We start from the raw sequence: 112,958 nt of genomic DNA, 5'->3' as shown, positions 1-112,958 counted from the left end.
GTGCGGTAGCCTTGCGGACCAGTTCGCAGCGTTCTTCAAGATTGAGAAGTGGCTGCTTTTTTGGGTTGTAGGCGACGGCGACGACAATTTCATCGAACATGCGGCCGGCCCGTTCGATGAGGTCGGTGTGGCCGTTGGTGATGGGGTCGAAGGTGCCGGGATAGATGACTTTGGGCATGCACAGCTCCTTTTGTTGGTGAGCCGTAGGATAGCAGCATTGCCTTTGGGGCTGTAGTCCGGAGCGCCGACAATCTGTTTTATGACTCTGGTGCTGGCGCAGGTCGGGGGCGGGTTTCCGGGAGACGCTACAAGCACATCCATGTGCGCTTCTTTCGGGCCGTCCATGGCCCTCAAGACTCCCGGAAACCCGCCCCCGACCTGCTCGATCAACTGGAGTGCTGGCCGCCCCGGCCTCCTACTTCAGACTCCTTATTGCCTCTCTGGAAGGGGGCTCTTAATCGCGGTTCAGGCAGAGTTGGCAAGCCTCTGCGCCAGTCTCGAGCTGTTCCTCGCTGCCAACGCATACACCGACAACTGCGGGTTGGCGCCGATACTGGTGGGGAAGATGGAGGCATCGTGGATGTTCAGGTTGGCGATGTGGTGATGCTCACCGAAACCATTCACCACCGAGGTTTTCGGGTCTGTGCCCATGCTGCAGCCGCCCATCTGGTGCGCGGTGAACAGGCGGGCGCGGTGGGGCTTCATGGGCAGGTTTTTGATGGCTTCTCTGGCCTGGTTCCAGCTGGTGTACCAGTCGGAATCCAGGTGCATGGCCTGGACGGCTTCGGCGCCGGCGGCGAACTGGATTTCGGCCATGGTCAGGTAGGCCTTGCGCAATCCTTGCCAGAGGTAGTCGGTGATCGGGTAGTCCAGTACCGGGCTGCCGTCGTCTCTGAGTGACACTGTGCCGCCCGGGCTGTCCGGGTGGAAGCCGTCGCGCAGCAGGGCGATGACGGATTGCATCCAGGGCAGCTGGCCCAGGTTGTCTCGCTGTGGCTGGCCGTGGCCGGGTACCACGCCGGCTGCCATGGCCGGGTGCAGGGGCGGTACTTCCAGTTTGTAACCTGCCGGGCCGTCGGTGCCTGCCTTGAAGTTGAACTCGTCCGAGTAGATGGACTGGGGAGCGCCGTAGAACGGGTCGATTTTCGCCGGCATGCGGGCGACGGTGGCGTTGACCGGATGGATGAAGGATCGCTTGCCCACGCGCTGGTAAGGGTCGGGCAACTGCGAGCGAAGCAGCAGGCCGGGGGAGCCAATGGCGCTGGCGGCGACCACGAATTGTCGGGCTTTCAGGGTGACCATAATGCCGGATGGGGTGACGCCATCCGGGCCCATGGCGGAGGCGAGCAGGTGGTCGATCCGGTCCTGACTCATCACCAGGCGTTCTGCCCGCAGACCGTGGAAGAGCTGTGCTTTGTGATCCAGTGCGCCGGGGATGGTGGTGAGCAGTGCCCCCTGTTTGGCGTTGGTGGGGCAGCCCACGCCGCAGTAACCGCTGTTCCAGCAGCCTTTGACGTTTCTTGGGATTACCTGCCAGGAGTAGCCGAGTTTTTCGCAGCCCTGGCGCAGGATGTCGTTGTTCAGGTTGGGTGGGGTTTCCCAGGGCGCCATGTTGTGGCGCTGCTCACGGCCCTCGAACCATGGGGCCATGGCGTCCGGTGCCAGTCCTTCGAGGCCGAGCTCCTGGCTCCAGTAGCTGAGCGTTTCGTCCGGGGTGCGGAAGCTGCTGGTCCAGTTCACCGTCGTGGAGCCGCCGACACAGCGGCCCTGTAAAATCGCGATGGCGCCATCGGCGGTTACCCGGCTCATGCCTTCCTGGTACAGATTGGCGTAGGACGTCAGCTCGTCCATCTTGAAGTCTTTCTGATAATACAGTCGACCCTCTTCCACCAGAATCACTGACAAGCCCTGACGGGCCAGGATCTCCGCGGTTGTGCCGCCCCCGGCACCGGTGCCGATAACGACAACGTCCGCCTCTACCGTGCGGTTTTCGCTCAGTTTGCTGGCATCGGTCACATTCCAGCCGGCAGCCAGTCCCCGGGCAATGGGATCGTTCATGGACATACTTCGCTCCTTAATACGATGGGTATCCGGGGTTTTATCAAGCGGCAGGATTGAACTGTGGCAAGGCATCCACCATCCAGGCGGGAGGCCCCGGGTAACCAGACAGGTGCCAGTGGTCTTCATGCCCATAGAAGGCGACATTGCTGATCTTGGTCAGGGCAATGTAGCCGTTATTCAAAAGTCCGATCCGGCTGTCCCGCCAACGCCGCAGAAACGCGTCGGCATCGGCGGTACTGACCGAGGGCCAGTCTGACCATACCCGGGCCAGGGCGATCCGGGTGGGGGCAAAGTTAAGCAGATCAAAGAGCTTGCGCAGCTCCTGCTGATTCGCCGGGCCGAACTTCACAATGCCCTGGTCGATCCGTTCAATCGTGCCGGCAATGGCAAAGCGACGCTGGTTCGGTTCCTCCGGCAGAGCTCCGGCAAACATGGCCGGCAACAGAGCCTCGAACAGGGCGATGTCATCCCGGCTCAGAAACTGGAACTGGTAGCGGGCGTCCATGCGGCTGTCGACCGCGCTGACCCGGCCTGCGGGGGCCGTAGCGCAGCCGCTTAGCCCGGCAGAGAGGCTGACGGTGCTCAGAAACACCGCGCAGCCTAAACCGGTTTTGAGGAAACTGCGGCGGTCCAGAGAGGATGCGTTGGGCGAGCTGTCTGTCGAAACTGGGTCTGTCATCTGATTGTTGGCCGTTTTGTTATCTTTTTTTTGCGCGTTGCGAAACGTTTGATCGCCGGTGGGAGGGAGGTCTTTCCGGGACTGTGCAAAACAGGGATGTTTTGCTCAAGCCTACAGGGAAGTATTTACGGCGTGTCCCGGAAAGACCTCCCTCCCGCCGGCCTGCACCCAGTCCGAAGGCTGGGGCTGGAGAGAAGTGGTGTTCTCTGATTAACGAATAAACAGCTTATATACCAACCGATGCGCCGCCGTACCATGGGGCGCATACACGTATTTGCCGCTGTTGAACTTCTGCTTGGTGAAAATCGCCCGGTGATGGGAGAAGGTCAGGAAGCCTTCCTTACCGTGATAGTGCCCCATACCGGAATCACCAATCCCGCCGAACGGCAGGTCGTCCTGGGCCACGTGCATCAGGGCATCATTGATGCACATGCCGCCGGAATGGGTGTTGTCCACCACATGCTGCTGGTGCGACTTGTCGTAGCCAAAGAAATACAGCGCCAGCGGCCGTGGCCGGTCATTGATGTAATGGATCGCCTCGTCCAGACTGCCGTAACTGATGATCGGCAGGATCGGGCCGAAAATCTCGTCCTGCATCACCTTCATGTCCGGCGTGGTCTTCAGCACCAGTGTCAGCGGAATCTTCCGGGTACCGTCCTTCATGTTCTCGTTGGCGGGATTGATCTCCACCAGTTCCGCGCCTTTGGCCCGGGCATCCTCAAGATAGCCCTGCAAGCGATGGTATTGGCGCTCATTGATGATGGCCGTGTAGTCGTCGTTATCCCGCAGGCTCGGGTACATCTCGGCGAACCGTGCCCGGAATTCATCTACGAACGCCTGCACCCGGTCGGCGGGGCAGAGCACATAGTCCGGTGCCACACAGGTCTGGCCGGCATTGAAGGCTTTGCCGAAGGCGATACGCTGGGCCGCATCTTCCATCGGCACATCCGGCGAAACAATGGCCGGGGATTTGCCACCGAGCTCAAGGGTTACCGGGGTCAGGTTTTCGGCTGCCGCGCGCATCACCAGCTTGCCCACCGAAGTAGAACCGGTAAACAGCAGGTGATCGAAAGGCCGTTGGGAGAAATCGGCCGCCACATCCGCCTCGCCAGTGATCACCGACACCAGATCCTCCGGGAACATCGACTCGATGATCTCCTTGAATAGGGCCGACGTGTGCGGAGTGAATTCCGACATCTTGATCATGGTGCGGTTGCCAGCCGCCAGGGAAGCGACCAGTGGACCGACTGCCAGATACAGAGGGTAATTCCAGGGCACGATGACGCCTACAACCCCTTTGGGCTGGTAGTAAACCTTGTTGCTGGCGGGCTGGAACAGAACCGAAACATGGCGTTTGGAGGGCTTCATCCAGTCGCCGAGATTCTTCAGCGTGTAATTGATGCCCTGAATAGACGGCATGACTTCGGCAATCAGGGATTCGTCTTTGGAGCGACAGCTGAAATCCTGATCGATGGCCTCGACCAGGCGATCCTGATGGGCCAGTAGCGCCCGTTTCAGACGCTTGAGGTTCTCTTTGCGCTCGGTCAGGGACGGCATCGGGTTGTTGCGGAAGGCCTTCTTCTGGTCCTCAAAGACGCGATGCGTGTGCTGGATCTGCTTTTTGCTCTCGGTGAGCTGGACGACGGTGGCACCCATGGTTTTCTCCCCCTGACTGCCTGGAGCGACAGGCGCTGGCAGTCGGTTATTGTCGTTGGCCAAAATCTGTGCGATTTGCGCTTGAAGCTATTATTAGAGTATATACTCTAGGCAGTCAAGAAAGCCGGATGGCTCTTTAGGCCATCCGTGACACTGATAACAACAAACACCGGCATGACGATGAAAACCAGAGACAAGATACTGTTATCCAGCCTGGAGTTGTTTAATGACAAGGGTGAGCGCAATATCACCACCAATCACATTGCCGCGCACCTGGCGATATCGCCGGGTAATCTGTATTACCACTTCCGCAACAAGTCCGACATCATCTACGAGATTTTCCAGGAATATGAAAAGCTGGTGGACTACTACCTGGATATTCCGGAAGACCGACCGATCACCCTGGAGGATATGACCTTCTATCTTGAGTCGGTGTTTGACGGCCTCTGGAGCTATCGCTTCTTCCACCGGGATCTGGAATACCTGCTCGACAGTGACCCGCGGCTGCGCCAGGACTACCGGGAGTTTACCAATCGCTGTCTGGCGGCCATTAACCGGATTTTCGCAAAGCTGGCGGATGCCGGCATTATCCAGCCTCAGCCGGAGGATCTGCGTTCGGCCATGTCACTGAATGTCTGGCTGGTGATTACCAACTGGATGGCGTTTCTGAAGACGGCTCATGCGGCCGAGGAGCCTGCCAGTCTGTCCCTGACCGAGTTAAAACAGGGGATCTATCAGGTGCTGACACTGGAAGTGCCCTATCTCACGCCGGAGTATCGTGAGCGGGTGCTGGCATTGCGAGAAAAATACCGTCCTACCTTGCCTGAAGCCCAGGGTGTTTCTGGCGTTGAGGCATGAGCCTGGCTGGCCTGGTCAAAGTTTGATCTGAAATTGAACTTTTTGAATGCGGCGCAGTCACAGCTAATGACGTTGGGAACCGGACACTCCCTGCGTCTCCTGAGTGAGTTCTCAGGTTTTCGGCCTCTGTTGTTGCAGAGGCACATAGCACGTCGCAAACCCTGACGTTTTCACCGGCCTGTCTTCTTCAGGCCGGCTTTTTATGCCTCAACCGGCGCCTGTTCCGAGGCTTCCAGCCAGTGGGTCAGCGCTTCCCGGCACTCGTCGACTCCGCGCTTGGAGGTGGCGGAGAACATGATGAGGTGCTCCACACATTGATATTCCTTCAGCGTTTTCGCGATACCCAGCATGGCGGTTTTTGCCTGACCAAACTTCAGTTTGTCGGCCTTCGTGGCCAGAATCATGAGCGGAAGGTGGTTATGTTCACACCATTCCACCATCATCTGGTCGAAATCGGTGAGCGGGTGCCGGATATCCATCACCAGAACCAGGCCACGCAGGCAGCGGCGATCATTCAGGTAATGGCCGAGATGCTGTTGCCAGTCGTCTTTCATGTCCCGGGACACTTTCGCATAGCCGTAACCGGGCAGATCGACTAGGCGGGCATGTTCCCGGTTCAGGCTGAAAAAATTGATCAGCCGGGTCCGGCCGGGGGTTTTACTGGTGCGAGCCAGTTTGCCATTGGCGGTGATGGCGTTCAGGGCGCTGGATTTGCCCGCATTGGAGCGGCCGGCAAAGGCAACTTCGGCGCCATGGTCGGGGGGGCATTCGTCCAGTTTGGAGGCGCTGATGAGAAAACGGGCGCTGTTGAACGAGAGGCTTTTTTGAGTCAGATCAGGGTCCACGACGGTTGGTGTTCCTTTGGATTTCAGTTATCGGCGATTAATGTATAATGCTACACCAATTTCCGGCGGGACGCCTCGCGTTGCCGCTGTATGCCCCGGTTTTGCACCTGACGACCCAGTGCCTGCCGGCTGCACAACGAAGAATACTTTCAAGATGCAAAGATGAGAGAAGCGGAGCGAGCATGAAAAGACTGATCGCAGGAGTTGTTCTCGGAGTTGGCCTTACAGCGATGGCTCACGGGGCAGGAGATCCGGCAGCGGGTGAACAGAACGCAGCAGTGTGTGCGGGCTGTCATGGTCAGGGCGGAGCCAAGCCGGTAATGGCTGTGTATCCAAAACTGTCCGGTCTGGGCGAGAAATATCTGTACAACCAGCTGGTTGACATCAAATCCGGGGATCGTGCCATTCCTGAAATGACGGGCCTGCTCAACGCCATGTCCGATCAGGATTTGCAGGATCTGGCTGCCTACTTCAACAGCCAGGAAATGGTTGTTGGTCAGGCCAATCCGGATCTGGTTGAGCAGGGTCAAGCACTGTACCGCGGCGGCAATATGGCCTCCGGTGTACCGGCCTGTTCCGGTTGCCATAACCCCTCCGGCATTGGCAACGAGCCGGCGGGTTACCCTGCCTTGGGCGGACAGACTGCAGAATATGTTATCAAGCAGTTGAAAGCTTACCGGGCGGGTGAGCGCGCCGGAGGCGCGAATGCCGGCATCATGATGGATGTTGCCTCCAAGCTGACAGACGCTGAGATTGAGGCGGTCGCCAGCTACGTATCCGGCCTGAACTGATCGACAGCCGTCAGTTACGACTGAAAACCCCGCCTCGGCGGGGTTTTTGGTATCCGGTATTCATAATACCTAACCGTTCGGTAACGCATTCCTTTGGCCCTCCGGTGGAACTTTTTCGCATCCCTGGGTCATAATCCCCGTTAAAATTCATTGATGGCTCGGAGATTCCCGATGATCAGAACCCTGACGTCTTCCGCCGTTCTGGCGCTTTCACTGTTGTCTGCTGCTTCCCTGGTCAATGCCCAGCCCTGGGTGGCCGGAGAACACTACCGGGTACTGGATAATCCGGTAAGAACGGCATCGGATAACGGTGTCGAAGTGGCGGAAGTCTTCTGGTACGGCTGTCCGCACTGCTACAACTTCAAGCCGCTGGCTGAAGCCTGGGAAGCGGAGGCTCCGGACTACATCAACTATGTGAAGCTGCCGGCGGCACTGGGTCGCAGCTGGGAGCCGCATGCCTACGCATTCTATGCCCTTGAGGCCATGGGCGAGCTGGACAAGGTGCATGACGCGCTGTTCGATGCCCTGGCCGGAGAGCGTCGCCCCCTCAATACCCCGGAAGCTCTGGCTGATTTTGTTGCTGGGTATGGCGTGAACGCCGAGAAGTTTCTGGAAAACTACAACAGTTTCGGGGTGCGTGCCAGAGTGCAGCAGGCCCAGGCCAAGATTCGTGGCGCGCGCATTACCGGTACACCGACTATGCTGGTTGATGGCAAGTACGTGGTAAGTGCCTCCATGGCGGGTAGTCACGAAAACACCCTGAAGGTGGTCGAGTATCTGGCGGAAAAAGAGCGCAGCGGGTCTGAGTAAGGCGCCATGCGGTTCGCCGGGCGCTGGATGGGCTGACCGGAGAAGCGGCTGATAATGTACAAGCGAATCCGTAACCAGCTGAACGGTATACGCAGAAACCAGGAAAGCTCCCGGGGCACTTGTTCCGGGAGCGAGCATGTGCCGGAGTTTGAAGCTCACCGGCACATCCGGCTACTGACTTTCAATATTCAGGTTGGTATCAACACTTCGTCCTATCACCATTACCTGACCCGCAGCTGGCAGCATTTTCTGCCCAATCGCCGGCGCTACGAAAACCTGGATCGGATTGCCACCCTGCTCAGCCAGTATGATGTGGTTGCCCTGCAGGAGTGTGATGGCGGCAGTCTCCGCAGTGGTTACATCAATCAGGTGCAATACCTGGCCGAGGCGGCCGGGATTCCTTACTGGTACCAGCAATTAAATCGCAACCTCGGCCAGATTGCCCAGCACAGTAATGGCCTGTTGAGCCGTTTCCGCCCGCTGGATGTCACTGAACACAAGTTGCCGGGACTGATTCCCGGGCGTGGCGCCATCATTGCGCGCTACGGGGATGAGGAAGACCCGCTGGTACTGGTGCTGATGCATCTCTCTCTCAGCAAGTCGGCCCAGCAGAAGCAGCTTGGATTTATCCGCGAGCAGATTGCGAGCTATCGGCATGTGGTGCTGATGGGGGACATGAATGCCCATGCAGAGCAGTTGCTGACACGAACACCGCTGAAAGAAACCGATCTGATTCCGCTGCCCGACACCGCGCACAGCTTCCCGAGCTGGCGCCCGGAAAAGGCGCTTGACCATATTCTTGTCAGTCCCTCTCTGGAAATCCGGCGCTCTGAAGTGGTGAGCTATCCGGTTTCCGACCACCTTCCCATTGCCATGGATGTGGCGCTGCCCAAAGGCTATCTGGAAACATTCTGAGTCTTGTCTGATGCGTCCAGGCAATAAAAAACCCGGCAGATGCCGGGTTTTTTGTGGAGGCAGGATCAATTACTTGATCTTGGCTTCCTTGTACGCAACGTGCTTACGGACAACCGGATCGTACTTTTTGATCTCGATTTTTTCCGGGGTGTTACGCTTGTTCTTTTTGGTCGTGTAGAAGTGACCAGTGCCTGCTGAAGATACCAGCTTGATTTTCTCGCGCATGATGCGGCTCCTTAAACTTTCTCGCCGCGGGCACGAAGATCGGCCAGCACAGCGTCAATGCCTTTTTTGTCGATGATGCGCATGCCCTTGGTGGAAACGCGCAGCTTCACGAAACGCTTCTCGGACTCAACCCAGAAACGGTGGTTCTGCAGATTCGGCAGAAAACGACGACGAGTGTGGTTCATCGCGTGGGAAACGTTGTTACCGGTAACCGGACGCTTACCGGTAACCTGACAAACTCTGGACATACTTGCCTCCGACCTGAGCAATGGTCTCTATCAATACGAATTCGTTTTTAATGCGTCTCTGGTTGCTCCGGAGCCATACCTGCTGCCGGTTTGCGCTTCTGAAACAGAACGCTGCTCGCCAGACGCCGCCAGAAAGGGACGCTTTTATACCAGAACTGGCCGACCAACGCAAAAAATTGTTGGGAATTTGGCCAGTTTCGGGGCGGTATCCTTCACGGGGCTACATCAATCCTCGTTCAGCAAGGGATATTACCTCACCGTGGCCGATAACCATATGGTCAAGAACCCTGATATCGACCAGTCCCAGGGCCTCTTTCAGCCGGCGGGTCAGGGAAATGTCAGCCTGGCTTGGCTCGGCCACGCCTGACGGATGGTTGTGGGCAAAGATGACTGCGGCGGCATTGTCCTCCAAAGCCTGGCGCACCACCTCCCGGGGGTAAACCGCTGCGCCGTCTATCGTACCCCGGAACAGTTCCCGGTACTGGATGACCCGGTGACGGTTATCCAGGAACAGGCCGGCGAACACTTCATGAGGATAAGTGCCCAGGCGGCTGGTGAGAAAGCGCCGGGTATCTTCCGGTGAGCGCAGCGGATCGCCCTGGCGCAGCGGCTCGTCCATCACTCGCCTCGCCATTTCCATGGCAGCCTGCACCTGGGCATATTTGGCGGTGCCCAGGCCTTTGACCTCGCAGAATTGTCGGCGGGAAGCGGTCATCAGGCCGCGCAGTCCGGAAAATTCGGTGATCAGGTGTCGGGCCAGGGCCATCACCGGCATGCCGGTGGTACCGGTACGCAGGAAAATGGCCAGGAGTTCGGCATCTGACAATGATTCAGGGCCGTGAGTGAGCAATCGCTCACGGGGCCGCTCATCGGCGGGCCAATGGCTGGGTGGCATGTTTGCTTCCTTGCTGGTTTCGGGGAGTGCATCCTGCACCGGGTTCTTGAAATTACAAAGGTTACTCCAAAAGGTAACATTTGGTAAACGAACAGGGGTTCTAGCAGGCTGCCCGTCTGCGCTCGGCATGCTATCTTATAACTCTTTCATTTTACGGGATTACGGAGCCCGCATGACCGCCAAGCGAATATTGTTGGGAATAACCGGTGGTATCGCCGCCTATAAAAGTGCGGAGCTGGTTCGACTGCTGAAAAAAGCGGGGCACGAAGTCCGGGTTGTCATGACCCGGGGGGCGGAGGCATTTGTTGCGCCGCTGACCTATCAGGCTCTGAGTGGCGAACCGGTGCGCACCTCCCTGCTCGACCCGGAAGCCGAGGCTGGCATGGGGCACATCGAGCTGGCCAAGTGGGCTGATCAGGTTGTGGTGGCGCCGGCGTCTGCGGATTTTATGGCCCGGCTGGCCCATGGGCTGGCCGATGACCTGTTGACGACGGTCTGTTGCGCCACCGAAGCGCCGATAGCGCTGGCGCCCGCGATGAACCAGGCCATGTGGAAGAACTTTCGTACCCAGCGGAACCTGGCGCTATTGATGGAAGATCCGCAGATTACCCTGTGGGGGCCGGATCAGGGCGAACAGGCCTGCGGTGATACCGGTCCTGGGCGCATGCTTGAGCCGGAACGTCTGGCTCGTCTGGTAAACGGAGAGGGCGTGGTTGAAACTACCGGGCCGCTGTCTGGCAAACGGTTGGTGATCACGGCCGGGCCAACCCGGGAGCCGATCGATCCGGTGCGCTACATTACCAATCACAGCTCGGGCAAGATGGGCTATGCCCTGGCCGGTGCAGCCGTTGCCGCCGGAGCCGAGGTGGTGCTTGTCAGTGGACCTGTCAGTCTGTCGGCCCCAGCGGGGGTTGATGTCCGGCCTGTCAGCACCGCTCAGGAGATGCTGGAAGCCGCCAGCAAGGCGGTCGATGAAGGCTGCGATATCTTTATCGCCACGGCCGCGGTGGCAGATTACCGGCCCGAGGTGTCCGCCAGCGAGAAAATCAAGAAAACCAACGACAACATGAGCCTGGCGCTGGTCCGTAACCCCGATACCCTGGCGACCATCGCGGCCCGGGCCGATGCGCCGTTTACGGTTGGCTTTGCCGCTGAGACCACGGACGTGGCGCGCTATGCGACCGACAAGATGCAGCGCAAGAAACTCAACATGATTATCGCCAACGATGTGTCCGTTCCCGGGCTCGGCTTCAGCAGCGATCGAAATGCGGTTACGGTGTTCTGGCCTGCGGGTTCGGAATCCATCGGGCCGGACAGCAAACAGGCGATCGCTGCCCGTCTGGTGGCGTTGATTGCAGACCACAGCAACAGGATTGAACAGGCATGAGTAAAAGAAAGTTTGAGGTACGGGTTCTGGATGATCGCATTGGTACCGCGATTCCGTTTCCCGAATACGCTACGGAAGGCTCTGCAGGCCTTGATCTCCGGGCGGCATTAAAGGAAGCCAAGACCGTTATGCCGGGTGAGACCCACCTGATTCCCACCGGCCTGTCTGTGCATATTGCTGACCCGGGGTTGGCTGCCATGATCCTGCCCCGGAGCGGACTCGGACACAAGCATGGGATCGTGCTCGGAAATCTGGTGGGGTTGATCGATTCTGACTACCAGGGCGAGTTGATGGTGTCCTGCTGGAACCGGGGCCAGACGCCATTCACCATCGAGGTGGGCGAACGTATTGCCCAGATGGTGCTGGTGCCTGTGGTACAGGCGGATTTCGAGATTGTGACCGAATTTGATGCCAGTGACCGGGGTGAAGGTGGCTTTGGCTCCACTGGGAGCCACTGAGTCGGGCATCTTTACCTGGCAGCGAGATAACTGGCCGGCGTCTATACTCAGCGGATACAGACCTATCCGGGAAAGAAAATAACAGCGGGATGCATTATGAAATTCGCCAAGAAAAAAACCAACGCGTCTTCCGGTGATGAGCAGCCGGAGAAGAAACCCGGAAAGAAACAGAAACCGTCCAAAACGTCAAAAGAAGCGGCTGGCTCCGGTTTAAAGAAACTCGGATCGGTTGGGTTGAATCAATCGCTGGTGGTACTGGTGGCCGGCGTGGTCGCGGTGGTGCTGGCCCATTTTCTGGTGGTGGTGCCCGCGGGGGAGGCCCGCTATGAGGCGGCCAGCGCCATGGAAGTGGACAGTGCGCAACGGCGCCTGAATCAGTCACTGACGGCGCTGCAGGAACAGGTTCGGGCGGTGGCGAACCAGCGTTACGCTGCCCTTGCTCTGGCCGAGCGGTCTGATCTGGCCAATCTCGCCGGACAATTGCAAACGGCGCTGCCCGGTTCCGCTCAGGTGTTTGTCTTCCCTTACCGGGAAGTGCCCCGGACCGGTAACGGCGATACCCTGCTGGGATTTGCGGGCCTGGAACTGGCCCGGCGGGCAGAAAATGGACAGAACCTGTTGCCGGACGCCTTCCCCCGCGACAATCAGTGGTATCTGCAATTTGCCGCGGCAGTGCGTCATCCCACAAGCAATGCCGTGGTTGGTAGCGTGCTGGCGGTTTTTGAAGCCTCCCACATACGGCCAATGCTGGCCGTGAGCAACTCGCAACTCGGGGGCCAGCTGTCACTGGTCCAATCCGTGTCCGGCGCTTCACGAACGGTGGCCAGCGCCGGTAACGGCAGCGGCCCTGAGCTGTCTCGCACCCTGATCAACCCGGACTGGTCCGTCCGTTACCAACCGGCCTCGGCACCGGTGGCGCCGGTAAGCACCATTCTCCTGGCGATTCTGGTGGGGGTGCCTGCGCTGGTGGCGGCGATTCTGGTCTGGATGCTTCTTGGCAACGCTCAGCGTGGAATACGTCAGGATGTGACCGCGCTCATTCAGTGGGCCCACAAGGTGTTCGGAGGCGAGCGGATGAAACTGCCGGCTCTGCGCTGGGATATGGTGGCGTCCACCGGAGAAGTGCTGTTCCGTCTGTCCCAGATGGTTGAGAAGCGGGTGGCCAAGGCCGCGGAGTCGGCTGCGCCCAAAGCGGCTCCTGCCCGCCGCAAGGCAGCGACGGCGGAGGATGAACCACTCTTTCAGGACAAGGACATGCCGGACATTGACATGCTCGATGGTGACGAGGATGTGCTCGGCTTTGGTGGCTCCGAGGATTCCCTGTTCGACGAGGACATTCCTGAAGTTGCTGAGGCCGAGGTGCCTTCGGTTCAGATCAACCCGGAAATCTTCCGCGCCTATGACATCCGGGGCATCGTTGGTCAGACCCTTTCGGCAGAGGTGGTTGAAGTCATTGGTCGCGCGATCGGCTCGGAAGCGACCGAGCGTGGTGTCACAGATATCTGTATTGGCTACGATGGCCGGCACTCCAGTCCGGAATTGGCTGATGCCCTGGGGCGCGGCATCATGGCGACCGGTTGTAACATCATTCACCTGGGGGCCATACCTACGCCGGTGCTGTACTTTGCAACCCATCACCTGCAGACCGGTTCTGGCGTTATGGTGACCGGTAGCCATAATCCAGCCAACTATAACGGCCTGAAGATCATGCTGGGCGGAGAGACCCTGTCTGGTGAAGCTATCCAGAAGCTGTACCAGCGCATCCAGACCGCCGACCTTGCCAGAGGGCAGGGTGAGCAATCCCGGGACGACGTACGCCGCGCCTATCTGGACCGTATCGTCGGTGATATTGCTGTGGCGGCACCGTTGAAAGTGGTGGTCGATGCCGGTAACGGCATTGCCGGAGAGCTGGGCCCCATGCTGGTTGAGGAACTGGGCTGTGAAGTCACGCCACTGTATTGTGAAGTGGACGGTGATTTCCCGAATCATCACCCGGACCCCGGCAAACCCGCGAACCTGCAGGACCTGATTGCCAAGGTTAAGGAGACCGGCGCCGATATCGGGCTGGCCTTTGATGGCGATGGTGATCGTCTGGGCGTGGTTACCAATACCGGCAAGATCATCTGGCCGGATCGCCTGCTGATGCTCTTTGCCAGGGATGTGGTGTCCCGCAATCCCGGCGCGGATGTGCTCTATGACGTGAAGTGCAGCCGCCGGCTGGCCAGCGTGATCTCGGAAGCTGGAGGGCGCCCGATCATGTGGAAAACCGGCCATTCCCTGATGAAAGCGAAAATGAAGGAAACCGGCGCCCTGCTGGCGGGCGAAATGAGCGGACACGTTTTCTTCGGCGAACGCTGGTACGGCTTTGACGATGGCCTTTACTCGGCTGCCCGGCTGCTGGAAATCCTGGGCATTGAGGATCGTCACTCCGATGAAGTCTTTGAAGACTTCCCCGAGGATATCAGTACCCCTGAGCTGAATGTCGAGGTGACCGAGAGCGACAAGTTCGCCATCATTGAACGGCTAGGTCAGCAGGCGGATTTTGGTGACGGCAATATCAGTACCATCGATGGCATTCGGGTAGATTATGCCGATGGCTGGGGGCTATGCCGTGCGTCCAATACCACGCCGGTTCTGGTTCTGCGCTTTGAAGCCGAAACAGAACAGGCACTGGAGCGGATCAAATCCGTGTTCCGGGAGCAACTGCAGAAAGCGGCACCAGACCTGGTGGCGGAATTCTGAAACCCATTACTGTCGTAAGGATTAACACAACATCATGGCGCTGGATCGTGAAACAGCAATGCAGGTGGCCTCGGTACTGAGCCGGGGCCTGCCCTATATCCAACGGTTTACCGGCAAGACGGTCGTGATCAAATACGGCGGCAACGCCATGGAGAACGAAGACCTGAAAAGCAGTTTCGCCCGGGACGTGGTGCTGATGAAGCTGGTGGGGATCAACCCCATCGTGGTTCACGGCGGCGGCCCCCAGATCGGGGAGCTGCTGGAGCGCCTGAATATCCAGTCCCGCTTCGTTAACGGCATGCGCGTTACCGATGCAGAGACCATGGACGTGGTCGAAATGGTGCTCGGCGGCCAGGTGAACAAAGAAATCGTTTCCCTGATCAATGCCCACGGCGGCACCGCGGTGGGCCTGACCGGCAAAGATGCCAATCTGATCCGGGCCCGGAAGCTGGAAGTGGTGAATCGTTCGCCGGAGCTGGAGCGACCTGAAATCATCGATATTGGCCATGTTGGCGAGGTGGCAAGCGTCAACGTCGATGTTATCGACATGCTGACCCGCAGCAACGTGATCCCGGTCATCGCGCCTATCGGGGTCGGGCCGGATGGCGCCTCCTACAACATCAATGCGGACCTGGTGGCCGGCAAGGTGGCAGAAGCCATGAAGGCGGAGAAGCTGATCCTGCTGACCAATGTCTCCGGCCTCAAGAGCAAGGAAGACAAGGTGCTGACCGGTCTGACCGCCCAACAGGTCAACGACCTGATTGAAGACGGCACCATCCATGGCGGCATGTTGCCAAAAATCCGCTGTGCCCTGAGTGCGGTGGAAAATGGCGTGCGCACCTCCCACATTATCGACGGACGTGTGGCCCACGCCTGCCTGCTGGAAATCTTCACCGACGAGGGTGTCGGTACGCTGATTTCCCGTAACTGATACTTCTGGCCGGGAGTTACCGGATGAAACGCCTGCTGTCATTTCTCGTTATCACAGGAATAGTGGCCTTCGCCGGCTTTAAAGCTGGCGTCTGGTGGCTGACGGACCAGCGCCTGGCAGAGGCGCGCACGGCATTATCGGAATACGGTGTACTTGAGCGGGGTAGCATCAGCTCCTCCGTGGATGGTCGGGTCATACTCCGGCAGGCGCACTGGGAGGATTTCCGGCTCACACAGCCACTGCAGATGGGCCTGATTGAGCTGGAAACCGGCTCTCCGGTCACCCTGGTGACCACACTGATGAGCCCGGAGGGCTTGCCGGCCAGTTGGCGGCTGTCCGTTGAGCGCGCCAGCATCATGCTGGAACCCACCATGTTCCGGAACTGGGTGACGGCGGCGCCGGATGAAACCAGCCAGGCCCCACTCGCCAATCTGTCCTGTGCGCCGGACCCCCGGCAGCAGCTGGGCAGTGGGGATTTGATGCGTATGGGGATTCCCGATATCCGGGGCGACCTGATGCTGGAGCAGACTCCCGATGCGCTGCGTTTTGAACTGAATACCCGTGAAACCGGCAGCCTGGAGCTGGTGTGGCCAGACGCCAGACTGACCATGGGCAATCTGGCCGAGCCGGCTTCCATGGGTGCCGGGCCACTGCAACTGACCGTTCGTGACGCGGGTCTGATGCGCCGCCTCTCTGCCTATTGTGCCCGCGAGACCGGCCTGGATGTCAGCGACTGGGCTGGGCGGGGCGTTGCGGCACTGGAAAAAGGGTTGCAGGCTAGGGGCCTGGAGGCCAGCCCGCAGTTGCTGGCATTGTATCGGCAATGGCTGACCGAAGGTGGCGAGCTGACCGTGACGCTTGCGCCGGATTCCGAAACCTTTGGACTACCCGTGCGCACCGCTTCGGAAAGCGGCGCCAGCCTGAGCGTGTCCTATAACGGTGCCACCGTTCCGGATGTTTATCTGACCGAAATGCAGCGAGTGGAACCGACGCTGCCCGCCCAGGCGCTGGAACCTGTGGTACCGCCGGAAGACCCGGAGTCTGAGCAGTGGTACCCTGGCAGTGTTGAGAACGCCAATATCTGGCTTGGCCGGCGCGTAAGGGTTACGCTCTCGAATGAAAATCAGGTTGAAGGGCGACTGGTCAGCGTTGGTGAGCGGGATATGGAAATTGCCCGCACCGTGGCCGGGGGAGAAGTGGCGTACCCCATTCTGATTCGTGCCATTACACAATTTGAAGTCTGGCGCCGGGGCCGCCCGGAATAGCGCCGGGACGGGAGGCAATAAGTGACCGCAAGCGCAAGCACAGGGGTGCCGGGTATCAGGGAAATGCTGGCCCGGCTGATTTCATTGCCATCCATCAGCAGTGCCTCGCCGGAGTGGGATCACAGTAACGAAGGTGTGGTCCGCCTGCTGGCAGAGTGGCTCGAACCCCTGGGCTTTACCGTCGAGATCATGGAAGTGCCGGGCATGCCCGGCAAGTTCAATCTGATCGCGACGCTGGGTAGCGGTCCGGGTGGGCTGGTACTCTCGGGCCATACCGACACCGTACCGTTTGACGACAAGCGCTGGCAGAGCGATCCGTTCAGCCTCACGGAAAAGGACAACCGCTGGTACGGTCTGGGCACCTGCGATATGAAGGGCTTTTTCCCGCTGGCCATCGAAGCCGCCAAAGCCTTTGCCGGCGAGCCCCTGCAGCAACCGCTGATTATCCTGGCCACGGCCGACGAAGAAAGCTCCATGAATGGCGCCCGGGCACTGGCGGAAGCCGGCAAACCGAAAGCCCGTTACGCGGTGATCGGCGAGCCCACCAATCTCAAACCAGTGCGCATGCACAAAGGCATCATGATGGAACGGTTGCGGTTTGACGGGCAATCGGGCCATTCCTCCAACCCGGCCCTGGGCCGCAACGCGCTGGAAGGCATGCACGAGGCGCTCGGCGAACTGCTGGCCCTGCGCAGCGAATGGCAGGAAAAGTACCGCAACCCGAACTTTGAGGTACAGGTGCCGACCCTGAATCTGGGCTGTATCCACGGTGGTGACAATCCCAACCGCATCTGCGCCCAATGCGAATTGCACTTCGACCTGCGTCCGCTGCCGGGCATGAATATGGAGACCCTGCGCCAGGCGATTCTTGACCGGATGCAGCCCCTGGCCGAGCGGCGGGAACTCAAACTCACGTTCGAGCCTCTGTTCGACGGAGTTCCGCCGTTTGAAACCCCTTCGGACGCCGCTCTGGTCAAAGCCTGTGAGAAGCTCACTGGTCACACGGCCCACGCCGTCGCCTTTGCCACAGAAGCCCCTTGGCTGCAGAAGCTGGGGCTGGAAACCCTGGTGATGGGGCCTGGCTCGATCGATCAGGCGCACCAGCCGGACGAGTACCTGGAGCTGTCCCAGTTGCAGCCGACGGTGGATATCCTGAAGGGATTGATCAAAAGGTTCTGTCTTTAAGTAGACTAGCGGTTAGGCGGGCAAGAAAACCGCCTGGGCATTCTCCATTCTTGGCAAGTATTATCAGGGCATAAGGAATAAAGGTTTGAAATCAAACGACTGGCTGCACGGATTCCGCCACTCCTCTCCGTACATCAACGCCCATCGCGGCCGAACCGTCGTCCTGACCATGCCCGGGGATGCCATCGAGCACCGCAATTTTATCAATATCATCCACGACATCGCTCTGCTCAGCAGCCTTGGCGTCAAGCTGGTGGTGGCGTTCGGTGGCCGCCCCCAGATCCAGTCGCGGCTGGATGACGCCGGCCTGGAATCCTCCTTCGCACGAGGCCTGCGTATTACTCCCGATAACCACCTGCCGATGGTTATGGAAGCCATTGGCGGGCTGAGGGCCTACCTGGAAAGCCAGCTCTCCATGGGGCTGGTGAATTCGCCCATGCACAACGCCCGGATACGGGTCAGCAGCGGCAACTACGTCACCGCCAAACCGGTTGGCGTGCTGGACGGCATAGATTTTGGCTACACCGGCCGTGTCCGCCGCGTTGATACCCGTGGCATAGAGCAATTGCTCGAGCTGGGGCATATTGTCCTGCTGCCGCCGATGGGCTATTCGCCCACCGGCGATGCCTTCAATCTTTCCTATGAGGATGTTGGCAGCCAGGTGGCCGCTGCGCTGCAGGCGGAGAAGCTGATTGTCTTCATCGACGACGAAGGCCTGCTCGAAGAAGACGGCAGCCTGATACGCGAACTGTCCGCCCGTCAGGCGTCCGAGCGCTTGAACGACAATGCCGTGACCGGTCACGACGCGGCCTTGCTCAAGGCCGCCTGCGATGCCTGTGTCAAAGGCGTTCGGCGTGCCCACATCATCAGTTATGTCGAAGACGGCGCCCTGCTGGAGGAGCTGTTTACCCGCGATGGTTCCGGCACCCTGGTCAGCGGTGATAACTACGAACAGATTCGCCAGGCACGGGTAGAAGACATCGGGGGTATTCTGGAGCTGATTCAGCCCCTGGAAGAGCAGGGCGTGCTGGTTCGTCGTTCACGGGAAATGCTGGAAACCGAAATTGACCGGTTTGTGGTGGCGGAGCGGGACGGCACCATTGTCGGCTGCGCCGCGCTGTACCATTATCCGGAGGAGGGCGCCGGAGAGTTGTCCTGTTTTGCGGTCGACCCCTCCTACCGCCGTGCCGGCCGTGGTGACGAGATTCTCGCCATGGTTGAAAAGCTGGCCCGGGGCCAGGGTGTCCACAAACTGTTTGTGCTGACTACCCAAACCGAACACTGGTTCCGGGAACGTGGTTTCGTACCCACCGCCGTGCAGGATCTGCCGGGTCCAAAGCTGGCCTCATACAACACCCAGCGCAATTCAAAGGTTTTCTACAAACCGCTCTGACAGCAATTTCAACCGCGCAGATCGACTGTCCGCCGGTTGCCGGGAAAGCTCCCCGACGGCCCGGTAAAACTCGCTGAAGTGGTAGTCCAGCTCTTTCAGCATCTGTCGGAAGGCGGGAACGTGCTGATTGTACTGGCGGAACAGTGCCAGCTGTGCATTATTCAGCCGCACCGGCGGCGGGCCGAAAGGCCCCGGCTCTTCATACTGCCCGGCCAGGTTGGCGTAGTCCCGGGCCAGTCCGTCGAGCAGTTGGGCCTTGTGCTCCCGCAGCGTGGATTTGTCCATTGTATCCTGGCGGGCATAAAGTTGTTGGAGTTGCTCGCTGGTGGCGGCGACCAGTTCCAGAGTCTTTTGCCGGTGCTGTAATCGCGCCAGAGCGCGCTCAAAACCCTCAGATGCCCCTTGCCGCTTCAGCCAGAGCCGAAGCCCTTCCAGTTCCACGGCAGTGGCAAAGCTCTCGTTAAAGGCGGTATCACCGTTGATATAGAGTACGCGGTGGGCCAGCTCGTGGAACATCAGGGCGACCATGCGGTCATCCGCCAGGGAGGTGAACCCGGTATGCAGTGGATCATCGAACCAGCCCAGGGTGGAGTAGGCGGTAACAGCGCCGATAAAGGTATCGTAATCGCGCTCCTGGAAGGCCGTCTGCTCCTGTCGGGCGTCGGCTAGCTGGAAGTACCCGCGATACGACTGGCAGCCCACAAACGGATAACACCATTGGTGGGGGGTAAGCGAAAACTCCGGCACGGCGACCAGATTCACCACCACCCATGGCTGCCCCAGCGCCACGTATTTACTGAAGGCATCGTCTACCGGCAAGGACAGTTCTTTCGCCGCGAATTCTCGTGCTTGTGCTGCCAGCTCAAGCCGTCGGCGAAGTTCCGGGTCGGTTTCCGGTGCTGTGGTTACCTGGTTGATGGGCCTGGCCTTCATCATCAGGGACACATGGCCGCCAATGGCCTGGCCATAGTAGCCAATGGTCGTACAGCCATTCAGGGGTGTTACCAGTAGCAAAAGGAGATAGATCTGACTAAGCTGTCTCATGAATCATCATATTATGATGTTGTGGGTATGAGGCTGTACAATTCCTTATCCGCCGACGGCTGTCACAGATTTTTAACCGACCGCCGCAGGCCTTATCATAACAGCTCGAACCTACACCCACTCAGGGACGTTGGCCGGATTTCCGCATCCGGCAACATGCCGGCTTTGCAACTGGTCAGGTAGTTCATGGATCCGAGAGAGCGTCGCAGCAGCCCCCGACAGCCGATCAAACTTGCCGCTCAGATAGATGCCGGCAGTGGTGAGGCGTGGCCCTGCCAGATTGCAGATTTCTGTGCCGAAGGCATGTTCATTCGTTATTCGGGCGAAACTTCAGGCAAAATCGAACGGGCTTTTGCTCGCGGCGGTGTTACCGAACTGGTGGTTCGGTTCCGGGGTCTTGAGGGCAATCGTCGATACGAGCTTCATGTCAGCCCGGTGCGGCGTATTGACGGTGCCATGGGCGTGCATTTTACCCGCCCGGATTCCGATGCCTTCAGCGCCATGCTGCAGTTGTGTGGCAGTTCCGGGGATCAGCCCCGGTCATCACTTCGCGCTCCCAGTGAACGCGTTCAGTTTGTGCTTCACCAGTGTGCCAAAACCGTCACGCGGTTTATTGAACCACTCATGGATGCCTGTTTTGTGCAGACGGTGGAGGCACTGCGTATTGCAGCCCAGAAAGCCCCCAATGACCAGCTTGCCAATGAGTTGATGGATGCATCCGGCCAGATTCAGGGGCGCCAGCGGGTGCTCTGGCATTACATGAGCCGCAGTCTGGAGTCGCCCTTAAAACCGGAGCCCAAAGGCGCGCCCGGTTCAGTGTTGTCGGTGGTAGACAAAAACGAGTTTGAGGACTGGCTGGCAATTCGGGTGATGGTTACCCGTGCTGATACCCAATACCGTGGCGACCTGCTGCAGCTCAAGCTGAGGCTGGACAAGTTAGGTATCGCCAATCGCACCGGCCATCATAATCCCCTCGGTCCCGCCCTCGTGTGCGAAGCCTTCCATAACGCGCTTGCCCAGCTGAAAGTCAGCCGGGACGTTGAAAAGGTCTGCCTGAAGACGTTTGAGCAGACGGTGATCAAACAGCTGGAGCCGTTGTATCGGGAGTTGAACAATATCCTGATCCGGCATGGTGTGTTGCCGGATCTGGACCTGTCCCGTTATCTGAGCGAACAGGCGCCGGCCAGGAAGGAGCCGCCGGCCGAGGTGCTGAAGCGGGAGCCTGAAACACCTCTGGAAAAGCCGCAGCCTGAGGCGCCGGAAAGCAAACCCGGACAAACGGCCCGCGGGCTGAAAAACCGGGTAGCTGGAGAGTTCCGGGGGTATGCCAGGGCAGCCCAGACTGCTTTTGCCACGGTGAGGAATCTGCTGACAACACTGCAGGCCAGTCGTGTGGAGAATGGAGAGGCGACGCCAGAGCCGTTTCCGGCCAATGCTCGTCCGCTGTCTCAGGGTGAACTGCACCGGGAATTGCAGGAACTGCAGCTACGCGCTGCGGCTCCGGAAGAGCCGGCCGTGCCCTTGCGGGACCGGGTGGTTGAAAAGATACGTGAAACCGGTGACACCCGGCTCAATACTGAGCAGCAGGACACTCTGGACGTTGTCGATCGGTTTTTCCGGAGCGTGGTCGATAGCCCCAAACTCAGTGACTACGCCCAGAGCCGAATGCGTCAGCTGGAAGTGCCGGTGCTGAAAGTTGTGATGCGTGATCCCGAATTCTTTGAGGACCAGGACAGCCCGGTTCGTGGTGTGATGAATCGCCTGGCACAACTGGGCGTGAAGGGTGGCCGGCTGAACCCGGTGGTGCAGCGCCGGGTGGATGAGCTGATTCACCGCATTGCTACCGAGTTTGAACAGGATACCGGTGTGTTTGAGCAAACCGTAGGTGAGCTGGACACGCTGATTGACCGGCAGAACCTCGTGTATCGCCGCAACGTTGAGCGGGTGACGGCTGCCGCAGAGGGTGCCCAGAAGGTTGCCGAATCCAAAACTGCCGTAGCCAGCGCGCTGGAAAGCAAACTGGCTGGCCGCAAGGTTCCCAGGGCCCTGGTCAGCCTGCTCGACGGTGGCTGGCGGGATTTATTGTCGCTGACCTGGATTCGCCAGGGACCAGACAGTCAGTTATGGCAGGACTACCTGGCAGTGATCGATTCGCTGATGGCCTTTGCCGAGGACCCGGACAGCAGCATTAACCTGCCCGAACTGTTGCGGCTGATTCAGGATGGTCTGGCGTCGATCTCCAGCAACCATATGCCGTCCTCCCAGATCCGGGATGAGTTGAAGCAGTTCCTGGTGCGTCGGCCCGACAAGGCGCCGGAAATGGTTGAAATGCCTGCGGTCAGTGGTGTCCGCCCGGACAAGCAGGTGCTCAGTGAACGGGAACAGCGCAGCCTGCAACGCTGGATCAACCGGGCCCAGCAATTGCGCACCGGTGACTGGCTGCGGGATCAAACCAAGGCGGAAGATCCCCAGTATATCCGCCTGGTGTGGATTGCCCGTGGTTTCAGCCGGTTTGTATTCGTTAATCACCAGGGCATGCGGGTGGTTGAGCTGGAGCTGGAAGCTCTGGCCAGACAAATGCGCAAAGGCATCATCGTACCGGATAATCAGTATGATCGACCGCTGGTAGATGAGAGCATCGACCGCATGGTTCGCAACGTCTATGACCAGCTGTCCTGGGCATCCACCCATGATGAACTGACCCGGCTGCTTAACCGTCGGGAATTCGAGCGTATGCTGGAACAGCAACTTGCCCGCCGGGAAGATAGCCGGACTTTATTGCAACTGGATCTGCGCGGGTTCCGATTGCTGAATGATACGGCGGGCTACCAGGCCGGAGATGAAACCCTGAAACGGGTGGCGGAGGTCATCTGTCGGCATGTGGGCGATGGCATGCCGGTGGCTCGTCCCGGAGGTAATGAATTTGCCATGCTGGTGCCTGAAGAACAGGGGCCGGAAATTGCCAAGGCGCTCCTGGAAGCCATTGCAGATGAGCCCTTCGAGTATGGCGGTCGGTGTTACACGTTAAATGCCAATGTTGGTCTGGCGCCGGAACTGCCCGCGTTGATCAGCGCCGAGAAATGGCTGAAAGCCGCCGAACAGGCGCTCAATTCTGCCCGTGACAAGGGCCCTGGCCGTTTCTCTATATACACTCTCGACGCAGACGACCAGGCCCGGCAAGAGCAGATTGCAGCTCGTGTGGCTGGCCTGAGCAACCCGGATGAAGAACGCATGCTGCTGCGTTGCCAGAAGATCATCCCTCTGCACGCCAGCACCCGCATGGCGGCGCAGTATGAAATTCTGATCAGTATGTACGACGACAGCGGGCAGCTGATTACTGGCCAGGATTTCGTCCGCATGGCCGAGCGCTATGACCGTATGCAGGCGGTGGATCGCTGGGTCGTGGGGCACATGCTGGACTGGCTGAGGGATCAGTCACCGGATCCGCGCCATGTAGGCGGTGTCTGCATAAATCTGTCCGGCTATTCGTTGAACGACCAGTCACTGCTGGAATTCATTTACGAAAAGCTCAGTGAGAAGGATGCGCCTATTGAGCGTCTCTGGTTCGAGCTGACGGAAGCCTCTGCCATTCATGATCTGCAATCGGTGGCGGATTTCATGCTGGAAATGAAAGAGCTCGGCTGCCGGTTCTGCCTGGGTAACTTTGGCAGCGGCCCCAGTTCCTTCCAGTTCATGCGATCGTTGCCGGTAGATCTGATCAAGATCGACAGTGCCTTTACCGGTCAGTTGGCAGCCAACCAGACGGACCAGGCCATGGTCAGGTCCATGGTTGATATGGCTCACTACATGGAGCGGGAAGTGATTGCCTCTCAGGTTGAATCCCGTGAGGTTCTGGATATGCTGAGACAACTGGGCGTGGATTACGCTCAAGGGTTTGTGGTCGAGAAGCCCCGACTGCTGACCAGCCTTGTCTGACGCACATCCGGGAACCTGAGCTTTTTATGTCCAGACGCCATCCGATTATCGCCGTTACCGGGTCTTCCGGGGCGGGCACCACCACAACCGGGCAGATCTTCAGCCGCATGTTTGCCAGTGAGGGCATTGCTGCCGCCATGGTCAGTGGCGACAGCTTTCATCGGTATACCCGGGAACAAATGGCACGGCTCGCCGCTAAAGGGCAGTTTGGTGAACGCAACCATTTTGCCCTGGCAGCCAATCATATCGATAGGCTGGAAGCTCTGTTCTATGACTACAGCCATACCGGCAATGGCCGTTACCGACAGTACGTTCATGACGAAGACCGCGACCTGGTGGCCGAAGGCCACAAACCTGGCACCTTTACCCCCTGGGGCCCGTTACCTGCGGATACCGATGCCCTGTTCTACGAGGGGCTCCATGGTGGGGTGGTGAGCGACAACTATAACATTGCCCAGTACGTTGACTTGCTGATTGGTGTGGTACCCATTGTCAATCTGGAGTGGATTCAGAAAATCCATCGGGACACTCATCAGCGCGGCTATAGCCAGGATGCCGTGGTTCAGACCATCATCAATCGGATGGACGATTACGTGCACGACATCGTGCCGCAGTTCTCTCATACCCACATCAACTTCCAGCGAATTCCGCTAGTGGATACGTCCAACCCGTTCGTTGCCCGGGATGTGCCCAGTGAGGACGAAAGCATGGTGGTCATTCATTTCAGGGAAACGGCGGAAGTGGATTTTGCCTGGTTACTGCAGGCCATTCCCCAAAGCAGTCTGTCCCGCCACGACACCCTGGTGATCCCGGGGCCGAAAATGGCCCTGGCCATGGATCTGATTATCCGGCCCATGGTCCAGAGCCTGATGGCTGGCAGAACCTTTGCCTGATCAGACCGTCAGGGTGCCATCGCGGTAGTCGGCCAGCGCCTGCTCAATCTCGGCCGTTGTGTTCATCACAAAGGGTCCATACTGGACAACTGGCTCGCCGATGGGGCGGCCGGCAATCAGCAGCAGTTTTGCGCCGGCCTCTCCGCCTTCAATCAGAACTTCATCCCCCTGGTCCAGAATGTTTGCCGAGGATGGTGCCAGAGCCTGGTTCCGGTCTTCGCTCACCAGACTTGCGACGCCTTCGTACAGGTAGACCAGAGCATTGAGCGCCTGAGGTACCGGTAAAGATACTCTCGCTCCGGGTTCCAGATGGACGTCGGCGTACACAGGCTCAGTGCTGCCGCCGGTGACTGCACCGGTGACGGCACCGCCACCGATTTCCAGTTCACCGGCAATTACCCGGACTGAAACACCCGGCTGACGCGCTATTGGAATTTCTTCAGGCTGAATGTCCCGGTAACCGGCGGGCTTCATTTTTTCAGCGGCCGGCAGGTTGAGCCAGAGCTGGAATCCCCGCATGACCCCGGATTCCTGCTGCGGCATCTCCGAGTGCACGATGCCCCGGCCTGCCGTCATCCATTGCACCCCACCGTTGCGGAGGTTGCCGCGATTCCCCAAGTGGTCTTCATGCAGCATGTGGCCTTCAATCATATAGGTGACGGTTTCAAAGCCCCGGTGCGGGTGGGCCGGAAAGCCGGCAATATAGTCCTGGGGCTGGTCAGAACCGAATTCATCCAGCATCAGGAACGGATCCATGCGCACGGATTGGCGCTGGCCCAATGAGCGTTTGATACGAACCCCGGCGCCATCGGATGTGGCCAGTGCGGGAATGGTTTGTTTCAGGGAGCGTAGCATGATCCCGTCCTCCTCTCGGTTAGTCATGGGGCTATTTAACCGGGATGGTGGAAGGGATGAAATCGCAGAATTCTGGCGGGGGAAGTCAAAAAAACTGACGAAGGCATCAAAAGGTGACGACGGGAGCCCCGTCGTCACCCCCGGAGCGATTATTCCACGTTGCGGGAGTAGAAGATTTCCAGCATTTCCCGGCGCAGGCGATCCTCGATGGACTGGGCTTCTGCCGGGTCCAGATCGCCGGCGTTCACTCCGAACACATAGTTGTCCAGATTGAACTCCTTGAGCATCATCTTGGTGTGGAACAGGTTTTCCTGATACACGTTGACGTCGATCATCTGATACGCGTTCTGGGTATCCTCGGTCAGGTAGTTCTGGATCGAGTTGATGTCGTGATCGATGTAATGCTTGGTGCCGTCCACGTCGCGGGTGAAACCGCGTACGCGGTAGTCAACGGTAACCACATCCGAGTCGAAGCTGTGAATCAGGTAGTTCAGTACCTTCAGCGGTGAAATCAGACCGCAGGTGGATACGTCGATATCGGCCCGGAAGGTGCTCACGCCGTCATGGGGATGGCTTTCCGGATAGGTGTGCACCGTCACGTGGCTCTTGTCCAGATGCGCCACAATGGTATCCGGCAGCGGACCAGGGGACTCTTCGTTATTGGCTTCGCTGTCGGACAGTTCGTGCTCGGCGATCAGCATGGTGACGGACGCACCATGAGGCTCATAATCCTGGCGGGCAATGTTGAGAACATTGGCACCGATGATCTTGACCACATCGGTCAGAATCTGGGTCAGACGCTCGGCGTTGTACATCTCGTCGATGTAATCAATATAGGCTTCGCGTTGTTCTTCGGTCTGCGCGTAACAGATGTCGTAGATGTTGAAGCTCAGGGATTTGGTCAGGTTGTTGAAACCGTGCAGCTGGAGTTTGGTTTCCATGCTCAGCCCCTCCGGGAAATGGAGATGAATGATCACAGGGAGAGGAGCTCTCCCTGCCGAGGCCGCCACCGACTACTGACCGGGTGAATGGCATTGTTCACCTTTTGCGCAGACCGGCGGAGAAAGTTGCGTATTATGCATACCGCAGGTGTCATTGAATAGTATTTGCAATGACATTTTTTATAACGGAAAGCCGCGGTTGCAGGGCGCTGGCCGGAATCTGCCCTGCCGTTCTAGCTGGCGGCCTGAATCTCGAAGCTGTGCGTGATCTCGACACCGGCTTTGCCCAGCATGATCGAGGCTGAACAGTACTTGTCGGCAGACAGGCTGACAGCGCGCTCCACCTGCTTTTCCTTCAGATTGTTTCCGCTAACCACAAAATGAAGATGAATGCGGGTGAACACGGCCGGCACCTCATCAGCGCGCTCCGCATCCAACTCACAGTGACAGGCGGTCACGTCCTGGCGGCTTTTCTTCAGGATGCTCATCACATCGAAGGAGGAGCAGCCGCCCACGCCCATCAGCAGTAACTCCATCGGGCGCGGCCCCAGATTCTCACCACCGTGATCCGGGGGACCGTCCAGTTGAACGCTGTGGCCACTGCCACTGGTTGCTTTGAAGCTGGCATTGCCGGTCCAGTCGACGGTTGCTTTCATCGGAGTTACCCCTGGTGCCTGAATGAATGGGCAGGATGCTAGCACAGTTCACTCCCTGCGGCATGATGTGGTTGCGACCAAAGCGGTATTGCCTTCAGATACATCCTGTATCCGCTTTTGAGTTGCCCAGAAGTTACCTTCTTGTTATAAGTTGCGTGGCATATCAGTAAAACCCCTAACCCGCATGGACAGGCGGGGATATAAAAACGATCAGGAATCGCCAGACTCTGAGGAGGCATGTCTCGCATTATGGCTACCATAGTCAAGCCGGTTGAACAGAAGACCAAACACCTGGATTACTTCCTTTCCCAATGCCATCGCCGGCGTTACCCGGCCAAAAGCACCATCATCTATGCGGGTGATAAAAGCGATTCCCTGTTCTACATCGTCAAGGGCTCGGTCACTGTCATTATTGAAGATGACGATGGTCGTGAAATGATCATGGCGTACCTTAATGCCGGTGATTTCTTCGGCGAGATGGGGCTGTTCGACAACATGGATTCCCGGAGTGCCTGGGTCAAGGCCAAGACCGAGTGCGAAGTGGCGGAAATCAGCTACACCAAATTCCGGGAAATCGCCCAGCAGGATCCGCGGGTGTTGTACTTTATCGGTGAGCAGATGGCCTCACGCCTGCGCCAGACCACACGCAAGGTAGGGGACCTGGCGTTCCTTGATGTCACTGGCCGGGTTGCCAGAACACTGCTGGATCTGTGCAAAGAGCCGGATGCCATGACTCATCCGGACGGCATGCAGATCAAGATTACCCGTCAGGAAATTGGACGCATTGTTGGTTGCTCCCGGGAGATGGTCGGTCGGGTTCTGAAAACTCTTGAAGATCAAGGTCTGGTGCGGGTCAAGGGTAAGACCATGGTGGTTTACGGTACCCGTTGATTGCTCTCTCCCTCCCTGTAATCGCTGCATAAAACGGTGCTCTGCTTTTGACGGGCACCGGTCTTTCTCGGTATCTCCCTCGGTATATTCGCCATTTCCCGCTCCGTTACCTTCTCAGCTTTGATGGTGTCGAAGCACTTTACAGTTGTGTTCAGGTACATTAACTGAGTGTTTTATAACAAACTGAAAATTAAAGATCTTTTGAACTCTGGCAGGAATCGCGCAGGGAAGGTTGAGTCACACATTGACTCACAAAAAGGAGTTTAACCATGAAAAGAAAATGGATTGCCGGCACTGCTGGCCTGGCCGCAGCCGCCCTGATGAGTTCCGCCTCTGTTGCCGCGCCGATTACGGCAGATGTTGTGTTTCTGGTCGATGAATCCGGCTCCATGGGTGGAGAGCACACCTGGCTCAGCAACATGATTGCAAGCCTTGAGAGTGGTCTGGTCGGTGAGGGCGTTGGCTCTTCGGTAAGCAACCGGTATTCGCTGGTTGGTTTCGGTGGCTCTCCATCCAACAACCATCTGGATCCTCATGCCCATGACATGGATTCGGTAACGGCGGGCACTCAGGAGTGGGGTAGTTCCACCGATTTTGCTGCTGCAACGTCGACGCTGGTTACCAACGGTGGCACGGAAGACGGCTGGAGTGCGCTGGACTGGGCACTGAATAATCTGAGCTATCGCGCGGATGCCGCGGTTAACTTTGTGCTGGTTACCGACGAGGATCGTGACAACACCAATGGTGCCCTTAATAAAGCGGGTTTGCTGGCGGGTCTGGGCAGCAAGAACGCCCTGCTGAACGTGGTAGTAAACAACAGCTTTGGCTGTGATGCGTCCTCTACCAATGCCATTGGTATCGACAGCGATGATAACGGTTTTCTGACCGATGGTTCCGGTGGTTTCACCAAGTGTGAAGGCGCTGGCAACATCGGTAGTGGTTACGGAACCACTGGCAGCGACTACGTCGATCTGGCGCTGGATTCCGGCGGTGCCGCCTGGAACCTGAACATTCTCCGTTCCGGTGGTACTAACGCAGATTCGTTCACCGCATCGTTTGTTGACACCAAGGTACAGGAAATTACCGAACAGCCTCCGGTTTCTGTGCCGGAGCCCGGTACCCTGGCCCTGCTGGGTCTGGGCCTGACTGGCCTGGCATTCCGCCGCAAGAAAGCCTGATCGTTCGATTGAGGCTTGCAGTAACAAGGGCGCCCGCTGGGCGCCCTTGTTGTTTTTGTAACCGTTATCATCAGGGGCTTTGAGGTCCGCTAAGCGTTACTCCCAACAAACGTTGATACAGACTGACAGATGGCGTCGGGCTCGGTCAGTGGCGCCCAGTGCGGGGCATCCAGTTCCTGCAGCGTGAGCTTACCGGTCCATTGCACCAGGCATTCGGTGAGTTGACGGCCAACGTAGGCATCCCGGGTAGGAATGATCACCTGAACGGGGCAGCGGGTGTGCCGTGGTCTGGGGCGCAGCAGCCTGGGCAGGAAGTTTGCCCGGTAGAGTTTTACGCCATATTGCCCGTCTGCCTTCTGCAAGGGGCTGAAGCGGGCGTCAGCGACCTGTTCCTGTTTCTTGAGGTAGTCGGGCCAGACTTTGTCCAGCCCGGCTTTCCAGATTATTTCCGGAAGTAGCGGCAGCTGGAACAGAAATACGTACCAGGAACTCGCCAGCTGCCGCAGTACTTTGGTAGTACCGCCGTTTGCCGGTGAGCCGATCTGATTGCGAATCCAGAAGCCGACATGATCCAGACAGGGGCCGGAAATGGACGTGTAGGACCGAATACGCTGCTGGAGGTCGGGGTCGGTGACCGATTCCCAGCTCTGAATGGAGCCCCAGTCGTGGGCAACCAGATGAAATGGCCGGTCGGGGATAATGGCGTTGACGACTGCTTGCAGATCTTTTGCCAGCAACGACAGGCGATAGTCCCGGGTCCGGGCTGGCTTGTCGGAGCGGCCAGCCCCGCGGACATCGTAACGAATCACCAGATACTCCTGGCTGAGTGTGGCCGTGACCTTGTCCCAGACACTGTGGTTGTCGGGGTAGCCGTGTACCAGAACAATGGGCGTTGCTTCCGGGTTGCCCTCCGCAACGGCGTAGAGAAGAAGGTCTCCACTGGTCACCCAGTGTTCATGTTTGGTCGGCATCAGTCCGCTCCCGGCATAGTGTGTTTAAACGCCAGAGTAGCGATATCACTGGTCACACTCTGTGGCCAAAGGGGCCAGAAGTCGTTCAGTCCACCAGGGCAACCGATTTGATCTGGAGCCACACCGGCTGGCCAGGTGTGAGTGCCAGCTGGGCCGCGGAGCGGCTGGTGAGCCGGGACAAAAACGGAGTATTGCCAGCCAGCAGGCGCACCAGGGTGGTGCCGGGGGTGACGTCAGTCTCGACGTGGTCCACCCGCGCCGGCAGCAAATTCTGGATACTCTGGTCGCGATGCTCCGTCAACGCGATACTCACATCTCTTGCCAGTACCTGTATGCGGGCCTGGTCACCGTGCCGGAAGCGCGGATCCTGTCGTAGCCACAAGCTGCCACCATCAAAGCTGAAGCGGGCGAGATGCCATGGCTCATCCAGCGCATCCAGTGTTGCCTGAACCAGTACGCCTGCGTCTTCCTCCAGCCGAAACGGCTGGTCCACACGGGCCAGAGTCTCTTGCAGCGGTCCCTGTGCGATAACACGCCCGTTGTCCATCATTACAATGTGGTTGGCCAGGCGCGCCACTTCGCTGGTGGAGTGGGAAACGTAGATCATCGGAATGGCCAGATGGTCGCGCAGCCGCTCAAGGTAGGGCAGTATCTCCTGCTTTGAGCTCTGATCCAGTGCCGACAGAGGTTCATCCATCAGCAGCAGTCGCGGGCTGGTGAGAATGGCCCGGGCAATGGCAACCCGTTGTCGTTCGCCCCCGGACAATCCAGTGGGCATACGCTCAAGAAGATGGGCCAGCCCGAGCCAGGAGACGGCATCGTCAAACCGGATCTGGCGTTGCTGGGCTGGAACCCGGCGTTGCCCGAACGTCAGGTTCCGGCGCACCGACAGGTGAGGAAACAGATGCGTCTCCTGGAACACATAGGCCAGGGGCCTTTGATGAACCGGCCTGAACAGGGTGTCTGTCTGCCAGGGCGTGCCGAATACGGAAAGCTGTCCCTGGGCCTGCTGCAGCCCGGCGATGCAGCGGAGCAGCGTGGTTTTGCCGCATCCGGAGTGACCGAATAAAGCGGTAATCCCGTTGCCGGGTAGCTTCAGGTCGACATCCAGTTCAAATCCGGGAAAGCGGCAGATAAAACGTGCCTCGATGGCTGTGGGATTCATCGCAGGGCCCCCGCCCGGGCCCTGCCATTGAGGACGTACAGGGTCACCAGGACGATGAAGGAAAACGCCACCATGCCTGCAGCCAACCAGTGGGCCTGGGTGTACTCCAGGGATTCCACGTGATCGTAGATGGCCACCGACAGCACTTTGGTCTCGCCCGGGATATTGCCGCCAATCATCAGGATGACGCCGAACTCGCCGATTGTATGGGCGAAGGTCAACACGCTGGCGGTGATGAAGCCGTTGCGGGCCAGCGGAATCACCACAAAGAAAAACCGGTCCCAGGGCCCCGCCCGGAGGGTGGCGGCGGTCTCCAGAAAGCCTTCACGGATACTTTCGAAAGCATTCTGCAGGGGTTGCACGGTAAAGGGCAGGGAATAGATAACCGAGGCCACTACCAGGCCCTCAAAGGTGAACGGTAGTAAACCAAGGCCAAGACGTTCTGTCAGTTGGCCGACCCAGCCATTCGGGCCAAGCAGTAGCAGAAGATAGAATCCGAGCACCGTGGGCGGCAGGACCAATGGCAAGGCGACGACCGCAGCAATCGGCTGGCGCAGCCAGTGACGAGACCGGGCCAGCCACCAGGCGATCGGAGTTCCTACCAGCAGCAGTACCAGGGTTGTCAGTGAAGCCAGCTTCAGCGTCAGCCAGACCGGCTGCCAATAGGTTTCCAGCATCAGTCCGCCGTGTCGTATCCGTAGTCCTGAATAATCGCAATAGCCTCCGGGGACTGCAGGAAGGCGAGCCACTCTCTGGCGGCAGCATTGTCGGCACTGCGTTTCAGAAGTATCGCCTGCTGATCGATGGGGGCATAATAAGATTGCGGAATCCGCCAGAGTGTTCCGTCCTGATTTGGCCAGGCTTTGACCTGAGCCAGCGCCACCAGCCCGGCCTGGGCATTGCCGCTGGCAATGAACTGGAAGGTCTGGGCGATGGAGTCGCCACGGACCAGTTTGGGCTGCAGCGGTGACCAGAGTTCCAGGTGTTCCAGGACCTGCTGTGCGGCCAAGCCATAGGGGGCAGTTTTAGGATTCGCGATGGCCAGCCGCGAGAACGACTGTTCGCTCAGGTAGGCGATGGGAGAGATAAAGGCCGCGGTCTCAGGGCTCCAGAGCACCAGCTTGCCCCTGGCATAGGTAAAGCGAGAACCGGGAACGGCCATCCCGTCGGATTCCAGTAACCGGGGGCGTTGGGCATCGGCCGCCATGAACACATCAAATGGAGCGCCGTTGCGAATCTGGGCGTAGAGTTTACCCGTGGAGCCGAAACTGGCGGTCACCCGGTGACCGGTTGAGGCCTTGAATTTCTCCACCAGACTGGCGGTGGTGTCGGTGAAATTGGCAGCGACGGCGAGGGTCAGATTCCCCGCATAGGCGTTGCTCAGGGGCAGAAGCAGCCAGATTGCCAGCAAAGGGAAGAAACGCCAGCAGGTACGGCGGCTCATAGCGATTCCTTATGGTAGTGACTGGGCCAGTGGCAGGTCGCCGACCTCCGACCGAGCGGGCGACTGAATACGGCATAAGGTTAGCACGTATTGCCACACTTCCATGCGATTGGTTTCATTGAGCATCTCATGGCGCCCGCCGTCGAACAACCGCAGCGTTACCTGCTCGATGCCCGACTCCCGGATGGTCTGAAAATGCTGGCGGACGCCTTTCCCCATCTCGCCCACGGCATCGGCGGTGCCGGACAGCAAGTGTACCGGCAGATCCCGATGCCAGGTTGCCGGCCTGATGCTCAGCATACCGCCAATGAAGTCCTGCCAGAGCCCCACGGTGCAATCGAAACCACAGGAAGGATCGGCTTCGTAGCGATCTACCTGCTCGACATCACGGCTCAGCCAGTCGCTGCCGGTGCGGTTGGGGCGGAAAGCACGGTTAAACTGGCCGAAGGTCATCCTGCCAATCAGCTGGCTGCGGTGGCGCCGGCCACGGACGCCGGCAATCAGGTTAACCAGCAGCCGCGAGGCCAGCAGTTGGGGCCGGTGGATGCGGTTGGTGGCACTGAGGATCAGGGCGTTGATACGGTCGCCGTATTGCTGGGCATAACTCTGAGCAATGAACGAGCCCATGCTGTGGCCGAGCAGATTTACTGGCAGGCCTGGATGCTGCTTGCGGGCAGTCTCTACCACTTGCGCCAGGTCGTCCACCACCCGTTGCCATCCGTTCTGATCAGCATAATGCCCCTGGTGTTCGGCCGGGCAGTGGGGGCCATGGCCCCGGTGGTGATAGGTGATGACAAGAATGTTGTGAGCCCCGAGCCAGCGGGCCAGCTCCTGGTAGCGATCACCGTGCTCCGCCATGCCATGGCTGATCACCAGAATGGCAACTGGCTGTGCCGGCAGGTATTGCCGTCCGGCAATGGTGTGGCCATCAGGGGTATTCAGCGTCAGAGGGTGTTCGGTCATGGTTTCGGCCCGCATCCTTGTTGTTCTGAGGTGCCGGGCGCTGCCACTCCGGCGGATTCCATAAATGCTGAAGACGGGACAATAAGCTGCCGGGGCGGGCCATGTCGCGGAACATGTCCACATATTCGTGGGTCCAGAGCACAATCAGGTTATTGGAATGAATCTGCCGGGTAATGCCGTATTCCGGTGGGTTGCTGTCGCTCTCCGGGACAAAGGTTCCGAACAGGCGATCCCAGATAATCAGTGTGCCACCGTAATTGCGGTCGATGTATTCCGGATTGCGGCCATGGTGTACCCGGTGATGGCTCGGGGTGTTGAAAAGGAATTCGACCCAGGCCGGCAGATGCCGCACCAGCGTGGTATGCACGAAAAACTGGTACACCAGGGAGAAAGCATAGGCGATGCCGATCCACACCGGGTTGAAACCGATCAGCGCCATGGGCAAATAGAAAATCCACATGCCGTTGAAAATGTTGGTGGCATTCTGGCGCATGGCGGTGGAGAAATTCATGCGTTCGGACGAATGATGGACTACATGGGCGGCCCAGAACCAGCGCATGCGGTGGCTGGCCCGGTGCATCCAGTAGAAACAGAAATCCACGCCGAGAAAGGTCAGAAATCCGGTCGCCCAGTTCAGTTCCAGTTCCAGCAAGCGGTAGTGATAGCAGAGGGCGTAGACGGGAAAGGCGATCAGGCCGGCAAAAAGTAGCTCGGTAACCTGGTAGCCGGCACCGAGGGCGAAGTTGCGAATAGCCTCCGGCACGTTCATCAACCGTGGGTCATGCCGTATCTTCAGGTATTCCCACAAGGTAACTGCAATGAACACGGGGGTGGCGATGACGAAAATCAGCTGTCGTTCGTCAAGAGCCAGCCAGGGGGCCAGGAACTGCCAGAGGCTGATCAGCCCGCTGTCTTCCAGCACTGTCCGCATCATGTCGATCAACACCATGGCTGCTCCCCCGAATTATTTTTGTTGGGAGTCATCATCGCACAGCGCCGAGTAAAGGCGATGTCCTATTGCGCCAGGGTTGCTGGCCTATTCCGCCACCGCCTGGCCAGCATCACCGGTTCTGGCGATACACCGCGGCGATGGGATCGATTGTAGCCTGCCATTCGGATAGCCAGGCCTGCACAGGCTTCGGAACCCTGCCCGGCTTTGGCCATGGCACCGGGTACTCGGGCGGCTGGAACAACGGCGCCAGCAGTGAGCAGGCAGTGAGATCGGCGCGGGTAAACTGATCGCCTACCAGGAACGGACGTTGCTGATAGATCTCGGCCAGTTCTTTAACCAGAGCCTCGAGGGTTGCCTGTGAGGTATCGGCGGTTTTCTGGTTGATCTTCATCCACTTGCGCATGATCTCATCAACCCGGCTGAAGGCCAGGCTGAGCAGGATGCGATTATAGAACGGTGTGCCCGCTGCCAGCATGGGTACCACTACTTTCGGGCGTTGCAGAAAATAGTGGTACACCCAGGTGCGCAGAGCGGGGCCGGCCTGTTCGTCCAGCTTCTGTTCCCATTCAAGAACCCTGGCCTGAAGGTCTGGATCCGCCGGCAGCAAGGGCTTGTCTGGAAAGACCTTGTCGAGGTAATCCAGGATATGTCCGGAGCCCTGGATGATCTGTCCGTCGTGTTCGAGTACCGGTACAGCCGACTCGGCCCCGGTCAGTTTGCTAATGGTGTTTATATGCTGGCCCGGGAGCAGGTTGACGGTCTGATAGTTGATGCCTTTGTAGTCCAGGGCCCAACGCGCCTTTTCGCAGTAGTGCGAAATGCAGAACTGATAGTTTTTGATCGCCATGGTATTGCTCCGGATGTCTGGTAACTCAAGATTAACCTTTCTGTATGCGAATTCCCAAGACGGCGGGCGTAGAATGCAATGGTTATCTCACTATCTATCAGGGGGTTATATGAGTCTTGCAAAGAATGTCATGGCGATGTTGCTGATTACCGGGTCGCTCTGGGGCTGCTCCCTCAATGCCGAGAAAGAGGGTGGAAAGCCCGGGTCGCTGGCCGGTAGCCAGTGGTTGGTGGAAGAGATTGATGGTGAGCCGGTACTCGAGGGTAGTGAGGTTACCATCGGGTTCACCGATGAAGGGCGGGTGTTTGGCTCATCGTCCTGTAACCGATACAACGGAGGCTGGCATGTTCAGGGCAAAGAGCTGGTGTTTTCCCAGATGGCCGCGACGCGAATGGCCTGCCCTGAAACCCTGATGCAGCAGGAAAACCGGTTTTTGAAACTGTTGGGCGATGTTCACGGGTATCAGTTTGCCGCTGACGGCCGGCTGGTGCTTGAGACCGGCCAGGGCGTTACCATCCTGGCTTCGCCAGCGGCTACGCAGGAGTAGTTAAGAGCGTCTTGGCAATGACGTGCTACAGGCAGGTTTCTGACTCAGTGCTTTGCGTCGATCGTGGTGAATCCAGGATGGAATCTCTACAATGGCGACTTGTAGTCTGGAACAACAGAGGATGTGTTCATGTTTTTGCGACAAGGTGTATCGCTGTCTGTCGTGGTTCTTGCCGGCGCCCTGATCAGTGCCTGTGCCTCCAGCCCGACGAAAACGGGCTTGTCGGAGTTTGGCCGTTACCAGTGTGGCCAGCTGAACGTTACGGTCACCAGCTCCGGTGACGACGAACTGGTAGGGCTGGAATACCTGAATCGCCGGGTTCTGCTCAAGCCGGCCGAGAGCGCCTCCGGCGCCTTGTTTGTCGCGCCCGGCGACCCGGATACCCGGTTCTGGAGCAAGGGGGAGCGGGCAACGCTGAGCGTGCGTGGCGAGACGCTTCCCGAGTGCCTGGAGCCGGGTGCCATTGAATCCTCGTTTCGTGGGATAGGCACGGAACCGTTCTGGTCTGTTGTTATCGAGAATGGCCAGATGCGGCTGACCCGTCCTTACGACCAGCAAGTTACCGAAGATATCCGCCTGAACGAGATTCTTGCCAATCGCCACGGTCGCGCCTATGAAGCCACGCTGGGTGACGAGCGGACGGAGGTGCGGATCGCTCATCAGTTGTGTGAAGACCAGATGGCCGGCGCTCAGTATCCGGCTCAGGTTCGTTTGACACTCGGCGATGAGACATTTGAGGGTTGTGGCGGGGATCGTCAGCGGCTGTTCCGGGGTGCCGAATGGGTGGTGGAAGACCTTGCCGGTGCCGGCATTATTGACCGCTCCAGAATGACCCTGAGGTTTCTGGCGGACAACCGGGTAGCTGGCCGGGCTTCCTGTAATCGCTATACGGGAAGTTACAACCTGACGGGAGAAGGGTTGTCCTTCAGTCTTCAGGCCACCACCATGATGGCCTGTGCGCCGGCATTGATGAATCAGGAAAGGCGTTTCCTGGAGCTGCTGGAAGAGGTAACGGATGGCCGGATCGGCCGGCATGGTGAATTGCTGCTGCAAACACCCGCTGGCAATACCATCAAGGCTTTTCAATCCGAGGTGGAAAGCCCGTAGGACGCCTTGATCATGTCCAGGCGGCCAGTTTCAGCCAGCCTGGCCAGACCCGCATCCAGCAGTCTGGCCAGTTCCCCCGACCTTGGATTCCCGGCCGAGAAGGCAATGTAGACGGGGGCCTGGTGGGCGATCCCGGCCAGTCTTGGAGGTGGATATCCGGAATGCTCCCGCAAAAACCAGCTCATGACCGCCTGGTCTTCGGCGAAGGTATCTGTGCGTTCCTGTGCCAGTAGTCTGAGGGCTCGCCCGAGGGGCGCTGCTCCGGAGATGACCCACACTCGTTCGGGATCATCGGTATAGTCTGCAATATAACGATCCAGCTCCGGAGAGTAGGAGTAACCGTTGATCACCAGCAGGGTTTTTCCGTTAAGCGAGTCCAGTCCCCGGTATTGCCATTGGCTCTCCGGGTGCGTGTACAAGCCGATACGGGCAGTGCCCATGGGGCGCTCCGGAAAGACAAAGTCCGGGGCGTCGCCTTTCAGGGCGCCGATAACGCCATCAATCCGGTTCTCCCGGGCCAGGCTCAGGGAACGGGCCCAGCCATAGTTTCTGTACTCAACGTCAAAGCCCGATGCGGCAAAAATCTCCCGCGCAATATCCACCATATAACCTTCCTCCGGCGCACCAGCCCGGCAGTTATGGGGGCACCAGGGGTCGGCGGCGAGAATGATCCGGTGTTGATCAGGATGGGGGGCAGGTTGCTGGCGCGTGGCGCTTTCCGTGGCTTCATGCCGTCCTGGTTCTGTAGCCTCATCGGGTGAGCAGGCGGCCATCAACAGGGCCAGGATGAGCAACGGGAATCTGGGCATGAGCGGACTGGGTCACGGTAATCTGCGAATGTGCATTTTCATAGTATACCCTTGCATACTATTTGCAATAACAGGTTCGACACTGTCAACGGACTGAAGCATTTCTGGCGCACACTGTCAGCAGCCGTTGCCAGAGAGCCTGAAATGACCGAACTGAAAGCATTGACGCCCCACGCGGTGATACCAGCGGAGCAAGCCCGCCGGGACAAAGGCCAGAAACGAAGGCTTCGCTCTTTCCTGCCGGAGCTGATCCAGCTCGAGCGGCTGCTGGCGGAGGCGCCGGAAGGTGTCTCCAGTTCGGTACTGTCCCGGGTGAATGTTCGCGACCTTGAACTGCCGGTCTATCGGGTCGACCTGGGCACCGACCGCAAGGATGTGCCCGTTGTTATGCTGATTGGCGGAGTTCATGGGCTTGAGCGTATCGGCACGCAGGTGGTGATGGCGTGGCTGTCTTCTTTTCTGGCCCGCCTGGCCTGGGATGACAGCGTACAGGCGCTTCTGGAGCGGGTGCACATCACGCTTCTGCCCATGCTGAACCCGGGCGGCATGTACCTGAACCAGCGCAGCAATCCGAACGGGGTTGATCTGATGCGTAATGCGCCGATCACGGCCCAGGATCGCAGTGCCTTCCTGCTGGGAGGGCAGCGGCTTTCACCACGCTTGCCCTGGTATACCGGTGATCCCGAACAGGGGATGGAAGCCGAGAACCTGGCCCTCGAGTCGGTGATCCGGGAACTGCTCCCGGGCCGTCCATTCAGTCTGGCGCTGGATTGTCACTCCGGGTTTGGCTGGCAGGATCAGATCTGGTTTCCCTACGCCTATCGCCGTCGGCCCATGCGCCGTATTGGCTCGGTCATGGCGCTCAAGCTGATCTGGGAACAGGCCTACCCCAATCACACGTACCGGTTTGAGCCGCAATCTGCCCACTATCTGACCCATGGTGATCTATGGGACTACTTTTACAAACAGGTTAACCGAACCAGCGACGGTGTTTTTCTGCCGCTCACCCTGGAAATGGGATCCTGGCGCTGGATTCGTAAACGCCCGCGTCAGCTGTTTCGGCTGGAAGGCTTCTTCAACCCACTGGTTCCGCACCGACACCAAAGGGTGTTGCGCAGTCACATGCCGTGGATTGATTTCCTGTTGAACGCCGCTGCCAGTCATGAGAACTGGTTGCCGGGGGCGGATGAAGAGTCCATGCTGAGGGAAGCTGCCATTATGCACTGGTACAGGGATAGCCGATGACATGCACTGGATCCTTCTGAGAGGCCTTACCCGGGAGCAGGGCCATTGGGGCGATTTCCCGGCACAGCTTCGCTCGGCCTTTCCGGAACACCGGTTCCACACCATTGATCTGCCGGGTACCGGCACACTGTTCCGCGAGGATTCTCCTGACACTATCCCTGAGATTCGCAGGCGCGTCTGTGAGCAGGTCAATCATATACCCAGGCCGTTCAGCCTGTTGGCGCTGTCCATGGGCGGTATGGTGGCCCTTGACTGGGCCCAGCATGCCGAACCCGGGGAGCTCCAGCACCTGGTTCTGGTCAACACCAGTTCCGGTTTCAGCCCGTTCTGGAAGCGCATGCGCCCGCTGGCCTGGCCGCGCGTGACTCAGCTACTGGCCCGTCGAGAGCTGTTTCACCGGGAGCGGGATATTCTGCGCCTGACGTCCAATCGAGAGATTCCACTGTCTTTGTGCAAAGCCTGGTACAGCATCCAGCGCCAGCGCCCGGTCAACTATCGTACGGCGTACAATCAGTTGCGGGCGGCAGTCGGGTTTCGGCCTTTGCCGCAGCGGCCCATGGCAGACGCTCTGCTGCTGGCGAGCAAGGGTGACCGTATTGTGCACTGGCATTGCAGCGCCGAGCTGGAACGGCGTTGGTGCTGGACGCTTCGGCTGCATCCGGATGCCGGGCACGACTTGCCGCTGGATGAACCCGGATGGATCATCCAGCAGATGGAACATTGGTTGCCTGGTCAATAGCGGTTGCTTGACGCAACTGTTTTTTGCGGTCACGCTCATTGGCGTCAATTCAACGAGTGAACGGAGCCAATAACAAGATGAAACTCTTCGAAACCCGAACCGCCCCCAATCCGCGTCGAGTGCGCATGTTCCTGGCCGAGAAAGGCTTGCTGGACCAGGTTGAACTGGTGCAGGTGGATATTGAAAAAGGGGAGAACCTGAGCCCGGACTTTGTTGCCCGCAACCCGATGAAGAAAGTGCCGGTGCTGGAACTGGATGACGCCACCTGCATTGCCGAAACCATGGCCATCTGCCGCTATTTTGAGGAAAGCTATCCGGACACGCCCAGTCTGTTGGGTGAATCACCGCTGGAGAAAGCCCAGGTGGAGCAGTGGCTACGCTGGATCGAATTCTATTTCATGATGCCCACCGGCATGTGCTTTCAGCACACCACCGGCTATTTCAAGGACCGGATGAACCCCATCAAGGAGTGGGGGGAGGAGTGCGGCCAGGGCGTCGAGAAATTCATGCATTTCCTGAACAAGCAGCTCGAGGGCAAGGAATACCTGTGCTGTGACCGGTTCACCGCCGCCGACATCAACGCTTTCACCACTGTGGCCTTTGCCCGGGTGGTCAATATCCGTATCAAGCCGGAACAGGAACACCTGCAGGCCTGGTTCGACCGGATCAAGGCGCGGCCTTCGGCGCAGGTCTGAAGTTTGCCGGTGACCTGTAGTCCGGCTGGCTGATAGTATCGCTTGATGGAACGGCGCGCCCTGTTCACACGGGGGCGCCAGGAGCGAGCCGTGCGACTTGAAGGATTGAATGATGAGCAACAGTGCCAATCTGGAATGTGCGATCAATGCCATCGACCAGGCAAACCAGCAGGATCCCAACTGTGAGGAAATAGATGGTGAATCCCTTCCCAGGGAATACGCCTACAGCCTGCACATGACCCGCTGGCTGTTTGAACTGGAGCCGGAACCTTCCGAGCGCATGCAGATCGCCTGCCGGGCCCAACATATCGAGCGCTGGACCATGCCCCGGAGTGACTATGGTGAGGGCCGCAAGAATTACTATCAATGGCGTCAGGCCTGCGGCCGCATGCATGGTCGCCGGGCAGCGGAGATCATGGCGGCTTGCGGTTACCCGAAAGCGGAGTGCGAACGGGTCGAAACCATTCTGACCAAGCGTAAATTGCGGGAAGACGAGGACACCCAGTTGCTGGAAGATGTGGCGTGTATGGTGTTTCTGGAGCGCTATTTTGCGCAATTCTTTGAAGACAACCCGGATTACGACAAAGAAAAATGGCTGCGCATTGTGCGCCGGACCTGGGGAAAAATGACACCCCGTGGCCACAGTGCGGCTCTGAAGCTGGCCGAGGGCATGCCCGCTCACCTGTTGGCTTTGCTTCAGGAGGCGCTTGCCGCACCTGCTGAGTGAATCCTGCACTTGAGCTACCGTCATCCGTTGCATATGATATGCATTATCATTTGGCGATGGATGGCAAGCTATGGCGACACTGGCCGACCGAAATCCGAAAATCCTGATTGTCGAAGACGATCAGTCCCTCAGTGATCAGCTGTCCGGATTACTGGCGTCCCGGGGCTATCAGGTGGTACAGCGTTATGAGGGGGATAAGGCACTGATCACCGCCATGGGGCAGCGGCTGGACCTGATTCTTCTGGATGTGCTGCTGCCGAGCATGAACGGCTTCGAATTCCTGGAGAAGCTCCGTAAAACCCGCCAGACCCCGGTCATGATGCTGACAGCCTGTGGTGCCGAGCAAGAGCGCATTATGGGGTATCAGCAGGGGGCCGATGACTATGTGCCAAAACCTTTCAGTTTCACCGAATTGCTGTTGCGAATTGAGGCGCTGCTGCGGCGCACACTGGGCGAAACCGATCAGCGCGCAGACCCTGCCACACTGGCTGCCGGTGAGTTAAAGCTTGATCGTCATGCCATGACCGTCAGCTTTCAGGGGAATCCGGTCTCGCTGACTCCCATCCAGTTTCGCCTGCTCTGGATTCTGGTGTTGCACCAGAGCGAACCATTGAGCAAACCCTATCTCTACCAGGTGGTACTGGAGAAGGAATTCAGTCGCTATGACCGAAGTCTGGACATGCACCTGAGCCGGGTACGTCGCAAGCTGATGGAAGCCGGCGTTGCCGGTGACCGATTGCAGACAGTGCATGGCAAGGGGTATTGCTTCCAGTGAATCGTCGTTTGTGGTGGAAGCTGTCAGGCACCCTGGCGCTGGGAACGCTGGTGTTGTTCTGGGTGATTTCCTTTCTGGGGACAACCACCGAACAGCAGATGAGTTTTATTGCCCGCAAGCATCAGGAGACCCTGAAATACTGGGGGCACACAGCAGAGCGTCTGTATCTGGCCGGTGACGAACAGGCCCTTGCCCGCTGGCTGGAGCAACTGCAACGGGACGAAAACACCTGGGCCGCGGTGGTTCAGTCTGAGATACGGCCGTTAGCCGGAAGTGAACTGTCGCCACAGTTTGAGGAGGGCTTTCGGCTTGGGCGCAACGTGGAATGGAAGATCCATCTGTATTTCACTGAAAACCCGATCATGGATCTTACCTTCGCCGATGGCCATACCCATTTCCTGATTACCCTGCCCCAGGGCATGCGGCCGGGCGCTTACCTGCCGGAGGCCCGGCTGTTCCTGAAAGCTGCCTTGCCACTGACGGTGCTGCTGGCATTGTGTCTGGTGATCTACCGGCACCTGATGAACCCCGTTCGCCAGCTGGAACTGGCAACCCGCCAGTTCAGCGAGGGCAATCTGGGAGCCCGGGCCCGGGCTCTGCTGGGTAACAGGAACGACGAGCTGACCGCGCTGGCAGAGACCTTTGACCAGATGGCTGAGCGGATCGGCGATCTGATCCAGTCCCAGCGCCGGTTGATCTCCGATCTCTCCCATGAGCTGCGAACGCCCCTGACCCGGATTGATATGGCCATCAGTTGCGTAGAGGAAGGGATTGATACCCAGCATTTCCTGCCCCGGATACGACGGGAGTGCGATCTGATGCGCGCCCTGGTGGAGGACACCCTGACTCTGGCCTGGCTGGAAAACGAGAAGCCGCAGCTGAACCAGGAGGATCTGGATCTGACCGATCTGGTGGATACTATTGTGGAGGATGTCCGTTATGAGTACCCGGAACATCAAATCAGGACCGTGCTCCCGGAACAGGCTGAGATTCGGGGCACCAGCCATCGGGCGTTGGCCCAGGCCATAGAAAATGTGGTCCGTAATGCCTGCAAGTATACGCCGGCCGGGGGCACGGTGATGATACGTCTGCAGCAGGAAGGTGGTGGATACCAGCTCTCGGTAGAGGACGACGGGCCGGGTGTTCCGGCCGAGCAACTGGAGGCGATCTTCCGGCCGTTTTTCCGTGCCACACGGATCCGGGAAAGTGTGCCGTCTGGCCATGGCCTGGGGTTAGCGCTGGCAAGCCGGCATCTGGATGCCATAGGGGGGCGAATCCGGGCCTGTAATCTTGCGGGGAACGGTGGTCTGGCGATGCATTTGTGGTTGCCTGCAGTCCGGATGTAACAAATGTAAAACTGGTTCACTTCGCGACACAAGTTATCGAGAATGCACTCCAAATACGAATCATTTGCATAATGGAGTGCGGTCGTGATGGCAAATTCCTCACCGATGAAACAACCCCGGCGCTTTCGTCGCAACACCCTCTGGCTGGCCCTGATGGCAGCACCTCTGGCTCATGCACAGCCGGTTTCCCTGGATCCTATTCAGGTAACCGCAGACCGTGAGGCGGACGCTGATACTGTGGTCGATGCAGAGACCATAGAGCGTTTCCAGGCGGACGATCTGGAAGACGTCTTTGCGGGCCAGCCAGACGTGAGCGTTGGTGGGTCCAACAGCATCGCCCAGAAAGTTTATGTCCGAGGCTTTGAAGACCCGCTTTTGAACGTATCCGTGGATGGTGCCACCCAGGCTGGGGCACTGTTCCATCACTCCGGTCGACTGTCGGTGGAGCCGGAGTTGCTCAAGCAGGTTGAAGTCAATGCCGGGGCTGGCCGGGCCACCGAAGGAGCAGGCGCCCTGGGCGGATCAATCCGCTTTGTTACCAAGGATCCGGACGATTTGTTGCGGCCAGGCGAAAGCGCCGGGGCCCTGGTTAAATTCGGCTCTTTCTCCAACACCGATGGCTACAAGGCCAGTGGCACGGCCTTTGGTCGGCTGAGTGATAACTGGAGCACTCTGGTGTCTGTCAGCCAGAGTGACCACGAGCCGTTCAAGGATGGCAGTGGCGACCGTATTGCCGGCAGTGATGCCCGTCAGCAGCTGGGGTTTGCGAAACTGGTGGGCCAGTTGCCGGCCGATCAGACTATCAAGCTCAGTCATGAAGTACGTACCGATGAGGGGGAACGGCCCCAGCGTCCACAATGGGTTGTCAGTAGTTTCAATCGCCTTTACGAACTGGATGGCCGACGGGACACCACTACCCTCAACTACGGATACGCTCCTGCAGGCAATGCCCTGGTGGATCTTGAGGCAACCGTTTACCACACCGAGTCTGACATCGAACAGAACGTTGAGGATCGCTGGGGCCGTTACTTCGGGTTTAGCCGGAACATCGGCGGCGACCTTCGTAATACCAGTCGTTTTGGCGAGCACAGCCTGACCTACGGTGTTGATTATCGTGAGGACAAGGTGAACGCCGGTTATCAGGAGGACAAGCGGGCCGAACAACAGACTGGTGAAGTGCTGGGTGTGTACCTGCAGGGCGATCTATGGCTCACCAGCCGTCTGCTGTTCAGTGCCGGCGCCCGTTATGACGACTACCGGCTCAAGGACAACGATGATCAGCGCTTCAGTGAAGACGAGGTCAGCCCGAATGCCAACCTGGCCTGGGAGGTGGTGGACGGTCTCACTCTGAAAGCTGGTTATGCCGAAGCCTTCCGGGGGCCAACCACTCAGGACGCCTTCAAGCTGGAAGGTTCTGAAAACGATCCGGATCTGAAAGGCGAAAAAGCCCGGAATACCGAGGTCGGTTTCGATTACCGCTACGACAACTTCCGACTTTCGGCCGAGGTGTACCGTTCTGAAATCAAGGACGCCATTGCTGATCCGTTACTGCCGTTCCGGGAATCCATCTACAAGAACATCGGTGATCTCGAGTCTGACGGCTACCTGATCTCGGCCGGTTACCAATGGCAGGCACTTTCCGCCGGACTGAGCTTCCACAGTAACGATGCCGAAGTGGATGGCCAGCCGTTGACGGTGTACGAGCACAATCTGCTGGGTAACACCATGGGAGATACCTGGATTGCCGACCTGGCGTACCGCTGGGATCGAAACCTGGAGTTTGGCTGGCAGGGCCGGTTTGTTGAGGGTATCGAAAATCTGGACACCTCGGTTGGCACCATCGACAAGCCCGGATACGGCGTGCACGACCTGTTTCTGCACTGGTTGCCCACCGGCAATGAGGATCTGCGCCTGAGCCTGACCATCAAGAACGTCGGCGACAAGCAGTACCTGGATCATGCCAGCAATGCCGATTACCAGCACATTGAGGAGTATGAGGGAATTGTTGGCATGCCGGAGCCGGGGCGGGACATCCGCGTAGGCCTGGCCATGCGGTTCTGAGGCCCGTGATGTTGCGTTACCAAATCACAGCCGCCCTGATGGGCGGCGTTTTCTGTTTACTGGCTGAGCTCTCCCTGGCGGCGGACACGGTTACCGATCTGGCGGGGCGGACGGTAAAGCTGCCGGACCGTGTCGAGCGAGTGATCCTGGGAGAGAGTCGCTACATTCCCGCGCTTGCCATACTGGAGGGAGAGCACCTGCCTGACCGTCTTGCGGGGCTGTTACCGGATTTCGAAATGACGGATCCGGGCGGCTATGCGCAGTATCTGAAAGCTTTCCCGTCACTGGCGGATATTCCCCGGGTAGGGCACACCTCGGCTGACAGTTTCAGTCTGGAAAGTGTGCTTGCCATGGGGGCCGACCTGGCCATCTTCAGTCTCGAGGGCCACGGTCCCGGTGCCCATAACCGGGCACTGATTGATAGCCTTCAGCGAGCGGGCGTGGCAGTGGTGTTTATCGATTTTCGGCAGGATCCTCTGGTCAATACACCCAGGAGCATGGCTGTTCTGGGCGAAGTTCTCGGGCGTCAGGATGAGGCCGAGGTCTTCAACCGGTTCTACCAGCAACAGCTTGCCCGGGTTACCGGCGTGGTGGCCGAGATTCCGCGAAGCGACTGGCCCAGCGTGTTCCTGCACAGTCGTCTGGGTCGGCATGACAACTGCTGTGAGACCATGGTGGAGGGGATGATGGGGCACTTCATCGAGGCTGCTGGCGGTAAGAATGTGGCGCAAGGCCGGGTTCCCGGAGTCAGTGGTGTGCTCAATCTGGAATATCTGATCAGTGAGCCGCCCCGGCGTTACGTAGCCACGGCCATTGGCTCCCGACGGTATCAGGCGTCCGAAACCGACCACGCATACGTGATGCTCGGGGCGGGTATTGATGAGCAGACGGCCAGGGCATCCCTTCTCCGGGCCACTGATCGTCCGGGGCTGCGAGCGGTAAAACCCATTCGAGAGGGGCGGGCCATGGCTATCTGGCACCACTTCTACAACACGCCCATGAACGTGGTGGCGGTCCAGGCTCTGGCCCGGTGGTTCCATCCGGCAGCGTTTGGTGAGCTGGATCCAGGTGCGACCCTGGCGGAATTCTACCGGCGATTCCAGCCAGTGCCGCTTGACGGAGTCTATTGGGTGACAGCCGGGGAGGCGCAGAAATGACGCCCGTGCAGTATAGGCAAGATGCGGGACTGAAATCGTCTGACACCAGGGCGTCCTCGCTGGCCGATGACTATCGGCGTTTTGTCTGGCGCCGGGTGTTATGCCTGGGAGGGTTGACCCTCGCGGCGTTGGCGGCACTGCTGGTGGACATTGCCAGCGGGCCGTCGATGTTGGGGTTGCTGGATGTGTTCAGAGGGCTACTCAACCCCGAGGGTATCGATGCAGGCACCCGCGTGATTATTGAGGATATCCGGCTGCCCTACGCGTTGATGGCGGTGGTGGTCGGCGCTTGCCTGGGCCTTGCCGGGGCGGAGATGCAGACGATACTGAATAATCCGCTGGCCAGCCCGTTTACCTTGGGCGTCGGTGCGGCAGCCACCCTGGGGGCGTCGCTGGTGATTGCTTTCAATATCTCGGTACTGGGGTTGGCGGCCCATGTATTGTTGCCTCTTTCCGCGTTTGTATTTGCCGCAGCTGCCTCGCTGCTGATCCTGGTACTGTCACGCACTCTGGGGGCCTCGGTGCATGCGGTGGTGCTGTTTGGTATTGCCCTGTTATTCGGCATCAACGCCGTGGTGGGCCTGATCCAGTTCATGGCCGACGCCGAGTCGGTTCAGCAGATTGTGTTCTGGACCATGGGTAGCCTGGCTCGGGCCAGTCTGGACAAAGTGGCCATTGTGGCCCTGGTGCTTGCGCTGTGCCTGCCGTTTTCCCTTCGCAATGCCTGGGCTATGACCCTGCTGCGCAGTGGTGAGGAGCAGGCCCGCAGTCTGGGCATCCGGGTGGAGCGCATGCGCCTGGTGGTGTTGATGCGGGTCAGTCTGTTGACGGCGGCGGCCATGTGTTTCGTTGGCGAAATCGGGTTTATCGGCCTGGTGGCGCCCCACATCGCCCGTTTGATGCTGGGTGAAGATCATCGCTTTCTGTTGCCGGGCAGCGCCCTGGCCGGGGCCGTTCTGCTGTCGTTGTCATCCATCGCCAGCAAGCTGCTGGTGCCGGGGGTGGTATTGCCGGTGGGGATTGTGACCGCCCTGGTAGGTATCCCGCTGTTCATTACCCTGATCATCGGCCGCAGCAGGAGGGCCGCATTGTGACCCTGAAGCTGCAATCCGTCACCGCCGGTTACCGGAATCGATCCGTGTTCACAGGGCTTACCCTGCCGGAGATACCCGCGGGCTCACTGGTGGCCGTGGTTGGCCCTAACGCCGTGGGCAAGTCCACGCTGCTGAAATCCATTGCTGGCCTGCTGCCGATTGCCGGCACCATGACCTTTGCCGGGGAGAATCTGGCGGCGATTACTGCCCACCAGCGCATTCGTCGTGTCGGCTACCTGCCCCAACCTCTGCCCCAGGCCATTCCCCTGGTGGCATACGAAACTGTGTTCAGCGCCTGCCGCTCCGCCCGCGGTGACTGGTCCCGGGAAGAAACCGAGCTGGCGATTGAAGAGGTTTTCGACACCCTGGGTATCCGGCAACTGGCGCTTCGGCGGCTATCGGAAATGTCTGGTGGTCAGCGCCAGATGGTGGGGCTGGCTCAGGTACTGGTACGTCAGACGCCATTGATGCTGCTGGATGAGCCCACCAGTGCCCTGGACTTGCACTGGCAGCTGAATGTGCTCAACGCGGTACGTGATGCCACCAGCCGGACCGGCGCCATTGCTCTGGTGGCCAGCCACGATCTCAATCTGGCCCTGCGCTATTGCGACCAGATTCTGGTACTGTCCCCGGGGGGCCAGGCCGTGCTGGGCACACCGGCACAGGTGCTGACGCCGAAACTGTTGGCCAAAACCTATGGTATCGAGGCCCGCATCGAGCGATGCTCCCGGGGACACCCCATTGTGCTGGCGGATCGTCCGCTGTCCGCCAGTGTTAATTGACCCATTGATGTCGAGGAAACTGCCATGCCAACCATGAACGCCCAAGTGGCCACCACCGATCCCGGTCGCCTGATCAATCGCCTGTGTAAACACTTTCGCCACAAGATTGAGGCTGAGTGGACCGCAACCGATGGCAGGCTGGCTTTCTCCATAGGTGAATGCTGGCTCGAAGCCGCAAACCGGGAGCTGCTGATGCGCTGCCAGTCACCCACCGGAACGGAGCTGGAGGAGTTGGGCCAGGTGGTGGCTTCCCACCTCATTCGCTTTGCCGGCGATGAGGTGGATGAGGTTCACTGGCAGACGGCCAGCGCCTGAGATTGCGCGTGGTTCTGGCGAACGTTTTGCCGCAACTGGTGAAGATCGCTGCATAGCACCCGGTAGCTGTCCGGGCCGAACCACTCCAGGGAAATGTCCAGTGGGGCCGGATGGGTTTGCGACTGATGCCAGCCGGCCAGGGTGTCCAGTAGCGGACGGTAGTCACAGGCACCGTCCAGCACGGGCACCATTCCCTGCCGGGAACCGGCCGGTGAGTAGACATTAGCCGGAGCAAATACGCCGAGCTGATCCCGATGACGGATATTCTTGAAGTGAAAATGTCTGACCCAGGGCGCCATTTGTTGCAACGCCAGCTTTGGGTCTGCTCCGGCTTCCCAGACATGCAAGGCGTCGAAGTTGATACCCAGGGCCGGGTGATCAACGTCGGTTAGCAACGTCAGCGTAGAGTCGACCGTATCGGCCAGGGTGCCGGGGTGTGTTTCCACCACCAGGGTCAGGCCTTCATCTGCGACGCAACGGGTCAGCGTCTGCAGACGTCGGGTCTGGGCCTGGCGCTGTCTCTGGTCGAGCTCGTCGCTGCCCTGATGGCCGGCAAACGTTCGCAGTTTGGGTGCCTGCCAGTGTCGGGCCAGCCGGCAGAGTTCGCGGGTGTAGTGGATGGCCTCCTGTTCACTACCGTCCAGCGGCAGATAGTCGCTGACCATGGGAATGGCCAGTCCCTGGCTTTTCAGCCAGCGGCCATCCAGTCCGGGCTGCTGTAACAGGTGCCGGGCATGCACACCCCAGAGTTCAATACCGTCAAAGCCGGTGGCGCCAGCCCAGGTGGCGAGTTCCGGTAACGACACCAACTGGTGGCGGAACGAGATGGTGCACAGGTGGAAGCGAATCATGGCAATACCTCCAGGGCGGACGTCCGGGTGTTGACCGTGAGGTCGGGGTGTTGCTGCTGCCATTCTGCAAACAGGCCCTGCAGGCTGTCCTTGATGGCGAACTCTCGCTGATCCTGCTCGTCCAGCAACTGCTCGACCCCGGACAGCAGGGCAGCGTTACCGGACATCACCAGTTTCAGCGCCCGGTACTGGATCTGGGTGTAAGTTTTCACCAGCCGGTCAATGTCCTCGCACAGCGCTTCGAACCACGGATCGCCCTCGGCGGTGCGGCCCTGATCCTCCAGCAGCCAGGCAAAGGCGTGCTCGTAGGCGTACTTGCGAATCGCCATTACTGGAATCTCCCTGAATGCCCGGGGCAGGTTTGCCAGTGGTTGCCTGGCGTCGGGACCGATATGGGCGTGCAGAATCTGCCGCAAGGCATCGGTAAACGGATTGGTCTCCGCTTTCATGCACTGGGCGAAATAAGCGGCTACCGTCTCCGCGGGCGTATGCCGGATGTCCAGGCCATCGAAACAGAAACCACCGGCAGCGGCCGGGGAACGCACCGAGTCCAGAATCCGGGCTTTGGGCAGCACGCCTTCCCAGCGAAAATCCGGGTCCGACATGAACCACTGCTCCGGGTCGTCCGTGGCTTCCAGCATCACGTAGTGGGGAAAAGGATTCTGGTGAAACTTGTTCTCCCGTTCCGGCAACCGGTAAAGGTCCAGCATGACCATGACCTGACGATTGGCAGGGCGCGTTTCCACCAGCTCAATCAGCCGGTCGATGTTGGCCTCTTTCGATTGCTGGTGGTTGTACCAGGGCTCAATGGTGACGCCGTACAGCAGCCGGTACCATTCGCGGAACTGGTCGTGGCGGGTATGGGGCGAGTGGTAGGACAGAACCTGGTCCTCACTGACCGAAAAGTCCGCATCCCAGACGCCGAAGTAGAAGGGGCGGTGGTCCACACCCGGTGTGCGTTTGATGATTTCGCAGACACAACTGACAAAACAGTGCACTTTGATCACAGGGAAACCTCCGGGTTGCCTGTGGCGACCAATAGCGCTTCCAGGTCTTCAACGGTCTCGAGCTGATGGGTCAGCAACGCTTCCTCCGGAACATGCAGGCCGTGCTCAAGTTCCAGGTGCACAATCAGTTGCAGCAGCATGATGGAATCAATCGCCAGGTCGGCGTTGAGGCGGGCCTTGGCCGAAAACACCGATAGCCGGGCGTCAGGTAGATGGTTTCGAATCACCGTTTTAATGGCGCTTCGGGTCGGGTTGGTTCTGCTCATGCCAGGACCTCCCGCTGACCCTTGTCAGCGAGGGATTCGCTTAACAGCCGGCGGCTGACCTTGCCGTTCGGGAGCCGGCTGATGCTTTCCACCTGTTCGATCAGTGACGGCACCTGGTGCGGTGACAGTTGGCCCCGGCTCCATTGCCGCAGCTGGTCGGTGTCTATTTCTGAGTCTGCTACAAAGCGCAGGCAAACCCGCTCACCGGCAAAGGTATCCGGTTGCTTGAAGGCCACCGCCTCTCGAATCCCGGGATAGCCAAGAAACACGTCTTCCACGGCCCCCGGATAGACGTTGATGCCGGCAACGTTGATGGTGTCATCGGAACGGGCCAGGAAATGCAGCTGACCCTGCTGGTCGAAATAGCCCAGATCCCTGCTGTGAATGCGCTGTCCGGTGGCTTTAACCGTGATCAGGATTTCATCCGGTTGCCCTGGGGAGCCCCCGGCCTGCACTGACACATGCGATAACGGCAGGCCGAGTTGGCCAGGCTCAGTCACGTCCGGGCTCAGCGCCACGCAGCCGGCTTCCGAACAGCCATATTGCTGGCAAACGCGCAGGCAGCGGTTTCGAAGCTGGTCCAGCACGGGGGCGGGCAGGGGCGCCCCGGACAGCATGACGCTGTGCAGTCTTTGGTTTTCGGGCAGCATCCGTATCAGCAAGCTGACCAGGGTCGGAGAGGCATAGAGCAGATGCTCGGGTACTGCGCGCAGCCTTGCAAGAATAGAACGTGGATTGAGATTGGTGATCACCTGGGGGGCAATCCCCCGCTGCAGGGCTGCCAGCACACCACAGATCAGACCGTAGGAGTGCGTCATCGGGCATGCGACCACCGGTATCAAGGTCATGGCCTCAGTGAACTGGGCAACATAGGCGGCCAGTTCCCGTTCTATGTCGTTCCAGGGCCGTGTGATGGTTTTGGGGTTGCCCGTGGTGCCGGAGCTGAGCTGAATCAGCTCACCGCCTTCGGCGCAGGCCGTCTTCGCTTTCTCGCGAATGACTTCGGGCGTGACTTCCTGGAGTTGCTCGCCAAACAGCAGGTAGGTGCAGCCCGTGCTCTCGGCCAGGGTTCGGGCCGCAGCATAGGGGGTGCCGGAATGAATGGGCAGCACACTGGCGCCAAGGGGTTTCAGCCAGAGGCACAGGGCCAGCCAGTGGGCGGTGTCCTGCAGGCAGACCGCAAATCGGCAACCGGCCGGCTCCTGAAATTCAGGGCGCTCCTCCAGGCACTGGACTATCTGGTCGCAGTCCGGTTGCGTGTAAGGCATGTTGTCGACATAGAACAAAGGTGCAGTCACGGTAACCTCTTGTGATGGTGATCAATGAAGGGCATCAGGGTGTCATTGGGGCCCGGGGCCAGGGGATTAGGCACCCGATGGCGGGGCTGCTCGATGTCTGGCTGAAGTTTGCTTCGCAGCAGCGACTCGGTGAGCGGGTTGGGTTGATCCCATCCCAGGCGATCCAGGCGGGACCTCTGCTCCGGGTGTTGTCGTGCATAGTTGGTCAGGATTGTCCGGACTCGATCCCAGAACCGCGCCTCGTTAAATCCGTAGGCCTCTTCCAGAACCAGCGCGAGCTCACTGAGATTGAAGATAAACAGGGTATCCATCACCAGCTCGCGCAGGGCTTCCGGGTTGCTCATGCGGTAATACTGGTTATCCGGTGCCTGATCGTAGAATGCCTGCCGGGGGCCGAAGTCCGGTTCGGGGGTAGTCTGAGGCAGATAGTCCCGGGCGTACTCGACGCTGTCGTGGAAATCCCGAAGCATCAGTGCTCTCGGCCAGCCGCTGCGCGCCACCAGAAGGCTGTTCTGGGCATGAGCCTCAAGACCGACGCCGTGGGCAGCGAGCATATGCCAGACTGGCAGAATGACAGCCTTGAGCGTGGCCTCAAGCCAGGGAACCAGACCATAGTGCTCCACCCAGGGGTGAATAAAGGGCATGCCGTCTGGCTGCCACTGGCACAGGGCATTTAAGGGGATGGCCTGCTCACCCTCATGAAGCCGGGAGCCGATGCTGGCGCGCCAGATGGCGGCCAGTTCCCCTGCAAGCCCCGAATTATCTGCTCCCTGCTCATCGCCCGCGGCAACGCCCAGGCTGGCGTATTCGGGCATCAGCCGTAGCGGGTAGGTGGTATCAAACAGTGGATCGCCGCCAACAATGGACTCGAGCCAACGACTGATGACAGGAGCCGATGGCACGGAATGGGGCTCCAGATGCCGGCGTGACGAGGTATTGTGAATACCCAAAGGCAGTTTTACGCAGGCTTTCGCTGGCCGGCTGGCATTGAATAGAGACCTGAGCGACTGCCCTGGATGGTAACGGTCTCCCAGAGGCCCCAGGCATTTGATGCCCAGTGCCTCAAGCCGGGCGGCCTCGGGACCCTGACTGAGTTTCTGCCAGTGCCATGGGTGGGTTGGCAGCGCGCCATATTGTTGCCAGTCAACGCCCGCCCGGTGGAATGCTGCCCGCAGCAGATAAGCCTGTTCCTGGCCCAGTTCTGATTGCCAGAAAGCCATGCCTGAAGACGGTAACTGGGAATCCAGATTGTGTCGGGGAACTGCCACCCAATGGAGTCTGAATCCGGTGCTGGTTTCCGGGCTATAGTGCACCAGATCATCGCCCTGGAATCCGAGTCGGCTCTTGAAACAGGGATGGTAGGGGTGGCCTTCGTGCAGGGCGCTGTCCAGAGCTTCGCCATGCAGGTTCCGGCGGTCTCCGGAATGCCGGGCCTTGCGCAGGGCGTCCAGCCGTTCACTGTTGCTGATCGTGGCCAGCAGCTCCGTTAACAGAGATTGCTGTTGTGAGTTCGTTGCCGGAAGCTGTGCAACCAGCGTGGTCAGCGAGAGCGACACCGGTTTCTGGTGCCGCTCCAGGGTCAGGGAACTGGTGTCCAGTCTCAGTCGGCCAAAGCCCCGAATGCGGGCTCTGCAACGTCCGTGCAGATTGCCAGCCTGGAAGCTCAGCCATTGCCATCCGGTGCGGTTGCAATCGCCCGGATGGTACGCAATCACCCCTTCAAACATCAGGGCTTCAAGCAGCTGCCGCAGCACCCGTTGGGCCGGTAACTCGCTCAGGGCGGTCACCGGTTGCAGTCCTGCCATGGGGGCTTTGGATAAGGCTCTCGGTTCAGGCAACACCATGGCTTACCTCGACTGCCGGGACGGCGGTGCTGCCTTTCGGTGTTGCCCGGGTATCGCCGCGGAGTGGGTTGGCAATACTGGTGTAGACTGCCATCTCCAGCTCTGCATTCAGCTCGTCAACATCGTTGACCCGGGTCAGCAGATTGCCTTTGTAGGGTAGACGGCTGTCTTCCAGTAACGACTTGACGAGCGCCTGTGCCGGGCCATGAAGCCGGCTGTGCTCGGCATGTAGAAAATGTCGGAATTGCTGGATCAACAGGGTTTCCGGTATCAGGTCGTCAATGCCAAAGCGGGCAATTACTGAAAACAGCTGATTTACGATCAGGTAGTAGCAGAACCTGTCGCGGATCATGGCGTCCCGGTAGAACAACTCCGGGGTTTCTTTAAGGTTGGTGCATTGCTCTGTGAGTGGCCCGCGCAAGCTCTCCGAGAGGTAGTAACCCTGATTGTCCCGGTAGTAGTAACAGCGTGGATAGCCCCCGCTGACATCCAGCAGACTGTTCTGCTGATGGGCTTCCAGGGCAATGCCGTGCTCATCATAAAGCCGCAGTGCCGGGCCAATCGCGCATGATAGATACTGCTGGAACCAGTCCCGGCTGACGGCTGTGAGGCTGCGGTTCTCGTTCAATGCCAGGCCCTCGATCAGATCCAGTAACCGGGAATTCCGGCCCGGCAGGGGATCCTGGGTCAGGGCGGCAATGCTGATCACCCCCTGGTCCTGCCCCGGCGGGAAAGGGTTGTTCCGGAAAATCACTTCAAAGCCGCTTTCGGTCAGCCCGGGTAGCATGACGGTCAGATAGGCCGGGTCCTGAAGGATCCGGAAGCCGGGCTCCGCCTCGCCAAAACCGGTTTGCCGGAGCAGCCGGGACATAACCACCCCCGCTTTCAGCTCGTGGGCCTTGTTGACCCGCAGCGAGTTGGTCACCTTGACTGGAATGGAGAACTTCAGCATCCATTCGGCTTGCTCGCAGTAGACAGTGCGTACCGATGACGTCGCGGAAAATTCCGGACCAAGCGCACCCAGGGGGTGAATCAACCCCTGGGCGATGGCGTCCAGCACCCCGGGTTGCGTCATCAACCACTGAGCCTGCAGAGGGTGGGCCGGAATCAGGGCATGGTTGTCCGGCAGGTTCAGGGAGGCTTGACTGTCTTGCAACAGAGATTCGGCCATGGCACTGGCTGGTAAAGGCCCATCAGAATCCTCCAGAACGCAATTCCGATGAACCAGAAAGTAGTGCAGCTGAAAGCGCCCGGTCAGCTCCGGCGCGTAGGCATGCTGCTGCCATTCCGACATCCCCTGGCGGCTCTTGGGGGTGGGATGGGCAGTGTGTCCGAACAACAGAGACTGTTCTGAATCGATAAACCGGTTGGCCAGAAGCCGCGAATCGTTGCGTCTGTGTTCGACGTAACGGACCATGACCCCGTAGCTGTCAGTGAGCCGATGCAGGAATTCCAGTTCCCGGAGTTTTCGGAGCTCGGGCACCATGCCGCCGGATAATGCATAGAGTTCACGGGCCAACAGACACATTGCCTGAAAAGGGTCGATGTCGGCCCAGCAATGACGACCGCTGAGCCACTGACGTACCTTGCCGTAGCGGTGTCGGCCCAGAGCGGAGCGGTAGAGAATGTCGATGGCCAGGCGGGAGCGCTGGCTGTTCAGAGTCAGTTCGCATACCCAGGGCCCCGAAAATCGGCCTGTCGGATCCTGGGTGCGCTGGCTGGCGGTCTGCCAGTCGCCGGGATCAACTTCCTGAAGGTAACCATGCAGGAAAGCCTGAAAACTTGCCTGTTCGGCAATTGCCCGGGCAGACGGTCCCATGTCGACGCTCCAAATTCCTGAATTTGGAGTAAATCTAAATGAGAATCTGTTGCATGTGAAATGGTTTTACATTTTTTACAATTAGCCGGGAGCGGTGATCACCCGCTGCGGCCGGAAGCGTAAAAACAGGGCTATTGCGAGGCCAAAGGTGAGCCATTCAGCCAGTGGCAGTGCCAGCAGTAGCGGCCATTCCGGCGCAAAGCGGGCAATGCCGACCAGCAGCAACGCGGGCAGCACCAGGCTTCTGGAAAAGGCGACAAGGGCTGAAGGCAGGGCTTTATGCATGGCCGTCAGATACACCGACAGCAGCACGTTGATGCCGTTAACCAGAAACAGCGGCCAAAGGATGGTCAGAAAACGGTCTGCCAGGGCTGCGGTGGCCGGGTCTGCCGTGGTGTCCAGAAACAGGCGGACCACCTGATTCCCAAACAGCCAGACCGTGACCACCAGCGCCAGTGCCAGGCTCAGAATGACGGTGGCCCCACAGCCCATAAAACGGCGTATACGTTCGGCATTGCCGGCCCCCAGGTTGTGGCTGATCAGCACGTGCATGGCGTCCGAAATACCATAGAACACCATCAGGCTGAGGAAGATCAGATAATTCACCACGGTAAAGGCGGCTACCCCCGCCACGCCCTGAGTGGTCATCAACAGCCAGTTGATCAGCAGCATAACCAGCCCCACCGAGAGCTCGTTGATCCACTCCGAAACGCCATTGGCGAACGCCCGCGGAATTTCCTGCCAGTGCTTTTGCTGAAGCTGGAAGTGAAGCTTGCGTTCCGGCTTGAGAAAATAACGGGCCAGCACCGCGAATTGCAGTACCTGGGCCAGGCCGGTGGCGATGGCGGCGCCGCGCAAACCGTAATCCAGATAGCCCACCAGCAGGGCGTCCAGCAGGATATTGGCGGCGGCTCCTGCGACCAGGGCGGCGGTTGCCAGCCCCGGGAAGCCGTCTACTCGCACGAAGTAGTACAACACCATGGTGACCAGCTGGGCCACCAGCACCCAGATGATCACCAGAAAATACTCGGACATCAGCGGGTAGATGTCGGGCGAAGCACCCAGCACACGATAGATCCCATCATGGAACAAAAAACCCACCAGTGCGCCGGTCAAAGCCAGGGCCAGAGTGGCCATCAGGCACTTGCTGAAGATGGCAGATGCGGCGTCGGTCCTGCCTTCGCCGAGATAGCGGCCAGCCCGAACTGTACCGCCAATGGCCAGGGCCAGCGCCATGCCGAATAGCAGGGTAAACCAGGGAATCAGCAGGTTCAGGGCCGCCAGGGCATCTGCGCCGGCGAAGTTGCCAATGAAGACGCCGTCAACGATATTGGCGGTGGTCAGTGCCAGCAACCCCGCCACTGATGGCAGGGCATAGCGGAAGAAAACCGGCCAGAAGGGGCCGGTCAGTATCGGGTTGTCGGAATCCTTGCCGGTCTCTGTGTCCATACTTGCCTCACCCGTTTATCCTGTGAATCAGCCGAACAGCTCCTGCAGTTTCTCACCCGGGTCTGGCGCGCGCATGAAAGACTCGCCCACCAGGAACCCGTAAATGCCCCGTCTGGTCATGGCCTCAACGTCTGCACGGGTCATGATTCCGCTCTCGGTAATGGTCAGTCGGTTTTCGGCAATCCGGTGGTGCAGTTCAAAGGTGGTGTCCAGCGACACTTCAAAGTTGTGCAGATTGCGGTTGTTGATGCCTACCAGCGGCGTGCTCAGGGTAAGCGCATCGTCCAATTCCTCGCCATCATGCACCTCCACCAGTACATCCAGGCCAATCTCATGGGCGATGCCCTCCAGCTCCTGCATCTGGTCTTTGGTCAGACAGGCAGCAATCAGCAGAATGCAGTCGGCGCCAATGGCCCGGCTTTCATACACCTGGTAGGGCGCTACGATGAAGTCCTTGCGGATCACCGGCAGGCTGCAGGCCGCGCGGGCGGCTTTCAGGTAGTCTTCGTGGCCCTGGAAGAAATCTTGGTCAGTGAGCACTGACAAGCAAGCCGCACCGCCTTGTTCATAGCTTTCGGCGATGCGTGCCGGTTCAAACGGATCTCGCAGGATGCCTTTGCTGGGTGAGGCCTTCTTGATCTCGGCGATGACCGCCGGCCGCTGAGCTTCGATGCGGGTGCGCAGGGCATTGGCGAATCCACGCCCAGGAGCTTGGTCGCCCGCCATGGCCTTCAGGTCCGCAATTGAAACCCTGGGCTTGCGCTCATCAATTTCTTCCCATTTCCGGTTAACGATTTTACGCAGGATGGTGGGAGTTTTATCCAAATGTCTGTCAGTCATAGCTGGCCCGTATAAAGTTTGCGAGAGCTGGTGAGGGAGCCTTTCCAAAACTGTCTTCAGCCATGGATGGCTGAAGTCAAGCCCTACAGGGATGTACTCGTGGGCGTGTTTTGGAAAGGCTCCCTCACCAGCTCGTCCGGCTCCATCAAAAAAAGGCCGGAATTAAAAGCACTGAGAAAAATCAGCTAGCTCCGACATCTTGCCAGCCGCCAAACCGGAACCCATGGCATCCAGTGCCATGTCGACGCCTTCTTTGGCGGTCTTGGCCAGGCCGGCGACATAGATGGCCGCGCCGGCGTTCAGCGCGATCATGTCGCGGGCTTTTTCGGTGGTTTCGTCGTGGTTGCGACCGAAAGCGGCCTTGATGAGTTTCAGGGATTCGTCGGAGGAATCCACCGTCAGGCCCACCAGCGACTGGCTCTTGAGGCCCAGGTCTTCCGGCGTCAGGTCGTACTCGTTGATTTCGCCATCCTTCAGCTCTGCAACATGTGTGACGGTGGCCAGGCTGATTTCATCCAGGCCGTCCTTTGAGCAGACCACCATGATGTGTTCTGCGCCCAAACGTTGCATCACTTCTGCCATCGGGCGGCAAAGTTCCCTGGTGAACACACCGATCAGCTGGCGAGTGACGCCGGCCGGGTTGGTCATCGGGCCAAGGATATTGAAGATGGTCCGGCAGCCCAACTCCCGGCGCGGTCCGATGGCGTGTTTCATGGCGCCATGGTGGGCCGGGGCGAACATGAAGCCGACGCCGATCTGTTCGACGCAGCGGGCCACTTCTTCCGGTTTCATGTCCAGATTGATGCCGGCCTTCTCGATCAGGTCGGCGCTGCCGCTCTTGGACGATACGCCCCGGTTGCCGTGCTTGGCGACGAAGCCGCCGGCTGCGGCCACCACGAAGGCTGAGGCAGAGGAGACGTTGAACAGATTGGCGCCATCGCCCCCGGTGCCGACGATATCCACCAGCGGGCTGGCGTTGATGCTGACCTTGGTGGCCAGTTCACGCATCACTTCGGTGGCGCCGGTGATTTCGTCGATGGTTTCGCTCTTCAGGCGCAGGCCCATCAGGAAGGCGCCGATCTGGGCGTCGGTGGCTTCGCCGTTCATCACAATACGCATCACATCCTTCATTTCGTCCCGGGACAGGTCCAGGTTGGAGGCAATGCGGTTCAGTGCTTGTTTCATGTCCATGGGGTCGTCGGCCTCTTGTTATGTTCTCAGGAAGTTGCGCAGCAGTTCATGGCCCTGTTCGGTCATGATCGACTCGGGGTGGAACTGCACGCCTTCGATGGGCAGGGTCTTGTGGCGCACGCCCATGATTTCTTCAACGGAGCCGTCGTCGTTGCGGGTCCAGGCGGTCACTTCCAGGCAATCGGGCAGGGTGTCTTTGTCAATCACCAGGCTGTGGTAGCGGGTGGCCTGCAAGGGATTGTTCAGGCCCCGGAACACGCCGATATCCTTGTGGTACACCGCCGACACCTTGCCATGCATGACCTTGCCGGCACGGATAATATCGCCGCCGAACACCTGGCCGATGGACTGGTGGCCCAGACAAATGCCCAGAATCGGCAGCTTGCCGGCGAAGTGGCGAATGGCGTCCATGGAGATGCCCGCTTCGTTGGGCGTGCAGGGGCCCGGGGAAATCACCAGCCGTTCGGGCTTCAGGGCTTCAATCTTCTCGATGGTGATTTCGTCGTTCCGGTATACCTGCACATCGGCACCCAGCTCGGCCAGGTACTGCACCACGTTGTAGGTGAAGGAATCGTAGTTATCGATCATCAGCAACATAATCTGTTCCTCCGCCTCAATGGTCGTAGTCGTTGTAGGTCATGGCCACGGCCTTGAAGATGGCGCGGCCCTTGTTCATGGTTTCTTTCCATTCGAGGCGGGGAATGGAGTCTGCCACCACGCCGGCTCCGGCCTGGATGTGCAGGGTGTTGTCCTTGATCACCGCGGTGCGGATGGCGATGGCGGTGTCCATGTTGCCGTTGAACGACAGGTAGCCAACCGCGCCGCCGTATACGCCACGCTTCACCGGTTCCAGTTCATCGATGATTTCCATGGCGCGGATCTTCGGCGCGCCACTCAGGGTGCCGGCGGGCAGGGTGGCGCGCAGTACGTCCAGGCAGCTGGTATTTTCTTTCAGTCGACCGGTCACGTTAGAGACAATGTGCATCACGTGGGAATAGCGCTCCACAATCATCTTGTCGGTCAGCTTCACGGTGCCGGTTTCCGATACCCTGCCGGCGTCGTTGCGGCCCAGGTCGATCAGCATCAGGTGCTCGGCGATCTCTTTCGGGTCGGCCAGCAGCTCTTTTTCCAGGGCCTTGTCCTCGGCATCGGTGGCGCCGCGTTTGCGGGTGCCGGCGATGGGCCGAACGGTGACTTCCTCATCTTCCACCCGGGCCAGGATTTCCGGAGATGAGCCGACAATGTGGAAATCGCCCAGATCCAGGAAGTACATGTACGGCGACGGGTTGAGCACGCGCAGCGAACGGTACAGGTTCAGGGGCGGTGCCTCGAACGGGATCGACATGCGCTGGGAGATGACGGTCTGCATCACGTCGCCGTCCAGCACGTAGCCCTTGATCTTGTCCACCGCCGCTTCGAATTTGTCCTGGGTAAAGCCGGAAATAAAGTCGCTCTCGTCCACCACCTTGCCGCGTAGATGTTCCGGTGTGCGGGGGGCGTTGGCAGTCTGGCGGTGCAGTTGGCTTTCCAGCTCGTCGATGCGGCGTTGCGCCGCTTCGTAGGCGCCTTCAATAGACGGGTCCACGTGCACAATCAGATGCAACTTGCCGCGCAGGTTGTCGAACACCACGATTTCATTGGACACCATCAACAGAATATCCGGCGTGCCGATCTGGTCGGGCGGGCAGCTGTTGCGCAGGCGCTTTTCGATGTAGCGCACGGTGTCGTAGCCGAAATAGCCCACCAGGCCACCGTTGAACCGGGGCAGCTCGGGCAGGTCCGGGGCGTTGAATCGCTTCTGGTAGTCGTCCACGAAAGCCAGGGGATCATCCACCTCTGCCTGCTCGACCACTTCGCCGTTGCGGCTGACCTCGATGCGGTGGTCGAAGACTTTCAGCACTTCCTGGCTGGGCAAGCCGATGATCGAATAGCGGCCCCATTTCTCACCACCCTGTACCGATTCAAACAGGTAGGAGTATGGCCCGCTGGCCAGTTTCAGATAGGTGCTGAGGGGAGTGTCGAGATCCGCGAGGACTTCACGGTACACAGGGATACGGTTATAGCCGGCTTCAGCGAGCTCGTGGAATTGCTCGGGTGTCATGGTTCGGTTTCCTGAAATCTGATCTGCGTTTTGTCAGAACGGTGTTACACCGCTGTGACCGGTGGTGCGGGCAAACAGGCATGCGCCATCAGCCCCGTGGCTTGCTCAGCCGGTGCGCCATCGCCACCATCGTGTTGCGCGGGTTGTCAGGATGCCTCGCGCTGCAGTCAGATTCAGTCCCTGCACGGCAGGAATCTCCCGAATTGATGTGTTCAAAATAAAACGTCCTTGCGAGATTACAAAAGCTCGGCCAGCGAATCAACAACAGCATCTGCGCCGAGACTGTCAACGGAGCCGCCAAAGTTGTAGCCATACCTCACGGCGACGCAGGGGATGCCTGCTGCCAGGGCTGCATTGACGTCTGCCTTGGAGTCCCCGACCATCACCGTGGTGCCCCGGGTGCCGCCCAGTTTTTCCATGGCGTGCAGCAAGGGCGCCGGGTCCGGTTTTTTCACTGGCAGGGTATCGCCACCGACCGAGAGGTCGAACCATTGAGCCAGCCCGGTTTTTTCCAGCAGGGGCTGAACAAACTGGTCTGGCTTGTTGGTGACCACGGCCATCCGGCAGCCCAGTTGCTTCAGGTGTTCCAGGCAGTCATGAACGCCGGGAAATACCACGGAATGCTGGCCATTCATCTGGCCATAGGCGTGATAGAAAATGGCTAGGGCGTCGTTGAACAGCGCGTCGTCTTTGGCGGTGGCGGGTTCCCAATCGGTTTTTCCGGCCAGGGCCCGGCGCACCAGAACCTGGGCGCCGTTGCCAACCCAGTTGCGCACCTTGTCCAGGCCTGCCGGGCTGCGCCCCAGGTGCTCCAGCATCTGATCCACGGCGGCGGCCAGATCCGGTGCGCTGTCCACCAGCGTGCCGTCCAGATCAAACAGGGCGACGCCCGGCCAGCGGGCGTTGAACAGGCCTTTCAGGCTCATCCGCCGATCACCTTGCGGGCCTGCTCCAGTTCCTCGCGCATGGCGTCGATGGTGGCCTTGTAATCGGGAGTGTTGAATATGGCAGAGCCGGCCACGAAGGTGTCGGCGCCGGCCTCGGCGATTTCCCGGATGTTGTCGGTTTTCACACCACCATCGATTTCCAGGCGAATGTTGTAGTTGCTGGCATCAATTTTCTTGCGGGCTTCCTTGAGCTTGTCGAGGGTACCGGGGATAAATTTCTGGCCACCGAAGCCCGGATTCACTGACATCAGCAGCACCATGTCGAGCTTGTCCATGACGTAGTTCATGTAGCTCAGCGGGGTGGCGGGGTTAAACACCAGTCCGGCCTTGCAGCCGCCGTCGCGGATCAGTTGCAGGGAACGGTCAATGTGGTTACTGGCTTCCGGGTGGAAGGTGATGTAGCTGGCGCCGGCGTCAATAAACATGCGGATCAGGTCATCCACCGGAGACACCATCAGGTGCACGTCGATGGGGGCGGTAACGCCGTGCTTGCGCAGGGCCTCGCACACCATGGGCCCAATGGTGAGATTAGGGACATAATGATTGTCCATCACATCGAAGTGCACCACGTCGGCACCAGCAGCCAGAACGTTATCGACTTCTTCGCCCAGGCGGGCGAAATCGGCGGAGAGGATGGATGGGGCAATCAGATATGGATTCATCGGGGCTCTCTCGGTGTAGTGAATTATCGGCCTCTGGGCAACCCTGCTAGTCTATCAGTTTGCCGGTGATTTTCGCAGCGGGATAGGTGCATTGGCTCATGGTGTTGAAAGCAATCAGATTACTTTGTCTGTTCTTGATCAGCGGCTGGCTGAACGCCGCTGTGGCCCAGGATGAGGCGAAGGGGGGTGAGGAAGCGGAACCCGCGACCAAGGCTAATCCAGCGTCAAGATCCGGCTTTTCAACGGGTTTGGGCGAATGGGCGCTGGTACGGCGTTACCCGGAGCAGGCTGTTTGGCTCGATCTGGACGACGAAGGCCGGGCGTTGGGGTTGTTCCTGCCCGAATACGTTACGCCGGCAACCGGGGCTTTACTGATACTGGCCGACGAAGGCCAGACGGCCGATGAGGGTGTGCTGGGATCGTTGCGGGTGGCGCTGGCGGAGCGGGGTCTTGCGGTGATGACGGTTGGCCTTGGGCTGCCGCCGGAGGCGATACGGCGACATCGCATGGATGTCATGGCGCCTGGCCTGGATGATGACGCCGGACAGAACCCGGATCAGGGCGGGAATACATCGGATTCGGTCATGATTGATGTGGCTGAGGAACCGCCTTTTGATGACGTGGCTGCGGATTTCCGGAATTCGGTTCGCGCGGTTCTGTCCGCGGGGGTGGAAGCGTTGCAGCAGCGTGGCTATGAGCGTGCGGGTGTGCTGGGCATTGGTTGGTCCGCCGATTATGTGACGGACTGGGCGGCGGACGCCGCTGCCGTGTCTGCGGTGGTCTGGCTGGCCCCCCGGTTTCCGGCCCGGCAGGCCGTTACCTTGCCCTCGTTGTTGAAGGAGCGAAACGGAGGACAGGGATGGCCGGTGCTGGATCTGCATGATTCCGCTGGGCCTTCCGGCGCAGAGGGCCGGGCGCGGGCGGCGGCGTTTGCTCGCGCGGATGTGGCCGGTTACGACCGTCAGCCCGTGGCCCTCAATCGACCACTCCGGGCTGAAGATGCGAGGCGGGTTGCCAGCCGGGTCAGTGCCTGGCTGAAAAAACGGTCGGCCAGCGGGGATTAAAGTGCCCGATGTCTCTGGCGAATCAGTTCCCAGGCCTGTTGATAACGTAACAACCGGTCTTTTGCCATCGCCACTTCCGAGGGCGCCAGTTTCTGTTGCGCCAGTTTGTCCGGGTGGCAGGCGGAAACCTGTTTGCGGTAAGCGCGTTTGATGGTCTCCAGCGAATCTCGCCGGGTTACGCCCAGAATCTGGCAAGCCTGCTCGTAGGTCGCCGGCTTTTGCGGCGGCGCGGCAGTGCGAATCCACACTTTGCTGGCGTAGCTTTCGAAAATGTCATCGCTGATGACAACGGGCAACCCCATATGGCTGATGGCGTCTTCGCAGCGGTAGCGCCGGGCCTTGCCGGGCTGGCCCAGGATTTGTGCGCCATGGCACAGGCAGATAGCGGTTTTCAGGGCCGGTGCCGGCCACAGCAGCAAGGCCAGGCGCAGTATCAGGCCCTGGCGCAGGGGCAGATGGTCAGTGTCCTTGCCCTTGCGAAACTGATCGATGGCTTTGCGGCGTTGCCTGGCCGACAGGGCCAGGGCTTTCATCAGGGCTTCGGCATAATGAATGTCCGGTTCCCGGACCCGGCCATCGGCCTTGGCAATGTAACCCAGAAAAAAGAACAGTGGCTTGCGGTACCAGCGCGGCAGGCGCGCGCGCTCCAGCAGGGTGCTGGCCTGATGTCCGCAACTGGACAGTTCCTGCAGCAGTTCCTGGAACGACGACTCCATTCTCGCCGGCAGGGCGGGTGGATTGCTCTGCCTCATGATGTCCGGGCCCTTTCGTGCAGCCACTGGTCCAGGCTCTGCAATCGTTCTGGTGTGCCGACGTCCACCCACTGGCCGTTATGATGCAGGCCGATGACCCGGTTGCGGGCCATGGCCCTGCGCAGCACAGGGCCAAGTTTGCCGGCGGCATCGTCCAGTTCATCAAACAGGCGCCGGTGCAGCAGACTGATACCGGAGAAGGTGAATTTATCGGTCCCGTCAGGGTTCAGAAAGCCGTTGTCCTGAAGATGAAAATCCCCTTCCGGGTGGTGGGGCGGATTCGAAACCATCACCAACAAGGCATCGGCGTCAGCCTGGGGCCGGAGTTGGCTGAAATCGAAATCGCTCCAGATGTCCCCATTGACTACCAGGAACCAGTCGTCGCCCGCGTCGGTCAACAGTGGCAGGGCCCGGATGATGCCGCCGGCGGTTTCAAGCGGTTCACCCTCCGCCGAGTAGCGAATGCTGACACCAAAGGCCTCGCCATCACCCAGCCGGGCTTCAATCTGCTCCCCCAGCCAGGCATGGTTGATCACGATGTCGCTGAAACCGGCGTCGCGCAGGCGCTCGATATGATGAACGATCAGGGGCTGCCCCCCGGCTGACAGCAACGGCTTGGGGGTGGTCAGGGTCAGCGGGCGCATACGCTCGCCTTTGCCGGCGGCGAGAATCATAGCCTTCATGGTCAGCGAACTCCCGGCTCCGGCAGCGGGCCAATGCGCTGTTCGATGGCCGGAATCACGGTGCTGCAGAGCCACTCGTGAAAATGCCGGAAGGCTGGTTGCCGGGCGCTGGCATCTCGCAGATAACTGACGGTGCGGGGAATGTCAGCCAGGTAGCCGGTCTTGCCGTCGCGAATGGCGAGGCGGGCAAAAATGCCGGCGGCTTTCAGATGGCGCTGCATGCCCATGAGCTCAAACCACTGCCGGAAAGTATCTGCATCAGCGCGGTGCAAACCGCCCTGCTGGCTGGCGTTACGAAAATGCTCCAGCCAGCTTGCCAGTCGCTGTTCCGGCCAGCGCACGTAGCAGTCTTTGAGCAGGGAGACGGCATCATAGGTGATGGGGCCGCGTACGGCATCCTGAAAATCGATCACGCCGGGAACCGTCTGGCTATCACGGACCAGAAGATTGCGGGAGTGGTAATCGCGGTGCACGGTGACATCCGGCTGCGCCAGGGCACTCTCCCGGAGTAGGCCGAAGGCGGTGTCCAGCAGCGCCCGTTCCTGGTTGTCGAGTTCCAGCCCCAGGTGTTTTTCCAGCAGCCAGTCCGGGAATAGCGCCATCTCCCGGTCGAGCAGGGCTTGGTCATAGGCGGGCAGTGGGTAGTCTGCCGGGTCGTCCAGCCCGGCAATACGCGCCAGTTCGTCCAGCGCGGCCCGATACAGGGTGTCCGCATCGCCCTGTTCCAGGGCCGTTAACATCAGCAGATCGCCCAGGTCTTCCAGTAACAGAAAACCCTGCTCAAGATCCTCGGCGGCAATGGCGGGCACGGCGATACCGTGTTGATGCCAGTGCCGGGCGATGGCCACAAACGGAACGCAGTCCTCGTGCTCCGGTGGAGCATCCATCACAATGAAGGGGGCGGGTTGCCCGCCCGGCACGTCTTTCCAGACCCGGAAGTACCGTCGAAAACTGGCGTCGCCGGAAACCGGTGTCGGGCTGGCGGCCGAGAAGCCGGGAATTTGCCTGACCCAGCGGGTCAGCAACTGCAAGCGGTAATCCATGGTCAGATCAGTATTCCTGAATCGGTGGATGATGGCCGGCGCGTTAACCGTGCACTCTCTGCACCGGAGTATAAAGAGGGTAAAACGGAATTGCAGCGGGCTTTCCGTTAACAAGCCTTGAGGGCGCGTGTAAACTAGGTGCCCTTACGCCCAGCCATCATTCAAATGGAACAGGAATTTCGTCAACGTGCCCAGCCATTGCTCTTCCCTGTTGTACGCCAGGTTCCGGCTTTCAAGCCTGGCCGTCATCGTGGCATTGGCAGCGAGTGGTGTATGTGCCGAGGGGGCGGGTAGCAGCCCCAGCGCCGCTGAGATTGACTGGCGTCCGCGCAGTGAATTGCCGCCAGAGGTGGCCGATAGGCTGCCGGTATTCTGCGAGGGAGGTTATCTGCCTGGCACGGTTGGCGGCGATGGCGCTGTGGTGCCGGGCGAGGGCATTGAGGGTTCCATGCCACTGGAAGCCAGTGCCCTGAACGCCCGCTATGAACTGGACAGCGAACTCTACCTGCAGGGTGATGTGCGCCTGCGCCAGGGTCCGTTCCAGGCAACCGGCGCGGAGGCACGGTACAACCAGCAGTCAGGCGAATTGCAACTGCAAGGGCCACTGGTCAGCCGAGGTGAAGGTTTTCTGCTGACCGGGCAGGAGGCGAACTATTCTACCCAGTCCGGGCAACTGGATATCAACACGGCCACGTTTCTCCTGCACGAGTCGGAACTCAGGGGCGAGGCCTCATCCCTGTCCAGGGTCAGTGAAAGCCAGGTGGTTATCTCCGATGGCATGATCACTACCTGTGGTCCGGGCCAGAACGACTGGTCGATTGTGGCATCGGACATCGAGCTGGATCAGGCGGAAGGTTTTGGTACTGCACGGCACGTGCGGCTGGAAGTGCTGGATGCGCCGGTATTCTACTGGCCTTACATTACCTTCCCGATTGATGACCGCCGCAAGACCGGTTTTCTGTATCCCCAGTTTGGCTCGTCCAGCGCAGGTAGCGGGGCCTACCTGGCCTTGCCGTACTATCTGAATCTGGCACCCCATTATGATGCCACCCTCACACCGCAGTATATCCACGGTCGCGGCCTGTTCACGGAAGTGGAGGGGCGCTACCTCAGTCGGTATGGCGAATCGGTGCTGCAGCTGGGGTATATCGACAATGATTCTGCTTTTCGGGATGAAAATCCGGGTGAAAATGGCGAGCGCTGGGCTCTTGATTTGACCACCCGGGCGGCATTTGGCGGAGGCTGGAGCGGCTACGGCGATTACTCGGTGATTTCAGATGAGGATTATCTGAGCGATCTGAATCGCAGTCTCGAAATAGACCAGGCGACGCATCTTCAGCGTCGGGGTGGTGTCCGTTACTACGGAGCCAATCAGTACTTTGAAGCCTACCTGAACGGCTACCAGACCATCCCCGACCGTATTGCCGACGTTGATAAACCCTATGCCCAGTTGCCGGAAGTGATCTACGGTGGTTCGCTGGAAGCCGGCTGGCTGGAAGCGAACCTGGAAAGCCAGTACACCTGGTTCTACCGGGACAATGAGAACCTTACCGGCCTGGACAAGGCCAACGGCCAGCGGTTACGGGCGATTCCCGAACTGGCGTTGCCCATGAGGGCGCTCTGGGGCTTCAGCCGTCCCTCGGTCAGCCTCGACTACACCCGCTACGAGCTGGATGACTACACCCTGGGTGACGCCGGCTTTGACCGCACCGTGCCGGTGTTCGAGTGGGACAATGGTTTGTACTTTGATCGTCGATCCAGCCTGTTTGACGTACCCTACAACCAGACCCTGGAGCCCCGGCTGTATTACGCCTGGGCCGATGCCGAATCCGATCAGAACTATATCCCGGATTTTGATACCGGCATCCGCAGTTTCCGCTTTGACCAGCTGTTCCGGCGGGACCGGTTTACCGGCGGGGATCGGGTCGGTGACGCCAACCAGTTGACGGTGGCGCTCACCAGTCGTTTCAATGACCTCCTGACCGGGGCTGAGCGGGCTCGGGTGAGTGTTGGCCAGGTGCGTTATTTCGAAGATCGTGAAGTGGATCTGTTTGGCGAGGGCGCATCCGACCGGAGCCGCTCACCGCTGGCGGGCGAGTTGGTGCTGAACCCCATCGACAATCTGGAGCTTCGTTCTTCCCTGCTGTGGGATCACGAAACCCGGAAAACTGAAGAGGGCCGCAGCCAGCTGATTTTCCACTCCGAGGATTATCGTTACCTGGCGACACTCGGACATACCTACAGCCGGCCGGATGAGCTGGAACAAACCGACATTGGAACGGTCTTTCCGGTAACGGACCAGGTCAGTGCCATTGGTCGCTGGGTCTGGGATTCTGAGCTGGACCGAACCGTGGGCACCCTTGCCGGTCTGGAATATAACAACTGCTGCTGGAGTTTTCAGGTGGTGCACCAGAACTACCTGACTGATGACGAAGAACTGGACACCCGTTTGCTGTTCCGGATTGAACTGAAAGGTCTGGGCGGCAGTGGCGGTGCATCCGACAACATCGCGGACGCCATCTACGGCTACGACGAGCGCGAGCGCCGGAGGTTCGGAAACCCGCGCCGTTGAACGAACCCGAATCTGCAGGCCGACCCGGCTGCGATCACGATTTTACAAACCAAGAGGTGATTATGAAGGCGACTGTCCGCCACGGACTGACAATTCTGCTGACACTGGCCATGGTGGTGCTGTCAGTGACTGCTCAGGCCGAACGAAAACTGCTGGACCGTGTGGTTGCGATCGTGGATGACGAGGTGATCCTCCAGAGTGAACTGGATGCCCGTATCAATACCATTGTCGGTCGCCTGAGCGCGCAGGGCACTGGTCTGCCGCCCCGGGAACTGCTTGAGCAGCGGGTACTGGACCAACTGATCCAGGAATCCCTGCAGTTGCAGATGGCCGACCAGATGGGCATGCGCATCAGCGACAACGAGCTGAACGAAACCCTGGCCAGTATTGCCCGCAGCAACGGCATGACCCTGGCCGAATTCGAGGGCCAGCTGGCGGAAGAGGGCGTGACCTATCAGCAGGCCCGGGAGCAGATCCGCAACGAAATGCTGACCAGCCGGGTGCAGCAGCGTCGCGTTGGCAACCGGGTGCGCGTTACCGACCGGGAAGTGGAAAACTATCTCCAGGCCCAGCAAGCCAACGGCAGTACCGATGCCGAATATCGTCTGGCCTATATCTTTATCGAAGTTGACGACCCGGCCAGCGAAGCCTCGGTGGATCAGGCCCGGGAGACAGCACAGGCCTTGCGCCAGCAGATTGCCAACGGTCGGGACTTCCGGGAAGTAGCGGTTGCCGAATCCGATGCCAGCAACGCCCTGGAAGGGGGCGACATGGGCTGGCGATCTGAAAGCCAGTTGCCCTCACTGGTCGCACCGGTGGTACCGGATCTGGAAGTTGGTGAGCCTTCACAGGTGCTGGAAAACAACAGTGGTTTCCATCTGGTGATGGTGATGGATAAGCGCGGCGGTGATCAGCAGCAATTCGTCCAGCAGCACCGGGTCCGGCATATACTGGTGCGGCCTTCCGAAGCGGTGACCGATGTGCAGGCGGAGCAGCGCATTCGCGAGATCTACCAGCAGTTGCAGGATGGCGCCGACTTTGCCGACCTGGCCCGTGAACGCTCGGACGATCCGGTCTCCGGCTCAGACGGCGGCAACCTGGGCTGGGTAAGCCCGGGCCAGATGGTGCCCGCTTTTGAAGAAGCCATGAACCAGGCGCAGGTGGGCGAATATTTCGGGCCCTTCCGGTCCCAGTTTGGCTGGCACATCCTGCAGGTGGAGGAACGCCGGCGCCAGGACGTGACCGAGCAGAATCGCGAGTCCCAGGCTCGTCAGGCCATCTACATGCGCAAATTCGAGCTGGAACTGCAGAACTGGCTGCGTGAGATTCGGGACGAAGCTTTTGTCGAGTTCAAGGGTGAATATGCCGATATGAACCCGGAAAGCGAGGAAGCAAACCCGTCATGAGCACACCGGTGATCCTGGCACTCACTGCCGGCGAACCGGCCGGCATCGGCCCGGAACTGTGCCTGCAACTGGCAACCGGGAGCCGGGACGCCGGCCTGGTGGTGATTGCCAGCCGCGAACTGCTACGAGACAGGGCCAGCCAGCTCGGGCTCCAGATTGAGCTGCATGACTGGCAGCCAGGTGTAGCCGCAGCAACCCGGGCGGGTCATTTATCGGTGCGGCATGTTGAAGGTTGTGGTTCCACGGTGGCCGGCCGGCTTGATAAGGATAACAGTCAGTACGTGCTGGACACCCTGACCATCGCCGCCCGCGGTTGCCTGAATGGCGATTTCGACGGCATGGTGACTGCACCTGTGCACAAGGGCGTTATCAACGAAGCTGGCATCGTCTTCAGTGGCCACACCGAATTCCTGCAGGAGCTGTGTGGCGTAGAGCGGGTGGTGATGATGCTGGCCACGGAAGAACTCCGGGTGGCATTGGTGACCACCCACTTACCCCTGAAAGACGTTTCTTCGGCCATTACACCGGACCGGCTGACTCAGGTGACGCGCATTCTGAATGCGGACCTGAAAGCCTTTTTCGGTATTGATCAGCCGCGTATTCTGGTTGCCGGACTGAATCCTCACGCCGGTGAAGGGGGCCATCTGGGCCGGGAAGAAATCGAGGTGATTGAGCCGACCCTCGAACAGCTGCGGGCCGAGGGAATTCAACTGACCGGGCCGTTGCCGGCAGACACCCTGTTCACCCCGCACTGGCTCGACAATGCTGATGCGGTATTGGCCATGTATCACGACCAGGGCCTGCCGGTATTGAAATTCCAGGGCTTTGGCCGGGCCGTCAATATCACGCTGGGCTTACCCATTGTCCGTACCTCGGTTGACCATGGCACTGCCCTGGATCTGGCTGGTACCGGCAAGGCCGATGCCGGCAGCCTGCATACCGCTATCCGTGTGGGCGAGCAGATGGCCCGCTGCCGTAAGGCCGCGCGGGCCGGAGAACTCTCATGAGCAATAAACACGGGCATCAGGCCCGTAAACGTTTTGGCCAGAACTTCCTGCATGATCCGGGCGTGATTGAACGCATCGTGCGTGCGATCAATCCCAAGCCGGAAGACTCGATTGTAGAAATCGGCCCCGGTCTGGGAGCTATTACCGAAGAAATCCTGGCCATCAATCCCCGTTTGCAGGTAGTGGAACTGGACCGTGACCTGATTCCGGTGCTGCGCACCAAGTTCTTCAACTACCCGGAATTCCGGATCCACGAGGCCGACGCCCTCAGTTTCGATTTCAGCCAGTTAGTGAGTGACCGGCCTCTGCGCATTGTCGGCAACCTGCCTTACAACATCTCCACGCCGCTGATTTTTCATCTGTTGTCCCAGAGCGGAGTGGTGCAGGACATGCACTTCATGTTGCAGAAAGAAGTGGTGCAGCGGCTGGCGGCGGTACCGGGCGACAACAATTACGGCCGCCTGGGTATCATGGCCCAGTATTTCTGCAAGGTGCAGCCGCTGTTCGAAGTAGGCCCTGGCGCCTTCCGCCCGGCCCCGAAAGTGGACTCCGCCATTGTCCGCCTGGTGCCCCACAAGGAATTGCCGTACCCCGCGAAAGACCTGAAAACGCTGCAGGCAGTGGTGCGCACCGCCTTCAATGCCCGCCGCAAAACCCTGCGCAAGGCGTTGGCGGCCATGGTGACCGTGGAACAGCTGCAGTCCCTCGGTATCAATGATGGCCTGCGTCCGGAGAATCTGGGTCTGGCCGACTATGTCAGGATTGCGGATTTGCTGGCGGACACTGGCAAGCTGCTGGCAGACGACAACGAGGTAAGTGATGACTGACTACGCCATTGGCGATATTCAGGGTTGCTACGACCGCCTGCGGGACGTGCTGGCGAAAGTCGATTTTTCGCCCTCCCGGGACCGGCTCTGGGTGGCCGGTGATCTGATCAACCGTGGGCCGTCGTCGCTGGAAACCCTGCGCTACATCGAAAGCCTGGGCGATGCCGCTGTGGTGGTACTGGGCAACCACGACCTGCACCTGCTGGCAGTCGCGCTTGGCGGCCACAGCCCGAAGCGCAAGGATACGTTGCATGGCATTCTGGACGCGCCGGATCACGACCGGCTGATCCAGTGGCTGCGTCAGCAGTATCTGTGCGTGCACGATGCCGACCGAAACCTGGTGATGGCCCATGCCGGCCTGCCGCACATCTGGAGCGTGGAGCAGGCCGTGGCCTGTGCCCGGGAAGTGGAAGCCGTGATCCGGGGCGACCAGGCGGGCGAATATTTCAGCCAAATGTATGGCAATCAGCCCGAAGCCTGGTGTGGTACCCTCACCGGTATGGATCGCTGGCGAGTGATTACCAACTATTTTACCCGCATGCGCTTTATTGCCAGCGATGGCCGTCTGGAGCTGGCCACCAAAGAGTCGGCCGATCGGGCGCCTGAGGGCTTTGCCCCCTGGTTTACCTATCCCCGTCAGGACGATGTGAAAGTGGTGTTCGGCCACTGGGCTGCCCTGGAAGGCAACACCGGCAGCGACCGGTTTATCGGGCTGGACACCGGCTGTGTATGGGGCGGCGCCCTGACCATGATGAATCTCGATACCGGAGAGAAAATTCACTGTGATTGCGGCTGACCCCGGAGCCCGGATTGTACGCTGGGCACTTGTCGCCGGCGCCGTCGCCGGCCTGCTGGCGGTTATGGCCGGCGCTTTCGGTGCTCATGGTCTGCGCCATGTGGTGTCTGAACGCGGCCTTGAGGTGTTCCAGACGGCTGTCAGCTACCAGATGTACCATGCCCTGGCGCTGGTGGCCGGGAGCCTGATGCCGGCGCTGGGCCTGCCGCGAAAGCTGCTGACCCTGGCCTGTGGCTTCTGGCTTGCCGGTATGCTGTTGTTCAGTGGCAGTCTTTACCTGCTGGTGCTGACAGGAATCCATTGGCTGGGCCCGGTGACACCGGTGGGCGGCGTCTGTTTTATGGTGGGCTGGGTGTTGCTGATGGTCGCAGCCCTGAAGAAGTAACGGAGGCAATGCTAACCATGTTGGTACAGGTGAATGGCGAGGCGATGGAACTCCCGAAAGGAGCGACCATTGCCGCCCTGATAGAACAACTCACCCTGACCGGGAAACGCCTGGCGGTGGAGGTAAACGAAGACATTGTGCCCCGCAGCCAGCACCCGCAGTTCACCCTGAGCGAGGGTGATCGGGTGGAAGTGGTCCATGCCATCGGTGGCGGTTGATACGTCACCAGAGCCAGGCTTTTCCCGCTCTTACTTTATCCAGATAACTCAGGCAGGTTATGACAGAGACACCAGAGATTCAGCTCCCCGAAGACAAACCCCTGGAAATCGCCGGCAAGGTGTACCAGTCCCGCTTGCTGGTGGGCACTGGCAAATATCACGATCTGATGGAAACCGGTCATGCCATCGAGGCCAGTGGCGCCGAGATCGTGACTGTGGCGGTACGCCGTACCAATCTGGGCCAGAACCCGGATGAACCCAACCTGCTGGACGTGATTTCCCCGGAAAGCTACACCATCCTGCCCAATACCGCCGGCTGCTACACCGCCAAAGATGCAGTCCGTACCTGCAAGCTGGCCCGGGAGCTGCTGGATGGCCACGATCTGGTCAAACTGGAAGTGCTGGGCGAACACAAGACCCTGTACCCCAACATGCCGGAAACCCTGCTCGCGGCTGAAGAGCTGATCGAGGATGGCTTCAAGGTGATGGTGTACTGCTCGGACGACCCTTTACTGGCCATGCGCCTGGAAGAAATGGGCTGCGTGGCCATCATGCCTCTGGGAGCACCGATTGGCTCCGGCCTGGGTATCCAGAACCGCTACAACATCCGGCTGATTGTCGAGAACGCCAAGGTGCCGGTGCTGGTGGATGCGGGCGTCGGTACGGCCTCAGACGCTACCATTGCCATGGAGCTGGGCTGTGACGGCGTGCTGATGAACACCGCGATCGCCCAGGCCAAAGACCCGATCAGAATGGCCAATGCCATGCGTCTGGCCATCGAATCCGGCCGTGAAGCCTACCTGGCGGGTCGTATGCCCAAGAAGCTGTATGCCAGTGCCTCGTCACCGATCGACGGCACTTTTTTCTGAAAAGTCCCTCCCTTGCCAGGGAGGGCATATAAAACCAAAACCAGAATTTCAGAGCGCTGTAGTCCTGTCATGACCAACCAGAAACCCAGTCGCCGGGAGTCTATTCTCCAGGCGCTAGTCGAGCTGTTGCAAAGCGATCCCGGTGCCCGAATCACCACGGCCGGCCTGGCCAAAACCGTGGGCGTTACCGAAGCGGCCCTGTACCGGCATTTTCCCAGCAAGCGCAAAATGTTTGAGGCGCTGATCGAATTTGCCGAGGAGGCGGTGTTTTCCCGTTGCCAGGTGATTCTGCAGGAGCAGGAGGATGTGCGCGTGCGCCTGCAGCAGCTGTCGCATCTGGTGCTGGTGTTTGCCGAGCGTAATCCGGGCTTGTGTTGTGTGCTGACCGGCGATGCACTGATGGGGGAGGATGAATCCCTGAGAAAGCGGGCATCCCAGTTTTTCGAGCGGCTGGAAACCCAGATTCGCCAGGCTCTGAAGGAAGGCGAAATCCGTCAGGGCTTGCGGCCCAGAACCACGGCGGCCCGTGGTGCGGACTTCGTCATGGTGTTTGTGGAAGGCCGTATTCAGCGTTTTGTGAGGTCTTGGTTTTCGCGTTTGCCGACGAGTGATTTCGACGAGGCCTGGGGATTGGTGTCCGAAGCGGTCTGGGGTTGAACCGTGGAGTTTCGTTCACCTAGCCTTCCAGTGGACTGCCTGTTGTGACTGGGGTTTACCTTCGCAGAACCGCTACAAGCACATCCATGTGCGCTTCTCTCCGGCCATCCTTGGCCTCCGACATTCTGCGAAGGTAAACCCCAGTCACAACGATCGAACCTTGTTGGAATAGTCGAATTATGCCCCTCGATCTTTCTCTATGGATTTGTATTTCCTGATCAAACCTAGATTCGGTTGCGTTATCGCTGATGCCTAACTCCAAAATATCAGGCTAGGTGTTGGCGATATTATCCAACCTCAATCGTATCCGGAAGCAGTCCGCAGGATTGAGCGCACAGGCGCCCACACTGTCGGCGCCGAGATAAGAATATCCCGTCCATAAAGATCCGCCGGGTAGCCCTCCGGCACCTCCCCGAAATGGCCCACCGTAGCGCCGGCTTCTTTGGCGATCAGGCGGGCGGCGGCGAAGTCCCAGGGGCTGACGTTTTCGTAGTAGATGTCCAGCCGGCCACAGGCCACCCAGCAGATGTCCAGAGCGGCGGAACCGATCCGGCGCAGGTCTCGGCACTGATGAATCATGGCGTCCAGGCGGCGTACCAGCGGTTCCAGGTTGTCCTTGGTGTACGGAAAACCGGTGGCGAATAGCGATTGCCTGGGGTTGGTCGCGCCGCTGTGGCGGATAGGCTGGTTGTTCAGGGTTGCGCCTTCGCCCTCGGTGGCCCGGAAGGTTTCGCCTGGAAACGGCGCGTGCACAACGCCCACCCGCACTTTGCCCTTCTCGGCGTAGGCAATGGATACCGCAACCTGGGGATGCCCGTAGGCGTAGTTCACCGTGCCGTCGATGGGGTCGACAATCCACAGCGGTGTTTCCAGTTCTTCCGCCTGGGACAGATCCGGCATGGTTTCCTCAGAGAGGATGCGGTGGTGGGGGAAACGTTCGCGGATGGTGCCGGTGATGAACTCGTCGGCCATCACATCGGCGTGGGTGACCAGTTCGGTCTGGTGTTTGTAGTCGGTGCGCAGGGTGTTTTCTTCCCGCTCGTGGCGGATCAGTTCGCCGGCTTCGCGGGCCAGGGCTTCGGTGAAATCGGTGATTTCCTGGAGAGAAACTGAGTCAGACATGGCACCCCCGCGGTTTCAGAAACTGTGAGGGTGCCAGTCTAGCACGGCAGGCTTACAGGCTGTTCAGCCACTTTGCCATTTTATCCATGGTCAGCACCAGTCTCGGGCAGGCCTGCTGGACAAAGCTGTCGTCCAGTTCCTGATCGGCGTAGTCGCCACCTGCCAGGTTCAGGGCCGCGGCACCGTCGAAATCGACAAATGCCAAACGGGCGCCCAGGTGGTCCGGTACGAAGCCGAAATCACTGGAGGGCAGGATGGCGACGCCGGTATTCTCCAGCAGGGCGGTGCAGAAGGCCTGGGAAGTCTTGATGTCCTTGCGGGCCAACTGGTCGCGGAAACCGGAGAAGTCCGGGAACAGGTAGAACGCACCTTCGGGCTTCTGAACCACCGCGCCCATGTCGGTCAGACGGCGGTGCATGTATTCACCCACCACTTTCAGCACCCGGCGGGACTGAACCAGATATTCCTCGATGTCCTCACCACCATTGAAAGCAGCAATGGCGGCGTGCTGGATGGGGGCGCTGGTCGCCGTGTAGGTTTCGCTGGCGATGATCGCCATGGCGTCCTGCAGTGGCCTCAGCTCGGGCGGGAAGATAAAGGTACCCAGGCGCCAGCCACCGGCGCCGGCCCACTTGGACAGGCCGGTGCTGATGATGGTGCCTTCCGGGTAGTAGCGGGCAATGGACTTGTGCTTGCCCTCAAAGTGAACTTCTCCGTAGATCTCGTCTGAGAGCAGGATCAGCTTGTACTTGCGGGCCACGTTGGCGATGGCCAGCAGCTGATCGTCGGTGTAGGTGCATCCGGTCGGGTTGGACGGATAGTTGAGAATCAGGATACGCGGGCGTGACGGGTCGTCCCGGCAGATGATGTCCAGTTCCTCGGCGGTCAGCTGCCAATTGTTCTCGGCGTGGGTCGGCAGCCAGTGTACCGAACGGCCGATGATGCGGGCCTGGGGCGCATAAGACACCCAGCTCGGGCGCGGTATCAGCAGGTCGCCGTAGTAGGCCAGCTGCAGCATGAACAGCAGCTCTTTGGAGCCCGGGCCGATCAGCACGTCTTCCCAGGTACAGCGCATGCGCTCGCTGCGGTTGATGTAGCCGGCGATGGCTTCACGCAGGCCCTTCAGACCTTTGACCGGCAGATAATCTTTTTCGTGGGCGTGCTCCTTGAGGGCGTCGACCACGCGATCCGGTACCGGGAACGGCGACTGCCCCAGCCCCAGTTTGATGATGTCCTTGCCTTCGGAACGGAGCTGGTTACTGAGCTCGTTGATGCGCAGGGTGGCGGAGGGCTGGATGCCCCGTACGTTCAGGTTAATCGCGTAACGGTGGTCGTTTTTGATGTCCATTGTCCCGGTCTGTTGGTTGGAGGGTGACAACGGCAGTATAGGAAACCCAAACATATCTGTGATGGGGGTGCGGATAGGGGATTGCCGAAGTCTGCAGGCAGACTTTGGTCGAATCCCCGGCTGGTCAGGGGTTCTTGATCCAGACTTCTACCCGGCCATTGCGCAGGTTTCCCTTGCCGCCAACGGGCATGTAGTGGCCATAACCTGTGTAGGCGACGTTCGCCACACCTGCCTGGCCCAGTGCCTTGCGCACCGACAACGCTCTCAGCTCGGAAATCATCTGGGCCCGAAGTTCGTGACTCTGTGCATCTGCAAAACCGATCAACAGCAGATCACTGGCGTCGCGATTGTGCTGTCGCAGGTAATGCTTCACCCGTAGCAGATCCCGCTGGGCCTTGTTGTCGAGCTTGGTGCGGGCTTCGGCAAAGCGGAAATTGACGGTCAGGCGCTGGTAATTGCTGGTCAGTCGCCGGAAGCTCTCTGGTACGGAGGTGTCGAATTCCGGTTTTACCGCGATCGGATTCTGGGAAATAAACCCGGATTCGGCCACCAGGTTCTGGCCATCCTCATCCAGTGCATAGTCGATCAGGCCTTTGGCGAAAGTCGGTGTTCTATCTCCCATGGTATACATGAACAGTCGGCGGGAGAGTGGGTAGTCTTCGCTGGCAACCGTGAGCTGATTCGGTTTCAGGGCCGGGGCATTGCCTTCGGAGATCGCCAGTAGTTTGCTGTTGCGCACCGAGGCCAGACCGGAGAAGCCGATACCGCCGGGATCCCGGGACACGTCATCGGACAGCTGATCGTTGGATTCGTAGCGTTTGGCGGATTCGTCCAGGCGGTAGCCTTTACCCAGAACCAGGGATTTGAAGGTATCCCAGGTGCCGGAACGATCATCCCGGGCGTAGAGCCGTATTGGCCGGTCCGGCCCGCCAAGTTCCGACCAGTTACGAATCTGGCCAGCGAAAATGCGCCCGAGCGTATCGATACTCATGGCATTCACAGGGTTGCCGGGGTGCACCAGCACGGCCAGGCCATCAATGGCGATGACATGTTCACTCTCCAGGGCCGTCAGGTCGGCCTGCTGGCGCACCTGTTCCGCCTCGGCGGCTTTGACAGGCCGGGAGGACGCCCAGATCTGCGCCTGACCGCTGGCCAGGGTGCGGAAACCGGTACTGGAGCCATGGGCGGCCACCAGAACACTGACGGGGCCCTGTTCGGTCTCGGTCAGCAGAATCTGCTCGTTCTCGGTGCCCGTGGCCCGGCGGCTGACCGGACCATTGCTTTGCTGTTCCAGATAGCCACTCACCAGCATGGGTGCCAGCGTGGCGCCGACGGTGTTGGAACCATGGATTTCCAGCTCATGGGCGTTGGCGCCGGCGCAGAGACTGGCGCTTGCCAGCAGTGCCAGCCAGTGGCCGGCGGTCTTCCTTGTGGGATCGGGCATCTTGGTGAAAACCTATTCAGATCAGATGGTTGTAATGCGGGAAGGATGCTTCAGAAATATGACATTTATGTTTCAGGCAAGATCAGATGGCGCGAAAGGTTCAATACTTTTGTAAGAAAGTGTTAAGCAGGCCGCTGAGGCGCCGGGCTTGCTGGCTTATAGTGGGGTGTCCGCAGTAACAAAAACAAACACAGCGGGGCACTATCATGCATGTGACATCGCTCCGGCATGGCTCATCTTCGGCAGAACATCATCGAACCACAGCCTTTGAGAAGGTTTTGCTGGTCGATGACCACGCGCTGTTTGCGCAGGCGCTGGCGGGCCTGATCCGGCAGGAGGAACTGGCGCTCTCGGTGGTCACGGTGGGCACGCTGGAGGCCGCGGTCGAGCAACTGGTGCATGGCACCGGGGTCGATCTGGTATTGCTTGACCTGGCACTTAACGGAGAAGCCGGACTTTCGCTGTTGCCGCGTCTGGCTGGCTTGCGGAACACCCCGCCGGTGGTGATTATCTCCAGCAGTGAGGACGAAAGCACCGTCAGGGCCGTGCGAACGGCCGGGGCGGCGGGGTTTCTGGCCAAATCGGCTGGCCGGGCGGCACTGGTTCGTATGATGCAATCGGTACGGCGGGGGCAGGGCTATTTCCCCGGGGGTATGCCGCCTCTGGTGTCGGAGACCCCGTTAACACCACGTCAGCTCGAAGTGCTGACGCTCCTCGCCCAGGGGTTTCCCAACAAACGCATCTGCCAGAGCCTGGGCCTGACCGAGCACACGGTCAAAACCCATCTGAAAGCGATCTTCACCCACCTGGGGGTGCACAATCGGACTGAATGCGTGAATCGGGCCCGGGCCCTGGGCTGGTTGTAACGGCAACCGGCAGTGCCACCCAGAATATGGCGCCCTGGCCCGAAGACGATTCGGTTCCACATTGCCCGCCCATGAGCCGGGAGAACTCGCGCACGATGGTCAGACCCAGTCCAAGCCCCGCCTGATGGCTGGCACCGGCACGAATGTAGGGGTCGAAGACCTGTTTGTGCAGCTCTTCCGGCAGCCCGCGCCCGTCATCGCACACCCGGATGCGGGCCCAGTTCCCGGTGGTGACCGTGCGGACCTGAATGCGCCGGCCGCCACTGTGGTCGGCGGCATTGATAACCAGATTCTGCAACACTCGCAACAGCAGGCTGGGATCGGCGGACAGGGTCAGCCCAGGCTCTGTAGGGGCAATGTCGAGGCTGATTCCGCGCCTGGATAGCGTATCCAACAGCAGATCCTGAAGCTCCTGCAACGTATGGTTCAGTTGCACAGGCTGGATTTCGGGCTGAATCATGCCCTCGTTCAGTCGGGCGCTGTCGAACACCGTGCCCAGCAGATTACGGAGCTGGCCCACGGTATCCCGAAGCTGATTCAGAACCTGAGGGTGTTCGCGCTCAGGTTGCAGCGTTTCCAGCGTCAGGTCGATGACATTCAGGGGTTGGCGAAGATCATGGCTGGCCGCGGTAATCAGCTCGGTTTTCCGACGGCTCTCGTCCCTGGCGGACTGGTGCAACAGATCCAGGAGCTGGCGGTCGAGAAAGTGGGCACGGTGACGGTACTCGCTGATCCAGGCGCCGACCATACCAATGACATTTGCGGTCATCAGAAAGAACAGATTGGTGAGGGTGGCGGTGGCAGGGTTGCCGGCCCAGAGCTCTGCCAGCAGGTAGGCCCACACCAGAACAAAGGAGGCCACCGAGGCGGAAAAAAAAGGCAGTCCCATGGCAAAGTATCCGAACATCAGCATGAGTATCATGCCCTCATAAGGCAGAGGGTAGCTGTGCCAGCGGGCGGCCAGGATAATGGCAATGACGCTCAGACCTCCGGCGATATAGGCAAACATATACAGCCGCTCGAAGTGGTGGTCGTCGGGGGTTTTCCGGTGGGCTAGCCAGAGAACCAGGGCGATGATCGGGCAGGTAATGGCCAGTCTGATTCCGGCCGTGAGACGGGCCAGTTCGGCTGGCAGGGTCATCAGGTCTACCAGGGCGTACACCAGAAAGAGCAGCAGACCAGCAATGGACGCCAGTCTCGCCCGTTGGCGAATTAACGCGGAACGCGCTTTGCGGTAGTCAGCTTCCAGTGCTGGCACAAAACGCAGGGTCAGGAAGCCTCTGGCCTGTTGCTGTTGGATTTGTTCGGCCGTCATGGTCGGGATATCCACGGAACACAAGCTCCGATTCTAGAACGCTCTGGCTCCGGATTTCGGGAGCCATTGCACAGAGTGGTCAGCTTTGGTTCAGCATTCTGAGTCGGGCCCAGGTTCGACTCTGTTCATCGGGGAAGTATTGCTCCAGCAGGGCATCCTTGTGTTTCTGACGATCTGCTCCGGCCAGGCCTTCCAGATCCTCGGCGTCAAAAGCCTGTTCGAACTCGGAAAACTGCTGATCAAAACTTTCACGTTGTTTGAGGTAACTGACGACCCCTTCGGCACTTTCCGGGTCCATGCCCAGCTCCACCAGCTTCCGGCCGGCGGCTTCCGGTGATTCGGTATTCTCCAGGGCAGACAGTCGGGCCTGATGCTCGCGGGTTTCGCTCTGTAGTCGTTGCTCGGTTGCCCGAAGCGACTCCGGCAGTTGTTTGCGGTGCCATTCAATCAGCGCCTGTTTGCCTTGATCGGAGAGATCTTCCCGTTGCTGGATACTCATGGCCGCCAGGGTGTATTCGCTGTAGGCCTCTTCCTCGCCGAAAAACGCCTGGTGTGCGTCCGGGCTGAAGGTTGAACGGCGCAGTTGTTTCAGGTTGCCCAGGGCGTTGCCGAGGGCCGTCAGTTGATAGCCTGGGTCATGCTGCCTGCTCGGGTCCAGTTCCGTCTGCATCAGCTGTAACGCAGCCTGCTTGTAAGCCAGATACTGATCAAGCAGAACCATGGCATCGCTGGCGGCGGGTTCCGGCAAATAGTTGCGGGCCAATGAACGGATCTGACCGATGGCTGTCTCCGGTGAGACTTCGCCTACGGCGCTCAGAAAGTAATCGAAGAAGTCCCGGACACCAATATCCAGAATCAGCTGGCCGTTGCTGTCAGCCTTGAGGGCGCCGTCGATATCTGTGCCGGCAAGGGAACGGGCGAAGCTCGGATCCGGAAGCGCAGTGGGTGTCTGGTGTGGCGGCTCCGCGTTTGACGGAACGGGGTCTGGTGTCTCGGTGACCGCCGGTGAGTTGAGAGCAGGCGCACTGGCAAAGGTTTTCGCCGGGTCTGGCCTGGGTTCTGAATCTGGTGCCTGCCAGTACCAGAAGCCGCTGCTGGCCATGACGGCCAGCAGGGCAACGGGAAGCAGCCACCGCAGTTTCCGGGTGGGTCGGTGCTTCATAACGACCTCACAGACCGCGGTTTTTCAGACGGTTGGCCTGGCTGCGGTAGAGTGAGACCGGGTTGGTCCAGAGTGAACGGGCGCCCAGCAGATGGTTGATGGCATCGACGTGGTTCATGTCGTAATGGGTGCCGATGACATTGCCCATCATGGTGGCGCAGACGCCGACCAGACCATCATTGGGCTCGCTGCCAAAGGCCAGGGAGGTCACGCCCAGGAACGGATCGGTAATGTCGAACACATTGGTCCAGACGGCGCGGCCGGTCCAGGAGAAAAACTTGACCTTCTGGCCACTGATCCAGACATCTTCGCTGGTACCCGCGCAGGCATTGCGATTAACCCCTTTCCAGCCCAGGGCGTTGTTCAGGCTGGTGGTGCCTGGAGTGGTCAGGGTTTCCAGGGCGGCAATACCATCCTGGGGGTTGCTGGCTCCGGACAGGGCATTAATCAGCCCGCCCAGAGCGTTGGCAATGGCGTCGGCGCCACCTTCAACATAGCTGCCGGGAGGGATGATGCCCCGGATAACGTCAGCGACTTTGGAGCCTTTGTTCACGCCGTCAATCGACGTGACCGACGCAATCTTGTGGGGAATCAAGGCCGCTGCCACCCGGGAGGTGGGGGCACCCTGACTGTGCGCCATCAGATTGACCTTGCTGTGGCCCAGGCTGTTGACGTAGTTGGCCAGTTGCTGGCCACGCTGTTCGCTGCTGTTCACGAAGGACACGCTGGCGGTATAAACCTTTGCGCCACTGCGTTCAAGGTTCCAGGGAATGGTGTGGAAGTAGTTGATCAGACCGCCAAGGGTGTTGAAGCCGGTTACACCGTGTACCAGCACAATCGGATGACGGGTCTGGGTGTAGCTGGCGTGGCTCAGTACCGAGAACACCAGCATGAGAATTCCGGCCACAAGCCGGACGGGCATGGCAAAACGCATAGATGACTCCTGTTGTTTTTGTTGGTTGTCGACATGCAACAGGGAGTATCGCGAACGAACGCGGGTGCCGGTAATCGCCCATTTGGGTGAGGCGGCTCCGGTGACAGGCGGTCAGAATCGGTGTGGCTCAAGCTCGGTGTGGATAATGGTCTGGCCAAGCATGATGATGCGGCCGGTATAGCGTTCTTCGCCGGTGGTGGTGAAGTCGAACAGGAAGCGCCGCCAAACCCGCAGTTTGCCGTTCTGGTCGCGCTTGAACCAGAGCCCGCGCAGATAAACGGCGTCGTCCAGCAGCATTACGTCCATGGATTTGCAGTACCGGTGAGCAGCCTGCAGGACAAAGTCCTTGATGGCTTTGGCCCGCCACCAGTACCAGATAGCGAAACCGGCGACAAACAGCCAGAAGAGGGTTGCTAGGGTCAAGGCACAGATAATCCTGTTGGTGATTGCGACAGGGGTGGAGGCTCCACCCCGGCGAATCGCCAGACTACCCTATTGTGCCGGCTCAGGAAATTGCCTGGCCGGCGCTTTGGAGCCCTTGTTCAGCAGTTTGTCGCACAACATCTGCAGGAAGTGGCTGGTCAGCAGCTGGGCCTGGTCGACATTGGAGCCCAGTTGCTCGGACTCGTGGCGGGCGCTTTCGCTGCTCTGCACCGATTGATTGCCCAGGTGCAGCAGGTGTTCGGCCTGGCGCTCCACCTGCACCGCCAGTGCGGATTGCTGCTCGGTGGCGCCGGCCACCTCACGGGCGCAGTCGTCAATAATGTCCATGTCTTTCAGGGTGGTGGTCAGGGCCTGGCCGGCTTCGTCGGCCATGGTGGCGGTCTGCTCACAGGCCGCGGTGCCCTGGCTGATGACGTCGACTACCATCCGGGTTTCCGATTGCAGTTCTTCAATCATGGTGTCGATACGGCGGGTGGAATCGTGAGTACGCTGGGCCAGGCCCCGGATCTCGTCCGCCACCACCGCAAAACCACGGCCGGATTCACCCGCTCGAGCGGCTTCAATCGCAGCATTCAGGGCCAGAAGGTTGGTCTGCTCGGCAATGTCGCTGATCACCTCCAGCACCACGCTGATGGCATTGCTGCGTTCGGTCAGTCGATCCATCTCGCCGTTGGCACTGGCCAGTTGCTGCCGGAGCCGTGACAGCGATTGATTGACCCCATCCATCCTGTGCTGGCACTGGCTGGCGGATTGGCGGGCGTCGGCGCTGGCTTGCCGGGTGCGGTCGGTCATTTCGTTCACCCGGCGCACACTCTGGGCCAGTTCCTCAAAGGCCCGGGTGATTTGCTCAATATCGCTTTGCTGGCTGCGGATACTCGCCACCGAACTGGAGACCCATTCCATGGTGCGCTGCTTGCGGCCATGAAGTTTGCCGATGTTGGCATGCATGCGCGCCGAGACCGCGCGCAAGGTGGCATCACGCTTTTGCCGATCGTACTCGATCCAGCCGCCTTCATCGCGCCGTCCGGTATAAATCCAGGGCATCACGGGGTGGGCATCACAACAGGCCTCCCGGGCGGTTCGCATCATTGGCAGGGTAAGCCAGAACAGGATACCGAAAACCGACAGCACCAGAGCTTGCAGCACGGCCATTTCCGGCATTGACAGTGACGTCAGGCCAAACACCAGAAGGCTGCCCGCGAGCAGCCCGTACAGGCAGGCCAGTTTGGAGATCAGAGGGGGGGACACCGCCAGAAAACGCCGGGGCAGGCGGCCGCGATTCCAGGCGGCGTAGGCCTTTTCCGCCCGCCGGACCTGGCTGCGGCGGGGCTGGCACCGCACCGACTGGAATTCCACCAGTTCGCCGTTCTTCATGATTGGCGTGACATAAGCATCCACCCAGTAGTGGTCGCCGTTCTTGCAGCGGTTCTTGACCATACCGCGCCAGGAGTCGCCCTTGCGGATGGTTTCCCAGAGATTGGCGAAGGCTTGCAGCGGCATATCCGGGTGCCGGATCAGGTTGTGGGGTTGGCCGACCAGTTCGTCGATTCTGTAGCCGGCAACCTCCGCGAATTCCTCATTGGCGGCGGTAATCTTGCCCTTCAGATCTGTGGTGGTGATCAGGTGATAATGCGCGGGGTATTCGCGCTCGTGACCGGTAACCGGCTCGTTCCTGCGCATGGGGCGCTCCTGCGGGGCGTTTGTTTTGCTTTGCACCTACTATCGACCTGTATCCGCTAACGGGGTATCCGGATATTGCAAATGTTGAAAATGTGTTCACATTTTTCTCCGCCTTTGGTCAAAGGCGAGGGGTTTTTGCAAAATATGGATAGGTTTGCGACGTTTTCTGCCTATGCTGGGAGAAAAGAGCCTGCCCGCAGCAGGCCGGACACGGAAGGGATACGGCGTATGCAGGCGTTGACAGAACAGGACTTCAAGGCCCTGGTGGATAACCACCCCCGGGCCATCATGCTTTCGACTCCGGACGCGGTGATTACCTATGTAAACCGGATGTTCCAGGCCGTGACCGGATACCGCCCAGAAGAAGTCCTGGGCCGGGCTCCGTCGGTGCTCAGTTCCGGGCTGCACTCGCCGGAGTTCTATCAGGCCATGTGGGAAAGCCTGAATGAGAGCGGTCGCTGGGAAGGCCTGATCTGGAACCGGCGCAAGAACGGCGAGAACTATCCCCAGTGGCTGACCATCTATCCGGTGGATTATCAGGGCAAGCGTCTGTACGCCGGTGTGTTCATGGATGTGGGTGAGCTGGCTGCCAGCGATGAACGGCTGGCAACTCTGGCCTACTACGACCCCCTCACCGAACTGCCCAATCGTTCGCTGTTCCAGGAATTCCTGAAGGCTCGGGTGAACCAGCGTAAAGACACCGCCGACCTGTTTGCGGTGCTTTATATCGACCTGGATTTTTTCAAGTCTGTGAACGATTTGCATGGCCACGATTGTGGTGACCGGGTGCTGCAACAGGCCGCGGCTTGTATCCAGGCCGTTGTTCGCAAAGGCGATGTGATTGCCCGGCTGTCGGGGGATGAATTTGCCGCCATCATTGAGCTGGATAGCGAAGACCAGTTGAAAGCGGTATGTGAGCGGATGACCAATGTGTTCCGGGCGCCCGTGGTGGTGGATCACCGCGAATACTTTCTCTCTGCCTCGGTGGGCGCGGTCATCTACCCGAACCACGGCGAGACCGCAGGTGAATTGCTGCAGAATGCCGACCGGGCCATGTATACCGCGAAACTGGCCGGTCGGGCCTGCTACCGGATCTACAGTGCGAGCGAAAGCCAGCATGGCCAGCAGCAGCAACGGCTGTCTGAGGCCCTTGTGGCTTCCCTGAAGGTGGCGCCGGAGGAATTCTCGGTGGTGTACCAGCCCCAGTACGATCTTGCCACCGGCGCCATGGCGGGCATGGAAGCTCTGCTGCGCTGGCAGCACCCTGAGCTGGGGCCAGTGTCACCGGGAGAGTTTGTCCCGGTGGCCGAGCAGCGCGGGCACATTCACGAACTGACCGAGCAACTGATCCGGTGCATCCGTCGCGATCTGGAGGCGTGTGCTGTCGATCATGGCCGAGGTCGACGCCTGGCCATCAATATTTCTGCCCGCCAGATTGCCGATGGCCGACTGGATGGATTGCTGGAGCCGTTCTTCGAGCGGGTTCGGCAGGCGGGTTGGCAGCCGGAAATCGAGATTACTGAAACCCACCTGATGAACCTGTCACGCCGATGCCTGGACAAACTCCGGGAATTTGGTGACAAGGGGGTGGTGGTTGCCATTGACGACTTTGGTACCGGATATTCCTCGCTGGCGTATCTGCATGCTTTACCTGTGAACGTGCTCAAGATTGATCAGCAGTTCGTCCAGCGGCTGGGGCAGGACGGCAGGGATTCACGGATTGTGTCAGCCATTCTGGCCATTGCCGAGGCGCTGAGCCTCGAGGTGGTGGCTGAGGGGATCGAGACCGAGATTCAGAAACGCAAGCTCCAGGAATTGAAGTGTCACCGGGGTCAGGGCTATCTGATGGCCCGGCCGTCCCCCCTGAATCAGCTGCAACTGGATTGATAAGAATCAATTAACAGGCAAACTCCGTCGCGTTTCTTGCCATTTTGCAAGATTTGGCTAGGGGTTTGCGGCGCGCTGGCTTAAAACAGCAAGCTCACTCATTGCCTGTTCATGCTGTATGCGCAATCTCACTGCCAAACCGGATCTGGATGCCTACCTTCGACTCAATCGCGCTGCGGCTGGCGAATGGCAGGCGGCCATCCGTGAGTTGCTGGGCTGTGAAGACGTTGGTCTCACTCTGGAGCGTCCGCAGACCGTTGTTGGCTCACTGTCCTCTCTAAGCGTGGACCATGGCGTCGTCTGTGCTCTGGATCTGGTGCAGGATGCCGAGGTGCATCTGTGCGGACTGCCAGGGACTTTGTTGGTGGTGCCGGTATCGGGGCAGTGCGATGTGCTGGTAAATGGTGATTGCAGGCAGCCGGCTTTTCCGATGGCCACCATTACCTTCACTCAGTCGATTTCGGTGCGTGCCTGCGAGCATTCCCGTCTGATTCTGTTAAACCCGGAACAGTGGCGCAGCAACGTCACCCCGGGCCAGGGTGCGTTAGCCTGTATGGCGGATCGGGTGAATCATTTTCTGTTGCGCTCCAACTTCTTCCAGGATTACAACGATGCCTGTGATTCTGCCCATATCCTGTTTGAAGAACTGGATGACATCGCCCGGGAGGGTGGTTGTGAAGCCAACGAAGCGCCCCCGGAGCTCGACCGCCGGCTTCTCCGGGTTATCGACAAAATCCGCATGGAGCCAGCCTGGGAGTTTGATTTGCAGGAACTGGCCAATCATTCCGGGGTCAGTGAGCGCAATCTGTATTATCTGATGAAGCGGGAAACCGGCATGACCCCGTACCGTTTCTACCAGCGCTGCCGGTTGATCCGGGTTCGGCGCCGGCTAGTGGATTGCCAGTGCGATGCGCCCCATATTTCCTGGTACGCCGCCGATGAAGGGTTTTCGCATTTGGGGCGGTTTGCTGCGCTGTACCGGGAACACTTCGGAGAGTTGCCCAGCGAAACCGTCCAGTGGCGCCGCCGCTTGCAGGCGGGAGAACCGGCGCTGGAACCACCAGCCCGGATTGCCGTCTCCTGACGCAAAAAAGCCCGACATGTTGCCATGCCGGGCTTTTTTATGATTGCCGTGCCGGTTCAGTGGTTGCCGGCTGGCGCCTGCGTTGAGGACGACTCTTCCTCGTTGCCGTATTCATCGGCTGCCGAGCCATGGTGATCCCGGGCCAGCAGAATGTAGAATGCTGGCAGCACGAATACCGTGAACAAGGTGCCAATGCCCAGGCCGGCACTGATGGTCAGGCCGATGGCAAACCGGCTCTCGGCACCCGGGCCGATGGCAATGAGCAACGGCACCATGGCAAAGATCAGCGCCAGAGAGGTCATGATAATCGGCCGAAGACGGATGGCCGCCGCCTCGATTACTGCATCCACCTTGTTCAGGCCCCGATCTTTCTGCAACTGATTGGCGAACTCCACAATCAGGATGCCGTTCTTGGACACAACCCCGATCAGCGTAATCAGTCCCACCTGGGTGTAGATGTTCATGGAGGCAAAGCCCAGTACGATAAACGCCATAGCACCGGCTACCGACATGGGCACCGACACCAGAATGATGATCGGATCGCGCCAGCTCTCAAACTGTGCCGCCAGTACCAGGTAGATCACCAGCAGTGACAGGAAGAAGGTCACCACCAGAGCGCTGCCCTGGGTGGCCAGCTGACGGGTTTCCCCGGTGTAGTCGTAGCTGAAGCCCTGTGGGAAGACCTCGCTGGCGGTTTGCTCTATAAACTCCATGGCGGTGCCTGCTGCCACGCCCGGCATAACCACGCCTTCCAGGGTCAGCGAGTTCTGCTGGTTGAACTGGGTGCGGTTCGACGGCTCCACTTCCTCGGTAAAGCTAACCACGCTGGAGAGCGGCACCAGTTCGCCATTGCCGGCGCGGATGTAGTAGTCCTGCAGGGCTTCCTTGCTCGGGCGGAACTGGTCATCCACCTGTGGAATCACCTGGTACGAGCGGCCCTCCATGTTGAAGCGGTTGATGTAACCGCCACTGAGCATGCTGGCCAGAGACTGCCCCACGTCCTGCATCGACAGGCCCAGATCGGCCACGCGATCACGATCGACATTGATGCGGGTAACCGGCTTGTCGAAGTTGATGGACTTCTTCAGGAACATGAAGTTGCCACTCTGCATGGCCTTGCCCAGCATTTCATCGGCCACCTGGTCCAGCTGTTCATAGCTGCCGCCGGTGGTGATGACAAACTGGAACGGCAGACCGCCGCCGGAGCCGGGCAGGGAAGGCCGGGGGAATACCGCGGTCTGCAGCCCGGTGACCTTTTTCAGTTCGGCGTCCAGCATGGGCTGAACCTCGAACTGACTGATATCCCGCTCACTCCAGGGCGCCAGCTTGAACCCGCCGAATACAGCATTGGGGCTGGTGATACCCAGAATCATGAAGTCTTCGCTGTAACCCGACACCTCAGACATCCGGTTCTGCACTTCCTGACCGTGGTCGTACAGGTAGTCCAGGGTGGAGGTTTCCGGGCCAAGGCCCTGATAGAACAGAATGCCCTGGTCTTCGGTGGGGGCCAGTTCGTTCTGGCTCATCATCACCATGAAGTAGATGGAGCCAAGCACCACAAAGGCGAAGAACACCACGACCGACTTGGTCTGCATCAACGATGAAAGTGCAGCCTTGTAGGCATTGGCCAGGCCGTTGAAGGTTTTTTCCACCAACTGCTCGAACCGGCCAGGGTTGCCGTGGGGCTTGAGAACCTTGCCGGAGAGCATGGGCGACAGGGTCAGGGCGACTATACCGGAGATTACCACCGTGCCGGCCAGGGTAAAGGCGAATTCGGTGAACAGCGAGCCGACCAGGCCACCCATAAAGCCGATGGGGGCATAAACCGCCACCAGCGTGGTGGTCATGGCGATGATGGGCGTTGCCATTTCCCGGGCACCGTTAATAGCGGCATCGAATCGGGATTCGCCTTCCTCGATGTGTCGGTGCACGTTCTCCACCATGATGATGGCGTCATCCACCACCAGGCCGATGGCCAGCACCATGGACAGCAGCGTCAGCAGGTTCAGGGAGAAGCCGAACATCAGCATGACAAAGGCGCCACCAATCAGGGACAGCGGTACCGCCACCGAGGGCACCACCGAGGCTCGAACCGAACCCAGGCACAGGAACACCACCACCAGGACGATGATCATGGCTTCCAGCAAGGTCTGGATAACCTCGTTAATGGAATCCTCGATAAAGTCAGAGGCATCGTAGGCCAGGCGCACATTCAGGCCGCTGGGCAACTGACTTTCGATATCCGGCAGTTCGGCCTTGACCAGGTCGGCCACGGTTAGCGGGTTGGCCCCCGGTGCCAACTCAATGGCCACATAGGTGGCCGGCTGGCCCTTGTACAGAGCCAGACTGTCGTAGGTCTGGGACCCCAGCTCCACACGGGCAATATCCTGCAGGCGGATCAGAGTGCCGTTTGACTGTTTGACCACCAGGTTCCGGAAGGCGTCCGGATCGGCGATATCGGTGTCGCTGGTCAGGCTGACCTCGGTGTATTTGCCGCGGGTTTTGCCCACTGCGGCCTGATAGTTGTTGGCCCGCAGTTTGGCGGCTACTTCTACCGGAGTCATATCCACGGCGGCGAGACGTTCCGGGTCCAGCCAGATACGCAGGGCAAAGGTGCGACCCAGCAGTTCAGCTTTGCCCACGCCGGCCAGCGCCTGCAGCTTGGGCTGCACCACCCGGGTCAGATAATCGGTAATCTGGGGCACATCCAACTCGGTGCTGTAAAAGGCAATGTACATCAGTGCCGTGCTGTCGCCGGTAGTCGAGGTAATCACCGGGTCCTCGGCTTCCGCCGGTAACACGTTACGCTGACTGGCTACTTTGGCCTGGATCTCCGCCAGGGCATCGTTGGCGTCGTAGTTCAGGATCATCTTGGCCTGAATGGTCGATACGCTCTGGGAACTGGTGGAGGTCAGGTAATCAATGCCGCTGGCTTCAGCAATGGCCTGCTGCAGCGGGGTCGTGATAAAGCCCTTGATCAGATCAGAACTAGCGCCGGGGTAGGCCGTGGAGACGGTCACCGTGGTGCTTTCCAGTTCCGGATACTGCCGGATTTCCATTTCCATGGCGGCCCGCGCACCGATCAACAGGATCAGCAGGCTGACCACCGTGGCCAGAACCGGCCGGTGGACAAAAATGTCGGTAAATTTCATTACTCAGACGCCTCCTGGCCGGACTCGTCCTGGATTTCAACACGCTGGCCCGCACGCAGTCTGAGCAGACCTTTGGCCACCACGGTCTCACCCTCTTCGAGACCAGACAGCACGGCCGCCCGGCCATCGCGAACTTCGCCCGTGGTGACGGTGCGGCGGCTGACAATCAGTTCACCGTTGTCGTTTTCTTCCACCACGTACACGAAATTGCCGTAGGTGTTGTAGGAAATGGCGGTGCGCGGCAGGGTAACCACTTCGTTGTCCCGGGGCTGGCCGGTCTGGATGGTGGCAAACATGCCCGGGCGCAGCAGATTCTCTTCATTATCCAGAGTGGCGCGCATGCGTACGGTGCGGGTTTCCGGGTTCACCGAGGTATTGATGGCGCTCACTTCACCCTCGAAGGTCTGATTCGGCACGGCGGCAACAGTCACTGATACCGGATACCCCTGATCCACATCCGGCAGGAATTTCTCGGACAGGGTGTAATCCACATAGATGGGGTTCAGCATGTTGATCTCGACAATCGGCGTGCCGGTAGCAATGTACTGGCCCTGATCCACCATGCGGATACCCAGCTTGCCGTCAAAGGGCGCGCGGATCACTTTCTTGTTGAGCTGTGCTTCAGCCTCGTTCACCCGGGCGCGGGCGGCATCAAAATTGGCCTTGGCCTCATCATACTGGGACTGGGACACGGCCCGCTTCGGCAGCAGGTCCGAAACTCGCTTGAATTCCTGCTCCGCCAGTTGGGCTTCTGCTCGCCGTGTGCGCAGTGCTGCTTCGTCGATGGCGGCATCCAGGCGCACCAGAACATCGCCCTTGCTGACGGTGTCGCCGGACTCAAAACCAATGTTCTCAATCACACCAGGCACTTCGTTGGCCACTTCGATGCCATTGATGGCTTCGATGCTGCCGACAGCCTTGATGGCCGGCTGCCAGTTTTCGGTAGTCGCTTTGGTCACGGAGATGATCGCCGGTGGCTGCGGCTGGGACATCATTTCTTTCATCTGGCCGAACTGCATGAACTTGTAGCCGAAGATGCCGCCGAGGACGACACCAAGGAAAATGATGACGATGACAAAACGGGAAGCAGTGCGCATAGATCTGTTCCTGGGAGTGAATTTCCTGAATCTGATAAAGTCGCCCGGAAGGGAAGGCTGACAGCTGTCCTTGCAAATCAGGGCGCGGGGACAATGTAATAGAACGTCAGTTCAATTTAACGAATAGGATGCTACAAAAGCTGTTTCTATTTGTCACCCGTTTGCATTCAACAAACAGTATAAATACTGCGGACAGATTACGCTGGTGTGTCCGGGGTGGATTATAGTATCCGGGCGTATTTCGGACTCCCGTTTTTCGACAGCAAGAATACAGGACTAACATCGATGCAACTGATTCTCGGCCTGGCCCTGGCGGCTGCCGTGTTTGTCATCCTGAAAAAATGGGGCGCGCTTTCGCCGGAAGGGCAGAAGGCGGCGATCTGGAAAGTCATTCTGGTGGCTGGCGGTGCGCTCTTGCTGTTTATGGTGCTGACCGGCCGGGTGCATGTGATCACGGCCGGTATTGCCGCTCTTATTCCCCTGTTGAGAAAGCTGCCGGCGTTGCTGCGTTATGCACCGATGTTTCGCAAGGCCATGGGCGATTCATCCGGTAATGACTCGACGCGCCATGCAAATGCCGGGGGCGATCGGGCTGCCACCCGGGGGCCAATGAGCACGCAGGAGGCCTGCGATATTCTGGGAGTGAATCCCGGTTGCTCCCGTGAGGAGGTGACCGCTGCCCACCGCAAACTGATGTTGAAGGTGCACCCGGACCGCGGAGGCAACGATTACCTGGCCGCCAAGCTCAATGAGGCCCGAGATGTCTTGCTGGGCAAGCGTAATCAGGCCTGATCAGGGCAGAATTTCCACTTTGACGTCGATGGACAGGTTTTCTGCACGCTTGCTGTTCACACGGTAGGTGATGCCTTGCTGCTCCTGATTTATGGAGGTGCGAGTTCCTCCGAGGCTGACCCATTGCCCCGGCTCGACCCGCCGGATGGTCATCAGGGCTTCGGTTTCGTAGCCGGGGAGTGCGGCCGGGTCTTCCTCAAAGGACACGATACTCAGCTCTACCGCCTGGTTCGAGATGGCCTGGGGACTCACCACAAAGCCGCTTCGGGTTTCCACCTGCTGCAGGATGGCGGCGGGATTACGCCCGCCCTGAACGGCAAATGGCAGGGTGCGCACATTGCCGGAGGTGATGTGGGCCGACTGGCCATCCTGCACAATAAGCTGACGCTCCCGGGTGGAATTGGTGCTGATGGTACGGCGCTCGACGCTGGCGCCGGCCGAACCGTTCGAGAGGGTGACGCTGCCTCCGGATTGTTTACCCCCGATGTCCTGACGGTAGCGAACGCTGATCCTCATCTGCACGGGTGGTACATCCATTGATTGCACCAGAGTTCCGATTTCGTCCAGCAGTGTTGGTTCACCACGGACCACCAATTGCTGTCCGCGTGCCGTAACCGTTACCGGCGCCTGATGGTAGAGTTCGCGAATCTGTAACTCGATGTCTTCAGCGGTTCGGTTGTTCAGGTCATAGACCCGGGCTTCCGACTGTGCCCAGGCGGCGCTGGAAACCGTTAACAGGGTGAGAATCAGGGCAGTCATCAGCGAGAGAACGGGGCGGTGCTCAGGGTTTCGCATGCAGGCCTCCAGAGCCATGACGGCCATGCCCGCTGCAAAATAATCCGTCTTGCGGGTTGCCATCGTTAAAACCGTGGGTATATAGTGAAAAGCATGAAGACCTTACACGCAGCCTGTCAATTGAATGTTCTGAAAGCTTTCGGTGAAAAACTGAAGGCCGCAGGTTCTGCTGTGTATTTTTGGTGGTTTGGTTATGGCTTTTATTTTAGCCAGAGCCCGGGCCGCCCGTAGGATCTTCATCGACCGAATACAACGAGGAAGGCAGCCCGGCAAGCAACCCAGGCTGCCACCGGACTCCGAAAAGCCCCGACTGGTAGCCCAGCCGGGGCTTTTTTGATTCTGATACAGGGAAACGGGAACACAGACATGAACATGCCGCTGAAATCTGAAACACTGGATGCGCAAACCTCAAGCGCCTGCCAGCACCGCCAGGAAGCCAGACTGCCCACCGCCGCCGAGTTGCGCCAGCAGTTTCCGGCCGATGAGCAAAGGGTGCGGGCCATTGCCAGTTACCGTGATCAGATCCGCGCCGTGCTGCACGGTCAGGACGACCGTACCCTGATCGTGATGGGCCCGTGTTCCATTCACGACGAGCAGGCTGCCCTGGATTACGCCACCCGCCTGAAAGCACTGTCAGACGAAGTCAGTGACCGTTTCCTGATTGTCATGCGCGCCTATCTGGAGAAACCCCGTACCACGGTGGGCTGGAAGGGCCTTCTGTACGATCCGGAACGCACCGGTCAGGGCGATCTGAAACAGGGCCTGGAGCGTTCCCGCAAGTTGTTGCTGGCGTTGTCCGAGCTCGGCCTGCCGCTCGCCACCGAAGCCCTGAGCCCGTTCATGATGGATTACCTGGGGGACCTGGTAAGCTGGACCGCGATCGGCGCGCGTACCACCGAATCCCAGATTCACCGGGAAATGGTCAGCGGCCTGCCCATGCCTACCGGGTTCAAGAATGGCACCGATGGTGGCATTACCGTGGCCAGCCACGCCATGAAGTCGGCCTCGCACCCGCATCATCACATGGGCATTTCCCACAGCGGCGCCCCGGTGATGATATCCACCGCCGGCAATCCGGATACCCACCTGGTGCTGCGCGGTGGCCGGGGTGTGACCAACTACGATGAACTGAGCATTGCCAAAGCGGTGGCAGAGCTGGAAAAAGCCGGCATATCGACGGCGGTGATGGTGGACTGCAGCCACGACAACGCCTGCAAGCAGGCCGAGCGGCAGGTGGATATCGCCCGGGAGGTGATGGCCCAGAAGCGCAACGGCAACCGGCACATCAAGGGCCTGATGCTGGAAAGCTTCCTGGAGTTCGGCCGCCAGGATGATGGCAAAGAGCTGGTCTACGGCTGCTCGATTACCGATCCGTGCCTGGGCTGGGAACAGACGGAGGCTCTGATCCGCTCACTGTAGACAACAACAGTTGCCCGGCCAGCAATACCAGAATGCCCCCCATGGCCCGGTCGAGCCAGTGTCCGAACCGGTTGAAACCCCGGCGGACACGGGGGTGGGTAAAGAACACCGCCACCATGGCAAACCACAGGCCGGTGGCCAGTGCCATGTAGATGCCGTATCCGGCCTGCAACAGAACCGGCGTGCCCGGGTTGATGATGACCGAGAACAGGGACACGAAGAACAGGGTGGCCTTGGGGTTCAGGGCGTTGGTCAGAAACCCGAGCCGGAACGCCGCCCAGCCGCTTTGAGCGTGCCCGCCGTTGGCCTGCACATGAATGCCACCGGGTTTGGCCCGCAGGCAGTGCCAGGCGATGTACAGCAGATAGACGGCGCCAATTACCTTGAGCACGGTAAACAGCATCACCGACTGCTGGATAATCAGCCCGATGCCCAGCAGTGAATAGCCCACATGCAGCAGAATGCCGATGCCAATACCCATGGCGGTCAGCAGAGCATTGCGCCGGGCCTGGGTCAGTGCCTGGCGCAGCATGACCGCAAAATCCGGCCCGGGGCTGGCCACCGCCAAAAGGTGCACCAGGGCAACGGTCAGAAACTCCAGCCAGTAATTCTGCACAGTCATTCTCCGGGTTGTTTGCACTTGTGATCAGGGTATTGCGCCCGCAGCCAGTAAGCACGGGGATTTTTTCTGTGATTCCCCTGTCAGCGGATAATAAGCTTTCTATACTTTACCGAAAGACTCCTTAAGTTTAACAGCCCGAAACACCTGAAATATCAGTCAGTCTCAAGGAGGCAGGATGAACAAGCGAGAAGTGGATGTGGCGGTTATCGGTGCAGGTACGGCGGGTATGGTCGCCTATCAGCGCGCCCGCAGGGCCACAGACCGGATTGTGTTGATTGAAGGTGAACAATACGGCACCACCTGTGCCCGGGTAGGGTGCATGCCCAGCAAACTGCTGATTGCCGCAGCGGAAAGGGCGCATCAGGTAAGGCAGGCTGAACAGTTTGGTGTGCTTCCGGGCGATGTGCGTATTGACGGCCGGGCCGTGATGGCGCGAGTGCGTAAAGAGCGCGATCGTTTTGTGGCACCGGTGGTGCGATCCATGGAATCGCTACCGGAAGAACATCGGTTGATGGGGCACGCCCGCTTTGTTGACAGCCACCGCATTGTGGTCGGTGATCATACCGAAGTAACCGCCGGCCGTATCGTTATTGCTACCGGCTCCCGACCCAATATTCCCGGTATTTTGAAAGAAGCGAAAGACCGGCTGGTGGTCAACGATGACGTGTTCGACTGGCAGGACCTGCCGTCGTCGGTGGCGGTGTTCGGCCCGGGAGTGATTGGTGTTGAATTAGGTCAGGCACTGAGCCGGCTGGGCGTAAAGGTCCGCATGTTTGGCGTTAGCGGCGGCATCGGTGGTATTCAGGATGAAAAGGTGCGGGAGTATGCGCTGGACACCTTCCGTGAAGAGTTTGCCATCAGCCCAAAAGCGGAGACCCGGCGGGTTGAACGCATCGAGGAAGGTGTTCGCATCAGCTGGAGCGAGGGCGGTGAGGAGCATCAGCAAACCTTTGATTATCTGTTGGCAGCCACCGGACGGAGACCAAACATTGATCACCTGGATATCCAGAATGCCGGCATCGACCTGGATGAACGCGGTATGCCCGTGTTTGACCCCTTCACCCTGCGCTGCGGCGACAGCCATATCTTTATTGCCGGTGACGTGAACAACGACCGCCCCCTGCTGCACGAAGCGGCAGACGAAGGCCGGATTGCCGGCGACAATGCCGGGGCCTGGCCGGAAGTCCGGACTGGCTTCAGAAAAACCCCCATGGCGGTGGTGTTCACCGAGCCCCAGATTGCCTCGGTGGGGTTGAATATCCACCAGGTAGATGAACGTTGCCAGGGCTGTTTTGCGGTTGGTGAGGTGTCATTCGAGGATCAGGGACGCAGCAAGGTTATCGGCAAGAATCGGGGACTGCTTCGAGTGTACGGCGAGCACGGCAGTGGCCTGTTCATGGGCGCCCAGATGTTCGGACCTGCTGCGGAGCACATTGCCCATTTGCTGGCGTGGTGCGTGCAAAAGCGAATGACCGTGAGCGAGATGCTGGAGATGCCGTTTTACCATCCGGTGATTGAGGAAGGGGTGCGAACCGCGTTGAAAGACCTGAGCAAAAAACTCCAGATCGGCCCCGCGCCCGGGGAGGGGTGCATGGATTGCGGGCCGGGAGTGTAGCTTTACCCTCCGTCCTTGACAGAGGGCAAGCCATTAAAGCGTGTTCTGCCCTAGATTCATCGCATTGGCGGTTGTATTCCGCTGATGCCGTGCCCATATCTTCTCATGGAAGAAGTACGCAACGGTGTTGATGGCCGGTTCGACCATCGCGATCAGGCTACCGATCAGGATGTCACCGGTCAGCAGATACGCCACCGTGAACGCCACGGTAAAGTGGGTAATCGCGAAGGTGATTGTTTTCAGAAACGACTGGTCGCCCTTCGAGCTGTGATTGTGAACAAACAGTTTCAGGGTACTCATGGGGTCAGCTCCGCTTGGTAAATGCCTATGACTGTATTTAAGGACAAACGAGAATTGTTTCCAAATAGAAAGTGACATTTTTCTTGATAGGGTTCGGCTATGAGTTTTTCCTTGTTGGTATAAGTTTCTGCTATGAGCGGTATTGAATAACCAAACTTTCGTTCTGACACTGAGCTGTCTTACAGTGACAGTTAGACAAAACCCCAAAACGAATCAGGAGGTTCAACATGGGTAAGAACTTTATAGGTCTCGACACAGACAAAACCCAGAAGCTGGCAGATGCACTGAACGAACTGCTCTCGAATTACCAGATCTTCTACATGAATGTGCGTGGATATCACTGGAACATCAAGGGTGAGAACTTCTTTGAGCTGCACGCCAAGTTTGAAGAACTCTATGACGACCTGCTGCTCAAGATCGATGAAATTGCCGAGCGGGTGCTCACCCTGGGCCATCGTCCGGCTCATGCCTACAGCACCTACATCGAGAAATCCGAAGTACCGGAGCGCAAGGACGTGTCTGATGGCAAAGAAGCCGTAGGCAATATCGTTGAGAGTTTCGGCAAGCTCATCGCCAAGCAGCGCGGCCTGCTGAACCTGGCCGGTGAAGCAGAAGATGAAGGTACCGTGGCACTGATGAGTGACTACATCTCTCAGCAGGAAAAAACGGTATGGATGTACCGGAGCTACCTGGGCCAGTAAGTTCCGGCTGATGCTCCGACATTCCCCGGCCCGGTATTGGGCCGGGGAGCTGTCACAGAAACGTCACTGCCCTGTCACTTTCCTTTCCCGCGTTCGTCACGTCTGTCGCCTAGCCTTCTTTGCTCTTTCATCATCAAATAAGCAAAGGAGCCCGCTGTGCCCAAGACATCGCACCCATTCCAACTGTCATTGCTCGCTCTCGCTGTGAGCGCCGTGCTGGTATCCGGCTGTAATTCCTCGGACAACGATGATGACCTGGCAACGGAAGCTCAGGTCACTGGCCTGACGCTTGAATTCGCCGGTCGATACAGCACCGGGCAGTTTGATGAGTCTGCCGCGGAAATCACGGCGTTTGACCCTGCCAGTCGCAGGGCGTTTGTGGTTAATGCCTTGTCCGGGGCCGTGGATGTGCTGGATATGAGCGACCCGGCCAACCCAGCCAAAATCGACACGTTGACGGTTGCTGACATTGCCGCTGATGCGGTGGTTAACAGTGTGGCGGTGGCAAACGGGCTCGTTGCGGTTGCCGTCGAATCGAATCCGAAAACCGACGCCGGTTATGTCGCGGTGTTTGGGGCTGCGGACCTGCAACTGCGTGACAGTATCCTGGTAGGGGCGCAGCCCGATATGGTGACCTTTACGCCGGATGGGCAATATGTCCTGGCAGCAAACGAAGGCGAGCCAAGCGATGATTACCAGATCGATCCGGAAGGGTCGATCAGTGTAGTTGATGTTTCCAATCCGGAGAATCTCACGGTACGAACAGCCGATTTTCTGGCCTTCAACAGCCAGGAAGGCGCCCTGAAGGCATCGGGTGTTCGCAGATACGGCCCGGGGGCCACCGTGGCCCAGGATCTGGAACCGGAATATATCACCGTCAGTGCCGACAGCCGCACTGCCTGGGTCTCCTTGCAGGAAAACAACGCCCTGGCGAAGCTGGATGTCGGCGCGGCAACGGTCACCAGTATCTTACCCCTGGGGTTCAAGGATTACGGTGTTGAGGGGTAGGGTATTGATGCCTCGGACGATGACGGCGTCATCAATATCCAGAGATGGCCGGGTGTGGTGGGTATCTATCATCCTGATGCCATCGACAGTTACCAGGCAAATGGTGAAACCTTTATCGTGACGGCCAATGAGGGGGATGCCAGGGCCTGGGGTGAAGATAACGCCGACTACTGGAATGGCGACAGTTCCAGGGGGTTTGTCGAAGAGTTGCGGGTGAAACACCTGGTGCATCCGGATGGTTTTGCCCGCCGGATTGGTGACGACATGCCACCGCAACTGACTGCGCTGGCCGAAGGTGCGCTGTTGAATCCATCCGTCTTCGATTACTGCGGTGCCACAGCCGGTGCAGCCAATGCCTGTCGCGATGATGACCAGTTGGGAAGACTCAACATCAGTTGGGTGCAGGGTTACCGGGTTGATGAAAATGGTGCTCCTGTCATGTTCAACGCGTCGGGTGCAGAAGACCCGGACGGCACGCTTCTGATGTACGACCAGCTGTACTCCTACGGCACGCGTTCTCTGGCGATCTGGAATGAGGACGGTGAGCTGGTATGGGACTCCGGCGATGCGATCGAGCAGTTCCTGGCCAGTGAGGACTGTCGTCTGGGTACGGCTCGTTCTATTCCCTGCTCAGACCACTTCAACTCCGCCCATGACGAGGGCATGGCGTTCGATTCCCGGTCGGACGCCAAAGGTCCGGAACCTGAAACCGTGACCGTGGCGACGTTCGGCAATAAAACCTTTGCCTTCCTGGGCCTGGAGCGCATGGGCGGTATTCTGGTCTACGACGTAACGGACCCGGCCAGTCCGGTTCAGGTGGATTACCTGAACACCCGTGACGACTGGACCACTGTCGACACCGCTTCAGTACTCGAAACCGCAGGGGATCTGGGCGTGGAGAGCATCACTGTGGTGGCCGCCGATGACTCACCTACTGGTGAGCCGTTACTCATCACAGGCAACGAAGTCAGCGGCACCACGGCGATCTACCGTGTGAAACTCGAACTGACTGATTAATTCAGTTTCCGGAATAAAAAAGCCCCGTCTTCATGGCGGGGCTTTTTTGTGTCCGGGCCAAAAAAGTGTCCACAGGATCGTGTCATATAACCGAAACATATTATTAACAGTCCGTTAATAAATTCCCTCCATAGTGTCGTCTCAAGATTGCTGCCAACCACCGATTGGAAATAACGCGTGACGAGACTTGCCTGGACGACCTGTTTACTTGCCGCCTTGATGCCGTTGCCGGCTCTGGCAGACGTTCAGCTCACTCTGGGGCCCTGTGTGAAAGTGCAAGCCTTTCAGGGTAGCGAGCAGACCGCTGGCTCTGGCGAGTCAGTGACTCTCGCTGATGGTACCCAGCAGCTGGTCGTGGAGTGCACCGCTGAAATCGGCCGTGAAGAGGTGCTGGAAACCAGCGATGCCTTCGTGGTCCGTTTCGAGGCTGCTGAGACCGCGCTGACCCTGAACGCTCCGGAAATCGACTCGCGTAATCAAATGGACAGCTTCAATCAGCAGGGTAACTGGCAGCTGACTGATCGCCAGGGCCGTGAGGTGGCGTTTACCGCCGATGTGCTCGAAAAAGAGGGCTTTCAGCTGGTGCGGGACTATGCCCGTGAGCTGGCTGCCTATAACCGTGCAGGCTCTGTGGCGGCGGTGGCCGTACCGGAGCTGAAAACCAACCAGGACGGGTTGTTGCTGGATTCGCACGTCGATCCGGATCAGGAAATGGTCAGCAGGATGCTGCGCTACTGGTATCTGAAGGCTGACGAACAAACTCGAAAAGAGTGGGACAGCTGGGTTGATTCCAGTAACCAATAAACACCAAACCAAACTGAACGTGGAGTTCCGAAAATGAAGAAGCTTCTTCTGGCTGTTGCTGTGTCTACTGTTGCCGCAGGTTCTGTGAATGCTGCGACTATTTATGAGAAGGATGGTTTTACCTACAAACTGAACGGTGACTTCCAGGTGCAGTTCCGCCAGGCAACCGGCTTTGATGAGCGCGCCGAGGTTGAATACGACGATCTGGAGCTGAAAAACTACGTTGCCTACGATCTGGGCAATGACCTGACTGCCTTCGGTCGCCTGGACTTTGGTTTCAAGGATGCTGCCGAGAAGGACGAGAACGGCAGTAATCTGGAAGAAGCCTTCGTGGGCCTGAAGTACGGCGTGGCTTCATTCTCCTTCGGTAAGCAGAACTTTGCTACGGATGAGTTTGGCATTGAGCAAGCCATTGAAGTTGAAACCGTGGACGAAGACCGTTTCGAAGGTATCGCCACCGACGGTGATGATACCATCCGCGTCGATATCGAACTGGAAAACGTCTACATCGCAGCTTCCCACGAAATGAAGACCAACGACGGAGCTTCTGCCGGTATCGATGGTGAGTACTACGATCTGTTTGTTGCTACTGAACTGGCCGGTCTTGAACTGGCTGCGGCATACCAGCATGCGCGCGCCTACGGTTCTGCCGATTCCATGGATACCTGGGGTATCAGTGCTTCCTACGATTTCGGCTTCATGAATCTGGCCGCTGACTACAGCTCAACCGACAAAGACGACTTCGAAACCACCCAGTACAACCTGGCGGCTGTGTTTGCCGTTGCGGCCACCACCGACGTTGCGCTCGGTATGGGCAACAAGGAAGAAGATGACGCGGACGACGTTACCGAATGGTACGCCAACGTGACCTACAAGTTCCCGGCTGCCAAGAACGTCAGTGTGTTCGCTGAAATCGCCCAGAGCGACCTTGAGGATGACGCTGGTGATGATGCCGACATGGGCTTCCTGGCCGGTATGCGTGTGAAGTTCTAAGCACGTTCGCTACAGCGCCAGCCAGTTTTCGAACTCCAGGTTGGTGCAAGCGTAAAACAAAGGCCGGGCTATATCGCCCGGCCTTTGTCTATCTAAACCGCCACCTCCAGCGGCGGTACCTCCTGATGCAGGAACCATTTCTCCGTGACCACCTTGCGGGTAAACCAGTGCGAGCGCATCAGGGTGCTGGCGATGGGCTGTTTCAGCCACTCCGGCACTTCAAAGCCGGGTTGCTGGTCTGTGGCCCGGGTTCCGAAGCGTTCGGCAATGCGTTCACCATAGCTTTGCAGCGACAGTGCGGAATAATCCGGGGCGGCCTTGATCACATTGGCCGCCATCAGCGCCGATTCGATGGCGGGCCTAATGCCCTCGCCGCTCTGGGTATAGGCCAGGCCGGCCGCATCGCCAATCAGCAGCACGCCGTCATCCACCAGCAGCCGGTTGGCATGGGCATACAGTAGATAGGCGTGGCCTTTGAAGCGGCCAGGCAGGTCGGAAGGGATGCGGCCCGACTGTTTCATCTCCTCTACAAACGCTTGAAGATGATCGGACAACCGGTGGTTGTCCTCACGGCCCAGGCCAATGTTCAGGTAGCTGCCTTTCCGGAAAACCCAGGCGTAGCCCTTGAGATCCCGGCAGAACCAGAGCTCCGGCGTATCGCCGCGGGCTTCGCAGGCGCGGGCCTGCTCCGGTGTCATCTCGAACTCCACTTCCTTGGCGGCCACCACGGTTTCATGCTTGCCCGGGCCGTCGCCCAACAGCCGTGCTACCGGGCAGAAATGGCCTCCGGCACCCACCAGCAGCGGCGCCTGCCATTGATCGTTGATCACCCAGTTGCCGTTGTTCCGGTTGATGGACTTTACCGCCGTTGCCAGCTGCTTTTCACACTCTGCACGGTCCAGCAGGTAGGCGTCGAATTCGCAGCGACGAATACCGTAGCTGACAGTATCTCCGTGGTCGTTCTCCACCGCACTCTGCCCCATCATGCCGATCCGGAACCGGCGAATGGGTTGCAGTGTCCGGCCGACAGAGTACTTCCCTGGATCAATGTCCAGGCTGGCCATCACCGCCGGCGTGACCCAGCCGGCACAGGTCTTGTCACGGGGGAATGTTTGCTTGTCGATGATCAATACCCGTTTGCCGGAGTCCTCCAGAGCCCGGGCCAGGGTCGAGCCGGCAGGGCCGGCCCCCACGATAATGATGTCGTAGTATTCCATCAGACCCCCTCTGGCGTGGCTGGAAACGTGTAGAGTTCCTGCCGGCTCTGGGGCAGCTGGTTATTGTCGCCGTGGGTGAACACCACCTGGAACAACTGCAAAGAACCGGCCCGGAACGCGGCGATGGAACCGGCCAGATACAGTCGCCAGGCCCGGGTGAAATGTTCGTCGTACATCTCGGTGACCTGGTCCTGGTTGGCGGTGAAATTGTCCATCCAGTGGCTCAGGGTCTGGGCGTAGTGTAGCCGCAGGTTTTCCACATCCAGTACCGAGAAATCGCTGTGCTCGCAGATTTCCATGAACTCGCCAATGCTGGGCGGATAGGCGCCGGGGAAAATCCGCTTCTCGATCCAGGCATTCATCAGCATGGGCCGGTTGCGCCCGATGCTGTGGAGCAGGGCAATACCATCGGGTTTCAGGGAGCGCTTGATCAGTTCCGACAGGGCGGGGTAGTTGTCCTTGCCCACGTGTTCGAGCATGCCAATAGAGACGAACGCATCGTACTGGCCTTCAATGTTGCGGTAGTCATCTTCGACATAGGTAACCAGGTTATCCAGGCCTTGCCTCTCCGCTTCAGCCCGGGCGTAGGTCAGCTGTTCCCGCGAGATATTGTAGGAATGCACCTTTACCCCGTAGTTACGGGCCATGTATCGGGCCAGCCCGCCCCAGCCGCAGCCGGCTTCGACCACCGTCATGCCCGGTTTCAGCCGAAGCTTGCGGCAAACGTGTTCCAGTTTGGCCAGTTGAGCTTGTTCGAGGGTGTTGTCGGCCTGCTCGTAATAGGCGCAGGTGTACTGCATTTCGGCCTCATCCAGCCACAGTTGGTAAAACTCGTTGCCCAGGTCGTAGTGGTGGTGAATGTTCTCCTTGGCCTCGGCGATGCCGGTAGCACGCGGGTTGTGGTTGCGCCACAGGGCGTCCAGCCAGCGTGGCCATTTCTGGCGCGCAGCGTGGACGGCCCGGTACAGGCTCTCCATCAGATCGGGCAGATCGCCGTCGATTTCCAGTCGACCGGCGGCGTACAGGTCACCAAAGGCCAGATTCGGGTTGGCCACCAGGGCGTAGAGAGCCTTGTGGTCGGTCAGGTGCAGGGTGAAGCGGGCGTCCTGAACTTCCGGTTCTATGACATCGCCGTTCCAGAGCCGGAAACGAATGGGGGGAGAGCCGGCCATACGCATCAGTTTATGGATCAGCCAGCGTTCATAACTGTGGGGCTCGCGATCGGATTGACCGCGCTCCAAAGGCAGGCTGAGGACGTGGGCCCGGTGTTCTTCCTTGTTCGGAAACTCCGGTTTACGAGCGGTACTCTGTGCCATGGAATGCTCTCTCCTCTGATTCGTTATGGTCCGTGCAATCCCGAAAACTGAACTGAGAGTCGCGGCTTTTTGACTCAGTATAGAAAATGATCAGGTTTTGTCAGGTCGGCGGACTGAAGATTGAGGGGAAGAGCGGGGAAGTGGGCGGAGCCGGCTTGGGCCGGCTCCGCCAGAGTTACAGGGTTACCCGCGGGGCTAGTAGGTGGCGCTCATGCCGAACCATTCCGGGAAGATGACGATCAGCGCCAGCACCAGAATCTGGATCAGAATGAACGGAATAATGCCCTTGTAGATATCCGTGGTTCGGACGTTCGGTGGTGCCACCCCCTTGAGGTAGAACAATGAAAACCCGAATGGTGGTGTCAGGAAGCTGGTTTGCAGGTTCATGGCGATCAGGATGGCGAACCAGAGCATGTTGATGCCCATGGCCTCGGCCACCGGTGCCAGAATGGGCACGATGATGAAGGAAATCTCCACGAAATCGATGAAGAAGCCCAGCACCAGAATGACCACCATGGCCAGGATAATGAAGCCCCATTGTTCGCCGGGCAGCAGCATCAGCCACTCTTCCAGCAGATAATCGCCACCGGTATAGCTGAAGACCATGGAGAAGGCGGTCGCGCCGATCAGGATAGCGAACACCATGGCGGTCACGCTGACGGTGTCTTTGGCGGCATCCCAGACCATTTTGAACGAGAACTGGCGGTAGATGATCGCGAGAACCACCGCACCAACACCGCCCAGTGCCGAGGATTCCGTGGGAGTGGCGATGCCGGTGAAGATGGAGCCCAGCACAATCACGATCAACGCCAGTGGCGGAATAATCGCAAGCAGGGCATCCCGGATTTCCTTGCCCCGGCTGACCGATTCATCCTGGGCCGGCATGGCCGGTGCGGTTTCCGGCTTGAAACGTGTCAGGATCAGAATGTAGACAATGTACAGGCCAATCAGTACCACGCCGGGCATGACCGCAGCCTTGAACAGATCGCCCACGGGCAGGCCAAGGACGTCACCCAGAATGATCAGGATGATCGACGGCGGCACAATCTGGCCCAGGGTGCCCGAAGCGCAGATGGTGCCGGTGGCCAGGCGCTTGTCGTACTTGTGCGCGAGCATGACCGGAAGTGAAATCAGGCCCATAGCAACCACGCTGGCGCCGACAACGCCGGTGGAGGCAGCCAGCAGGGCACCGACCAGAATGGTGGAAATGGCAAGACCGCCGGGCAACCCGCCAAACAGCCGGCCCATGGAGGTCAGCAATTGTTCAGCCAGTTTGGTGCGTTGCAGTACCACACCCATGAAGATAAACAGAGGCACCGCCATCAACACGGTGTTCTGCATCACGCTCATGATCCGGAAGGGCATGAAGGCAAACAGGTCCATGCCTTCGGCATAGATGCCGAAAAACAGCGCCACGCCGCCAAAGGTGAAGGCCACCGGAAAACCGAACATCAGCATGACCAGCGCCACGCCGAACATAATCATACCGATCATGCCAGACCTCCTGCGCTGTGCTCACCTTCGTATTGCTTGTCACCGGCCATCACCCGGATGGCGTAGGTCACCATGTTCAAGCCGGCCGTTCCCATAAAGAAAGCACTGACCGGAATCACAGATTTGATCACCCAGCGATGGGGTAGGCCACCGGGGTCGCCGCTGCCTTCGCCCATCTGGTACGCATCCATCGCGTAGCTGTAGCCATAGGTGGCAATCAGGTAGGCGAACGGAATAACAAAAAGAACGGCGCCTATCAGGTTAATCCAGGCTTTGCGCTTCTGGCTCCAGTTGGTATAGAACACGTCCACACGGACATGACCATCGGTGCGCAGGGCATAGGGAATGCCAAGCAGGAAGACGACTGAATAAAGGTGCCATTCCATTTCCTGCATGGCGATGGACACATCGTTGAAAGCATAACGTGCGACGACGTCATAGAAGACGTTGGCGGCCATCAGGATCATGGCCACACAGGCGATCCAGCCGCAGAGTTTGGAGAGCCAGGCCAGGCCCTCGTCCAGTCGGATAATCCAGCGCATCGAACTTCTTCCTCCGCAGAGCGGATTTTCTGATTCTCGGAAATGAAAAAGCCGGGATCACCTCAAAGAGCGATCCCGGCTCTGTTTCTGCATGGTTGTTCAGTTTACTCGACTTCGGCCATGGTGTTGAGGTATGCCCGCTCGGAAATATCGGTGTAGGCACGGCTCTGAGCCTGATACTTCAACTGAGAGTCGATGATTTTCGCGGCCATTTCACTGTTTTCGGCAGCTTCATCCAGAAGCTTTTTGTTGGCGTCGTACATGGCCTGGAAGATGTCATCCGGGAACTGTTTGACCTGAACATTCGGATATTCTTCCTTGATGTTGGCCCAGGCTTCAGCGTTGGCGTGCTGGGAGTGAACCAGCATGTCGTAGGAGGCGGTGCGCATGGCTACCCGCATGATCTCCTGAAGATCCGCCGGCAGGCGCTCCCAAACGCGCTTGTTGATCAGGAACTGCAGCTCGGTTGCCGGCTCGTGCCAGCCAGTGTAGTAGTAGTCGGCAATCTGCTGGAACCCAAGACGCAGATCCAGTGCCGGGCCTACCCACTCAACGGCGTCGATGGTGTTACGCTCCAGGGCGGTGTAAAGCTCGCCCGGGGCAATGTTGGTGGGGTTAACGCCAACCTCCGCAAACACCTCGCCGGCGAAGCCCGGTATGCGCATTTTCAGGCCTTTCAGGTCGTCCAGGGATTTGATTTCCTTACGGAACCAGCCGCCCATCTGTACGCCGGTGTTACCGCCAGGGAACGACAGCATGTTGTGAGGCTCGTACACTTCCTGCATCAGTTCCATGCCACCGCCGTGATAGAACCAGGCATACTGCTCCATGGCGTTCATGCCGAACGGCATGCTGGTGAAGAACAGGGTTTCCGGCACCTTGCCTTTCCAGTAATAGGAGGCGGAGTGACCCATGTCGTACTGACCGGCCTTGACCATGTCGAAGACGCCCAGCGGGGCCTTGTGCTTGTTGGCTGAGTCGATGCGGACGGTCAGTCGGCCATCAGACATCTTGTTAACGGTTTCAGCGAAGCGTTTGGTGGTGTCACCGAAAATGGGGAAGTTGGGGCCCCAGGTTTCTGCCAGTCGCAGGGTGAACTTGTCTTGGGCGAGCGCCTGGGTGGCGGCAAAGGTAGTTGCCACAGCCAGCACAGCCGCGGAAAGAACAGAACGGATCTTCATTGCTCTTCTAACCTCTTGTCATTGTTGTAGTAGAGCCCGGCCCCTTGTGGGGTCCGGAACTCAAGAGTGTAGTTCAGATTAGCAACTATGGCGGGTGGGCTGCAGCAAAAATTTGCCGGACTACGACATTGGTCTAACGTTAAACGTCGTTCATTCGGCCGATCTGGCTGGCCAGGCGCATGGCCTCATGCTCCTCCAGGGATTTCAGATCCTCCAGCAGGGATTTGGCCTCGGGAATCTCGGCTTTACCGATCAGAGCGTCGTACAGGTCCATTACCTGATCGTGGAAATCAAAGATCTCCCGGGCGATCCCGTCAAAATCCAGATCGTTATAACGGGTATCGCAGGTGCGGTTCTTCTCGATCGGTTTGTGCACGCCATAATCGTACAGGCGGGTGCTCATCGCTTTCGGGTCGGCCTGTTTCTCATATTCGGCAACGGCCTTCTCCAACAGTGCCTCATGGGAACTGATGTAGTCGAGCAAGGCGCTGGCGCGTTCGTTCTGATTTTTCTGGGCCGATTCGTGCAGGCAGCGGGCAAGGTGGGCGTGGAGCTGGCGTGTCCAGTCAATCAGGTCTGCGAAGGTCTTGATTTCCATGGCATCTTACTCTTGTCAGGCAATGGGTTTCAGGTTTTTTGTTGTGTTCAGTCTAGTCAAGATTTTCCGCTTTTTTCGGCACCGGGGCGTTGATCAACGTCAGTCCGGTGTCCGGTGCGGCACGTTTCCGCCACTGCCGGAACCAGCGCAGAGCGGGTTTTTCGATACCGTAATGCAGGGCTGCCGCCAGACCAATCGCGACGGCCAGGGCCATCATCACACCAAGTTGGCCGGGTAGTCCGGCTTTGTAGGCCAGATCAATCACGCCATAACCAATGTTCTGGTGCACCAGGTACAGGGTGTAGGAAATGCTGCCCAGCCAGAGCATTCCCGGCCGTGCCAGAACGTTGAGATAGCCGGCTACGGCCAGCCCGAAAACGCCATAACAGCCGAGCACAAAGAGGTTGAACGGCGCTTTGTAAGCGACCAGGCAGTGGCCGATGGTGAGTGCCAGCAGTGCCAGATCCGACGCCGGCAGGCGATGGTAGCGGTGCCAGCGGTAGATCAGCATGCCGCTGATGAACAGGGGCGCGTAGCGGGTAAACAACAGGTCTTTGATCAGGAATTCCAGCCCGTCGGGAATGGCTGTCCACCAGACCACTGCCGCGTAGCTGGTCAGAGTCCAGGCCCAGAGTATTGGCCGCATACGCTGCCAGCTCCCCAGCCCGTAGAACAGCAAGGCAATCCAGAAATAGAACGTGGCCTCGATCACCAGGCTCCAGTAGGCGCCATCGACATGGGGATGGCCCAGGTATTCGTGCAGCAGGGTAATGTTCAATAGCGCCGAGCCCAGACTCACCATGCGGTCAGCCGGCCCCATCAGTTGAACGGCGATCCAGGTCAGGGCAATGCCGGCCCAGAGTGCCGGCAGCAGGCGGACGGCCCGGGCCAACCCGAACCAACCGGCGCTGCGGGTGCGCTCCAGGGTCATGAAGATGACGAAGCCGCTCAGGATAAAGAACAGGTGAACCCCATAGCGCCCGAAACCGAGGACGTCCGGTATGCCGAAACCGTGGCCGTAGAGTTTGTCGTAGTAGGGCAGGTAGTGGAACAGCACCACACCCAGGGCTGCGATGCCTCGAAGCGCGTCCAGTGCGGGCAGTCGGTCTTGACCTTTGGGCATGAAGGCAGTGCTCCTGAAAACTCAGCATTTTACCGGATCGTTTATTCTAGGCAGGTTGTGAGAGTAGCGGCTAGGATCTAATCATACGGTATGCTTGCTGAGAGCTGACGATCCCGTCATCAAGGCGGCTGTTCCGGTATAGTATTCGCTTGGATGGCAGACAGGGAGCGACAGGATTATGACAGTGGAACTGGGAATTATTGAAGGATTTTACGGGCCCCTGTGGACCTGGTCCGAGCGGCGCCAGCTGGTCAATACCCTGCTTACCCATGGCTACGGCTTCTATCTGTATGCCCCCAAGGCGGATCCCTACCTGCGACGTCGCTGGCAGGAACCACACCCTCCGGAGCAGGCTGAGGCACTGGCGGACTTTGCCAGATTCTGCCGTCGTGAAGGTGTGCGCTTTGGTATCGGGCTGAGCCCGTTCGAGATCTTCAATAACTTCGATGAGGCGGCCCGGGAGGCCCTGGCGAAGAAACTGAAAATGCTGGATCGCCTTGGTATTCAGGAGCTGGCCATTCTGTTTGATGATATGCACCCGGACACCCCGGACCTGGCCCGCACCCAGGCACAGATTGTGGACTGGGTAAAAGCCAACACCAGTGCCGCCAAACTCAGCGTGTGTCCTACCTACTACTCCGATGACCCGGTGCTGGACCGGGTGTTTGGGCAGCGGCCGGCGGATTATCTGGAAACCCTGGGTGCGGAACTGGACCGTGAGGTGAGAATTTTCTGGACCGGGGAAGAGGTCTGCTCCCGGGAAATCTCCCCGGGCCATCTCAAACGTGTCAGCAAGTTACTGGGGCGCAAGCCACTGCTCTGGGATAATTACCCGGTGAACGATGGCGACCGCATGTCCCGGCACCTGCATCTGCGTGGTTTCACCGGCCGCCCTGCCGGCAATGCCGCCTACCTTGCCGGCCACGCCATCAATCCGGCACTGCAACCGGTGCTGACCACCATCCCGGCGATCACGCTGGCGGAATGTTATCGCCAGGGCCCGGATTACCAGTATAGTCAGGCGTTTTTGCACGCGGCGCGGGAAGTGCTGGGACTGGAGCTGGCGGAGCAGCTGCACAAGGATTTACTGACCCTGCAGGACACCGGGCTGGCACGCATCAGCGATGAGAAAAAGCAGGCGCTGATGCACACCTACGACGCCTTTGATCACCCGGCGGCCCACGAGATTCTGCGCTGGCTGGCCGGAGACTATCAGGTGACCGACGAGATGGTGGCCACCCAGTAGGTACCTGTTTTCGATTACTGCAGGTAATAATCGAAGGTGGATACCACCCGCACGGTTTTCACCGGTTGCTGCTGCTCTGATATGCCCGGGGCCTGATCCCGTGCCAGAATCTGGAACACCCCCTGATTGGCCCGGCGCAGCCCGCCAAGTTCAGCCTCGGCATCCCGAGCGAACTGTTGGGCGGATTCACGGGCCGCTGCTGTGGCCTCGGCGATCATGGCCGGTTTGATATCGTTCAGGCCGTTGAACAGGTAAGTGGGGCCGCTCGGGCCGTAGTCCGAGGACAACACTACGCCGGAATCCACCAGCTCGCTGACATTCTGTGCCGCCTGCCGGATGCGGTCGATATCGGTGCTGCGCACCATCAGGGTCTGGTTGATGATGTACTGTTGCTCGTTGTTATTGCCGGCGTAGGGATTGGCCCGGGTGTCGGTTACATCCAGGCGCTGGAGTTCAACCGCAGACTGGTCAATGGCCTGCAGTTTCAGGAACGCCATGATGGCTTCCCGGCTGCTTCGGGCTTTGTTCTGGGCCTCGTCAAGTGTGCTAGCGGTGGCAACAAAGCGGATGGGCCAGAGCGCCAGGTCTGCCTGCACCTCCCGTTCGG

General features: G+C 59.2%; 106 protein-coding genes and 1 pseudogene (2 of these 107 running past the window's edge). 50 read left to right on the top strand and 57 right to left on the bottom strand.

The features are described from left to right. From coaD to ACF8YQ_RS16510, 4 genes are all read right to left on the bottom strand, one after another. On the bottom strand, window positions 1-178 hold the start of the coding sequence (coaD, locus tag ACF8YQ_RS16525; protein WP_014422845.1) for a pantetheine-phosphate adenylyltransferase. The gene continues 305 nt to the left of window position 1, outside the view; the window shows 178 of its 483 coding nt (coding positions 1-178); the start codon lies at window positions 176-178; its stop codon lies off the left edge, out of view. Between the two features lie 287 nt (window positions 179-465). Then, window positions 466-2,064, bottom strand: coding sequence for a GMC family oxidoreductase N-terminal domain-containing protein (locus ACF8YQ_RS16520; protein WP_396622032.1), 1,599 nt, complete (start codon window positions 2,062-2,064; stop codon window positions 466-468). A gap of 37 nt (window positions 2,065-2,101) precedes the next feature. Continuing rightward, window positions 2,102-2,740 (bottom strand): hypothetical protein, encoded by a 639-nt coding sequence (locus ACF8YQ_RS16515; protein ID WP_396622031.1) that lies wholly within the window; start codon window positions 2,738-2,740, stop codon window positions 2,102-2,104. 210 nt (window positions 2,741-2,950) lie between these two features. Beyond that, entirely contained in the window at window positions 2,951-4,396 is a 1,446-nt protein-coding gene (locus ACF8YQ_RS16510; RefSeq protein WP_396622030.1) for a coniferyl aldehyde dehydrogenase, read from the bottom strand. Window positions 4,397-4,576: 180 nt separating this feature from the next. On the opposite strand from ACF8YQ_RS16510, the gene ACF8YQ_RS16505 reads away from it, so the two are divergent. Then, window positions 4,577-5,254 (top strand): TetR/AcrR family transcriptional regulator, encoded by a 678-nt coding sequence (locus tag ACF8YQ_RS16505; RefSeq protein WP_041655135.1) that lies wholly within the window; start codon window positions 4,577-4,579, stop codon window positions 5,252-5,254. 200 nt (window positions 5,255-5,454) lie between these two features. Here ACF8YQ_RS16505 and yihA read toward each other — a convergent pair whose 3' ends face one another. Further along, window positions 5,455-6,099 (bottom strand): ribosome biogenesis GTP-binding protein YihA/YsxC, encoded by a 645-nt coding sequence (gene yihA, locus ACF8YQ_RS16500; RefSeq protein WP_114433702.1) that lies wholly within the window; start codon window positions 6,097-6,099, stop codon window positions 5,455-5,457. 182 nt (window positions 6,100-6,281) lie between these two features. Here yihA and ACF8YQ_RS16495 point away from each other — a divergent pair, with 182 nt between their 5' ends. The 3 genes from ACF8YQ_RS16495 to ACF8YQ_RS16485 all read left to right on the top strand — a co-directional run bounded on the left by ACF8YQ_RS16495 (window position 6,282) and on the right by ACF8YQ_RS16485 (window position 8,615). Continuing rightward, entirely contained in the window at window positions 6,282-6,890 is a 609-nt protein-coding gene (locus ACF8YQ_RS16495; RefSeq protein ID WP_011786978.1) for a cytochrome c, read from the top strand. 171 nt (window positions 6,891-7,061) lie between these two features. Then, window positions 7,062-7,700, top strand: coding sequence for a thiol:disulfide interchange protein DsbA/DsbL (locus tag ACF8YQ_RS16490; RefSeq protein ID WP_011786977.1), 639 nt, complete (start codon window positions 7,062-7,064; stop codon window positions 7,698-7,700). Between the two features lie 54 nt (window positions 7,701-7,754). Then, entirely contained in the window at window positions 7,755-8,615 is an 861-nt protein-coding gene (locus tag ACF8YQ_RS16485; RefSeq protein WP_396622029.1) for an endonuclease/exonuclease/phosphatase family protein, read from the top strand. A 69-nt stretch (window positions 8,616-8,684) separates the two neighbouring features. On the opposite strand, the gene rpmG is transcribed toward ACF8YQ_RS16485, so the two are convergent. From rpmG to radC, 3 genes are all read right to left on the bottom strand, one after another. Then, on the bottom strand, window positions 8,685-8,840 hold the full coding sequence (gene rpmG / locus ACF8YQ_RS16480) for a 50S ribosomal protein L33 (protein ID WP_008173465.1): 156 nt from the start codon (window positions 8,838-8,840) through the stop codon (window positions 8,685-8,687). A gap of 11 nt (window positions 8,841-8,851) precedes the next feature. Then, on the bottom strand, window positions 8,852-9,088 hold the full coding sequence (gene rpmB / locus ACF8YQ_RS16475; protein WP_011786975.1) for a 50S ribosomal protein L28: 237 nt from the start codon (window positions 9,086-9,088) through the stop codon (window positions 8,852-8,854). 220 nt (window positions 9,089-9,308) lie between these two features. Beyond that, window positions 9,309-9,983 carry a DNA repair protein RadC gene (radC, locus tag ACF8YQ_RS16470; RefSeq protein WP_014422834.1) on the bottom strand — a complete coding sequence of 225 codons (675 nt, stop codon included), beginning with the start codon at window positions 9,981-9,983 and terminating at the stop codon, window positions 9,309-9,311. 172 nt (window positions 9,984-10,155) lie between these two features. Between radC and coaBC the strand changes: the two genes are divergently transcribed. The 7 genes from coaBC (at window position 10,156) to argA (ending at window position 19,344) form a co-directional block, all read left to right on the top strand. Next, entirely contained in the window at window positions 10,156-11,370 is a 1,215-nt protein-coding gene (gene coaBC / locus ACF8YQ_RS16465; protein WP_396622028.1) for a bifunctional phosphopantothenoylcysteine decarboxylase/phosphopantothenate--cysteine ligase CoaBC, read from the top strand. Beyond that, entirely contained in the window at window positions 11,367-11,828 is a 462-nt protein-coding gene (gene dut / locus ACF8YQ_RS16460) for a dUTP diphosphatase (RefSeq protein WP_014422832.1), read from the top strand. Before coaBC ends, dut begins: the two co-directional genes overlap by 4 nt. Before the next feature lie 96 nt (window positions 11,829-11,924). Further along, window positions 11,925-14,570, top strand: coding sequence for a phosphomannomutase/phosphoglucomutase (locus tag ACF8YQ_RS16455; protein WP_396622027.1), 2,646 nt, complete (start codon window positions 11,925-11,927; stop codon window positions 14,568-14,570). 34 nt (window positions 14,571-14,604) lie between these two features. Further along, the gene (gene argB / locus ACF8YQ_RS16450) at window positions 14,605-15,501 is read left to right on the top strand and encodes an acetylglutamate kinase (protein WP_014422830.1); all 897 of its coding nucleotides are present in this window, start codon (window positions 14,605-14,607) and stop codon (window positions 15,499-15,501) included. A gap of 23 nt (window positions 15,502-15,524) precedes the next feature. Further along, window positions 15,525-16,766, top strand: coding sequence for an acetylornithine deacetylase (locus ACF8YQ_RS16445; RefSeq protein WP_396622026.1), 1,242 nt, complete (start codon window positions 15,525-15,527; stop codon window positions 16,764-16,766). Between the two features lie 21 nt (window positions 16,767-16,787). Continuing rightward, entirely contained in the window at window positions 16,788-17,951 is a 1,164-nt protein-coding gene (gene argE, locus ACF8YQ_RS16440; protein WP_396622025.1) for an acetylornithine deacetylase, read from the top strand. A gap of 85 nt (window positions 17,952-18,036) precedes the next feature. Continuing rightward, window positions 18,037-19,344 (top strand): amino-acid N-acetyltransferase, encoded by a 1,308-nt coding sequence (argA, locus tag ACF8YQ_RS16435; RefSeq protein WP_199452966.1) that lies wholly within the window; start codon window positions 18,037-18,039, stop codon window positions 19,342-19,344. Here the strand turns inward: argA and ACF8YQ_RS16430 are convergent. After that, window positions 19,318-20,388, bottom strand: a complete 1,071-nt coding sequence (locus ACF8YQ_RS16430; RefSeq protein ID WP_396622024.1) for an aminopeptidase — start codon at window positions 20,386-20,388, stop codon at window positions 19,318-19,320. The two genes, argA and ACF8YQ_RS16430, sit on opposite strands and share 27 nt — an antisense overlap. Before the next feature lie 186 nt (window positions 20,389-20,574). Between ACF8YQ_RS16430 and ACF8YQ_RS16425 the strand changes: the two genes are divergently transcribed. Together ACF8YQ_RS16425 and ACF8YQ_RS16420 are read left to right on the top strand one after the other, a co-directional pair. Continuing rightward, window positions 20,575-24,324: a DUF1631 family protein gene (locus ACF8YQ_RS16425; protein WP_396622023.1), complete on the top strand. Its 3,750-nt coding sequence runs from the start codon at window positions 20,575-20,577 to the stop codon at window positions 24,322-24,324. A gap of 26 nt (window positions 24,325-24,350) precedes the next feature. Beyond that, entirely contained in the window at window positions 24,351-25,217 is an 867-nt protein-coding gene (locus tag ACF8YQ_RS16420; protein WP_396622022.1) for a phosphoribulokinase, read from the top strand. Here the strand turns inward: ACF8YQ_RS16420 and ACF8YQ_RS16415 are convergent, their stop codons facing one another. The 3 genes from ACF8YQ_RS16415 to ACF8YQ_RS16405 form a co-directional block, all read right to left on the bottom strand. Next, window positions 25,218-26,072 (bottom strand): pirin family protein, encoded by an 855-nt coding sequence (locus tag ACF8YQ_RS16415; protein WP_396623324.1) that lies wholly within the window; start codon window positions 26,070-26,072, stop codon window positions 25,218-25,220. A 149-nt stretch (window positions 26,073-26,221) separates the two neighbouring features. Beyond that, entirely contained in the window at window positions 26,222-27,013 is a 792-nt protein-coding gene (speD, locus tag ACF8YQ_RS16410; protein WP_011786962.1) for an adenosylmethionine decarboxylase, read from the bottom strand. A gap of 233 nt (window positions 27,014-27,246) precedes the next feature. Next, a complete protein-coding gene (locus ACF8YQ_RS16405) occupies window positions 27,247-27,669 on the bottom strand; it encodes an OsmC family protein (protein WP_011786961.1) in 423 nt (140 codons plus the stop codon). 249 nt (window positions 27,670-27,918) lie between these two features. Between ACF8YQ_RS16405 and crp the strand changes: the two genes are divergently transcribed. Beyond that, window positions 27,919-28,560, top strand: coding sequence for a cAMP-activated global transcriptional regulator CRP (gene crp / locus ACF8YQ_RS16400; RefSeq protein ID WP_007153756.1), 642 nt, complete (start codon window positions 27,919-27,921; stop codon window positions 28,558-28,560). A 269-nt stretch (window positions 28,561-28,829) separates the two neighbouring features. Next, the gene (locus tag ACF8YQ_RS16395; protein ID WP_396622021.1) at window positions 28,830-29,738 is read left to right on the top strand and encodes a vWA domain-containing protein; all 909 of its coding nucleotides are present in this window, start codon (window positions 28,830-28,832) and stop codon (window positions 29,736-29,738) included. An 89-nt stretch (window positions 29,739-29,827) separates the two neighbouring features. On the opposite strand, the gene ACF8YQ_RS16390 is transcribed toward ACF8YQ_RS16395, so the two are convergent. From ACF8YQ_RS16390 to ACF8YQ_RS16360, 7 genes are all read right to left on the bottom strand, one after another. Then, on the bottom strand, window positions 29,828-30,709 hold the full coding sequence (locus tag ACF8YQ_RS16390; protein WP_396622020.1) for an alpha/beta fold hydrolase: 882 nt from the start codon (window positions 30,707-30,709) through the stop codon (window positions 29,828-29,830). An 85-nt stretch (window positions 30,710-30,794) separates the two neighbouring features. Next, window positions 30,795-31,874 (bottom strand): molybdenum ABC transporter ATP-binding protein, encoded by a 1,080-nt coding sequence (gene modC / locus ACF8YQ_RS16385; protein WP_396622019.1) that lies wholly within the window; start codon window positions 31,872-31,874, stop codon window positions 30,795-30,797. Beyond that, window positions 31,871-32,551: a molybdate ABC transporter permease subunit gene (gene modB, locus ACF8YQ_RS16380; protein ID WP_022993172.1), complete on the bottom strand. Its 681-nt coding sequence runs from the start codon at window positions 32,549-32,551 to the stop codon at window positions 31,871-31,873. Before modB ends, modC begins: the two co-directional genes overlap by 4 nt. Further along, on the bottom strand, window positions 32,551-33,318 hold the full coding sequence (gene modA / locus ACF8YQ_RS16375; RefSeq protein WP_396622018.1) for a molybdate ABC transporter substrate-binding protein: 768 nt from the start codon (window positions 33,316-33,318) through the stop codon (window positions 32,551-32,553). Before modA ends, modB begins: the two co-directional genes overlap by 1 nt. Before the next feature lie 9 nt (window positions 33,319-33,327). Continuing rightward, window positions 33,328-34,281: a lysophospholipase gene (locus tag ACF8YQ_RS16370; protein WP_396622017.1), complete on the bottom strand. Its 954-nt coding sequence runs from the start codon at window positions 34,279-34,281 to the stop codon at window positions 33,328-33,330. Beyond that, window positions 34,247-35,230: a sterol desaturase family protein gene (locus tag ACF8YQ_RS16365; protein ID WP_226595999.1), complete on the bottom strand. Its 984-nt coding sequence runs from the start codon at window positions 35,228-35,230 to the stop codon at window positions 34,247-34,249. Before ACF8YQ_RS16365 ends, ACF8YQ_RS16370 begins: the two co-directional genes overlap by 35 nt. 112 nt (window positions 35,231-35,342) lie before the next feature. Beyond that, a complete protein-coding gene (locus ACF8YQ_RS16360; protein ID WP_396622016.1) occupies window positions 35,343-36,080 on the bottom strand; it encodes a glutathione S-transferase family protein in 738 nt (245 codons plus the stop codon). A gap of 109 nt (window positions 36,081-36,189) precedes the next feature. Between ACF8YQ_RS16360 and ACF8YQ_RS16355 the strand changes: the two genes are divergently transcribed. Then, window positions 36,190-36,627 (top strand): META domain-containing protein, encoded by a 438-nt coding sequence (locus ACF8YQ_RS16355; RefSeq protein WP_226595997.1) that lies wholly within the window; start codon window positions 36,190-36,192, stop codon window positions 36,625-36,627. Between the two features lie 129 nt (window positions 36,628-36,756). Beyond that, window positions 36,757-37,734, top strand: coding sequence for an META domain-containing protein (locus ACF8YQ_RS16350; RefSeq protein ID WP_396622015.1), 978 nt, complete (start codon window positions 36,757-36,759; stop codon window positions 37,732-37,734). On the opposite strand, the gene ACF8YQ_RS16345 is transcribed toward ACF8YQ_RS16350, so the two are convergent. Next, window positions 37,710-38,543: a substrate-binding periplasmic protein gene (locus tag ACF8YQ_RS16345; protein ID WP_396622014.1), complete on the bottom strand. Its 834-nt coding sequence runs from the start codon at window positions 38,541-38,543 to the stop codon at window positions 37,710-37,712. The two genes, ACF8YQ_RS16350 and ACF8YQ_RS16345, sit on opposite strands and share 25 nt — an antisense overlap. Window positions 38,544-38,687: 144 nt before the next feature. Between ACF8YQ_RS16345 and ACF8YQ_RS16340 the strand changes: the two genes are divergently transcribed. The 11 genes from ACF8YQ_RS16340 to ACF8YQ_RS16290 all read left to right on the top strand — a co-directional run bounded on the left by ACF8YQ_RS16340 (window position 38,688) and on the right by ACF8YQ_RS16290 (window position 49,479). Next, window positions 38,688-39,788 carry a M14 family zinc carboxypeptidase gene (locus ACF8YQ_RS16340; protein WP_396622013.1) on the top strand — a complete coding sequence of 367 codons (1,101 nt, stop codon included), beginning with the start codon at window positions 38,688-38,690 and terminating at the stop codon, window positions 39,786-39,788. 1 nt (window position 39,789) lies between these two features. Next, on the top strand, window positions 39,790-40,527 hold the full coding sequence (locus ACF8YQ_RS16335) for an alpha/beta fold hydrolase (protein WP_396622012.1): 738 nt from the start codon (window positions 39,790-39,792) through the stop codon (window positions 40,525-40,527). A gap of 77 nt (window positions 40,528-40,604) precedes the next feature. Further along, window positions 40,605-41,222, top strand: a complete 618-nt coding sequence (locus ACF8YQ_RS16330) for a glutathione S-transferase family protein (RefSeq protein WP_219194098.1) — start codon at window positions 40,605-40,607, stop codon at window positions 41,220-41,222. 109 nt (window positions 41,223-41,331) lie between these two features. Continuing rightward, entirely contained in the window at window positions 41,332-41,949 is a 618-nt protein-coding gene (locus ACF8YQ_RS16325; protein WP_396622011.1) for a DUF4202 domain-containing protein, read from the top strand. A gap of 70 nt (window positions 41,950-42,019) precedes the next feature. After that, the gene (locus ACF8YQ_RS16320; RefSeq protein WP_396622010.1) at window positions 42,020-42,724 is read left to right on the top strand and encodes a response regulator transcription factor; all 705 of its coding nucleotides are present in this window, start codon (window positions 42,020-42,022) and stop codon (window positions 42,722-42,724) included. Beyond that, window positions 42,721-44,070: a histidine kinase sensor domain-containing protein gene (locus ACF8YQ_RS16315; RefSeq protein WP_396622009.1), complete on the top strand. Its 1,350-nt coding sequence runs from the start codon at window positions 42,721-42,723 to the stop codon at window positions 44,068-44,070. Before ACF8YQ_RS16320 ends, ACF8YQ_RS16315 begins: the two co-directional genes overlap by 4 nt. An 87-nt stretch (window positions 44,071-44,157) precedes the next feature. Then, window positions 44,158-46,131 carry a TonB-dependent receptor domain-containing protein gene (locus ACF8YQ_RS16310; RefSeq protein WP_396622008.1) on the top strand — a complete coding sequence of 658 codons (1,974 nt, stop codon included), beginning with the start codon at window positions 44,158-44,160 and terminating at the stop codon, window positions 46,129-46,131. An 8-nt stretch (window positions 46,132-46,139) separates the two neighbouring features. Continuing rightward, on the top strand, window positions 46,140-47,288 hold the full coding sequence (locus ACF8YQ_RS16305) for an iron ABC transporter substrate-binding protein (protein ID WP_396622007.1): 1,149 nt from the start codon (window positions 46,140-46,142) through the stop codon (window positions 47,286-47,288). Then, window positions 47,285-48,382, top strand: coding sequence for a FecCD family ABC transporter permease (locus ACF8YQ_RS16300; protein ID WP_396622006.1), 1,098 nt, complete (start codon window positions 47,285-47,287; stop codon window positions 48,380-48,382). The genes ACF8YQ_RS16305 and ACF8YQ_RS16300 overlap by 4 nt, the downstream gene beginning before the upstream one ends. Further along, a complete protein-coding gene (locus tag ACF8YQ_RS16295) occupies window positions 48,379-49,164 on the top strand; it encodes an ABC transporter ATP-binding protein (protein ID WP_396622005.1) in 786 nt (261 codons plus the stop codon). Before ACF8YQ_RS16300 ends, ACF8YQ_RS16295 begins: the two co-directional genes overlap by 4 nt. A 24-nt stretch (window positions 49,165-49,188) precedes the next feature. Further along, a complete protein-coding gene (locus ACF8YQ_RS16290; RefSeq protein ID WP_396622004.1) occupies window positions 49,189-49,479 on the top strand; it encodes a DUF2218 domain-containing protein in 291 nt (96 codons plus the stop codon). Here the strand turns inward: ACF8YQ_RS16290 and ACF8YQ_RS16285 are convergent. The 13 genes from ACF8YQ_RS16285 to rpe all read right to left on the bottom strand — a co-directional run bounded on the left by ACF8YQ_RS16285 (window position 49,455) and on the right by rpe (window position 63,754). Beyond that, complete coding sequence (locus tag ACF8YQ_RS16285) at window positions 49,455-50,330, bottom strand: sugar phosphate isomerase/epimerase family protein (RefSeq protein ID WP_396622003.1); 876 nt, start codon at window positions 50,328-50,330, stop codon at window positions 49,455-49,457. The two genes, ACF8YQ_RS16290 and ACF8YQ_RS16285, sit on opposite strands and share 25 nt — an antisense overlap. Continuing rightward, on the bottom strand, window positions 50,327-51,337 hold the full coding sequence (locus ACF8YQ_RS16280; protein WP_396622002.1) for a DUF6005 family protein: 1,011 nt from the start codon (window positions 51,335-51,337) through the stop codon (window positions 50,327-50,329). The genes ACF8YQ_RS16285 and ACF8YQ_RS16280 overlap by 4 nt, the downstream gene beginning before the upstream one ends. Beyond that, window positions 51,334-51,603 (bottom strand): phosphopantetheine-binding protein, encoded by a 270-nt coding sequence (locus ACF8YQ_RS16275; RefSeq protein ID WP_396622001.1) that lies wholly within the window; start codon window positions 51,601-51,603, stop codon window positions 51,334-51,336. The genes ACF8YQ_RS16280 and ACF8YQ_RS16275 overlap by 4 nt, the downstream gene beginning before the upstream one ends. Next, a complete protein-coding gene (locus tag ACF8YQ_RS16270) occupies window positions 51,600-52,901 on the bottom strand; it encodes an AMP-binding protein (protein WP_396622000.1) in 1,302 nt (433 codons plus the stop codon). The genes ACF8YQ_RS16275 and ACF8YQ_RS16270 overlap by 4 nt, the downstream gene beginning before the upstream one ends. Then, entirely contained in the window at window positions 52,898-54,706 is a 1,809-nt protein-coding gene (locus tag ACF8YQ_RS16265) for an IucA/IucC family protein (RefSeq protein ID WP_396621999.1), read from the bottom strand. Before ACF8YQ_RS16265 ends, ACF8YQ_RS16270 begins: the two co-directional genes overlap by 4 nt. A 25-nt stretch (window positions 54,707-54,731) precedes the next feature. Next, complete coding sequence (locus tag ACF8YQ_RS16260) at window positions 54,732-56,564, bottom strand: IucA/IucC family siderophore biosynthesis protein (RefSeq protein ID WP_114433732.1); 1,833 nt, start codon at window positions 56,562-56,564, stop codon at window positions 54,732-54,734. An 81-nt stretch (window positions 56,565-56,645) separates the two neighbouring features. Then, window positions 56,646-58,013 carry an MATE family efflux transporter gene (locus tag ACF8YQ_RS16255; protein ID WP_396621998.1) on the bottom strand — a complete coding sequence of 456 codons (1,368 nt, stop codon included), beginning with the start codon at window positions 58,011-58,013 and terminating at the stop codon, window positions 56,646-56,648. Between the two features lie 27 nt (window positions 58,014-58,040). After that, window positions 58,041-58,853 (bottom strand): indole-3-glycerol phosphate synthase TrpC, encoded by an 813-nt coding sequence (gene trpC / locus ACF8YQ_RS16250; protein WP_396621997.1) that lies wholly within the window; start codon window positions 58,851-58,853, stop codon window positions 58,041-58,043. A gap of 162 nt (window positions 58,854-59,015) precedes the next feature. Continuing rightward, window positions 59,016-60,044 (bottom strand): anthranilate phosphoribosyltransferase, encoded by a 1,029-nt coding sequence (gene trpD / locus ACF8YQ_RS16245; protein ID WP_396621996.1) that lies wholly within the window; start codon window positions 60,042-60,044, stop codon window positions 59,016-59,018. An 18-nt stretch (window positions 60,045-60,062) separates the two neighbouring features. Then, window positions 60,063-60,641, bottom strand: coding sequence for an aminodeoxychorismate/anthranilate synthase component II (locus tag ACF8YQ_RS16240; protein WP_396621995.1), 579 nt, complete (start codon window positions 60,639-60,641; stop codon window positions 60,063-60,065). 16 nt (window positions 60,642-60,657) lie between these two features. Continuing rightward, window positions 60,658-62,145, bottom strand: a complete 1,488-nt coding sequence (gene trpE, locus ACF8YQ_RS16235) for an anthranilate synthase component I (protein WP_396621994.1) — start codon at window positions 62,143-62,145, stop codon at window positions 60,658-60,660. A 236-nt stretch (window positions 62,146-62,381) separates the two neighbouring features. Next, entirely contained in the window at window positions 62,382-63,071 is a 690-nt protein-coding gene (locus ACF8YQ_RS16230; RefSeq protein WP_023009533.1) for a phosphoglycolate phosphatase, read from the bottom strand. Beyond that, a complete protein-coding gene (rpe, locus tag ACF8YQ_RS16225) occupies window positions 63,068-63,754 on the bottom strand; it encodes a ribulose-phosphate 3-epimerase (RefSeq protein ID WP_396621993.1) in 687 nt (228 codons plus the stop codon). Before rpe ends, ACF8YQ_RS16230 begins: the two co-directional genes overlap by 4 nt. 98 nt (window positions 63,755-63,852) lie before the next feature. Here rpe and ACF8YQ_RS16220 point away from each other — a divergent pair, with 98 nt between their 5' ends. Further along, window positions 63,853-64,818, top strand: a complete 966-nt coding sequence (locus ACF8YQ_RS16220) for a DUF3530 family protein (RefSeq protein ID WP_396621992.1) — start codon at window positions 63,853-63,855, stop codon at window positions 64,816-64,818. Here ACF8YQ_RS16220 and ACF8YQ_RS16215 read toward each other — a convergent pair. The 3 genes from ACF8YQ_RS16215 to ACF8YQ_RS16205 are packed head-to-tail and all read right to left on the bottom strand — an operon-like array spanning window position 64,815 to window position 67,296. Further along, complete coding sequence (locus ACF8YQ_RS16215) at window positions 64,815-65,570, bottom strand: DnaJ domain-containing protein (RefSeq protein WP_011786924.1); 756 nt, start codon at window positions 65,568-65,570, stop codon at window positions 64,815-64,817. The genes ACF8YQ_RS16220 and ACF8YQ_RS16215 overlap by 4 nt on opposite strands. Continuing rightward, entirely contained in the window at window positions 65,567-66,253 is a 687-nt protein-coding gene (gene murU, locus ACF8YQ_RS16210; protein ID WP_396621991.1) for an N-acetylmuramate alpha-1-phosphate uridylyltransferase MurU, read from the bottom strand. The genes ACF8YQ_RS16215 and murU overlap by 4 nt, the downstream gene beginning before the upstream one ends. A gap of 2 nt (window positions 66,254-66,255) precedes the next feature. After that, complete coding sequence (locus tag ACF8YQ_RS16205; RefSeq protein WP_396621990.1) at window positions 66,256-67,296, bottom strand: aminoglycoside phosphotransferase family protein; 1,041 nt, start codon at window positions 67,294-67,296, stop codon at window positions 66,256-66,258. A gap of 238 nt (window positions 67,297-67,534) precedes the next feature. Here ACF8YQ_RS16205 and ACF8YQ_RS16200 point away from each other — a divergent pair, with 238 nt between their 5' ends. The 9 genes from ACF8YQ_RS16200 (at window position 67,535) to slmA (ending at window position 76,033) form a co-directional block, all read left to right on the top strand. After that, window positions 67,535-69,868 (top strand): LPS-assembly protein LptD, encoded by a 2,334-nt coding sequence (locus tag ACF8YQ_RS16200; protein WP_396623323.1) that lies wholly within the window; start codon window positions 67,535-67,537, stop codon window positions 69,866-69,868. A gap of 62 nt (window positions 69,869-69,930) precedes the next feature. Next, complete coding sequence (locus tag ACF8YQ_RS16195) at window positions 69,931-71,274, top strand: peptidylprolyl isomerase (RefSeq protein WP_396621989.1); 1,344 nt, start codon at window positions 69,931-69,933, stop codon at window positions 71,272-71,274. Further along, the gene (gene pdxA / locus ACF8YQ_RS16190) at window positions 71,271-72,281 is read left to right on the top strand and encodes a 4-hydroxythreonine-4-phosphate dehydrogenase PdxA (RefSeq protein ID WP_396621988.1); all 1,011 of its coding nucleotides are present in this window, start codon (window positions 71,271-71,273) and stop codon (window positions 72,279-72,281) included. The genes ACF8YQ_RS16195 and pdxA overlap by 4 nt, the downstream gene beginning before the upstream one ends. Then, window positions 72,278-73,108 carry a 16S rRNA (adenine(1518)-N(6)/adenine(1519)-N(6))-dimethyltransferase RsmA gene (gene rsmA / locus ACF8YQ_RS16185; protein WP_396621987.1) on the top strand — a complete coding sequence of 277 codons (831 nt, stop codon included), beginning with the start codon at window positions 72,278-72,280 and terminating at the stop codon, window positions 73,106-73,108. The genes pdxA and rsmA overlap by 4 nt, the downstream gene beginning before the upstream one ends. Beyond that, on the top strand, window positions 73,101-73,904 hold the full coding sequence (locus ACF8YQ_RS16180) for a symmetrical bis(5'-nucleosyl)-tetraphosphatase (RefSeq protein WP_396621986.1): 804 nt from the start codon (window positions 73,101-73,103) through the stop codon (window positions 73,902-73,904). Before rsmA ends, ACF8YQ_RS16180 begins: the two co-directional genes overlap by 8 nt. Beyond that, window positions 73,891-74,289: a DUF423 domain-containing protein gene (locus ACF8YQ_RS16175; RefSeq protein ID WP_396621985.1), complete on the top strand. Its 399-nt coding sequence runs from the start codon at window positions 73,891-73,893 to the stop codon at window positions 74,287-74,289. Before ACF8YQ_RS16180 ends, ACF8YQ_RS16175 begins: the two co-directional genes overlap by 14 nt. A 17-nt stretch (window positions 74,290-74,306) precedes the next feature. Further along, complete coding sequence (gene thiS, locus ACF8YQ_RS16170) at window positions 74,307-74,507, top strand: sulfur carrier protein ThiS (protein WP_153740204.1); 201 nt, start codon at window positions 74,307-74,309, stop codon at window positions 74,505-74,507. A 59-nt stretch (window positions 74,508-74,566) separates the two neighbouring features. After that, complete coding sequence (locus tag ACF8YQ_RS16165) at window positions 74,567-75,376, top strand: thiazole synthase (RefSeq protein WP_014422781.1); 810 nt, start codon at window positions 74,567-74,569, stop codon at window positions 75,374-75,376. A 69-nt stretch (window positions 75,377-75,445) separates the two neighbouring features. After that, entirely contained in the window at window positions 75,446-76,033 is a 588-nt protein-coding gene (slmA, locus tag ACF8YQ_RS16160; RefSeq protein WP_396621984.1) for a nucleoid occlusion factor SlmA, read from the top strand. Window positions 76,034-76,330: 297 nt separating this feature from the next. On the opposite strand, the gene ACF8YQ_RS16155 is transcribed toward slmA, so the two are convergent. The 3 genes from ACF8YQ_RS16155 to ACF8YQ_RS16145 all read right to left on the bottom strand — a co-directional run bounded on the left by ACF8YQ_RS16155 (window position 76,331) and on the right by ACF8YQ_RS16145 (window position 79,947). Further along, the gene (locus ACF8YQ_RS16155) at window positions 76,331-77,155 is read right to left on the bottom strand and encodes an inositol monophosphatase family protein (RefSeq protein WP_396621983.1); all 825 of its coding nucleotides are present in this window, start codon (window positions 77,153-77,155) and stop codon (window positions 76,331-76,333) included. Between the two features lie 52 nt (window positions 77,156-77,207). Then, window positions 77,208-78,503, bottom strand: coding sequence for a pyridoxal phosphate-dependent aminotransferase (locus ACF8YQ_RS16150; RefSeq protein ID WP_396621982.1), 1,296 nt, complete (start codon window positions 78,501-78,503; stop codon window positions 77,208-77,210). Window positions 78,504-78,627: 124 nt separating this feature from the next. Beyond that, the gene (locus tag ACF8YQ_RS16145; RefSeq protein ID WP_396621981.1) at window positions 78,628-79,947 is read right to left on the bottom strand and encodes a substrate-binding domain-containing protein; all 1,320 of its coding nucleotides are present in this window, start codon (window positions 79,945-79,947) and stop codon (window positions 78,628-78,630) included. A 206-nt stretch (window positions 79,948-80,153) separates the two neighbouring features. Between ACF8YQ_RS16145 and ACF8YQ_RS16140 the strand changes: the two genes are divergently transcribed. Continuing rightward, a complete protein-coding gene (locus ACF8YQ_RS16140) occupies window positions 80,154-80,813 on the top strand; it encodes a response regulator transcription factor (RefSeq protein ID WP_396621980.1) in 660 nt (219 codons plus the stop codon). On the opposite strand, the gene ACF8YQ_RS16135 is transcribed toward ACF8YQ_RS16140, so the two are convergent. The 5 genes from ACF8YQ_RS16135 to ACF8YQ_RS16115 form a co-directional block, all read right to left on the bottom strand. Further along, complete coding sequence (locus ACF8YQ_RS16135; RefSeq protein WP_396621979.1) at window positions 80,746-82,128, bottom strand: sensor histidine kinase; 1,383 nt, start codon at window positions 82,126-82,128, stop codon at window positions 80,746-80,748. The two genes, ACF8YQ_RS16140 and ACF8YQ_RS16135, sit on opposite strands and share 68 nt — an antisense overlap. A gap of 79 nt (window positions 82,129-82,207) precedes the next feature. Beyond that, window positions 82,208-83,290, bottom strand: a complete 1,083-nt coding sequence (locus ACF8YQ_RS16130; RefSeq protein WP_396621978.1) for a lipase secretion chaperone — start codon at window positions 83,288-83,290, stop codon at window positions 82,208-82,210. Window positions 83,291-83,297: 7 nt separating this feature from the next. Continuing rightward, on the bottom strand, window positions 83,298-84,224 hold the full coding sequence (locus ACF8YQ_RS16125; protein WP_224850550.1) for a triacylglycerol lipase: 927 nt from the start codon (window positions 84,222-84,224) through the stop codon (window positions 83,298-83,300). A 111-nt stretch (window positions 84,225-84,335) separates the two neighbouring features. Continuing rightward, window positions 84,336-84,647, bottom strand: a complete 312-nt coding sequence (locus ACF8YQ_RS16120; RefSeq protein WP_222448604.1) for a DUF3301 domain-containing protein — start codon at window positions 84,645-84,647, stop codon at window positions 84,336-84,338. Between the two features lie 69 nt (window positions 84,648-84,716). Continuing rightward, window positions 84,717-86,348 carry a PAS domain-containing methyl-accepting chemotaxis protein gene (locus ACF8YQ_RS16115; protein ID WP_396621977.1) on the bottom strand — a complete coding sequence of 544 codons (1,632 nt, stop codon included), beginning with the start codon at window positions 86,346-86,348 and terminating at the stop codon, window positions 84,717-84,719. A gap of 228 nt (window positions 86,349-86,576) precedes the next feature. Between ACF8YQ_RS16115 and ACF8YQ_RS16110 the strand changes: the two genes are divergently transcribed. Further along, on the top strand, window positions 86,577-88,235 hold the full coding sequence (locus tag ACF8YQ_RS16110; RefSeq protein WP_224850552.1) for a bifunctional diguanylate cyclase/phosphodiesterase: 1,659 nt from the start codon (window positions 86,577-86,579) through the stop codon (window positions 88,233-88,235). Between the two features lie 118 nt (window positions 88,236-88,353). Then, window positions 88,354-89,319 (top strand): helix-turn-helix domain-containing protein, encoded by a 966-nt coding sequence (locus tag ACF8YQ_RS16105; RefSeq protein ID WP_396621976.1) that lies wholly within the window; start codon window positions 88,354-88,356, stop codon window positions 89,317-89,319. A 56-nt stretch (window positions 89,320-89,375) separates the two neighbouring features. Here the strand turns inward: ACF8YQ_RS16105 and ACF8YQ_RS16100 are convergent, their stop codons facing one another. Both ACF8YQ_RS16100 and ACF8YQ_RS16095 read right to left on the bottom strand, forming a co-directional pair. Then, window positions 89,376-92,471: an efflux RND transporter permease subunit gene (locus ACF8YQ_RS16100; protein ID WP_396621975.1), complete on the bottom strand. Its 3,096-nt coding sequence runs from the start codon at window positions 92,469-92,471 to the stop codon at window positions 89,376-89,378. After that, window positions 92,471-93,568, bottom strand: coding sequence for an efflux RND transporter periplasmic adaptor subunit (locus ACF8YQ_RS16095; RefSeq protein ID WP_396621974.1), 1,098 nt, complete (start codon window positions 93,566-93,568; stop codon window positions 92,471-92,473). Before ACF8YQ_RS16095 ends, ACF8YQ_RS16100 begins: the two co-directional genes overlap by 1 nt. 285 nt (window positions 93,569-93,853) lie before the next feature. On the opposite strand from ACF8YQ_RS16095, the gene ACF8YQ_RS16090 reads away from it, so the two are divergent. Next, window positions 93,854-94,360 (top strand): DnaJ domain-containing protein, encoded by a 507-nt coding sequence (locus ACF8YQ_RS16090; protein WP_014422766.1) that lies wholly within the window; start codon window positions 93,854-93,856, stop codon window positions 94,358-94,360. Here ACF8YQ_RS16090 and ACF8YQ_RS16085 read toward each other — a convergent pair whose 3' ends face one another. Continuing rightward, entirely contained in the window at window positions 94,361-95,155 is a 795-nt protein-coding gene (locus tag ACF8YQ_RS16085) for a secretin N-terminal domain-containing protein (RefSeq protein WP_396623322.1), read from the bottom strand. Between the two features lie 366 nt (window positions 95,156-95,521). On the opposite strand from ACF8YQ_RS16085, the gene ACF8YQ_RS16080 reads away from it, so the two are divergent. Beyond that, window positions 95,522-96,574, top strand: a complete 1,053-nt coding sequence (locus ACF8YQ_RS16080; RefSeq protein ID WP_396621973.1) for a 3-deoxy-7-phosphoheptulonate synthase — start codon at window positions 95,522-95,524, stop codon at window positions 96,572-96,574. Here the strand turns inward: ACF8YQ_RS16080 and ACF8YQ_RS16075 are convergent. Continuing rightward, window positions 96,519-97,190, bottom strand: coding sequence for a LysE family translocator (locus ACF8YQ_RS16075; protein WP_396623321.1), 672 nt, complete (start codon window positions 97,188-97,190; stop codon window positions 96,519-96,521). The genes ACF8YQ_RS16080 and ACF8YQ_RS16075 overlap by 56 nt on opposite strands. A gap of 181 nt (window positions 97,191-97,371) precedes the next feature. Here ACF8YQ_RS16075 and ACF8YQ_RS16070 point away from each other — a divergent pair, with 181 nt between their 5' ends. Further along, complete coding sequence (locus tag ACF8YQ_RS16070; RefSeq protein ID WP_396621972.1) at window positions 97,372-98,811, top strand: dihydrolipoyl dehydrogenase; 1,440 nt, start codon at window positions 97,372-97,374, stop codon at window positions 98,809-98,811. A gap of 33 nt (window positions 98,812-98,844) precedes the next feature. On the opposite strand, the gene ACF8YQ_RS16065 is transcribed toward ACF8YQ_RS16070, so the two are convergent. Then, on the bottom strand, window positions 98,845-99,111 hold the full coding sequence (locus tag ACF8YQ_RS16065; protein WP_114433780.1) for a DUF2061 domain-containing protein: 267 nt from the start codon (window positions 99,109-99,111) through the stop codon (window positions 98,845-98,847). A gap of 227 nt (window positions 99,112-99,338) precedes the next feature. On the opposite strand from ACF8YQ_RS16065, the gene ACF8YQ_RS16060 reads away from it, so the two are divergent. From ACF8YQ_RS16060 to ACF8YQ_RS16040, 5 genes and pseudogenes are all read left to right on the top strand, one after another. After that, a complete protein-coding gene (locus ACF8YQ_RS16060; RefSeq protein ID WP_222179550.1) occupies window positions 99,339-99,812 on the top strand; it encodes a Dps family protein in 474 nt (157 codons plus the stop codon). Between the two features lie 156 nt (window positions 99,813-99,968). Next, window positions 99,969-100,961 (top strand): annotated as a pseudogene (locus ACF8YQ_RS16055) (choice-of-anchor I family protein); the annotation flags it as partial. A gap of 123 nt (window positions 100,962-101,084) precedes the next feature. Next, entirely contained in the window at window positions 101,085-101,837 is a 753-nt protein-coding gene (locus ACF8YQ_RS16050) for a choice-of-anchor I domain-containing protein (RefSeq protein ID WP_396623320.1), read from the top strand. A 177-nt stretch (window positions 101,838-102,014) separates the two neighbouring features. After that, on the top strand, window positions 102,015-102,641 hold the full coding sequence (locus tag ACF8YQ_RS16045) for a DUF2057 family protein (RefSeq protein ID WP_396621971.1): 627 nt from the start codon (window positions 102,015-102,017) through the stop codon (window positions 102,639-102,641). Window positions 102,642-102,674: 33 nt separating this feature from the next. Next, window positions 102,675-103,634, top strand: a complete 960-nt coding sequence (locus ACF8YQ_RS16040; RefSeq protein ID WP_396621970.1) for a porin — start codon at window positions 102,675-102,677, stop codon at window positions 103,632-103,634. A 92-nt stretch (window positions 103,635-103,726) separates the two neighbouring features. Here ACF8YQ_RS16040 and ACF8YQ_RS16035 read toward each other — a convergent pair whose 3' ends face one another. From ACF8YQ_RS16035 to ACF8YQ_RS16005, 7 genes are all read right to left on the bottom strand, one after another. Beyond that, complete coding sequence (locus tag ACF8YQ_RS16035) at window positions 103,727-104,851, bottom strand: NAD(P)/FAD-dependent oxidoreductase (RefSeq protein WP_396621969.1); 1,125 nt, start codon at window positions 104,849-104,851, stop codon at window positions 103,727-103,729. Further along, the gene (locus tag ACF8YQ_RS16030; RefSeq protein WP_396621968.1) at window positions 104,851-106,167 is read right to left on the bottom strand and encodes a class I SAM-dependent methyltransferase; all 1,317 of its coding nucleotides are present in this window, start codon (window positions 106,165-106,167) and stop codon (window positions 104,851-104,853) included. Before ACF8YQ_RS16030 ends, ACF8YQ_RS16035 begins: the two co-directional genes overlap by 1 nt. Before the next feature lie 195 nt (window positions 106,168-106,362). Continuing rightward, window positions 106,363-107,661: a TRAP transporter large permease subunit gene (locus ACF8YQ_RS16025; protein ID WP_224850562.1), complete on the bottom strand. Its 1,299-nt coding sequence runs from the start codon at window positions 107,659-107,661 to the stop codon at window positions 106,363-106,365. After that, a complete protein-coding gene (locus ACF8YQ_RS16020) occupies window positions 107,658-108,203 on the bottom strand; it encodes a TRAP transporter small permease subunit (protein ID WP_023009564.1) in 546 nt (181 codons plus the stop codon). The genes ACF8YQ_RS16025 and ACF8YQ_RS16020 overlap by 4 nt, the downstream gene beginning before the upstream one ends. Before the next feature lie 104 nt (window positions 108,204-108,307). Beyond that, the gene (locus ACF8YQ_RS16015; protein ID WP_396621967.1) at window positions 108,308-109,384 is read right to left on the bottom strand and encodes a TRAP transporter substrate-binding protein; all 1,077 of its coding nucleotides are present in this window, start codon (window positions 109,382-109,384) and stop codon (window positions 108,308-108,310) included. A 139-nt stretch (window positions 109,385-109,523) separates the two neighbouring features. Further along, window positions 109,524-109,982: an ATPase gene (locus tag ACF8YQ_RS16010; protein WP_224850563.1), complete on the bottom strand. Its 459-nt coding sequence runs from the start codon at window positions 109,980-109,982 to the stop codon at window positions 109,524-109,526. 52 nt (window positions 109,983-110,034) lie between these two features. Continuing rightward, window positions 110,035-111,105 carry an acyltransferase family protein gene (locus ACF8YQ_RS16005; protein WP_396621966.1) on the bottom strand — a complete coding sequence of 357 codons (1,071 nt, stop codon included), beginning with the start codon at window positions 111,103-111,105 and terminating at the stop codon, window positions 110,035-110,037. 178 nt (window positions 111,106-111,283) lie between these two features. Between ACF8YQ_RS16005 and ACF8YQ_RS16000 the strand changes: the two genes are divergently transcribed. Next, entirely contained in the window at window positions 111,284-112,351 is a 1,068-nt protein-coding gene (locus tag ACF8YQ_RS16000; protein ID WP_226595954.1) for a beta-N-acetylglucosaminidase domain-containing protein, read from the top strand. A 14-nt stretch (window positions 112,352-112,365) separates the two neighbouring features. Here ACF8YQ_RS16000 and ACF8YQ_RS15995 read toward each other — a convergent pair whose 3' ends face one another. Beyond that, window positions 112,366-112,958: the 3' portion of an SIMPL domain-containing protein gene (locus ACF8YQ_RS15995; RefSeq protein ID WP_226595953.1), read on the bottom strand. 118 nt of this gene lie beyond the right edge of the window; the window shows 593 of its 711 coding nt (coding positions 119-711); its start codon lies off the right edge, out of view; its stop codon occupies window positions 112,366-112,368.

Origin of the sequence: Marinobacter sp. W-8 (genome assembly GCF_044342215.1) — a bacterium.
Lineage (GTDB): Bacteria > Pseudomonadota > Gammaproteobacteria > Pseudomonadales > Oleiphilaceae > Marinobacter > Marinobacter nauticus.
The sequence above is the reverse complement of the archived record's forward strand: the minus strand, read 5'-3'. Positions and strand labels throughout refer to the sequence as shown.

What these genes read in the sequence shown, in the direction of transcription:
- ACF8YQ_RS16425 (WP_396622023.1), top strand. Translation starts at nt 20,575, where the DNA reads ATGGATCCGAGAGAGCGTCGCAGCAGCCCCCGACAGCCGATCAAACTT.
- ACF8YQ_RS16125 (WP_224850550.1), bottom strand. Translation starts at nt 84,224, where the DNA reads ATGCGTTTTGCCATGCCCGTCCGGCTTGTGGCCGGAATTCTCATGCTG.
- ACF8YQ_RS16070 (WP_396621972.1), top strand. Translation starts at nt 97,372, where the DNA reads ATGAACAAGCGAGAAGTGGATGTGGCGGTTATCGGTGCAGGTACGGCG.
- ACF8YQ_RS16020 (WP_023009564.1), bottom strand. Translation starts at nt 108,203, where the DNA reads ATGCGCTGGATTATCCGACTGGACGAGGGCCTGGCCTGGCTCTCCAAA.
- trpC (WP_396621997.1), bottom strand. Translation starts at nt 58,853, where the DNA reads ATGACTGACAGACATTTGGATAAAACTCCCACCATCCTGCGTAAAATC.
- rpmG (WP_008173465.1), bottom strand. Translation starts at nt 8,840, where the DNA reads ATGCGCGAGAAAATCAAGCTGGTATCTTCAGCAGGCACTGGTCACTTC.
- ACF8YQ_RS16095 (WP_396621974.1), bottom strand. Translation starts at nt 93,568, where the DNA reads ATGCGCACTGCTTCCCGTTTTGTCATCGTCATCATTTTCCTTGGTGTC.
- ACF8YQ_RS16150 (WP_396621982.1), bottom strand. Translation starts at nt 78,503, where the DNA reads ATGGACATCAAAAACGACCACCGTTACGCGATTAACCTGAACGTACGG.
- ACF8YQ_RS16145 (WP_396621981.1), bottom strand. Translation starts at nt 79,947, where the DNA reads ATGCCCGATCCCACAAGGAAGACCGCCGGCCACTGGCTGGCACTGCTG.
- ACF8YQ_RS16060 (WP_222179550.1), top strand. Translation starts at nt 99,339, where the DNA reads ATGGGTAAGAACTTTATAGGTCTCGACACAGACAAAACCCAGAAGCTG.
- ACF8YQ_RS16325 (WP_396622011.1), top strand. Translation starts at nt 41,332, where the DNA reads ATGATGAGCAACAGTGCCAATCTGGAATGTGCGATCAATGCCATCGAC.
- ACF8YQ_RS16050 (WP_396623320.1), top strand. Translation starts at nt 101,085, where the DNA reads ATGCCACCGCAACTGACTGCGCTGGCCGAAGGTGCGCTGTTGAATCCA.
- speD (WP_011786962.1), bottom strand. Translation starts at nt 27,013, where the DNA reads ATGGAAACCAAACTCCAGCTGCACGGTTTCAACAACCTGACCAAATCC.
- ACF8YQ_RS16395 (WP_396622021.1), top strand. Translation starts at nt 28,830, where the DNA reads ATGAAAAGAAAATGGATTGCCGGCACTGCTGGCCTGGCCGCAGCCGCC.
- slmA (WP_396621984.1), top strand. Translation starts at nt 75,446, where the DNA reads ATGACCAACCAGAAACCCAGTCGCCGGGAGTCTATTCTCCAGGCGCTA.
- ACF8YQ_RS16155 (WP_396621983.1), bottom strand. Translation starts at nt 77,155, where the DNA reads ATGTCTGACTCAGTTTCTCTCCAGGAAATCACCGATTTCACCGAAGCC.
- dut (WP_014422832.1), top strand. Translation starts at nt 11,367, where the DNA reads ATGAGTAAAAGAAAGTTTGAGGTACGGGTTCTGGATGATCGCATTGGT.
- ACF8YQ_RS16290 (WP_396622004.1), top strand. Translation starts at nt 49,189, where the DNA reads ATGCCAACCATGAACGCCCAAGTGGCCACCACCGATCCCGGTCGCCTG.
- ACF8YQ_RS16130 (WP_396621978.1), bottom strand. Translation starts at nt 83,290, where the DNA reads ATGAAGCACCGACCCACCCGGAAACTGCGGTGGCTGCTTCCCGTTGCC.
- ACF8YQ_RS16140 (WP_396621980.1), top strand. Translation starts at nt 80,154, where the DNA reads ATGCATGTGACATCGCTCCGGCATGGCTCATCTTCGGCAGAACATCAT.
- ACF8YQ_RS16515 (WP_396622031.1), bottom strand. Translation starts at nt 2,740, where the DNA reads ATGACAGACCCAGTTTCGACAGACAGCTCGCCCAACGCATCCTCTCTG.
- ACF8YQ_RS16490 (WP_011786977.1), top strand. Translation starts at nt 7,062, where the DNA reads ATGATCAGAACCCTGACGTCTTCCGCCGTTCTGGCGCTTTCACTGTTG.
- radC (WP_014422834.1), bottom strand. Translation starts at nt 9,983, where the DNA reads ATGCCACCCAGCCATTGGCCCGCCGATGAGCGGCCCCGTGAGCGATTG.
- ACF8YQ_RS16330 (WP_219194098.1), top strand. Translation starts at nt 40,605, where the DNA reads ATGAAACTCTTCGAAACCCGAACCGCCCCCAATCCGCGTCGAGTGCGC.
- ACF8YQ_RS16165 (WP_014422781.1), top strand. Translation starts at nt 74,567, where the DNA reads ATGACAGAGACACCAGAGATTCAGCTCCCCGAAGACAAACCCCTGGAA.
- ACF8YQ_RS16415 (WP_396623324.1), bottom strand. Translation starts at nt 26,072, where the DNA reads ATGCTACGCTCCCTGAAACAAACCATTCCCGCACTGGCCACATCCGAT.
- ACF8YQ_RS16305 (WP_396622007.1), top strand. Translation starts at nt 46,140, where the DNA reads ATGTTGCGTTACCAAATCACAGCCGCCCTGATGGGCGGCGTTTTCTGT.
- ACF8YQ_RS16260 (WP_114433732.1), bottom strand. Translation starts at nt 56,564, where the DNA reads ATGGGACCGTCTGCCCGGGCAATTGCCGAACAGGCAAGTTTTCAGGCT.
- ACF8YQ_RS16340 (WP_396622013.1), top strand. Translation starts at nt 38,688, where the DNA reads ATGACCGAACTGAAAGCATTGACGCCCCACGCGGTGATACCAGCGGAG.
- coaBC (WP_396622028.1), top strand. Translation starts at nt 10,156, where the DNA reads ATGACCGCCAAGCGAATATTGTTGGGAATAACCGGTGGTATCGCCGCC.
- ACF8YQ_RS16275 (WP_396622001.1), bottom strand. Translation starts at nt 51,603, where the DNA reads ATGAGCAGAACCAACCCGACCCGAAGCGCCATTAAAACGGTGATTCGA.
- ACF8YQ_RS16445 (WP_396622026.1), top strand. Translation starts at nt 15,525, where the DNA reads ATGAAACGCCTGCTGTCATTTCTCGTTATCACAGGAATAGTGGCCTTC.
- ACF8YQ_RS16065 (WP_114433780.1), bottom strand. Translation starts at nt 99,111, where the DNA reads ATGAGTACCCTGAAACTGTTTGTTCACAATCACAGCTCGAAGGGCGAC.
- pdxA (WP_396621988.1), top strand. Translation starts at nt 71,271, where the DNA reads ATGAGCACACCGGTGATCCTGGCACTCACTGCCGGCGAACCGGCCGGC.
- ACF8YQ_RS16300 (WP_396622006.1), top strand. Translation starts at nt 47,285, where the DNA reads ATGACGCCCGTGCAGTATAGGCAAGATGCGGGACTGAAATCGTCTGAC.
- ACF8YQ_RS16085 (WP_396623322.1), bottom strand. Translation starts at nt 95,155, where the DNA reads ATGCGAAACCCTGAGCACCGCCCCGTTCTCTCGCTGATGACTGCCCTG.
- ACF8YQ_RS16115 (WP_396621977.1), bottom strand. Translation starts at nt 86,348, where the DNA reads ATGCGCAGGAACGAGCCGGTTACCGGTCACGAGCGCGAATACCCCGCG.
- ACF8YQ_RS16405 (WP_011786961.1), bottom strand. Translation starts at nt 27,669, where the DNA reads ATGAAAGCAACCGTCGACTGGACCGGCAATGCCAGCTTCAAAGCAACC.
- ACF8YQ_RS16105 (WP_396621976.1), top strand. Translation starts at nt 88,354, where the DNA reads ATGCGCAATCTCACTGCCAAACCGGATCTGGATGCCTACCTTCGACTC.
- ACF8YQ_RS16485 (WP_396622029.1), top strand. Translation starts at nt 7,755, where the DNA reads ATGTACAAGCGAATCCGTAACCAGCTGAACGGTATACGCAGAAACCAG.
- ACF8YQ_RS16215 (WP_011786924.1), bottom strand. Translation starts at nt 65,570, where the DNA reads ATGAGGCAGAGCAATCCACCCGCCCTGCCGGCGAGAATGGAGTCGTCG.
- argB (WP_014422830.1), top strand. Translation starts at nt 14,605, where the DNA reads ATGGCGCTGGATCGTGAAACAGCAATGCAGGTGGCCTCGGTACTGAGC.
- ACF8YQ_RS16080 (WP_396621973.1), top strand. Translation starts at nt 95,522, where the DNA reads ATGAACATGCCGCTGAAATCTGAAACACTGGATGCGCAAACCTCAAGC.
- ACF8YQ_RS16195 (WP_396621989.1), top strand. Translation starts at nt 69,931, where the DNA reads ATGAAGGCGACTGTCCGCCACGGACTGACAATTCTGCTGACACTGGCC.
- ACF8YQ_RS16455 (WP_396622027.1), top strand. Translation starts at nt 11,925, where the DNA reads ATGAAATTCGCCAAGAAAAAAACCAACGCGTCTTCCGGTGATGAGCAG.
- ACF8YQ_RS16015 (WP_396621967.1), bottom strand. Translation starts at nt 109,384, where the DNA reads ATGAAGATCCGTTCTGTTCTTTCCGCGGCTGTGCTGGCTGTGGCAACT.
- ACF8YQ_RS16000 (WP_226595954.1), top strand. Translation starts at nt 111,284, where the DNA reads ATGACAGTGGAACTGGGAATTATTGAAGGATTTTACGGGCCCCTGTGG.
- ACF8YQ_RS16370 (WP_396622017.1), bottom strand. Translation starts at nt 34,281, where the DNA reads ATGACCGAACACCCTCTGACGCTGAATACCCCTGATGGCCACACCATT.
- ACF8YQ_RS16495 (WP_011786978.1), top strand. Translation starts at nt 6,282, where the DNA reads ATGAAAAGACTGATCGCAGGAGTTGTTCTCGGAGTTGGCCTTACAGCG.
- ACF8YQ_RS16255 (WP_396621998.1), bottom strand. Translation starts at nt 58,013, where the DNA reads ATGGACACAGAGACCGGCAAGGATTCCGACAACCCGATACTGACCGGC.
- ACF8YQ_RS16335 (WP_396622012.1), top strand. Translation starts at nt 39,790, where the DNA reads ATGCACTGGATCCTTCTGAGAGGCCTTACCCGGGAGCAGGGCCATTGG.
- ACF8YQ_RS16100 (WP_396621975.1), bottom strand. Translation starts at nt 92,471, where the DNA reads ATGAAATTTACCGACATTTTTGTCCACCGGCCGGTTCTGGCCACGGTG.
- ACF8YQ_RS16220 (WP_396621992.1), top strand. Translation starts at nt 63,853, where the DNA reads ATGGTGTTGAAAGCAATCAGATTACTTTGTCTGTTCTTGATCAGCGGC.
- ACF8YQ_RS16010 (WP_224850563.1), bottom strand. Translation starts at nt 109,982, where the DNA reads ATGGAAATCAAGACCTTCGCAGACCTGATTGACTGGACACGCCAGCTC.
- ACF8YQ_RS16005 (WP_396621966.1), bottom strand. Translation starts at nt 111,105, where the DNA reads ATGCCCAAAGGTCAAGACCGACTGCCCGCACTGGACGCGCTTCGAGGC.
- murU (WP_396621991.1), bottom strand. Translation starts at nt 66,253, where the DNA reads ATGAAGGCTATGATTCTCGCCGCCGGCAAAGGCGAGCGTATGCGCCCG.
- modC (WP_396622019.1), bottom strand. Translation starts at nt 31,874, where the DNA reads ATGAATCCCACAGCCATCGAGGCACGTTTTATCTGCCGCTTTCCCGGA.
- ACF8YQ_RS16350 (WP_396622015.1), top strand. Translation starts at nt 36,757, where the DNA reads ATGTTTTTGCGACAAGGTGTATCGCTGTCTGTCGTGGTTCTTGCCGGC.
- ACF8YQ_RS16135 (WP_396621979.1), bottom strand. Translation starts at nt 82,128, where the DNA reads ATGACGGCCGAACAAATCCAACAGCAACAGGCCAGAGGCTTCCTGACC.
- ACF8YQ_RS16025 (WP_224850562.1), bottom strand. Translation starts at nt 107,661, where the DNA reads ATGATCGGTATGATTATGTTCGGCGTGGCGCTGGTCATGCTGATGTTC.
- ACF8YQ_RS16365 (WP_226595999.1), bottom strand. Translation starts at nt 35,230, where the DNA reads ATGGTGTTGATCGACATGATGCGGACAGTGCTGGAAGACAGCGGGCTG.
- ACF8YQ_RS16265 (WP_396621999.1), bottom strand. Translation starts at nt 54,706, where the DNA reads ATGGCAGGACTGCAACCGGTGACCGCCCTGAGCGAGTTACCGGCCCAA.
- rsmA (WP_396621987.1), top strand. Translation starts at nt 72,278, where the DNA reads ATGAGCAATAAACACGGGCATCAGGCCCGTAAACGTTTTGGCCAGAAC.
- modB (WP_022993172.1), bottom strand. Translation starts at nt 32,551, where the DNA reads ATGCTGGAAACCTATTGGCAGCCGGTCTGGCTGACGCTGAAGCTGGCT.
- ACF8YQ_RS16310 (WP_396622008.1), top strand. Translation starts at nt 44,158, where the DNA reads ATGGCAAATTCCTCACCGATGAAACAACCCCGGCGCTTTCGTCGCAAC.
- ACF8YQ_RS16510 (WP_396622030.1), bottom strand. Translation starts at nt 4,396, where the DNA reads ATGGGTGCCACCGTCGTCCAGCTCACCGAGAGCAAAAAGCAGATCCAG.
- ACF8YQ_RS16390 (WP_396622020.1), bottom strand. Translation starts at nt 30,709, where the DNA reads ATGCCGACCAAACATGAACACTGGGTGACCAGTGGAGACCTTCTTCTC.
- trpD (WP_396621996.1), bottom strand. Translation starts at nt 60,044, where the DNA reads ATGGACATGAAACAAGCACTGAACCGCATTGCCTCCAACCTGGACCTG.
- ACF8YQ_RS16240 (WP_396621995.1), bottom strand. Translation starts at nt 60,641, where the DNA reads ATGTTGCTGATGATCGATAACTACGATTCCTTCACCTACAACGTGGTG.
- ACF8YQ_RS16345 (WP_396622014.1), bottom strand. Translation starts at nt 38,543, where the DNA reads ATGCCCAGATTCCCGTTGCTCATCCTGGCCCTGTTGATGGCCGCCTGC.
- ACF8YQ_RS16360 (WP_396622016.1), bottom strand. Translation starts at nt 36,080, where the DNA reads ATGGCGATCAAAAACTATCAGTTCTGCATTTCGCACTACTGCGAAAAG.
- ACF8YQ_RS16320 (WP_396622010.1), top strand. Translation starts at nt 42,020, where the DNA reads ATGGCGACACTGGCCGACCGAAATCCGAAAATCCTGATTGTCGAAGAC.
- ACF8YQ_RS16205 (WP_396621990.1), bottom strand. Translation starts at nt 67,296, where the DNA reads ATGGATTACCGCTTGCAGTTGCTGACCCGCTGGGTCAGGCAAATTCCC.
- ACF8YQ_RS16285 (WP_396622003.1), bottom strand. Translation starts at nt 50,330, where the DNA reads ATGATTCGCTTCCACCTGTGCACCATCTCGTTCCGCCACCAGTTGGTG.
- ACF8YQ_RS16180 (WP_396621986.1), top strand. Translation starts at nt 73,101, where the DNA reads ATGACTGACTACGCCATTGGCGATATTCAGGGTTGCTACGACCGCCTG.
- ACF8YQ_RS16090 (WP_014422766.1), top strand. Translation starts at nt 93,854, where the DNA reads ATGCAACTGATTCTCGGCCTGGCCCTGGCGGCTGCCGTGTTTGTCATC.
- ACF8YQ_RS16430 (WP_396622024.1), bottom strand. Translation starts at nt 20,388, where the DNA reads ATGAGACAGCTTAGTCAGATCTATCTCCTTTTGCTACTGGTAACACCC.
- trpE (WP_396621994.1), bottom strand. Translation starts at nt 62,145, where the DNA reads ATGACACCCGAGCAATTCCACGAGCTCGCTGAAGCCGGCTATAACCGT.
- ACF8YQ_RS16505 (WP_041655135.1), top strand. Translation starts at nt 4,577, where the DNA reads ATGAAAACCAGAGACAAGATACTGTTATCCAGCCTGGAGTTGTTTAAT.
- rpmB (WP_011786975.1), bottom strand. Translation starts at nt 9,088, where the DNA reads ATGTCCAGAGTTTGTCAGGTTACCGGTAAGCGTCCGGTTACCGGTAAC.
- ACF8YQ_RS16110 (WP_224850552.1), top strand. Translation starts at nt 86,577, where the DNA reads ATGCAGGCGTTGACAGAACAGGACTTCAAGGCCCTGGTGGATAACCAC.
- ACF8YQ_RS16355 (WP_226595997.1), top strand. Translation starts at nt 36,190, where the DNA reads ATGAGTCTTGCAAAGAATGTCATGGCGATGTTGCTGATTACCGGGTCG.
- ACF8YQ_RS16420 (WP_396622022.1), top strand. Translation starts at nt 24,351, where the DNA reads ATGTCCAGACGCCATCCGATTATCGCCGTTACCGGGTCTTCCGGGGCG.
- ACF8YQ_RS16035 (WP_396621969.1), bottom strand. Translation starts at nt 104,851, where the DNA reads ATGGAATACTACGACATCATTATCGTGGGGGCCGGCCCTGCCGGCTCG.
- ACF8YQ_RS16040 (WP_396621970.1), top strand. Translation starts at nt 102,675, where the DNA reads ATGAAGAAGCTTCTTCTGGCTGTTGCTGTGTCTACTGTTGCCGCAGGT.
- ACF8YQ_RS16520 (WP_396622032.1), bottom strand. Translation starts at nt 2,064, where the DNA reads ATGTCCATGAACGATCCCATTGCCCGGGGACTGGCTGCCGGCTGGAAT.
- rpe (WP_396621993.1), bottom strand. Translation starts at nt 63,754, where the DNA reads ATGAATCCATATCTGATTGCCCCATCCATCCTCTCCGCCGATTTCGCC.
- modA (WP_396622018.1), bottom strand. Translation starts at nt 33,318, where the DNA reads ATGAGCCGCCGTACCTGCTGGCGTTTCTTCCCTTTGCTGGCAATCTGG.
- thiS (WP_153740204.1), top strand. Translation starts at nt 74,307, where the DNA reads ATGTTGGTACAGGTGAATGGCGAGGCGATGGAACTCCCGAAAGGAGCG.
- ACF8YQ_RS16230 (WP_023009533.1), bottom strand. Translation starts at nt 63,071, where the DNA reads ATGAGCCTGAAAGGCCTGTTCAACGCCCGCTGGCCGGGCGTCGCCCTG.
- crp (WP_007153756.1), top strand. Translation starts at nt 27,919, where the DNA reads ATGGCTACCATAGTCAAGCCGGTTGAACAGAAGACCAAACACCTGGAT.
- ACF8YQ_RS16030 (WP_396621968.1), bottom strand. Translation starts at nt 106,167, where the DNA reads ATGGCACAGAGTACCGCTCGTAAACCGGAGTTTCCGAACAAGGAAGAA.